We start from the raw sequence: 115,343 nt of genomic DNA, 5'->3' as shown, positions 1-115,343 counted from the left end.
TTCTTATCAAGGAAATGCAGTCTCTGTGCCTGAACGTCGAGGTGCTCTCCACTGACGGCAAGATTATCGAGATGAGCGACTCGGAGGAAGAAGGCTTCCGGGCAGCAGAAGATATGGGCGTGAGCCTGACCCACGACGAGCCTAGCTCCGTCGACGAGGCATAAGCACCGCCTCCTTCTAGGGTGGGGAACCCCGCATGCGCTCGCGTGCGTTGTGGGGTTCCCGCCCGCTAACCCAAGTCTTCAGAAACTTACAGAAAGAGATTAGGACCGATATGTCCAACGAATCTTCGCTTGGTTTGATGCGAATTGGCCTCGCCACCGCCGACGACATCCGTCGCTGGTCCTTTGGTGAGGTTAAGAAGCCCGAGACCATCAACTACCGTACCCTGAAGCCCGAGAAGGACGGCCTCTTCGACGAGCGTATCTTCGGCCCCACCAAGGACTGGGAGTGCTACTGCGGTAAGTACAAGCGCGTGCGCTTCAAGGGCATCGTGTGTGAGCGCTGTGGCGTTGAGGTGACCCGCTCCAAGGTTCGTCGCGAGCGCATGGGCCACATTGAGCTGGCTGCTCCCGTGACTCACATTTGGTACTTCAAGGGTGTTCCTTCCCGCCTGGGTTACCTGCTGGATCTGGCTCCGAAGGACCTGGAGAAGGTCATTTACTTCGCTGCGTACATGATCACTAAGGTTGACGAGGAGGCTCGTCACGAGGATCTGCCGATGCTGCAGGCTGCTCACGACCGTGAGAAGCAGGATCTTGAGGCCGCTCTGAACGCTGATGTGAACGCTATCAGCCGTGAGGTTGAGGCTGAGCTGGCTCGTATTGAGGCAGAGGGCGGCAAGGCTGCTGAGAAGCGTAAGCTGCGCGATAACGCTGAGCGTCAGCTCGCGTCGGTGCGTAAGCGCTACGAGCGCGAGGCTGAGCACCTGGATCGTGTGTGGGATCGCTTCAAGAACCTGAAGGTCGCTGACCTTGAGGGTGATGAGGCTCTGTACCGTTCCATGATTGATAAGTACGGCCTGTACTTTGAGGGCGCGATGGGCGCAGAGGCCATTAAGAAGCGTCTGGAGTCCTTCGACCTGGAGGCTGAGGCTGAGGCTCTCAAGGAGATTATTCAGACCGGTAAGGGTCAGAAGAAGACCCGCGCCCTGAAGCGTCTGAAGGTTGTTAACGCCTTCCTGACCACTAACAACTCTCCGCTGGGTATGGTCCTGGATGTCGTTCCGGTTATTCCGCCGGAACTGCGTCCGATGGTTCAGCTGGACGGTGGCCGTTTCGCGACCTCCGACCTGAACGACCTGTACCGTCGTGTGATTAACCGTAACAACCGTTTGAAGCGTCTGCTGGAGCTGGGTGCTCCGGAGATTATCGTGAACAACGAGAAGCGTATGCTGCAGGAAGCTGTGGACTCGCTGTTCGATAACGGTCGTCGCGGTCGCCCGGTGACTGGCCCCGGTAACCGCCCCCTGAAGTCTCTGTCTGACATGCTGAAGGGTAAGCAGGGTCGTTTCCGTCAGAACCTGCTGGGTAAGCGTGTTGACTACTCGGGTCGTTCCGTGATTGTGGTTGGTCCCCAGCTGCAGATGCACCAGTGTGGTCTGCCCAAGCAGATGGCTCTGGAGCTGTTCAAGCCCTTCGTTATGAAGCGTCTGGTGGAGCTGAGCCACGCTCAGAACATTAAGAGCGCTAAGCGTATGGTTGAGCGTTTCCGCCCGCAGGTTTGGGACGTTCTGGAAGAGGTCATTGCTGAGCACCCGGTTCTGCTGAACCGTGCACCTACTCTGCACCGCCTCGGTATTCAGGCGTTTGAGCCGAAGCTGGTTGAGGGTAAGGCTATTCAGCTGCACCCGCTGGTTTGCTCCGCGTTCAACGCTGACTTCGATGGTGACCAGATGGCAGTTCACCTGCCGCTGTCTCCCGAGGCTCAGGCTGAGGCTCGTATCCTCATGCTGTCCTCGAACAACATCCTGAAGCCGTCGGATGGCCGCCCTGTGGCTGTTCCTTCGCAGGATATGATCATTGGTCTGTACCACCTGACTACTCCTCGCGATGGTCAGAAGAACGAGGGTCACGCATTCTCCTCGGTGTCTGAGGCTCTGATGGCGATGGATCGTCACGAGATTGAGCTGTACACCAAGGTGAAGATTCGCCTTGATGGTGACCAGTTTGTTGCTCCTGAGGGCTGGGAAGCTCCCGAGGGTTACAAGCCTGGCGACCCTGTCCTGCTGGACTGCACCGTTGGTCAGGTTCTGTTCAACCAGGCTCTGCCGAAGGATTACCCCTGGTTCTCCGGCGTGGCAGATAAGAAGGGCCTGGGTAGCCTGATTAACGATCTGGCTGAGCGTTACCCGATGGATGTTGTGGCTCGTGCTCTGGATAACCTGAAGAACTCCGGTTTCTACTGGGCTTCTCGTTCGGGCGTGACCGTGGCTGTTTCCGATATTGCTACTCCCGCTGAGAAGCCGGCAATTATGGAGCGCTACGAGAAGCAGGCTGCTGCAATTCAGGACGACTTCGAGATCGGTACCATCGATGACGAAGAGCGTCGTCAGGAGCTGATTAAGGTTTGGACTGAGGCTACCGACGTGGTTGCTGAGGCTATGCGTGAGAACCTGAGCTCTCACGGTGGTCTGAACACCATTTACCGTATGGTGACCTCCGGTGCACGTGGTAACTGGATGCAGGTCCGTCAGATTGCGGGTATCCGCGGTCTGGTGTCGAACCCGAAGGGTGAGATTATGCCTCGCCCGATTAAGTCCTCGTACCGTGAGGGCCTGTCGGTTCTGGAGTACTTCATCGCGACCCACGGTGCACGTAAGGGTCTGGCGGATACCGCACTGCGTACCGCTAACTCGGGTTACCTGACTCGTCGTCTGGTGGACGTTTCGCAGGACGTTATCGTTCGCGAGCACGACTGTGGCACTCGCCGCGGTCTGGTTCTGCCTCTGATTGATGAGGATGGCGGTCTGCACCAGGATGTCGAGACTTCGATTCACGGTCGTACCCTTGCGGTTGACGTGAAGGACGAGGCTGGCAACGTTCTGGCTGCTGCTGGTTCCGATGTCTCTGATGAGCTCATTGAGAAGCTCTTCAAGGCAGGCGTGAAGGATGTTCGCGTCCGTTCGGTTCTGACCTGTGAGTCCGCTATTGGTGTGTGTGCACTGTGCTACGGCCGTTCGATGGCTTCGAATGTGCTGGTGGACATTGGTGAGGCTGTTGGTATTATTGCGGCTCAGTCGATTGGTGAGCCCGGTACCCAGCTGACCATGCGTACCTTCCACACCGGTGGTGTGGCTTCGGCTGACGATATTACTCAGGGTCTGCCCCGTATTCAGGAGCTGTTCGAGGCTCGTACCCCCAAGGGTGTTGCCCCGATTTCTGAGGTGTCCGGTCGCGTGACCATTGAGGATACCGAGAAGTCCTACAAGATTGTGGTGACCCCGGACGATGGTTCCGAGCCCCAGTCCTACACTGTTCTGCGTCGTGCAGCTTCTAAGCTGCAGAACGGCGATCACGTTCAGGTTGGCGATCAGCTGGCTACCGGTTCTGTTGATCCGAAGGAGGTTCTGCGTATTCGTGGTCCTCGTGAGGCTCAGAAGCACCTGGTGAGCGAGGTTCAGGGCGTGTACAAGTCGCAGGGTGTGGAAATCCACGACAAGCATGTTGAGGTTATTGTTCGCCAGATGCTGCGTCGCGTGACCGTGATTGAGTCCGGCGATACCGATCTGCTGCCTGGTGAGCTGGTTGATAACATTGCTTTCCAGACTGCTAACCGCAAGGCACTGGTTGAGGGTAAGAAGCCCGCAGCTGGCCGTCCGGAAATGATGGGTATTACCAAGGCTTCGCTGGCTACCGAGTCCTGGCTGTCGGCGGCCTCCTTCCAGGAGACCACCCGCGTCCTGACTCAGGCTGCTATGGAGGCGAAGACTGACCCGCTGCTCGGCCTGAAGGAGAACGTGATCATCGGTAAGCTGGTTCCCGCCGGTACCGGTCTGGCACGTTACAACGATATTGAGGTTGAGCCCAGCGCTCAGGCTACCGCGGAGCGTATGCAGGCTCTGGACACTTTCGGTGGTTACCCGAGCGCATTCCAGATGGATAACGAGGTGTACACTTACGGCAACGGCGGCTTTATGGCTGTTTCGCTGGATGAGTACGGTCGTGGTCTGGACTAAGGCTTCTGCCGTGAGGGGCAGGTTGGAGGTTTAGAGACCCGGCTTGGTCCTTGATAAAGAACGCGGATATTCGAGTTTGTCTCGGGTATCCGCGTTCTTTGTTGTTTAACGAATAGGTGGGGGAGAGGCGACTTTCTTTTAACCGGTACTTTAATATTCTTTATCCTTCAGGGGAAGGTTGCATATTTTTTGCCTAGTGGACGGATTTATTTATGAAAAAATTATTGGAGTGCATGATTTTTCAAACTGGGAAAATTTCTTGAATGGGCAAGAAATTAGATGGCGGTCAAATATTGTGAGACCCCTTGTAATTCGCCCTAATAATGCCATATATAGAATACTTGCTCGTTTTTCTTTGGGTTATATAAAGAATAAATATTCTATATTTAAATAATGCTAATTCAACTTGGAAAGCCCTTTGACTAGGTTCTATTCTTGAAAGCATGCATATCACTCCATTCTCTTCCGGACGGGTGACGAATCAGGGTACCCGACTGTCTTCCGGAGCATCTCGACCTCAGATGTCTGAACAGAATTCCTCCTTGTCTGCAGGGGAGCAAAAGCGCTCCTCTGTTTTTTCGCGTTTTAAGGCACCCACCCACTCTCTTGCTCGCATTGGTGCAGCATGCCTTATTGCGGCGTCCGCAATTCTTCCCGCCGGTCAGGTTGCAACCGCAGCCCCTGCTTCTCAGAGCGCTAGCGCTACCCCCTACCTGGTAGGTGCGGGTGCGGCGGATATTACCGGCGAGCCCGGTGAAGTCGGCTTCATGGGCTACGGCGACTCTTCCCAGAAGGGTAGCGGTGTGCATACTCGTCAGTACGCACGTGCTTTCATTGCGGTGGACCGCGCCTCGGGTAAGCGCAACCTCATCGTTGTGCTTGATACGCTGACCAGTTGGCAGTCGTTGCGTGATGAACTGGTGAAGCGCATCCGTGCAGAGTTTGGCTCCGCGTATGACGAGTCGAACATTATGATTACCGCGACTCACACTCACGCAACTCCGGGTGGTATTACGCACCAGAGTCTGTACAACATTACGACTCTGGGTTTCCATCAGGACACCTTCAACGCCCAGGTGGACGGTTCGCTGAAGGCAATCCGCCAGGCAACCAAGGATTTGGCTCCTGGTAACCTGACGATTTCTTCTTCGAAGCTGACCGGTGTTGGTGCTAACCGTTCCCGTGAGGCGTTTAATCTGGATTCTCCTGAGCTTCGTTCCAAGTTGCCTGGCGGTACCGATCCGACCAATATGACTCTGCGTTTGGAGCGTAACGGCAAGACTCGTGCGGTGCTGAACTGGTACGCGATTCACCCGACGTCTTTGACCTCGAAGAATACTCTGATTTCGAGCGATAACAAGGGGTATGCGGAGTACCTGCTGGAGACTCAGGATCACGGTGTTGACCGCAATGTTCCCGGTAGTGGCGATGGTTTCGTGGCGGCGTTTGCGAATGCTAATGCTGGTGACGTTTCCCCGAATACTTGGTTGAAGCCCGGCCAGGGGCCGACCAATGACCAGTTCAAGAACGTGAAGATTCAGGGTGAGAAGCAGGCTAACGCCGTGCGTTCTCAGCTGAAGAGCTCGGGTACTCCGGTTGGTAAGGGTCTGGATTCGCGCATTTCGTACTTCAACTTCTCGGGTATGAACGTGGATGCCAAGTACACCGGTAGCGGCCAGAATGAGCGCACCTGTCAGGGCTTCCTGGGTACTCCGTTCGGTGCGGGTTCCACTGAGGATGGCGGCGGCGGTTGGGCTGTCTATAAGGAAGGCTCGGGTCGCCCCTCTATTCTGGGTACTTTGGTGTTCACTCCGAGTGCGGCGCAGACGCGTTGTCAGCAGCCGAAGGGCATTCTCTTCTCTGCAAAAAATGGAACGATCATTCAGGAAAAGTATCCGGTGCAGATTATGCGCTTCGGTGACTACTATCTGCTGGGTATGCCCGGCGAGTTTACCGGTGCAGTAGGTGTGCAGTACCGCCAGGATGCTGCCAAGCTCTTCGGCGTTCCTGAATCGCACATCATTCTGCAGGGCTACACCAATGCCTACGACCACTACGTCACGACTCCTGAGGAATACGACTCGCAGCAGTACGAAGGCGGTGCGACCCTCTTTGGCCGTTACACCTCCAGTGCCTTCCGCCAGACTATTAACGTTGTTGGAACTTCCCTGAAGAACGGCACCCCTCTGGGTATCGGTGATCGTCCGAATGATCGTCGCCCGGTAGCTAGCCTGCAGGGTAAGGTCGTCTACGACACTCCGATGTTTGGTACGCGCTACGGTCAGGTGACCCAGCAGCCCCAGGATGCTATTGCCGGCCGTCAGGAGGTATCAGCACGTTTTGTGGGTGCGCACCCGAATAACAACATGCATCACGATGGTAGCTACTTCGTGATTGAGCGTCGTGTGGGTAATACCTGGAAGTACTACACCGCGGATAACAACCCGGACACCTTCTTTGAGTGGAAGCGCATTGGCGTGTCTGCGTCTCAGGTGACGGTGCGTTGGAACGTTCCGGCAAATACCCCTAAGGGCCAGTACCGCATCCGTTACTACGGCAATGCCAAGAAGAACTCGAAGACTATTACCCCGTTTGAGGGGCAGACTCGAGTCTTCCAGGTGGTGTAGTTCGGCAGTCGCTACGGTGAACCTATAACTGAATACTCTCTTGCGGGAGGTGGGTGCAGTTTTGCGCTCGCCTCCCGCAGTTGTTGAGGCCGTCAGGAATCATTGAGATGGTTCTTGGCGGCTTTCTGCTTTAAAGTGCGTCAAGAAGGTGGCGAGGGAGGAGTAAATCCCAACAATGTAATTTAAGTGAGGTAAATCATTGGGTTTAACCCCTTGGGCGGGGCATTAAAGCGAAGAATCCCAGATCTGGCGCTAGATTAAGTGGGATTTAACCTGTATAGTCTTATCCGAAGTACTTGAGCTCGGTGCACAAGGATCCACCCCCGGTGGGTTTACGCGGGATTATCCCGAGGGCACGGGCATGATGAATCAATGGCAGTATGGATACCGTCCTTTGGTGTTGCTTTTTGCTGACGCCTAAATGCCATTTTTAAGCGTGCCCAAAAACTTTTTCACCTCTGACGGTGAGGAATTTTAGCCCTGAGAACTCGCCGAGATGTCGAGGAACCTATAGAAACCAACCGGATATGCATCCGAGCGTTTCTGATAACCGAGAGCACCCATCCAACGTGATGGGGGCCAGTAAGTTTATACGGGCTTCTCTAACGAGAAACCTGATCAAGCAACGGAGAAAACGTGCCTACTATTCAGCAGCTGGTCCGCAAGGGCCGGACTCCCAAGGTCGTTAAGACCAAGGCGCCCGCACTGAAGGGCAACCCCATGAAGCGTGGCGTGTGCACCCGTGTGTACACCACCACCCCGAAGAAGCCGAACTCGGCACTGCGTAAGGTCGCTCGTGTCAAGCTCAACGGCGGCGTCGAGGTTACCGCATACATCCCCGGTGAGGGTCACAACCTGCAGGAGCACTCGATCGTGCTCGTTCGCGGTGGTCGTGTGAAGGACCTCCCCGGTGTTCGCTACAAGATCGTTCGTGGCGCTCTGGATACCCAGGGTGTTAAGGGCCGCGGCCAGGCTCGCTCCCGCTACGGCGCTAAGAAGGAGAAGAAGTAATGCCTCGTAAGGGTCCCGCTCCCAAGCGTCCCCTCGTAAACGATCCTGTTTACGGTTCTGCTCTGGTCACTCAGCTGATCAACAAGGTTCTGCTGGACGGCAAGAAGTCCGTCGCAGAGCGCATCGTCTACGGCGCCCTCGAGGGTGTCGAGAAGAAGACCGGTTCTGACCCGGTCGCAACCCTGAAGAAGGCAATGGACAACATCAAGCCTTCTCTCGAGGTTCGCTCCCGCCGCGTTGGCGGTGCAACCTACCAGGTTCCGGTTGAGGTTCGCCCCGGCCGTTCCACCGCTCTGGCTCTTCGCTGGCTCGTTGGCTTCTCGAAGCAGCGCCGCGAGAAGACCATGACTGAGCGTCTGATGAACGAGATCCTGGATGCGTCCAACGGTCTCGGTGCCGCTGTGAAGCGTCGCGAGGACACTCACAAGATGGCCGAGTCCAACAAGGCCTTCGCACACTACCGCTGGTAATTCTCCGTTTAGAGCCTGCCGGGTTTCCCGTCAGGCTTTCGGAGTATCTCATTTAGGGAGAAAAACGTGGCACATGATGTGTACACTGACCTGAACAAGGTCCGCAACATCGGTATTATGGCGCACATCGACGCCGGTAAGACCACTACCACTGAGCGCATCCTGTTCTACACCGGTATTAACCACAAGATCGGTGAGACTCACGATGGCGCGTCCACTATGGACTGGATGGCTCAGGAGCAGGAGCGAGGTATTACCATTACCTCCGCAGCAACCACCTGCTTCTGGAAGGACAACCAGATCAACATTATCGACACCCCCGGTCACGTCGACTTCACCGTTGAGGTTGAGCGCTCCCTGCGCGTCCTCGACGGCGCAGTTGCTGTGTTCGACGGCAAGGAAGGTGTTGAGCCCCAGTCTGAGACCGTTTGGCGCCAGGCTGACAAGTACGATGTCCCCCGTATCTGCTTCGTCAACAAGATGGACAAGATGGGTGCTGACTTCTACTTCACCGTTCAGACCATCATCGACCGTCTGGGTGCACGCCCGCTGGTTGTTCAGCTCCCCATCGGCGCTGAGAGCGACTTCCTCGGTGTTGTTGACCTGCTCGAAATGAAGGCATACGTCTGGCCTGGCGACGCCAAGGGTGACGTGACCATGGGTGCCTCCTACGAGGTTCAGGACATCCCCGCTGACCTGGTTGAGAAGGCTGAGCAGTACCGCGCTGAGCTGGTTGAGGCTGTTGCTGAGGCTAGCGAAGAGCTTATGGAGAAGTACCTCGAAGAGGGCGAGCTGTCCATCCCCGAGATCAAGGCTGGTATCCGTCAGCTCGTGATCGCAGGCGAGGCATTCCCCGTTCTCTGTGGTTCTGCATTCAAGAACCGTGGTGTTCAGCCCATGCTGGACGCTGTGATTGAGTACCTGCCCTCCCCGCTGGACGTTCCGGACGTTGTCGGCTCCAACCCCTCCAACGAGGAAGAGAAGCTGACCCGTAAGGCATCCGCTGACGAGCCCTTCGCAGCACTGGCATTCAAGGTTGCAGCTCACCCGTTCTACGGTCAGCTGACCTACACCCGCGTGTACTCCGGTGTTGCAGCTCAGGGCCAGCAGGTTCTGAACTCCACCAAGGGTAAGAAGGAGCGCATCGGTAAGCTCTTCCAGATGCACTCCAACAAGGAGAACCCTGTTGAGGAGATTACCGCAGGTCACATTTACGCTGCGATTGGTCTGAAGGACACCACCACTGGTGACACCCTGTGCGACCCCGCACACCCGATCGTTCTCGAGTCGATGACCTTCCCCGACCCCGTGATTTTCGTGGCTATCGAGCCCAAGACCAAGGGTGACCAGGAGAAGATGTCCACCGCTATCCAGAAGCTTTCCGCTGAGGACCCCACCTTCACCGTTTCGCTGAACGAAGAAACCGGTCAGACCGAAATTGGTGGTATGGGTGAGCTGCACCTGGACATCATCGTTGACCGTATGAAGCGTGAGTTCAAGGTTGAGGCTAACGTTGGTAAGCCTCAGGTTGCTTACCGCGAGACCATCAAGAAGGCAGTCGAGAAGGTCGACTACACCCACAAGAAGCAGACCGGTGGTTCCGGTCAGTTCGCAAAGGTGCAGGTCTCCTTCGAGCCCCTGCCCCTGGATGGCGAAGAGCTGTACCTGTTCGAGGACAAGGTCACCGGTGGCCGCGTTCCTCGCGAGTACATCCCCTCGGTCGACGCTGGTATCCAGGACGCTATGAAGTTCGGTGTCCTCGCTGGCTACCCGATGGTGGGCGTGAAGGCAACCCTGATCGACGGTGCTTACCACGACGTCGACTCCTCCGAAATGGCGTTCAAGATCGCTGGTTCGATGGTCTTCAAGGAAGGCGCTAAGCGCGCTAACCCGGTCCTGCTCGAGCCGCTGATGGACGTTGAGGTTCGTACCCCCGAGGAGTACATGGGCGACGTTATCGGCGACCTGAACTCCCGCCGTGGCCAGGTTCGTTCCATGGAGGACGCATCCGGCGTTAAGATCATCAAGGCTATTGTGCCCCTGACCGAAATGTTCGGTTACATTGGCGACCTGCGTGGCAAGACCCAGGGTCGTGCAGTGTTCTCGATGGCATTCGATAGCTACGGCGAGGTTCCCAAGAACGTCGCTGACGAGATCATTCAGAAGAGCCGCGGCGAGTAATTTCCGCGTCTTGTCCGTGGGCCACGGGCCAAAAACCTGTGGCCCACGCCAAAATTTTCAATTAAATCCATTATTGAGAGCATGAACAGTTTCATCTCTGCGGCGTAATCCGCTATTGTAGACGCTAGACCGTTTTATAACGGGATGCGCCGGAGCGAAGATCCGCGTGCATGTTTTCAATCGTTCTAGGAGGAACACTCTTGGCTAAGGCTAAGTTCGAGCGCTCCAAGCCTCACGTTAACGTCGGTACCATTGGTCACGTTGACCACGGTAAGACCACCCTGACCGCAGCAATCTCCAAGGTTCTGGCTGACAAGTACCCGGACCTGAACGAGAAGCGCGACTTCGGTATGATCGACTCCGCTCCCGAGGAGCGCCAGCGCGGTATTACCATTAACATTGCTCACATCGAGTACCAGACCGAGAAGCGCCACTACGCACACGTTGACGCTCCCGGCCACGCTGACTACGTCAAGAACATGATTACCGGTGCGGCTCAGATGGACGGCGCAATCCTCGTGGTTGCAGCTACCGACGGCCCCATGGCACAGACCCGCGAGCACGTTCTGCTCGCTCGCCAGGTTGGCGTCCCCACCCTGCTGGTTGCACTGAACAAGGCAGACATGGTTGACGACGAAGAGCTCCTCGACCTCGTCGAGATGGAGGTCCGTGACCTCCTCTCCTCGCAGGAGTTCGACGGCGACAACGCTCCCGTTGTTCGCGTTTCCGCACTGAAGGCTCTCGAAGGCGACCCCGAGTGGGTTGCTAAGGTCGAGGAGCTCATGGACGCAGTCGACACCTACATTCCGGACCCCGTGCGTGAGAAGGACAAGCCCTTCCTCATGCCCATCGAGGACGTCTTCACCATCACCGGTCGTGGCACCGTTGTTACCGGTCGTGCAGAGCGCGGTACCCTGAAGATCAACTCCGAGGTCGAGATCGTCGGTATCCGCCCGATCCAGAAGACCACCGTTACCGGTATCGAGATGTTCCACAAGCAGCTCGACGAAGCATGGGCAGGCGAGAACTGTGGTCTGCTGCTCCGTGGTCTGAAGCGTGACGATGTCGAGCGTGGTCAGGTTGTCGTGGAGCCGGGCTCCATCACCCCCCACACCGAGTTCGAGGCAAACGTCTACATCCTCTCCAAGGATGAGGGTGGCCGTCACAACCCCTTCTACTCCAACTACCGTCCTCAGTTCTACTTCCGTACCACTGACGTGACCGGCGTTATCACCCTCCCCGAGGGCACCGAGATGGTTATGCCCGGTGACAACACCGAGATGACCGTTACCCTGATCCAGGAAATCGCAATGGAAGAGGGCCTCGGCTTCGCTATCCGTGAGGGTGGCCGCACCGTTGGTTCGGGTCGCGTTACCAAGATCATCAAGTAATTGCCGTAAATTTACGACAATTCGCTAAAAATCTGCCGGAGGGGAGACTCTCCATCAGGTAGCGATACTCAAGGACCCCCGCATCTGCGGGGGTCCTTTTGTTATGCCCTTTTGCGGGTTGCTGAAGGCTCTGGCAAAGGAGAGAACGGCATTATCTGCTGGACTGTACGAAACCGCTCTGAGCGTTATCAGTTCGTCCTAGTAGCCGCTCAAGGCTTCTGAGGGGGTATGCGTGGCTGATAGTGGAGTTTACGGTGAATCTGTAACGGCAGGGAACACCCTCCCCGGCGGCGGTATGACATATCCGTACCCTCTAGCCGTAGATTCTGAACTCCTGGATATGGAAAGAAGCTGGATGTGGAAAGCCCTGGGGCAGGGGAGCAGAGGAACGACTGCCTACTCCGTTCAGAGATCTGCTGGCTCGGAGACAGAAGCTGGGTCATGCGGACCGGCTTACGGCGGGGGAGCGTCTAAAGACCCTGCAGATAGGAATATAAAATCTTCGGACAAAGAAAAACGGTTCCCAGCCCGAAGGCTGGGAACCGCAATTCGAATGACTGCCCCTCGGAAGGGACATAGGTAATCCTACTACAGAATGCCGTAGGAATAGAACCTATACGTGCTGATAGCTAGATGTTTTCCTCATGACGAGGCTCGTAGCCTTGCTGAGGAGCCGGGGGCTGCTGCATCTGGACATTGCTCTGAGGGTACATACCCGGCTGATTCTGAGACGGCGGGAAGTCCTCGAGCTGCTCAGAACCCTGGTGCGGAGCTACCACATCCTGCTTATTCTGTCGCGCCAGCAGACGCCAGATAACGCCGGCAATAAGCAAAATCGAGATGATTAGCAGGGTCAGCGGGTTCAGACCGTTGAGCAAAATTGCCAGGTCGAGGGTGACCAGAGCAGTTGCGATATAGGTCCAGACTCGGTCGAGCAGCAGAGCGCTCAGGAGAGTCAGGGCAATACCGAGTACCAACACCACGATATCCGGACCATCAGCGGGAACTGCCCACGTTACCAGGGTGAGGAACACCTGCAGACCCAAAGCCCAGTACAGAGGAGAATCCGATACCTGCGTATCTACAGGCCTCTTTGCGATGAAGTTCTTGAGAACCTTGGCTGCCACAACAGCCAGCAGAATCAGGAGAGCAACCTCAAGAATGACGCTCAGGGGGTTGGACTTCGAGTAATCAATGACCAGACGGGCGATGAAGAGGCTGAACGCCGTGGTGCAGACAATCGGCAGGTTCTTCGCCTTGGTGACAGATACGAAGGACAGAGCACCCAGACCCCAGAGAAGTGCGTTGAGCTCCACCTGCCTGGGCTCAAAAACCAACCCAACGAAGGTGTAGAATCCCAGCACCGCCAGAGCGGGAATCATCAGCAGCGTATTGACCGGTGCATAGATACCCTGGCTCAGGGGACGGCGAGACATGAAACGCGCGTAGGGGGCACCCAGCGGGCCGTGCATCGGCAAATCAACCATCGTATTACCGGCCGGAACAGCGATGCGAGGACGAACATTTGCCCTCACACCGAAGACCTCAACCGGGAGCGTGACCTTCAGAACGAACAGGGTGATGACGGCAATCAGAGCGTAGTAGCCCAGAAGAGTCATCTCCATTGTGCTTTCCCTCGTGTTGAAGAGATTCCACAGAGCACCGATGCAGAAAGTCGTGATGCTGATGGAGGCACCAATCTGCATGCGGGAGACCCTGAAGATAAGGGCAAGCACCCATACAGAGATGAAGATAGCAGGAGTTGCTACCGCGAACAGAAGATTATCAAAATCGCCAATGAAACGGCCTGCGCTCAGGACAGAACCGAGCGTGAAGAAAATCGCCGCCGCGTATGCTTCGTAGTTTCGCTTGGAGTACGCGTAGAGTAGCACGCTGCACAGAGCCTGAACCGCCAGCAGCGCAAGTACGAGGAAGTCTACGAGCGATTCCTTTATATTGCCGGTGATCGCGAGCAGAATGACCGACCAGCAGATGGGGAACCGCGCAACGGTGAGTAGCTCCGAACGAATCGAAGAGCCAACCGGCATAAAGAAACCAAGCGCACCATAAACGACGGTCAGGAGCGCCGGCAATGCTACAGCAATGTACTCCTTCTGCAAGTCGTACAGCAGGTAGTGTCGCGAGCCAATCGTCGCGATAAGCAGAGTCGCGTAGAACGCGATACGGACAAACATGACAAGCGTGGAGCGGAAGGAACCAACATCCGAAAGTCGTAGCGCGCGGGCCAGAATAAGAGCGCTCAGGACGCTCAAGAAGAGGACGGCACCCGAGAAGAGAGGGAAACCAACCCAGAATCGGCCATGTGCTCCGCCATCAGCATGGTTAGCTACGTACCCCACGAAGAGAGCAAAAACGCCCAAGAAGAGGTACGTCGACATCTCTACAAGACGGTAGCTTGCGTTCTGCGCTGCAACGCCCTGAGAGAGGACAAAAGTCAGTAGCGCAATAGCGGCGCAGACCAACGCAAACATCAAAAGTGACTCAGAAGTCTGCATCTCAGGAATGAGAGCGAGGAAGAGCTGAATCATACCAATGGCATAACCGATGTTGCTCAGTACCGCTCCAGCAGTACGTGCCTCGGGAGCCTTAGCAGTGACCAGATAGATGACTACAGCCGCGGCAAAGAAGAGGTAGAACGTTCCCTGGTTGCCAGGGGAAGCATACATGCCAATGACCGGGATGAGCGCTACAAAACTCATGAGCACCAGAGGCTGAATTGCCTTGCGGTACAGCAAGAAACTGACAATGCAGAGGACACCAATAACCCAGGGCGCGGGGAAGACACCTTGATTACCCTCTGCATAGGGAAGGAAAGTGCTCCAGCGCGTTGCGTAGGTAACGCTATCAGCGACGTGAGCAGTGTAGAAGGCATCAAGGAGAGCAAAGAAGGAGAAGAATACGCCGACGCATGCGTCAATTGCCGGCAACCACTCTATCTTGCGAGCGGGTTGGTGAAGAGCTTCCTTCGCCCAGGGGATAGCCGGGGTGCTTTGCACCTGCTCGGACTGTTCAGCGGCAGCAGGAGCGGAATCAGCAATAGTCTTCTGCAGACGAGGAATAAATACGTAGGCAGAAATCAGGTTAACAACCAGAACAGAGACGAAGAAGATACTGGGGAACCACGGGCCGTGATCCGAGTCCATGATGAAGGAGAGAATGGATGCAATCGGGTAGATGCGTGCCTGGGCGTAGTAATCCGCCGTGCCGTTCAGCCAGGTGAACAGAATGGCGTGCACAGACATGACCGCAAAGGCAATACCTGCATCCGTGTAGCTCAGATCGTTGGTAAAGAAGAAAATGGCGACGGCAGTAGCCGGGACGAAAATACGGGAAGAATCAACAAGACCTTCGCGGATACCCTTCGGGGCAGCATTCGGGGCAAAGTGCAGAATCAAACCCAGAACAGTGGCAACGGCAGTCAGAGAAACGAAATACCAAACGAAAGGCAGAGCCGCCACCTTCGTAGCTGCCAACGAGTCCGAAACGATGAACGAAATCAGCAGGTACGCCATCACACGGTTACGCATGAGGGCGCAGGCTCCAACAATAGCTGCAGTGCCAACCAGAGACGTGAGGAGCCAGATGTAGCGTCCTTCAGTCCAAATCTTGAGGACATAGATAGCAACGCCGGTCAGAGGAATAAACGCAAGACCCGTTGCTGCAAAAGAGTAGGAGGCAATACGCAGGCGCTCTACGAAACGGTAGGTGAGCAGACCGGCTCCGTAGAAGACAATTGCTCCAAGCGCCATTGCGAGGACACGGAAGATAGCCGTTTCATCCTGAGAAGAAGTCACCGAGGTGACAAAAAGACCTGCAGCGCCGATGAGCAGGAGCGAGCCGATGTACAGAACAATATTGAGGAAGATATCCTCATTGACCCGGCGTCGCTGCGCAGGAGGCTGAGGATACGGACTCGATAGGGACGGGGGAACGTACAAGCCGAGACCTTGCGGCTGAGCATACTGAGGGCTCTGAGACGAAGAGTGAGAGCTAGAGGATGCCTGATGAGGTTGTGTCGGCTGAGACATGGTTTCTCCTTAGGCTGTAGTGATACTTCTACGATACGAGAGTCTTTAGGCCTAAAAGCTTTATTAAGAGCAATAAAGCGCATGGAACTTACTGAAAGTAGATTGAAAGCTCCCTGAGAGTTACATCGCGGGAGTATCCTCAGGTTGACAGCAACAGTTAAGTGTTCTTAAGCACTTAACTTGTGTTCGTATTGCATCAGGGCTCTAACTCTGAGAGAATTGACGACGTTGTCAAAGCGTCTACCTGCACTAAAGGTAGGCCCACGTATGACCCGGTCCGAAGGATGACGGGACGAGTTTGTCTAGAAAATAGGCGACACGCCCGAGTTCGGGGGTCGGTACTCAGGCGGGGTGAGGAACCCGGCAAAGCCGGATTCAGTCCGTTCTGAGTGGCGCACGTGATGAATATATCGCGTTCCTTAAGCGCTATAACAAAGGGGCAAAAGCTCCGATACAGGGAATACATCAAGAAAGAGAGTCCGACAGATGGCGGGACAGAAAATCCGCATCCGTCTGAAGTCCTATGATCACGAGGTCATTGATTCTTCGGCACGGAAAATCGTCGAAACGGTCAAGGGTGCAGGCGCAACTGTAGTTGGCCCCGTGCCGCTGCCGACCGAGAAGAACGTCTACTGTGTTATTCGTTCTCCCCACAAGTACAAGGACAGCCGCGAGCACTTCGAGATGCGTACGCACAAGCGTCTGATCGACGTTGTTGATCCGACCCCCAAGGCTGTTGATGCCCTCATGCGTCTCGACCTGCCGGCAGACGTAAACATCGAGATCAAGCTGTAGAGGATCGCATCTAATGACTAACAAATTCGAGCGCCAGGTGAAGGGCCTGCTGGGCACCAAGCTCGGCATGACCCAGGTCTGGGACGAGGACGGCAAGTTCGTGCCCGTCACCGTCGTCAAGGCTGATTCTAACGTTGTTACCCAGATCCGTAACCAGGAAACTGACGGCTACGAAGCTGTTCAGATCGGTTTCGGTGCAATCGACTCTCGCAAGGTTACCAAGCCCCTGGCTGGTCACTTCGAGAAGGCCGGTGTTACCCCCCGTCGCCACATCGTCGAGCTGCGTACCGCAGATGCTTCTGAGTATTCCCTCGGTCAGGAACTGACCGTTGAGCTCTTCGAAGCAGGCCAGAAGGTCGACGTCGTTGGTAAGACCAAGGGTAAGGGCTTCGCAGGTGTTATGAAGCGTCACGGCTTCAAGGGTGTTGGCGCGTCTCACGGTCAGCACAAGAACCACCGTAAGCCCGGTTCCATCGGTGGCGCATCCTACCCCGCACGCGTGTTCAAGGGTATGCGCATGGCTGGCCGTATGGGCGCAGCACGTCACACTACCTTGAACCTGACTATCCAGGGTGTGGACGCAGAGAACAATGTCCTGCTGATCAAGGGCGCAATCCCCGGTCCCAAGGGCGGCGTTGTTCTGGTTCGTACCGCTGTGAAGGGAGCCTAATACATCATGGCTGTTAAGACCCTTAAGGTAGACCTGCCCGCAGAGATTTTCGACGCGCAGGCATCCGTGCCCCTGCTGCACCAGGTTGTCATTGCACAGCTCGCTGCTGCACGCCAGGGCACCCACAAGACCAAGAACCGCGGCGAGGTTTCCGGTGCAGGCCGTAAGCCCTTCAAGCAGAAGGGTACCGGTAACGCACGTCAGGGCTCCATCCGTGCACCGCACATGACCGGCGGTGGCGTTGTTCACGGTCCGACCCCGCGTAACTACGCACAGCGCACCCCCAAGAAGATGATTGCCGCTGCACTGCGCGGTGCTCTCTCCGATCGCGCTCGTCACGACCGCGTCCACGTTGTCGAGAACTTCATCTCCGGTGAGACTCCCTCGACCAAGGCTGCAAAGGCTGCATTCGCAGCTATCACCGAGCGCAAGAACATCCTTCTTGTGATTGCTCGTGCAGAGGACGTTGTGGCTCTGTCCGCACGTAACCTGGAGAACGTCCACGTTCTGTACGCAGACCAGCTCAACACCTACGATGTGCTGGTTTCGGACGACGTGGTCTTCACCAAGGCAGCATTCGACGCATTCGTTGCTGCAGCTCAGAAGAAGGAGGGCGCTAAGTAATGAGCGTTTCCACCAAGTCTGTATACGACGTGATCATCGCTCCCGTCGTTTCCGAGAAGAGCTACGGTCAGCTCGACGAAGGTAAGTACACCTTCGAGGTCGCTACCGATTCCAACAAGCTGGAAATCAAGCAGGCCATCGAGAAGATCTTTGACGTCAAGGTTGCTTCCGTCAACACCATCAACCGTCAGGGCAAGCGCAAGCGCACCCGTTTCGGTTGGGGCGCTCGCAAGAACACCAAGCGTGCGATTGTGACCCTCAAGGAAGGCACCATCGACATCTTCGGCGGTCCGCAGGCATAAGCCCCGCGGAGACCACTTTAACGAAGGAAGAAATATCTAAATGGGTATTCGTAAGTACAAGCCGACGACCCCGGGTCGCCGCGGTTCGAGCGTTGCTGATTTCTCCGAGATCACCCGCTCCACCCCGGAAAAGTCCCTGCTTCGTCCGCTTCACAAGACCGGCGGCCGTAACAACACCGGTCGCATCACCACCCGTCACAAGGGTGGCGGCCACAAGCGCCAGTACCGTCTGATCGACTTCCGTCGTCACGACAAGGACGGCGTTAACGCACGCGTTGCACACATCGAGTACGATCCCAACCGTACCGCTCGCATCGCGCTGCTGCACTACTTCGATGGTTCCAAGCGCTACATCATCGCTCCGAACAAGCTCGCTCAGGGCGACATCGTCGAGTCCGGCCCCGCAGCTGACATCAAGCCCGGTAACAACCTGCCCCTGCGCAACATCCCCGTTGGTACCGTGATTCACTGTGTCGAGCTCCGTCCCGGTGGCGGCGCAAAGCTGGCTCGCTCCGCAGGTGCTTCTGTACAGCTGGTTGCTAAGGAAGGCAAGTACGGTCAGCTCCGTCTGCCCTCCGGTGAAATCCGCAACGTGGATGTTCGCTGCCGCGCAACCGTTGGTGAAGTTGGCAACGCTGAGCAGTCCAACATCAACTGGGGTAAGGCTGGCCGTAACCGCTGGAAGGGCATCCGCCCGACCGTCCGTGGTGTGGTCATGAACCCGGTTGACCACCCGCACGGTGGTGGTGAAGGTAAGACCTCCGGTGGTCGTCACCCGGTTAACCCCAACGGTAAGCCCGAGGGTCGTACCCGCCGTCCCAACAAGGAAAGCGACAAGCTCATCGTTCGTCGCCGTCGTACTGGCAAGAAGCGCTAAGGAGCCTGAAACATGCCTCGTAGTTTGAAGAAGGGCCCTTTCGTTGATCAGCACCTCTACCTGAAGGTTGCAGCTCAGAACGAGAAGGGCACCAAGAACGTAATCAAGACTTGGTCGCGTCGCTCGATGATTATCCCCGACATGCTCGGTCACACCATCGCAGTGTACGACGGTCGCAAGCACGTGCCGGTGTTCATCACCGAGTCGATGGTTGGTCACAAGCTCGGTGAGTTTGCTCCGACCCGCACTTTCCGCAGCCACGTGAAGGACGACCGTAAGGGCAAGCGTCGCTAATCGGTCCACACCGATAAGCTAACGTTTCCCTTTCGGCAATAGACGAAAGAGAGATAGGCAATGGAAGCCAAGGCATCAGCGCGTTATGTTCGCGTTACGCCTATGAAGGCCCGCCGTGTCGTCAACCTGATCCGTGGTAAGCAGGCGGAAGAGGCTCTGGCGATTCTGAAGTTCGCCCCCCAGGCAGCTTCGGAACCGGTATACAAGATCGTTGCTTCGGCAGTAGCTAACGCTCGTCAGAAGGCAACCCAGCAGGGTCTGCCCTTCCGCGAGGAAGAGCTGTTCATCAGCGAAGCATTCGTGAACGAGGGCCCGACCATGAAGCGCATTCAGCCCCGCGCTCAGGGTCGCGCATACCGAATCAACAAGCGCACCAGCCACATCACCGTGGTAGTTGCTACCCCGGAGAAGGAGGAGGACCGCTAAATGGGTCAGAAAATTCACCCGAACGGTTTCCGACTGGGCATCACCACTGACCACGTCTCCAAGTGGTTCGCTGATTCCAACAAGCCCGGCGAGCGTTACGCTGACTTCGTCCGCGAGGACGTAAAGATCCGCGAGCTGCTGGCAAAGAACCTGGATCGCGCAGGCGTTGCAAAGGTCGAGATCGAGCGTACCCGTGACCGCGTGCGTGTGGACATCCACACCGCTCGTCCCGGTATCGTGATTGGCCGCCGTGGCGCAGAAGCAGACCGCATCCGCGGCGAGCTCGAGAAGCTCACCGGCAAGCAGATTCAGCTGAACATCCTCGAGGTTGCTAACCCCGACCTCTCCGCTCAGCTGGTTGCACAGAGCATCGCAGAGCAGCTCGCATCGCGTGTTGCATTCCGCCGTGCCATGAAGAAGGCAATCCAGTCCGCACAGCGTGCAGGCGCAAAGGGTATTCGTATCCAGTGCTCCGGCCGCCTGGGTGGCGCTGAAATGTCCCGTTCCGAGTTCTACCGCGAGGGTCGTGTGCCCCTGCACACCCTGCGTGCGAACATCGACTACGGCTTCTTCGAGGCTAAGACCACCTTCGGTCGCATCGGCGTGAAGGTCTGGATCTACAAGGGCGACCTGACCGACAAGGAGCTGGCAGCTCAGCAGGCAGCAAACAACCGCCGTGGCAACCGCCGCGATGGTGACCGCCGCCGCCAGGGCAACCGTGGTCCTCGTCGCGAGCGCCGCAACGAGAACGCTTCGGCAAAGGTCGAGGCCAAGACTGCAGAGAACGGTGAGGCATAAATGCTTATTCCCCGTCGAGTAAAGTACCGCAAGCAGCACCACCCCAAGCGTAATGGTCTCGCAAAGGGCGGCACCGAGGTTAGCTTCGGTGAGTGGGGCATTCAGGCCCTGTCGCCCGCATACGTGACCAACCGCCAGATTGAGGCTGCACGTATCGCAATGACCCGTCACATCAAGCGTGGCGGTAAGGTCTGGATCAACATTTATCCCGACCGTCCGCTGACCAAGAAGCCCGCTGAAACCCGTATGGGTTCCGGTAAGGGTTCGCCCGAGTGGTGGGTCGCAAATGTCAAGCCGGGTCGAGTCATGTTTGAACTCTCCGGTGTGTCCGAAGAAGTGGCTCGCGAGGCAATGCGCCTGGCAATCCACAAGCTCCCGATGAAGGCACGTGTTGTGCGTCGCCGCGAAGGTGGTGAATAAGCGAGATGGCAGTAGGATCCAAGGACCTGAGCATCGATAAGCTCGCAGAGCTCTCCAACGAAGAGCTGGCTGCAAAGCTGAGCGAAGCGAAGAAGGAACTCTTCAACATCCGCTTCCAGGAAGTCACCGGTCAGGCTAACGCAGGTCGTCGCCGCACTATTAAGCGCGACATCGCACGTATCTACACCGTGCTGCGTGAGCGCGAGCTCGGTATTCGTCCCGCAACTGAAGGTGAGTCCAAGTGAGTGAAGTAAAGAACGAAGAGCGCGGCTACCGCAAGACCCGCCGCGGCTACGTTGTCTCCGACAAGATGGACAAGACCGTTGTCGTCGAGGTCGAGGACCACGTGAAGCACGCACTGTACGGCAAGGTCGTTCGCCGTAGCTCCAAGATCAAGGCACACGACGAGCAGAACACTGCTGGTATTGGTGACCTCGTTCTGATTGCAGAGACCCGTCCGCTGTCCGCTTCCAAGCGCTGGCGTATCGTGGAGATCATCGAGAAGGCTAAGTAAGCCCTCTAATGACTCTCTGCTAGAGCAATAAAAGGAGCCCTCTCCTACTTAGGTAGGAGAGGGCTCCTTTGCGTTTAACCTTTATCCGGGAGAACTCAGCGGGAAGTTCTGTGGGCTACAGAATCAACGATAGAAGTCATGAAATGCCGAATAAATATTTGTCATAAAACTTTTGAAGATGTCATACAGAAAAGTGGATACTTTTACCGGACAACGCTATCAAAGAGCCACGTAGCTTGAGCTGGAGGAAGAAATCCCCTTGTGGAGCGTGTATGCGGGGCTTTAGGGAGGATAGCGAGGGTGGCTAAAAGAGTCGTGAGAAGCGTGGGCGCTGATAAAAGCTGCTTGAAAATAACCTAATGAGGCACTTATTATCAACTTTATAATTGCTTAGTCTAGCCTTGCCTAATCCATAGGGGCTTAGCTACGCATCTTCCGGAGGTTGCACGACCTTTGGAGAAGTACCACTACACATCATCGAGGATCAGCATGACTTCTTCACCCAAGCCCTCACGTAAGCTGCTCGCCATTGCTGGCGCACTTTCCGTTGTCGCAGGTTCTTTCGCTGCGGTTCCCGCTACCTTTGCGGCAAACGTCTCCGCGTCTGTCCCCGGAGGAAACTCCCAGACCTCTGCTGAGGAATGCCGCCACATCGCAGTGAGCGCTACCCAGTACCAGGGCCTGCCCGGCCAGTACCAGCTGGCATACTCGGCAGCAACCTCCTCCCTCTACACCTCCTTCTCCTCCGGCCGCCCGCCGGTACTGACCGGTGGTGTCGGCACCTGGAACGTTGCATCCACCCCGAGCCTCTCCACTGTCTACCAGTTCCCGACCACTGACTTCACCGCTCGTGGCGCTACCGCACCGACCGGTAAGCAGATCGAATCTCCCTACGGTATTGCCTACGACGAAGCAACCGGATACGTATGGGTGACCCAGACCCGCGTCAACAAGGTATCTGTCTTCGATCCCGCGACCAACAAGATTATCTGGAGCAGCGCAGAAGGCGAGGTCAACCACCCGCGCGAGGTACGCATCGATCCCTCCAGCGGCAAGGTCTTTGTCTCTGGCTCCGGCGGCATTAGCGTCTTCGACACCACCCTGCACGCTCTGGTCAAGAAGATTGAATTCACCGATGCCAAGGGCGAATCTGACATCGCAATGAACATGCACGTGGACTCCGCCGATGGCAAGCTCTACGTTCCTTCCCTGAGTGCCGGCACCGTGAAGGTAATCGACACCAAGAGCTACGAGGTTGAGAAGACCATTCAGCTGCACAAGGACAATGCTGAAGCCGACCTGAACGCCTCTGACGTCACCATCGACAAGTCTCTGAAGGAAATCTACGTTAGCTCCCAGGGTGACCGTAAGGGCACTAACTCCGGTATCACCGTCTACGACCTGGAAACCGGCGCCTACAAGAAGACCATTCCTTTCGGCTCTCAGGCTCTCGCCCTTGCCTCCGACGAAGCCCGTGACCTGCTGTACGTGACCGATTACGGTACCGGCAACGTCGGCGTTGTTGACGCACGCACCGGCACCGTTGTGTCTCAGGTGTCCACCGGCGCAACTAGCGGTGCGAATGATGTTCTGGTCACTGCAGACGGTAGCGTATACGCTGTAGCACGTAGCATCGAAGGCGCTTCCGCCATTGAAACGAACTACACCATCGATAAGACCACCGGCGAATACCGCACCTCTAGCACCGAGCCCAAGGGCAAGGACAACGCAGATTCCCCGATTACCCCCGGCGTCATGGTGAAGATCAGCACCACCGTTGAAACCACCGCAAAGCCGGCAGTGCAGACTGCTTCTGAAGAACTGGTGAAGACCTACGCTGACGGCGCTAAGCTCTACGCTGTGAAGGACTGGACCACCGGCGAAACCCTGAAGTTGCGTGGTGAAGGTTTCAAGACCCAGGACGGTTCGAAGGGCTCCGTGCTCGCTGTCAAGCTGAACAAGGGTCGTATCTCCGCTAAGGAAGAGCCGAAGTTCAACGGTGTTGAGGGCAACAGCGCAGGTGTTTGGGCATACATCCAGGCAGACGAGAACGGTAACTTCACCGCTGAGTTGCCGTACCCGACCACCGAGAACTCCAACCTGACGGAAAACCTGAAGAGTGGCGACAAGGTGTCGGTCTTCCTGCTCTCCGGCTCCATTGTTGAAGGTGACACTCCTCGCGGTGGTGAAGCGCTCTCCGCAACTGTTGCAGAGAAGAAGGCAGACACCGCTGAGACCTGCGCACCGGCAGAAACCACCCAGGTCGCTGCTACTCCTTCTGGCGTGACTACCACTTACCCTGCCGGCACTAAGCTGAGCCTGCCGGATAGCGAACAGCCCACCCCGGCTCCGAGCGAGTCTGCTAAGCCTGAGCCGACCACTCCGGCTCCGAGCGAGTCTGCTAAGCCTGAGCCGACCACTCCGGCTCCGAGCGAGTCTGCTAAGCCCGAACCCAGCACCCCGGCACCGAGCGAGTCTGCTAAGCCCGAGCCGACTACCCCGGCACCCTCCGAAAGCGCAAATTCCAATGAGGTTGTGCACGAGTACAAGGACGGCGCTAAGGTCTACTTCCCCAAGACCTGGGACGGCCAGAAGCTGACCTTCCGCGGTGAAGGCTTCAAGACTCTGGACGGTAAGGGTTCTGTTATCGCCGTCAAGCTGAACAAGGGCGCTATTTCCGCGAAGGAAGAGCCCAAGCTCGAAGGCGTTGAAGGCAATAGCGCAGGCATCTGGGCATACATCAAGGCGGACGAAAACGGTAACTTCACCGCAACCATCGACCGCCCCACCGTGGCAAACTCTAACCTGACTGAAGAACTGAAGACCGGCGATAGCGTTGCTATCTACCTGCTCTCCGGTTCCCTGGCGGAGAATGATAACGCACGTGGTGGCGTCGCCGTAGAGTACACCTTCAGCACCGAAAATCAGGTACCTGCACCTAAGGTATCGGAGCCGAAGGCATCCGAGTCGGCTAACGCACCTGTAACTAACCCCTCTGCTGCTCCGTCTGCACCAGCAGATTCTAAGGAACAGGCAAAGGACCAGCCTGCTAAGGATCAGTCCAAGGCTCCCGTGGACTCTATGAATTCCGAGACCCAGAAGAAGGACAACACCGCCCCGAAGACCTCCGGCTCTTCGTCGCAGAATGTCACTTCTTCCAGCAACGGCTCCACCTCTTCGAACTCCTCGAAGTCTTCGCTGGCTAACACCGGTGCTTCGGGCGTCGTCGTTGCAGCCGGAATTGGTGTTCTTGCCCTGGTCGTTGGCGCAACTGTACTGGTAGCACGTCGCCGCAAGGCATAGTCCGTACCCCACGGCAGCCCACGCTACTACCGCTCGGTAGTAGCGAAAGAGGTAGACCGGGAACTGCTAGATATTCAAGCACCCGATTGACTCTCTGAAACTGCCAATACATGTTGAAAGGGGCGGTACCCATCAAAGCGATGGGTACCGCCCCTTTCAGTGTGTCCATATGCCTGTTATTTAGGCGGAATGCCTAGAGCAGGGTCAGAGGTAGCAGCGGGGAAGAGGGAATGAGTAGAGATGGAGGAAGGCGAGGCGCCCCCCTGTACTAGCCCCGCCTATATTTGACGAGTTAACAGCCCCCAGAGAATGAAATGTAGGGTTCTAGCGCCTCAGATATAAAGAAAACCCGCACCGAAGTGCGGGTTTAGTGTCAAAGCGAGGTTCGGTCCCTAGACAAACGGATTAGCGAGGAAAAAGGGACCCAAGAAATCTGTCCGATAAGGACCGAACCTCTTATTTGACGCATGCGTCTCTTCTATTATGGTACATCTCGCTGATTTTCGCACCTCGAAGCGCGTTTATTACCAAAAAACTTGTTTTTTGAAAAAACGACCCTTAATTTCTAAATTTTTAAGCAGATTTTTTCAGAACACTACTTTGATGGGGGTTCAGGGGTGACGAAATATTACGAAATCCATACCTCTAGACGCCTCGGAATAAGCTTATAAATTCCATAAGCTGTCACATTCTCTAGATTGATGTCTATTATAGTGATTGTATGTAGAATGAGAAGCTTTCATTGAGCAAATCTGCCTTACTCAGAGCCTGGGGGAGAGCGTTATATGCTACCGGTATAGAGTGTCTCAATCATGAGCGGTGTAGTGCGTGGCCTGTGCTAGAAAAGCCTCAACATGGAGGATAGGAGTGTCTTGCTATCGATAAGACAGGGAGGGTATCTCGCAGCTGAGGTTCCCTACGTGCTGGATGTGCGCTCTGGCAAATACTACGAGGCTGCAGAAGAGAACCGGCCGGGAGAAGAACCTCACCCTATCATCCGTGACGGTATCGCGAAAGTATATGTGCCCTAGCTGTTGGACGAAGATCAGCTGATATATCAACGTAGTGCGTGCCGTGCTCTAGTGCTGTGTGCACGCTTGCGGGGTGGGGGAGTTGGGCCGTCGTGGTCTCTCGCTAGCCCTACGGCAAGTCTGTCGTGGAGGAACATTAAAGCGTAGTAAAATATAAATATCTATCATCCTTGTTTGACATATTGTTTGATAGATTTCTCGAGGCCCCTTCAGTTTCTTATGCGTCAGGAACTACACGAAGGGGCCTCCTGCTTTAAGTGTCAAATAAGGGGCCTTCTCGATCGATGCTGATGTGGGATATGGGGTTTTTGCTCCCTAAACCCGGCTATCTCCAGGGATAGGGTGGGGGAGACTGAAATCATAATCAGCAAACTCTTGCGCTACATGCCTGCCTCCTGTACAGTGTTAAGACTGTGTGGCTATATCCAAGTGGCCGCACAACCACGGGCTTCTCGTGCCAGTGCATAATGCCGCTACTTACGGGTGGGATACGCCCGCTTCACGCGGGTCCAAATGCTTCTGGCATGGGTTTGCCCCAGGCGTTTCCGCTAACCCCTTCCGCAGAGATGGGGCCCGGGGCGTCAACCAATCCCGTAAAAATGTTCCGCAAGGCTGGCTCGCGCCTAAGGCGAGTCGGAACCGGCGAGACGACAGGAGAAATATGATTCAGCAGGAGTCGCGACTGAAGGTCGCCGACAACACTGGTGCGAAGGAAATCCTGACCATCCGTGTTCTCGGTGGTTCCTCGCGTCGCTACGCAGGCATTGGCGACATCATTGTCGCAACCGTCAAGGATGCAATCCCCGGCGGTACCGTAAAGAAGGGTGACGTTGTCAAGGCAGTCGTCGTCCGCACCAAGAAGGAAACCCGTCGTCCCGACGGCTCCTACATCAAGTTCGACGAGAACTCCGCAGTGATCCTGAAGAACACTGATGGTGATCCCCGTGGTACCCGTATCTTCGGCCCCGTGGGTCGTGAGCTTCGCGACAAGAAGTTCATGAAGATCGTTTCGCTGGCTCCGGAGGTGCTCTAATTCATGGCTAAGATCAAGTCCGGCGACCTGGTTCAGGTTATTTCCGGTGCAGATAAGGGCAAGCAGGGCAAGGTTCTGAAGGTTCTCCCCAAGGAAAACCGCGTGATTGTTGAGGGCGTCAAGGTCGTCACCAAGCACACCAAGGCTAACCCCCTGACCGGCGCAGCAGGCGGCATTCAGAAGGTTGAGGCACCGATCCACGTTTCTAACGTTGCGATTGTTGACCCCGAGACCAAGAAGCCGACCCGTGTTGGTTTCCGCCTCGAGACTGTAGAGCGTGACGGCAAGGAGCGCACCGTTCGCGTGCGCGTTGCTAAGCGTTCGGGTAAGGACATCTAATGACCGAAACCAAGATCACCCCCCGCTTCAAGACCAAGTACGCTGAGGTCGTCGTTCCCGCTCTGCAGGAAGAGTTCAAGTACGAGAACGTCATGCAGACCCCGAAGATCGTTAAGGTCGTCGTAAACATGGGTGTCGGCGAGGCAGCTCGCGACGCAAAGCTCATGGATGGCGCAATCCGCGATCTCACCGCAATCACCGGTCAGAAGCCGATTGTTACCCGCGCTAAGAAGTCCATCGCACAGTTCAAGCTGCGCGAAGGTATGCCCATCGGCGCACACGTCACCCTGCGTGGCGACCGCATGTGGGAATTCCTGGACCGCCTCGTCACCCTGGCACTGCCCCGAATCCGCGACTTCCGCGGCCTCTCGGACCGCCAGTTCGACGGTAACGGTAACTACACCTTCGGTCTGACCGAGCAGTCCATGTTCCACGAAATCGATCAGGACTCGATCGACCGCGTGCGTGGTATGGACATCACCGTGGTGACCTCCGCGAAGACCGACGAAGAAGGCCGTGCAATCCTGAAGGCACTGGGCTTCCCGTTCAAGACCAACTAACGACTACGTTGTAGGTCCAGACCCCGTTACCGCGGGGTAGGGAAACCACAACGAGGAAGGGCTAAAGCCCACAATGACTATGACTGATCCGGTCGCAGATATGCTGACCCGTTTGCGTAACGCAAACTCCGCATACCACGACACCGTATCCATGCCCTACTCCAAGCTGAAGGCTCGCATTGCAGAGATCCTGAAGGCTGAGGGCTACATCGCCGACGTGAAGGTTGAGGATGCAAAGGTCGGCAAGACCCTGACCCTCGTCCTCAAGTACGGTCCGTCCCGCGAGCGTTCCATCGCTGGCGTGCGTCGTATTTCCAAGCCGGGCCTGCGTACCTACGCAAAGTCCACCAACCTGCCCCAGGTTCTGGGTGGCCTCGGCATCGCAATCCTGTCCACCTCTTCGGGTCTGCTCACTGACAAGCAGGCAGCGAAGAAGGGCGTGGGCGGCGAAGTCATCGCTTACATCTGGTAGTCGGTTAGAAGAGAAAGGAAGAGAATAATGTCACGTATTGGACGTCTCCCCATCTCGGTTCCCGCCGGCGTTGAGGTTAAGGTCGATGGCAACCTGGTCACCGTTAAGGGCCCGAAGGGCGAGCTCTCCCACAAGGTAGCTTCCCCCATCACCGTGGCTCTGAACGAAAACGAGATCGTTGTATCTCGTCCGAACGACGAGCGCCTGTCTCGCTCGCTGCACGGTCTGACTCGTACCCTGATTCAGAACCTGATTATCGGCGTTACCTCCGGCTACGAGAAGAAGCTGGAAATCGTTGGTACCGGTTACCGTGTGACCCCGAAGGGTAACGACCTGGAGTTCGCTCTGGGCTACTCCCACCCGATCAACATCACCGCTCCCGAGGGTATTACCTTCGCAGTGGAGGGTGCTAACAAGCTGACCGTGTCGGGTATCGACAAGCAGCTCGTTGGTCAGGTTGCAGCAAACATTCGTGGTCTGCGTAAGCCCGATCCCTACAAGGGTAAGGGTGTTCGCTACGCAGGTGAGCACATCCGCCGCAAGGTCGGAAAGGCTGGTAAGTAAACATGGCTATCAAGTCGAAGGCAGCGCAGCGTGCACGTCGTCACGCTCGCATCCGCAAGTACGTTTCGGGTACCGCTGCGCGTCCGCGCCTGTGCGTCACCCGTTCGACCCGTCACATGTTCGTTCAGGTTATCGACGATGTCAAGGGCGTAACCCTGGCATCCGCTTCCACCATGGAAGCAGAGCTGCGTGCAGCTGACCTGGACAAGACCGCTAAGGCAAAGCGCGTTGGTGAGCTCGTAGCAGAGCGCGCCAAGGCAGCTGGTGTTGAGGCAGTCGTGTTCGACCGCGGTGGTAACAAGTACCACGGCCGTGTTGCAGCCGTTGCTGACGGTGCACGCGAGGGAGGTCTTGCACTCTAATGAGCGAGCAGAACGTAAAGGAAACTCAGGTGAGCGAAGCAGTAGTAGCTGAAACCGCTGAGACCTCCAACCAGCGCGAGGAGCGCCGCAACAACCGCGGCGAGCGTCGTGGCCGTGGTGAGCGCCGTAACAACCGCGCTCGCGAGGAGGAGAAGGACAAGTACATCGAGCGCGTTGTGACCATCAACCGCGTTTCCAAGGTCGTCAAGGGTGGTCGTCGCTTCAGCTTCACCGCACTGGTCGTCGTTGGTGACGGTAACGGCCTGGTCGGCGTTGGCTACGGTAAGGCTAAGGAAGTTCCCGCAGCAATCTCCAAGGGTGTCGAGGAAGCAAAGAAGAACTTCTTCCGCGTTCCCCGCATCGAAGGCCGCACCATCCCGCACCGCGTGCAGGGTGAGGCAGCTGCAGGCGTTGTGATGCTCCGTCCGGCAACCGCTGGTACCGGTGTTATCGCAGGTGGCCCCGTGCGTGCAGTACTCGAGTGCGCAGGCATTCACGACGTGCTGTCCAAGTCGCTCGGTTCCTCGAACCAGATCAACATCGTTCACGCAACTGTTGCAGCACTCAAGGAGCTCGAGGAGCCCCTGGCAGTGGCAGCCCGCCGTGGCCTGCCCACCGATGAGGTTATCCCCAGCTACCTGCGCAACACCAAGTCTGAAAAGGCAGGTGCGTAGTAATGGCCAAGCGTATTCAGCCCAGCGACGCAAAGCTGGAAATCACCCAGGTCAAGTCCTATGTTGGTCAGAAGCAGAACATGCGCGACACCCTGCGTTCCCTGGGCCTCAAGCGCCCCGGCAACAAGGTAGTCCGCACTGCTGACCCCGTCACCGTTGGCATGGTTAACACCGTTGCTCACCTGGTGAAGGTTGAGGAGGTCAAGTAAAGATGGCAGAAGCTATCAAGATTCACGATCTGCGCCCGGCACCGGGTGCCCACAAGGCAAAGACCCGCGTTGGCCGCGGTGAAGGCTCCAAGGGTAAGACCGCAGGTCGCGGTACCAAGGGTACCAAGGCACGTTACCAGGTTCGTGCAGGCTTCGAAGGCGGCCAGCTGCCGCTGCACATGCGCCTGCCGAAGCTGCGCGGCTTCAAGAACCCCTTCCGCACCGAGTACCAGGTTGTTAACCTGGACCGCATCCAGGAACTGTTCCCCAACGGTGGCGATGTCACCGTCGAGGCACTGGTTGCTAAGGGTGCCGTTCGCAAGAACGAGCTCGTGAAGGTTCTGGGCAACGGCGAAATCTCCGTCAAGGTGAACGTTGTTGTCGACAAGGCATCGGCTTCCGCTATCGAGAAGATCGAGGCCGCTGGCGGTTCTGTAACCGTTAAGTAGTCTTCAAGACGAGAAAGCCCCCGTCCGTACACTGTACGGCGGGGGCTTTTTGCTGCTTGAAAAGATTCACAACAGGGCTATATTCCTGTATTTGCATATTTGAGCGCTTGGTGTGCGCCACATTTTGTGCTCAAAAATCACGCTAAGAGAATATAAAAGCTACATAATCTGCTAGGGAGTTATCGTTACCCGCTCCAAACACGATAGACTGGAAGATGTGTTTACTGCGCCCTAAAACTCTTTGAGAGGGATGGGCGCCCCATAGACTTACAGGAGGACATGTGCTGAGCGCATTCGGGCGAGTCGTTAAGACCGCCGATTTGCGGCGTAAGCTGCTGTTTACCCTGGCAATGATTGTGCTGTACCGCGTGGGCACTTTCATCCCCGCGCCAGGCGTTTCCTACGGAAACGTACAGCAGTGTCTGAACGCCAATGTTACGAGCGGTGGCGTCTACGATATCGTCAACCTCTTCAGCGGTGGCGCACTGCTGCAGCTTTCGATCTTTGCCCTCGGCGTGATGCCGTACATTACCGCGTCCATTATCATCCAGCTGCTGCGCGTGGTCATCCCGCGATTCCAGGAACTGCACGATGAAGGCGCGCAGGGTCAGGCAAAGCTCACCCAGTACACCCGCTACCTGACCATCGCTCTTGCTCTGCTGAATGCAACCACCATCGTCTCGATGGCACGCTCCGGCGTTCTGCTGGGTAACTGCCCCGGCATCATCCCCCAGGACGACGTACTGCACATCCTGCTGATTATCGTCACCCTGTGTGCGGGTACCACCGTCATCATGTGGATGGGCGAGCAGATTACCGAGCGTGGCGTCGGCAACGGCATGTCCCTGCTGATCTTCACCTCCATCGCTTCCTCCTTCCCGAGCGCTCTGGGCTCTATCCAGCGCACCCACGGTTGGGGTATCTTCGCGGCTGTCTGCGGTATTGGCCTGCTGGTCATGCTCGCGGTGGTCTACGTGGAACAGTCCGTTCGCCGTATTCCCGTGCAGTACGCAAAGCGCATGATTGGTCGACGCACCATTGGTGGCACCAGCACCTACATCCCGCTGAAGGTCAACATGGCCGGCGTGATTCCGCTGATCTTCGCCTCCTCCCTGCTGACCCTGCCCGGTCTGATTGCCCAGTTCAACACCCCCACCAACGGCTCCACCCCGCCGGACTGGGTTAACTGGATTAACGCATACCTGGTGCGTGGCGACCACCCGCTGTACATTGCTCTCTACTTCTTCATGATTATTGGCTTCGCCTACTTCTACGTGGCGGTCACCTTCGACCCGGTGGAAGTAGCGGACAATATGAAGAAGTACGGTGGCTTCATCCCCGGTATTCGTGCCGGTAAGCCGACCGAGCGTTACCTCAGCTACGTACTCAACCGAATTACGTTGCCTGGCGCACTTTACCTGGGTGTAATTTCCATGATTCCCCTGGTAGCGCTTATCCTATTCAACGCAAACCAGAATTTCCCGTTCGGCGGCGCCTCGCTGCTGATCGTGGTGGGTGTTGGTCTTGATACTCTCAAGCAGATCAACGCTCAGCTCCAACAACGAAACTACGAAGGACTGCTCCGATGAACCGTCTGCTCATCGTCGGCCCTCCCGGTGCAGGTAAGGGCACCCAGGCCGTCAAGATCGCTGAAGCGCTGAAGATTCCCGCAATTTCTACCGGCGATATCTTCCGTAAGAACATCAAGGAAGAGACCGAACTCGGTAAGGAAGCGAAGTCGTACATCGACTCCGGTAACCTGGTTCCCGACTCTGTCACCAACAACATGGTGCGTGCACGCCTGGACGAAGGCGACGTCGTCAACGGCTTCCTGCTCGACGGCTACCCCCGCAACACTGCACAGGTGCACGAGCTGGACTCCATCCTTGAAGCTAAGGGCGAGAAGATCGACCGCGTTCTGCTGCTCGTTGCAGATAACGACGAACTCGTCGAGCGTCTGCTCAACCGTGCAGCTGAGCAGGGTCGTACCGATGACAACGAAGAAGTCATCCGTCACCGCCTGAAGGTCTACGAAGAGGAGACCGCGCCGCTGATCGCAATCTACCGCGAACGCGGCATCGTCAAGGAAGTTAACGGCCTCGGCGAGATTGCTGAAGTCACCGAGCGCATCCTCGACGCTCTGAAGTAATCTTCTGCTGTACCCCCGCAATTTGAGGTGCATGATGCATCACAAAAACTTGCGGGGGTACAGTGCTGTCTGTAGAGTTCTAAGCTTGGGCATACCGCCCCATACACCTAAGGAGCCAGAATGGCACGAGTCGAAATCAAAACCAATGCACAGCTTCAGCAGATGGCTCGTGCAGGTGTTATCACCAGCCGCGCACTTGACGCGGCCGTAGCGGCAGCCCGCCCCGGCGTAACTACCGCAGAGGTGAATGCCGCCTTTGAACGCACCCTGCTGGAACTGGGCGGTACCTCCAACTTCTACGGCTACTACGACTACCCGGCAACCGTATGCACCTCCGTCAACCACGAGGTCGTTCACGGTATCCCCGGCGACTACGTTCTCAAGGACGGCGATATCCTCTCCATCGACGGTGGTGCATACGTGATTGACCCCGCCACCAACCGCCAGTGGCACGGCGACTCGGCACGTACCGTTCTGGTCGGTGACAACGTAAGCGAAGCGCGCGCGGAGCTCTCTGCCGTGACCCGCGAGGCGATGTGGCACGGTATCGCGGCTCTCGCGACCGCAAAGAAGGTCGGTGAAATCGGTCTGGCTATCGAAGCATACGTGACCGAAGAATACGGCGATAAGTACGGCATCATTGAAGACTATGTGGGCCATGGCATCGGCTCGCAGATGCACATGGCTCCGGATGTGCTGAACTACGCTGTGCGTGACATGGGCCCGAAGATTAAGCCCGGTATGGCTTTCGCTATCGAACCGATGCTCGTCACCGGTTCCATCGAGACCAAGGTGCTCTCCGATGACTGGACCGTTGTGACCGTTGACGGCTCCGATGCATGCCAGTGGGAGCACTCCGTTGCTGTGCACAGCGACGGCATCTGGGTTCTGACCGCAGAAGACGGCGGCGCCAGCGAACTTGCTCGCTTCGGCGTAACCCCGGTTCCGATTCCCGCCTAAGCCCCACCACTGGGGGAGGGGAACACCTTTAGTTGCCCCACCTCCACCCGAAGAAACCGGCGAATCCGGTCCGGTGCGTGATAGCGCATCCGAAAGCATCCACATCACAAGGAAGAAGCTCCATGAGCGAAACTCTCAATAGCGGCGAGGCAACCGCGCCCGCTGCGACCAAGGTGCCGGTTGAAATCTCGAACGTTCGCCCCGCACCCGGCCAGATTGCCCTGAAAGCACCGCGCCGTGCGAAGCCGCCCAAGCACATCGCTGACTTCGATATGGCTGGCCGCCGCGAATTTCTGAAGGAACTGGGCTACCAGTCGTTCCGTGCGTCCCAGCTGTCCAAGCACTATTTTGAGCGTCTGGTCACTGATCCCGCCGAGATGACTGACCTGCCGGCTAAGGATCGCGAGCAGATGGTTGCTCAGGCGATGCCCCAGCTTCTGACTCCGGTCCGTACCCTCGAGGCTGACGGTGGCGACACCCTGAAGGTTGTGCACCGCCTCTTTGATGGTGCGCTCATTGAGTCCGTCATCATGCGCTATGACAACCGCGTGACCATGTGCATTTCTTCGCAGGCTGGCTGCGGTATGAACTGCCCCTTCTGTGCAACCGGTCAGCAGGGTTTGACCCGTAACCTCTCTACTGCAGAAATTGTGGAGCAGGTCGTAGCTGGTGCCCGCTACCTGAAGCAGATGAAGGGTTTGGAAGAAGCAGAAGGCGGTTCTGAGGATACTCGTCCTCTGCGTGTTTCCAATATTGTCTTCATGGGTATGGGTGAGGCGCTCGCTAACTACAAGGCAACTATGGGTGCTGTGCACCGCCTGATTGACCCTTCGCCCGAGGGCCTCGGTATTTCTGCTCGTGGTCTGACCATGTCGACCGTGGGTCTGGTACCCGGTATTCGTAAGTTTGAGCTGGAGAAGCTGCCCATTACTTTGGCGCTGTCTCTGCATGCTCCGGATGATGAGCTGCGTGATGAGCTAATCCCGATTAACCAGCGTTGGAAGGTTGACGAGACTCTGGACGCTGCGTACGACTACTACCGTACGACCGGCCGCCGCGTCTCTATTGAGTACGCGCTGATTCGCGATATTAACGATCAGGGCTGGCGTGCGGATTTGCTCGGTAAGAAGCTGGCTCAGCGCGGCCGCGGCTGGGTGCACGTGAACCCGATTCCGCTGAACCCGACCCCGGGTTCGAAGTGGACAGCATCCCGTAAGGGCGTTGAGCAGAACTTTGTGGAGCGTCTGCGTGCCCACGGTATTCCGACGACTATTCGTGATACTCGCGGTTCCGATATTGATGGTGCATGCGGTCAGCTGGCTGCTAAGGAAGACTAAGTAGCTGAGCTGTGACCGGTGAACGGTGCCCCTTTCCTGCGGAGGGAAGTCATGAAGACTTTCAGGAACGTGGGGGAGGGGCTTCTTCCTTTTAAACATTAAGTGCCTGATGTCATAAAAATCACGGTTGTTTTTCCATGGTCTTTGCCGTAGAGTTAACAGTTGGTTGTTTGTGCCAGTGTTAAGTGCGCCTTAAAACGCCCTAGCACCTCACCGAGGTGAGCTCACAAACAGAAGATACAATTGCCCGCCGCACCTGCGACGGGCACCGACGTTAGCGGAGGATATGGCTAAGAAAGACGGCGTCATCGAGATTGAAGGCTCTGTGGTTGAAGCTCTGCCCAACGCGATGTTCCGTGTTGAGCTGGATAACGGCCACAAGGTTCTCGCACACATCTCGGGCAAGATGCGTCAGCACTACATTCGCATCCTGCCTGAGGACCGAGTAGTAGTGGAACTGAGCCCCTACGACCTTTCCCGAGGTCGTATCGTCTACCGTTACAAGTAAACCCGAGATAAACGTCGCCCCTGGCGGCGTTTAAATCGTGTTCAAAGGGATAACGCAGTTCCCCAACGTAAGTGAGGGAACCTCTTATCTCGCCAGTAATCAAGTTGCAATCAAAAGGAATGCGATGAAGGTCAAGCCGAGCGTTAAGCCGATCTGCGATAAGTGCAAGGTGATCCGCCGTCACGGTGTGGTCATGGTGATCTGCGAAAACCCGCGCCACAAGCAGCGCCAGGGCTAATCCCTAGTAGCTGACTTCATAACCGCTCCAACAGAGGGCGGAATTGTCATAGGCACCGCTCCGAAGCAACGCCCACGAGGCGACTTCGGATACCTCCGGACTCAGAGGCCGGGGACCGGGTCAGAACAACCCGGGCAGTGATGCTATAGACCTCTGGAAAACAACAAGGAGAAGCCAGTATGGCACGTCTCGCTGGAGTTGATATTCCCCGCGAAAAGCGCGTGGAAGTTGCTCTCACTTACATCTACGGCGTGGGCAAGACCCGTGCACACGAAACCCTCGCTGCTACCGGCGTCAACCCTGACACCCGCGTCAAGGACCTGACCGACCAGGAGCTCGTGGCACTTCGTGACTTCATCGAAGGCAACTACAAGGTTGAAGGTGATCTTCGCCGCGAGGTTGCAGCTGACATCCGCCGTAAGGTTGAAATCGGTTCCTACCAGGGCCTGCGCCACCGCCGCGGCCTGCCGGTTCACGGTCAGCGCACCAAGACTAACGCACGTACCCGTAAGGGCCCGAAGCGTACCGTCGCAGGTAAGAAGAAGTAAGACACGTTGCTCTGTTGGATATCTCTATCCGACCAACGTATAAGTAAACCTTTGTAGGAGAATCAAAAATGCCTCCCAAGACTCGCGCTGCGGCAGCTCGTAAGACCAACCGCCGCAAGGTTAGCAAGAACATCGTTGCTGGTCAGGCTCACATCAAGTCGACCTTCAACAACACCATCGTCTCCATCACCGATCCCACCGGTGCAGTGATCTCCTGGTCCTCCGCTGGCGACATGGGCTTCAAGGGCTCCCGTAAGTCCACCCCCTACGCCGCACAGCTGGCTGCTGAGGCTGCTGCAAACCGCGCCAAGGAGCACGGCGTCCGCAAGGTTGACGTGTTCGTCAAGGGCCCCGGTTCCGGTCGCGAAACCGCAATCCGCTCCCTGCAGGCTGCAGGCCTCGAGGTCGGTTCGATCCAGGACGTTACCCCCGTTGCTCACAACGGTTGCCGTCCCCCGAAGCGCCGCCGCGTCTAATTAGGTCTCTGACCTAATCCCTCGAAGGGTACACTCCACGGAGTTGTACCCGGAGAGCACAGACACCCGTCTGCTTCCTAAGATATGTTTTCCCCAACCTGTGGGCTCATATAGCGGAGCTCACCGAAAGGAAACAAAGTGCTTATTGCACAGCGCCCCACTCTGACTGAAGAGGTCGTAGCGCCCAACCGCTCGCGCTTCACCATCGAGCCTCTGGAGCCCGGTTTCGGCTACACCATGGGTAACTCCCTCCGCCGTACTCTGCTGTCCTCCATCCCCGGCGCCGCTGTTACCAGCGTCCGCATTGATGGCGTACTGCATGAGTTCAGCACCGTTCCCGGCGTGACCGAGGACGTCACTGAGATCATCTTGAACATCAAGAAGCTCTCCATCTCTTCTGAGAACGACGAGCCCGTCGTGGCCTACCTGCGCAAGCAGGGCGAAGGTGAACTGACCGCAGGCGACATCGAGGTTCCCGCTGGCGTGGAGATCCACAACCCGGAACTGCACCTGGCAACCCTGAACGCCTCGGCAAACTTCAACGCTGAGCTGGTTATCGAGCGCGGTCGCGGCTACGTGACTGCAGCTCAGAACAAGGTCGGCGATGGCGAGATTGGCCGTATTCCGGTTGACTCCATCTACTCCCCGGTTCTGAAGGTTACCTTCAGCGTGAACGCGACCCGTGTTGAGCAGCGCACCGACTTCGACAGCCTGACCCTGGACGTCGAAACCAAGGAAGCCATCGCACCGCGTGACGCCGTTGCTTCTGCAGGCAGCACCCTGGTCGAGCTCTTCGGCCTGGCACGTGAGCTGAACATTGCAGCTGAGGGTATCGAAGTTGGCCCGTCGCCCGCCGACGAGTCCATGGCCGCCGATCTGGCACTGCCGATCGAGGACCTGAACATGTCCGTCCGCTCCTACAACTGCCTCAAGCGCGAGGGCATCCACACCGTGGGTGAGCTCGTGACCCGCAGTGAAGCTGACCTGATGGACATCCGTAACTTCGGTGCTAAGTCCATTGACGAGGTCAAGGCAAAGCTCATCGAGCTCGGCCTGGCTCTGAAGGACTCCCCTCCCGGTTTCGAGCCTGCTGCACGCCCGCTTGATGACGAAGACGGTTCCGGCGAATAATTTCGACCGAATAGTTCACCCGGTTCCACCGGGATCAGTCAAACTTGATTCCCTAAGAGGCTCCGCTGCTGGGGCGTTAGGGAACGCAACTATGGAGATTTAACTATGCCTACTCCCACTAAGGGTCCCCGCCTCGGCGGTTCCCCGACCCACGAGCGCCACATGCTCAACAACCTGTCGGCGCAGCTGTTCCAGCACAAGCGCATCACCACCACCCTGACCAAGGCAAAGCGCCTGCGTCCGGTGGCAGAGCGCTTCATCACCTTCGGTAAGAAGGGCGACCTGGCTGCTCGCCGTCGCGTGCTGCGTTCCATCACCGACAAGTCCGTCGTGCACGAGCTCTTCACCGTTATTGCTCCGGCAATGGCAGAGCGCCCCGGTGGTTACACCCGCATCATCAAGATCGGTAACCGTAAGGGTGACAACGCTCCCATGGCAGTCATCGAGCTCGTCATGGAGCCCGTTGCAACCAAGGGTGCAGTTGCTGAGGCAACCAAGGTTGCTGAGAAGGCAGCTGAGGCTCCCAAGGCTGAAGCAGCTGAGGGCCTGCCCGCAGGTTCCCACGCACCCCTGGAGTCCGGCGAGGCTCCCGAGGGCTTCGAGGTTAAGGGTAACGCCGATTCCATGAAGTACCACGTGCCCGGTTCCCGCTGGTACACCAGCACCAAGGCTGAAATCTGGTTCGACTCCGCTGAGTCGGCAGAGGCTGCAGGTTACGCCCCCGCAGGTGGCGCAGCAGCACAGAAGGTTTCCGAGTAATACGGATCCCAGCTGATCTAGGCTAAGCCTAAATATGTCAATCCGCCGTCCACTGCTGTGGGCGGCGGATTGGTGTATCTGCATACTTAAGAGGACACGGTTCTTTGCGTATTCGCTATCCAAGAGCCGGTCCGTATTCTTCAACCGTCCGCTACTGCTGAAAGGCACACAATGCATAACGCTACTGCTTTAGAGAATCACGAAGAGCCGCTCTTCATCGCTACGCACCGCGTGCGCATTGATTGCGCTTACGACGGTTCCCTTTTCAGTGGATGGGCTGCCCAGCCGAACCTGGTCACCGTGCAGGGAGTCATTGAGAACGCCCTTGAACTGATTTTGCGTGTACCTCACCGCGTGGTGGTCGCGGGTCGAACCGATGCCGGTGTGCATGCGGAAGCCCAGACCCTACATTGCGATCTGAGTGATGAGGACTGGACTCGCCTGCAGGGGCGAACCGGGGAAGATGACCCGACGGCTGCACTGGGGCGCCGCCTCACCGGTGCTCTTCAGCGATGCCTTTACGATGCGGAAGAACAACTCAACCTGCCGAAGAACGTTCGCGGTATTTTGCAGGGGGCTATTCAGATTCACCGCGTGAGCGAAGTGCCCTTCGATTTTGATGCGCGCTTCTCAGCTACCGGCCGCCGCTATGTTTACCGCATTGCAGATGGTGCAGCGGACGGTCTTAACCCCCTGCACCGTACCTACACCTGGGCGGTACCCGAGCACCTGGATTGTGTTGATCTGAACGAATCGGCACAGCAACTACTCGGCCTGCGCGATTTTCTCTCCTTCTGCAAACCCCGTGAAGGCGCGACCACCATTCGTGAACTGCGGGAACTCAGCTTTACCCGCACTGAAAACGGGCTGATTGAGGTACGCGTAGTGGCTGACGCCTTCTGCCATCACATGGTGCGTTCACTTGTCGGCGCGCTGGTTCTCTACGGTACGGGCAAACGCGACGCCGCCTGGCTGCGAGAGCGGATCGAGAACCCGGGACGCGAGGCTTCGCTGACTCTGGCGCCTCCGCATGCGCTCGCTCTGGCTGAGATTTACTACCCTGTTCCTGAGCTCTACGGTGTGCAGGCGGAGCGTGCTCGAGCAAAGCGCGAGGACCACGAAGCACAGAGCGCTTAACGCCCTGTGCATATTGAACCTCGTCACTTTGCTCATGCTCCACGAAGCACCGCGGGGGAGCGCAACTACCGCGGGGGAATTACACGGATGGAATTTAAAATGTGTTTAAGGCAAAAAAGCCCTATTTTTAAGGCTTTGGCGGTGGATTAAGCACTCGACGTCCTGTATAGTCTTGATATGTTGTGCGTGTTCTACCCGAGCGCGCTCTAAATCGCTGTCTAGTTGCAGGACGTTAAGGCGGTATAGAGTACGGGCAGAACGGGCGGCAGCTCGGTCCTCACCCGGGTGTTCGTCATGCACGTAAGTAAAAGGCGCGATACCCAACTAAGCGCCGTATGTACATTTCGAGACAAAGGCCAATATTTTGCGCACTTATACTCCCAAGCCCGGCGAAGTCGAGCGCCAGTGGCACGTCATTGACGCCACCGACGTTGTTCTCGGCCGCCTCGCAAGCCAGACCGCTATCCTGCTGCGCGGTAAGCACAAGCCGACTTTTGCTCCCCACGTTGACACCGGTGACTTCGTTATCATCGTGAACGCTGAGAAGGTCGCCCTGACCGGTGCAAAGCTCGAGCAGAAGCGTGCATACCGCCACTCGGGTTACCCCGGCGGTCTGAAGTCCGTGAACTACGCAGAGCTGCTTGAGACCAACCCCGTTCGCGCGGTTGAGAAGGCTGTCAAGGGCATGCTGCCCAAGAACAAGCTTGCTGCACAGCAGCTCAAGAAGCTGAAGGTCTACGCTGGCCCCGAGCACCCGCACGCGGCACAGCAGCCCAAGACCTACGAATTCAACCAGGTCGCCCAGTAATTCGGGCCTACGAAGAAACAATAGGAGAAATCGTGGCTCAGAACGAAGAGCAGATCGTAGTCGAGGAAGAGCTGACCAGCTACACCTCGGAGTCCGCTGCCCCCGCAGCGGCTAAGGCAGCACGTCCGGCCCTGACCGTTGCAGGCGCAGCAGTTGGTCGCCGCAAGGAAGCAGTGGCACGCGTTCGCGTTGTGCCCGGTTCCGGCAACTGGACCATCAACGGCCGTAGCCTGGAAGACTACTTCCCCAACAAGCTGCACCAGCAGGACGTCAACCAGCCCTTCAAGCTCCTGGAGCTCGAGGGTGCATACGACGTCATCGCACGCATCAACGGTGGTGGCCCCTCCGGTCAGGCAGGTGCTCTGCGCCTGGGTATCGCTCGTGCACTGAACGAGATCGACCGCGAGAACAACCGCCCCGCACTGAAGAAGGCTGGCTACCTGACCCGTGACGCACGCGTCATCGAGCGTAAGAAGGCTGGTCTTAAGAAGGCACGCAAGGCTTCGCAGTTCTCCAAGCGTTAATCGCTGGTTTTCACGAAGCGTTACGCCCCGCTTCTCCTTCGGGAGAGTCGGGGCGTTTTGCGTATCTGCTCACCGTGAGCGTTACAAGGTTATAGGGTGCATATAACTGTTACGTTTGTTCATCGAAGAGCACACCGGTAGAGTTAAAGAGTCAAAGCAGACAGGAAGAAAAGAGTACTCATGGCAGAGCAGAATCCCTCCACCCAGCCCGAAGAGAAGGCAGTGGAGGCTCCTCAGACTGAAGCCCACCAGCACGCCGCTGGAGGCGCACACGCACACACCGGTTCTGAGAAGAAACAAGCCATCAAGGAAGCCCTGAAGCCCCAGGCACGCCGCACCTCCGTTGTCGAAGACTACTCGGCAGAGCTGGACGAAATGGCTTCCCTCACCCGCGCCCTCGGCAAGGACAAGAAGGACGACGAAACCTCGCAGGCATGGAAGAAGGGTTATCCCTACGACACCAAGCTCAGCCGTAAGGCATACGAGAAGGAAAAGCGTGCCCTGCAGATTGAGCTGCTGAAGCTGCAGCTCTGGGCTAAGTCCACCGGTCAGAAGATCCTCATCATCTTCGAAGGCCGTGACGCAGCAGGTAAGGGTGGCTCCATCAAGCGCTTCACCGAGCACCTGAACCCCCGTGGCGCTCGCGTTGTGGCACTGGAGAAGCCGACCGATATCGAGCAGACCCAGTGGTACTTCCAGCGTTACATCAAGCACCTGCCCTCCGGCGGCGAAATCGTCCTGATGGACCGCTCCTGGTACAACCGTGCCGGCGTTGAGCGCGTTATGGGCTACTGCACCCAGGCACAGTACTTCGAGTTCATGCGCGAAGTTCCGGACCTGGAGCGCATGCTGGTGAACTCCGGTATCCATATCATCAAGTTCTGGTTCTCCGTCACCCGCGAAGAGCAGCTCGCACGCTTCACCTCCCGCCGTACCGACCCGGTTCGCCAGTGGAAGCTTTCCCCCACCGACCTGGCATCCCTGGACAAGTGGGACGACTACACCGCGGCGAAGGAAGCAATGTTCTTCTACACCCACACCGGTGACGCCCCCTGGACCGTTATCAAGTCCAACGACAAGAAGCGCGCACGCCTGGAAGCAATGCGTTACGTGCTCTCCCAGTTCGACTACCCCTCCAAGGATGAGGCAGTTGTGGGCGAGCTCGATTCGCTGATTGTCCGCTCCGCATCCGACGTCTTCGAGGACGAGTCCGGCGACTCGCCCGACGGTTTCCCGGTCGTTAAGTAAGCGTTGATAGGTAGGGGAGAGCAACAACTCAACCCTGCGGCGATATAACCGCCAAACAGCGTGCACTATAAAGGCGCCTGCTTCTCTTTTCCCGCTCTGGGAACAGAGAGCAGGCGCCTTTGCGTGTTTGCAGAAACATTAGCTATGAAGCACATATGTAGCCGCTGAAAATCACTTTCTGATTCTGAAGAAAATGCAGTGTATACGCCTGAGGAGAGTTATGCACATCGTAAAATAAAAGGGTGACTGAACGACTTTTTGGAACCGACGGCGTACGCGGTCTGGCAAACGATGTAATTACTCCCGCCCTGGCTATGGAGCTCGCGCAGGCGGCCTCTATTGTGCTGGGCTTTGACACGGTAGAAGAGGGCGTACGCCCCCGTGCCGTGATCGCAAATGACTCCCGATCCTCTGCAGACTTTATTGTCTCTGCGATGAAGGCTGGCTTCGCTAGCGCAGGTGTTGACGTGCTGGACGCCGGCATTGTCCCCACCCCCGCAGCAGCTTACCTGGTGGCACACACCGGTGCTGACTTCGGCGTGATGATTTCTGCATCGCACAACCCGGCAGCGGACAACGGCATTAAGTTCCTGGCACGTGGCGGCCAGAAGCTGGAAGACTCCGTTGAGGACGCCATTGAACGCGTTTATCGCGAGAAGTCCTTCCGCTACCCGACCGGTGGTGCTGTGGGTACCGTCAAGCCCCTGGAGAACGGTACCGAGGCTTACGTGAAGCACCTGGTCTCCACCCTGCCCGAAGGCAAGCCCCTTGCCGGCATGAAGATTGTTCTGGACTGCGCAAACGGTGCGGCATACGCAGCATCTCCCGCAGCCTTCGAAGCGTTGGGTGCAGAGGTTATCGCACTGGCTGTAGAGCCCAACGGCACCAACATCAACGACGGCGTGGGCTCCACCCACCCCGAGAAGCTGCAGGCAGCAGTCGTTGAGCACGGCGCGGACCTCGGCATCGCCCACGACGGCGACTCCGACCGTTGCCAGGCAGTTGACGAAAAGGGCAACCTGGTAGACGGCGACCAGATTATGGCTATCCTTGCTGTTGCTGCTAAGCGCGAAGGCAAGCTCGCAAAGGACACCCTCGTCGCAACCGTGATGAGCAGCCTGGGCCTGGAGCTGTACCTGCGCGAGCACGGCATTACCCTCGGCCGCACCGCTGTGGGTGACCGCTACGTCCTCGAGTCTATGCGCGAGCACGGCTACAACCTCGGCGGCGAGCAGTCCGGCCACGTTATCATGAGCGACTACGCAACCACCGGTGACGGCGTTCTGACCGGCATCCAGCTGGCTGCAGAGGTGGCTCGTAGCGGTCAGACCCTCTCGGAGCTGGCATCCCGCATGCAGCCCACCCCGCAGCGCCTGATCAACGTCAAGGGCGTTGACCGTGCGGCGGTCAAGACCAACGAGGCGCTCGCTACCGCTGTGAGCGAGGCTGAAGGCGTACTGGGTGAGAGCGGCCGCGTGCTGTTGCGTGCATCCGGTACTGAGCCTCTGGTTCGCGTGATGGTTGAGGCTGCAACCCAGGAGCAGGCTGATGAGGTTGCTCAGCAGCTGGCTGACGTCGTGGCTAAGGAATTGGCACTCTAAACGTATTCTTCCGGTGCGAAGACCGGAATGGAGGATAGAGAAAGGGCTGGGAAGGTGTTACCTTCCCAGCCCTTCTTCGTTATCTTAGGCGGGCGTAGGGGATAAGGATGCGGAAAACCCCCGTATCCACGGGGGATGCGGGGGTTTGAAGGTTAGTGGTAGAGAGCAGAGAAATTACTTCTTTGCCAGAGCGTCGCGGATCTCCTTCAGGAGTGCGATCTCGGTCTCTTCCTCTTCTTCCTCTTCCTCAGCCTTGTTCTTTGCAGCCAGCTCGGTCAGCTTCTGAACGGGCACAACAACTGCGAAGTACACAGCAGCTGAGATCAGGATGAAGTTGACAACAGCGGTCAGGAACACGCCAACCTTGATCTGGTCGAAGACCAGGAATTCATCGAAGTTGGGGGACTTAACCAGCATGGAGATAGCCGGCATCAGGACGGACTGGACAAGTGCGTTCACCACAGCGGTGAAGGCGGTACCCATGATCAGACCAACTGCGAGGTCGATGACGTTACCGCGGATCAGAAAATCTTTAAAACCCTTAAGCATGAGATATAGAATAACGCCTTTTAGGTGTTCAAAAAGCAGTATCTTGAGAAAATTTTCGTTGTAAAGCATGTGTTTTTCTTCACAGTAGTTCTGTGGTGCCCAATACTTAAGGTCTAGGTCACATAAAGTATGAGTAAGAATCTCTGAAACCTGCGAAAAACCGCGGATTTACGGGGTGTGTGCGCGAAAAAATATGCATCTACTGTGCCTATTTATTCCCGGTACGAAACCTAGAAATACGACACACATCACCGCTTAGCGCACCTGGCAAAGCTGAAAGCTTAGCCCAGAGCCTAGCTCGCACTTGCATAATCGGGTGCCGCACCCGTACCGATAAACTCCTCAAAAGTCTTCGCACCCGAAGACACATACTCCTGAGCAATCTGCACACCCACATAACGGTAATGCCACGGCTCAAAACGATAACCGGTCACCGACTGACGACCATCAGGGAAACGCAAAATATATCCGTAACGCGGAGCATTCTTCGCCAACCACTGACCAGCCAGCGTATCGCGGTAACACTCCTCCAAGCGGCAACCTTCAGGAGAGGCAAAATCAATCGCCAAACCCGTCTGATGCTCCGAATAGCCGGGACGCGCAGACAACTGGTCCGCTACCTGCTGACCGTTCACCGAAACCCAATACTGATAGGTCTGCTGCTGCACCGCATACGAACGATACGCGCTAGAAACAAGCAGAGTCACGCCGTCGGTCGCCGCCGCATCAATCATCGTGTCCGCCGCCTTAGCCGCCTCAGCACGCAATTGATGACCGTAGAACTCCACCAGGTCACTCGGCTCCCAGTCCTGTTGCTCAAAGGGGCGCATCTTATTTACGAGGCAACGCAACGAGTCCGGCTGAGACTCAACACTAGGCTGAGCAAGAGCCAACGGGGTAGAAGACGCGCTCGCAGAAGTCGAAGCGCTGGCAGAAGCACCGGTTGCAGAAGCAACAGGGGAGGGCGCGGCAGAAGAGGCTGCCGCAGTGGAAGAGACACTAGAAGAAGCCGCCGAAGCCGTCGCAGACTCAGAGGCAGAAGCGCTCGCTGCAGAAGATGACGAGGCGGCACCCTGACCCTGCGAGCCACCCTGCGAACCACAAGCCGCCAATAGTGCGGTACCGCCAACCCCCAAAGCGGCACCCAAGAGGGTGCGGCGGTTTACCGCAGAACCATTAAGAGACTCCTGAGCGGTAGACGTACGGTGCAGAGACAACACAATAACTCCTCATCATGGCGTAGATGCAAACAAAAAGCGCCGGAAGCCTAAACCCACCCAGCGAGGGAGTGGAGCCTCCGGCGCCTTCTACTAGAATGCACCACAATACCGGCTAAAAGCCGCACACGAACACTAAAAACCTAAAGAACCTCTAGTTCTTACGCAGAAGAACCTGCTCCACGGTATGCTCGGCACCCTTCTGCAGAATTAAATGCGCACGAGCACGAGTCGGCAAAACATTCTGCACCAGATTAGGCTCATTCACGCTCTTCCAAATGCCGGTCGCTACCTCAACCGCCTGCTCATCGCTCAGCTCCGCATAACGCTTGAAATACGACTCCGGATTCGCAAAAGCCGAAGAACGCAGCGTCAAGAAACGATTCACATACCAGCGCTCAATATCCTCAGTGCGGGCATCCACATAAATAGAGAAATCAAAGAAATCACTCAGCGTCAGATCGGAAGTCTCCGGACCCTCAGCCTGAGAAGGCGCCAAAACATTCAAACCCTCAAGAATCAGAACATCCGGTGCGGTGACCTCAATATGCTCATCCGGCATGATGTCGTAATACAGATGCGAATACTTCGGCGCCACCACACGCTCGGCACCGGACTTCACCTGCGACACAAAGTTCAACAGGGCACGGCGATCATAAGACTCCGGGAAACCCTTACGGTGCATAATGCCGCGACGCTGAAGCTCCGCATTCGGGTACAAGAAACCATCCGTAGTCACCAACTGAACCTTCGGAGTCGAAGGCCAGCGGCTCAAAAGAGCCTGCAAAATACGAGCCGTCGTCGACTTGCCCACAGCAACAGAACCCGCCACACCAATAATGAACGGGACGCGACGCTGAGACACATGCAGAAAATCATTCGTCATATGGTTCAGCGAGGATGCGGCAGTTACATACAGATTAAGAAGGCGAGAAACCGGCAGATAAATACGCTGCACCTCTTCAAGGTCGACAGTTTCACCCAGGCCTCGAAGAGACTCAATTTCCTCAGCACTGAGGGGGACAGAAATCTCATCGGCTAGGTGCGACCAACGGGAACGGTCAAGATGCATGAAGCGGTCATCGCCAGAAAAATACGGTGCGGTGCTCATTTATCTAAGTGTACGAACTTTCAGCCCGCGGGGAAAATATCTACTCTCATGGTTTGTGCGAAGAAATAAATTGATGGAAAGAAAAGGGTAAAACCTGAAAAGCTAGGAAAGCCACATTAAACGTGACGCATAACGGTATTTCACCGTGCACATATTCGGATACTTGTGGGATAAACTTATAGCATGTGTGGAATCGTAGGATATGTAGGTCTGGACACTGCTCCGGACGGTAACAAGTTTGACCACAACGCATACGATGTGGTCCTCGAAGGTCTGCGCCGTCAGGAATACCGCGGCTATGACTCTGCTGGCGTGGCACTCGTGTGCCCCGACGGCATCGTATTCCGTAAGAAGGCTGGTAAGCTCCTGAACCTTGAGAACGAGGTCAAGGAACACCCCCTGCCTGACTCCCAGATTGGTATCGGTCACACCCGTTGGGCAACCCACGGTGGACCCACTGACAACAACGCTCACCCCCACGTTGTCGACAACGGTCGCCTCGCCGTCGTACACAACGGTATTATCGAAAACTTCGCAGAACTGCGTGCCGAACTGCTCGCCGAAGGCGTAGAGTTCGCATCTCAGACCGACACCGAGGTAGCTGCAGCAACCATCGCAAGCATCTACAACAAGCTCGGCACCGGTGACCTCACCGAGGCAGTACGCGTAGCATCCAACCGCCTCGAAGGTGCATTCACCATCCTGGCTATCCACGCCGACCACCCGGACCGCGTTGTGGCAACCCGCCGCAACTCCCCGCTGGTTATCGGCCTGGGCGAGAACGAGAACTTCCTCGGCTCTGACGTCTCCGCGTTCATTGACTACACCAAGGAAGCCGTCGAAATGGGTCAGGACCAGATCGTGACCATCACCGGCACTGACTACTCCATCATCGACTTCGAAGGTAACCCCGCAGAGGGCAAGCCGTTCCACATCGAATGGGACGCAGCAGCAGCCGAAAAGGGCGGCTACAACTCCTTCATGGAGAAGGAAATCCACGAGCAGCCCGCAGCCGTTGAGCAGACCCTCATGGGCCGCCTTGACGAGAACGGCAACCTCACCCTCGACGAGCTGAACATCGACGACTCGGTGCTGCGCTCGATTGACAAGATCATCGTTGTTGCATGTGGTACCGCAGCATACGCAGGCCAGGTGGCACGCTACGCCATCGAGCACTGGTGCCGCATCCCCACCGAGGTCGAGCTCGCACACGAGTTCCGCTACCGCGACCCCATCGTGAACGAGAAGACCCTCATCGTGGCACTCTCGCAGTCCGGCGAAACCATGGACACCCTGATGGCAGTGCGCCACGCACGCGAACAGGGCGCAAAGGTTATCTCCATCTGCAACACCCACGGCTCGACCCTGCCCCGTGAATCCGACGCTGCCCTGTACACCCACGCGGGCCCCGAAATCGCAGTGGCATCCACCAAGGCATTCCTGGCACAGATCACCGCAGCATACCTGCTCGGCCTGTACCTGGCACAGCTGCGCGGCAACAAGTACAAGGACGAAATCGCTTCGATCCTCGCCGAGCTGCAGAACATGCCCGCAAAGATTCAGAAGGTCATCGACAACGACACCCAGGTCAAGGAACTGGGCGTCGAAATGAAGGATGCCTCCTCCGTGATCTTCCTCGGCCGCCATGTGGGCTTCCCCGTCGCAATGGAAGGCGCACTCAAGCTCAAGGAAATCACCTACATCCACGCTGAAGGCTTCGCAGCAGGCGAGCTCAAGCACGGCCCCATCGCGCTGATCGATGAAGGCCAGCCGGTCATCGTAGTGGTTCCCTCCGCAAACGGTCGCGACTCCCTGCACGGCAAGGTCGTCTCCAACATCCAGGAAGTGCGCGCTCGCGGCGCCTTCACCATCGTCATCGCCGAGGAAGGCGACGAGGCCGTCAAGCCCTACGCAGACCGCCTCATCACCGTCCCGGCATGCCCCTCGCTGTTGCAGCCCCTGCTGGCAACTGTGCCCTTGCAGATCTTCGCATGCGCACTGGCAGAAGCTAAGGGCCTGGACGTTGACCAGCCGCGTAACCTCGCAAAGTCCGTGACCGTGGAGTAATCCTTAGGAGTAATCCTCGGAAATCGCCTCAGCGATAACGAAAGGGCGGTGGTTGAGTTCTTAGAGAACTCGACCACCGCCCTTGTCGTTTAACCACTCGGTTATTCATGGATGGTCCAACAAAAATAGGACACTGTGAAACAGGCATCAACCGGGCGTCATATTTGACGGTAAACCGCCCAAAAGAAACGAATCTCGCTAGACTTAAAACAAGAGAAACCGCAAACAGGACGCGGCACCACCCCTAGCGCAGAAGGTGAAGCTCATGATCATGGGAATCGGCGTAGATACCGTCAACATCGAACGATTCGAACGAATCGTCACCGAAACACCAGCCTTCGTTCGCCGCGTCTTTACCCCCAACGAACGCACCCGGAACGTGCGCTCCCAAGCCGTACGATTTGCTGCCAAAGAAGCCGTCGCAAAAGTACTCGGAGCACCCGCCGGACTCAACTGGCAAGACTGCGAAGTCGCCACCGCCGAAAGCGGTCAGCCCTACCTCATCATTCAGGGCACCATCGCCCGCCGAGCCAAAGAACTTGGCATCAACCGCATTCACCTCTCGCTGACCCACGACGAACCCATGGCCATCGCCATTGCAACCGCCGAATACCTCAGCGATGCAGAACTGGCGCACCTGCAAAAGTTCAACCCCGAAAGCTACCGACTCAGCGTCATCGCCGGTGACGACACCGAGGACTAACGCAGAGCCACACCAACACCACACCAGGTGACCCCTAAGGCCCGCACGGTGCCACCCAAGGAGACAGCAATGAAGCTCATCTACACTGCTTCCCAGGTACGCGAAGCAGAAAAGCCCTACATCGAAGCCGCCGACTACGACGGCTACCTCATGCAACGTGCCGCAGATGCCGTCGCGGCCGAAGCACAGGACCTGCTCCGCGGCAAGGACAATGCCAAAATCCTGTTGCTCATCGGTCCGGGCAACAACGGCGCAGACACCATCTACGCCGGCGCCCGCCTCAGCGCCAAAGGCCACCGCGTTGATGCCGTCATCTTTGACCCCAGCGAAAAGAACCTCGAACTCATCGCCCGAGAAGGCGGCGAAGGCACCCGCGTACTCGACCCCGAACACACCCTCGAACACCTTACCGGCTACGACCTGACCATTGACGGCATCCTCGGTACCGGCTCCAGCGGTGCCGTACGCGGTAGCGCCGGCGAATACCTGGGCGTACTCCGTGCAGCGCAGCTCGACGGTAAGCTCGGCGCAGTCCTTGCCGTAGACACCCCCTCCGGAGTCGACAACAACCGCGGAACCGTGCACGAACCCTCCCTGCGCGCCGATCGCACCGTCACCTTCATCGGCCACAAGCTACCGGCAGGCACCTGCCACAGCGTCCACTCCGGAGACATCAAACTCTACGACCTGGGCGTTCCCGAAGCCCTCAACTCCCACAAGCCTGCCCTGCGCGTCCTCGAGCGCGAAGACTACCGCGAGCTTATCGAAGTACCCGACGAACACTCCCACAAGTACACCCGCGGCGTACTCGGCATGCTCACCGGAAGCCTCGAATACCCCGGCGCAGCCCTCATGAGCGTGCGTGCCGCTCTCAACACCGGCGTGGGTATGGTTCGCTTCAACGCCAACTCCCACGAGCTGCGCCAGCTCATGATCGCCCACAACCCCGAAACCGTCTACTTCAGCGGCGCACCCGCCCTGCAGAGGGTCACCGTCTGGGCAGGCGGCTCAGGATCCAGCCACGACTCGCTGGATAAGAACCGCTACCTGCTCCACTCGCCCGAACCCGCCATCCTCGACGCGGGCGCCTGCGACCTGGCGGCAGAATACATGGCAACCGGCAAGCACCTCGGCTCCCATAAGATTCTCACCCCGCACGCGGCAGAACTCGAACGCTTCCTGCGCATCGTGCACGAGCTCGCCCCCGAAACCTGGACAAAGCACCTGGGCGACGCCATCGTACCCAGCCGCAAGGACATCGACGCAGAGCCCTTCCGATGGGCCCGCGCCGCCTCCGAACTCTCCGGCGCCACCGTCATGCTCAAGGGCGGCTACACGCTCATCGCGGCGCCCAACGGCGCCACCTACAGCGTTGCTGGCGGAAGCCCCTGGCTCGCCACCGCAGGCAGCGGAGACACCCTCACCGGCATCTACGGAGCACTGCTCGCCCAGACCGTAGCAGCCTTCGATGCTCGCGGAGAAGCGCTGGAAGGCTGCACCTTCGCCTCCATCGGTGCGCTCGCCGTCTACCTGCACGGCGAAGCCGCACGCGCCAGCGCCACCGGAAGCGTCAAGGACGCCCGGCCCGGCCCGGCACCCGCAACCCGCGTCGCGGAGATGCTCCCCGAAGTTATCGCCCGACTCATCGCAGAATAGGGGAGCGGGAACAAAGCTAGCACACTGAAGCTCTGACACTCGTCTCAAGACGAAGAGAAAAGCCCCCAGACACCCTGGGTATGCAGAAGGGGCGTGAATCCATCGGAAATGGATTCACGCCCCTTCAACGCGTTTACATCAATGCACGATACCGAGCTGCCTGTGCCGGGACAGCATCACTAAAAACCGGCATACGCATCGGCGGGAGAAACTCCCACCATCTTTCTTAGTACGCGCCTTCCTTAGCGAAAACCGCACGGACAGTACGCAGAAGAATAATGAAGTCACCGGTAAGCGACCAGTTCTCAACATAGTAGAGATCCAGACGAACCGACTCCTCCCAAGAGAGGTCACTACGACCCGAAACCTGCCACAGGCCGGTAATACCCGGCTTCACCAGAAGGCGGCGGTACGCAATATCTTCGTACTGCTCAACTTCCTCAACCAGCGGAGGACGCGGACCCACCAGCGACATATCGCCAATGAACACGTTCCACAGCTGAGGCAGCTCATCAATCGAGTACTTACGGATGAACTTACCGATGGGGGTAATACGCGGGTCGTCCTTCATCTTGAAGAGCACGCCGTTACCCTCGTTCTGCTCCATGAGGCGCTTCTTAACCTCTTCAGCATCAGTACGCATCGAACGGAACTTCACCATCTTGAAAAGCTCACCGTTCAGACCCACACGGTTCTGAAGGAAGAAGACCGGGCCGCCATCACGCTTAACCAGCAGAGCAACCACCAGGAACAGCGGAGAGAGCAGAATCAAACCCAGACCCGAGGACACAACGTCCACGGCGCGCTTGAAGAACGCCGACAGACCGGTAATACGCGGAGTCGACACGTGCACCAGCGGCAGACCGTTCAGCGGCTGCATGTGCATACGCGGACCAGCAATATCGGTCGTAGCCGGAGCCATAATCAGCGAAATATGCGCATCCGCCAGCTTCCAACCCAGCAGACGAACCTGGTCCGGGCTCAAATGGTGGCCATTCGTAACAGCGACCATGTGAATATCGTTCTCGCGGATAGCTTCCATAATGTCAGCCGGAGAAGTGCTGTAACCAAGCACCGGAATCGGCGCACCAGCAACAGTAGTACCGGGAGTGAAACCGGGCAGGTAGAACGCAGCGGGGGACAGACCGGAAGCAACCACATCCTTCAAATTCTTGTACAGGTGCTGACCGGTCGTCACATCAGAAATAATCATGACGCGAGTCAGCGCGCGACCGCGAGTACGCGAACGCACCAGGCCCTGACGAATAACCCAACGCTCCATCAGCAGGAAGAACAGGCCCAGCGGATAAGCAATCAGCAGGTACATGCGGGTGACGTCAACCTTGAGGAAGAACGCCACAATAATCAGCAGACAGAAGAAATAAGTACTGCCGCGAGTAATGAGGCGGTACTCCTCAGTACCGAAACCCATAATGCGCAGGCTACGGGAGCCATTCACCTGGAGAATAAACCACCAGCCAATGGTCAGGCCAATACCCAAGAAGATATAGTCCATCGCGGGTACGCGGCCATCGAGAACATTAATAGGCCAAACGTTCACATAGGGCAGGTCAGCATTTTCCCACCCGAAACGAATCAGATGCGCAGCGACAACCGCAACAGCAATGGCGAAAAAATCGCCAAAGTAAAGGGCGCGCTGAACCTTGGGATGCCAGCTTCGCTTGATAACGAAGTCTGAACCCCACATTTTTTTAAGACGATCTTGTACTTTCAACGGTGTAATCTTCCCCGGAAATTTGTCCTGTATTGCGGACTGAGAGCGGCGAATAGGCACATTTACCCCTAATTATCGGTGTAAGGGAGACGTGTCCTAGTCTTTGTCCTGATGAATGAGTGAACCCTTAATCTTGCTGAGTGAATAATGGCAGAGACTACGGCAAAGGCGCTGGTAAGACGCCTAGTGGAGCGTTATATGAGCCCGCTGAGCGCATAAACGTGTTCCGTAAACTATTCTACGGGGTCGGGGGTCTTCCGTCTCGAAGAATGAAGAGGCAAAGTCGCTCCGGTGTGATGAAATCAATCACAGAAAAATAAGAGAATAAGAGCCTCCGGGAAGAATGCCTAGTGGAGCTAAGAAACTCCCAAAATTACCGGTATGTTTCACGCATCTGCAGAAAAACAATAACCGGCATATAAAAAGACAAATCCCGGAGTCTCAATAACAAGCCCTACGCACACGGCGTAAAAGGGACATTAAGGGCGCTCAAGCCCCGCACGATCCAAAATGAAATCAATCATCGGTTCATAACGGCGCGGCGGAACGTTATCGTCCATCGGCACACACACCGGCAAATCTCCCTGCTCAGCCGCAACAAACAGACCGGGATCATTACAATCCGCAATGCCAATCGTCAGCAGCTTACGAGTAGACGCCGCATAACCACCCATACCGTGATCCGAAACCACCAGATCCGGGGTCACGCCACGCGCCTCCAGCTGATCCAAAGCGATGCGCATCGGGCCGGGGAAATGTGTATGCTGCAGGTTGCCGTACTGCTCAAACATCACGACATCCATAATCTGGCGGACGTCGCCGTCGAGGAAACGCTCGCCCTCCTCAATCTGAAGAACCTCAGCACCCGCAGCCTTCGCCGCTGCAGCCATTACCGCGTAAATGGGGAACAGGCCCGCCGGGTGACCGGTCGCAAACAGGATGCGGGAACCGGCACGCACCGCCTCGCCGAAGATACGGGCGTACTCCTCCAGGGCGCTGATGCACTGCTCGGCACCAATCGTGTCCTGACCGTGAGTATGCGAACGGTCCGGGTTCAGACCCGCACGGCGGACCATCACCTCAAACACCGAATCGTAATCCCACTCGCGGGTCCACTGAACACCAAACTCAAGGTGCTCATTGCCATCCAGGAAACCCTGAATATGGTCCAGATTATTCTCGCGCGGGGTCGCCACCTCGCCGGTAATACGCACCGAATCCAGGTATGCGGCGAACTCATCGCGGCTCATGGAGAAAGACATTAAAACTCCTCATGACGTGAAAAATACATTACTGCGAGATACCTTCACGTACCTCGGCATAAGCTTCTAGGGTCTTACGCGCCGTCTGGTCCCAACCCATCGTGCGGGCACGCGCCGCAGCGTTCGCGCCCAACGAGTGGCGCAGATACGGGGCACGCACCAGACGCTCAATAGCCGCAGCCCAACGCTGCGGAGTACGAGGAGCCACCAGCAGGCCCGTACGGTGGTTCTCCACCGCATAGCGCAGACCGTCAGCATCCGTAGCGAGCACTGCCGCGCCGCACGCCTGCGCTTCCAGAGCCACCAACCCGAACGTTTCAGATGAGGACGGGGACGCCACAATATCGGCAGCGCGGAAAATATTCGCCAACTCAGACGCCGGAACCGGGTCCTTCAAATGCACCCGATCTGCCACACCCAGCTCAGTTGCACGCTGCAGCAGGCGGCGCTCATAATCCGAATCGGAACGACCAATAATATCCACGTCCACCCGCAAATCATCGGGGAGTAGCGCGAGCGCCTCCACCAGCAGATGCGGGCCCTTCAACGGCTGAGGCCTACCGGCAAACACAATGCGGCAACGAGTCTCCGAGGTGTCATTGAGCGGATGCACGCCAGGAATCGTATGGAAAATCGAGGTGTCAACACCCGGGGGGATAATGGCAAGCTTCTGCGCGTCCGTACCGTAGTACTCGCCCATCTGCTGCGCCTCCAGGGGAGTGTTCACAATGACCCGGCTCGCGGAGCTACTCATCAGGTACTCAGCGCGGTAGCGTTCCTCGGGTTCGGGTGCCTCGCCTTCGCCGCGGCGCGCATCCTTGGTGGCAGCCGTTGTGTGGGGAGTAAAGAGAACAGGAACGGGGGAGCCGGCACCCTTCGCCGACCACAGCTCGGATGCGCGAGCCGCCGCCTGACCCGACAGCCAGTAGTGGGCGTGAATAATATCCGGGGTGTACAGCGCCTGCTCCACGCACGCCTGCGCAAAATCATCGGTGACCGTAGCCAGCTCATTCTTCGAAAGACCACGGGCGGAGGGCAGATCAAGACTGTGGCGCACAAGGCGCTCGCCGGGCTGAGGAGGCTGACGGAACGGCGAATCAGCCGGAAGCGCCTCACCGCGGTCCAGGGTGAAAACCTCAACCCGCAGCTCGGGATCCAGCTCCAGCATGGCATGCACCGACCGGGCAATATAGACGTTCATGCCGCCTGCATCTCCGCTACCGGGCTGCGCAAAAGGGTCGGTGTGCATGGAATACACGTGAACCGTCCGAACCGGCGGCAGAGTGCTCATCGATGCTTTCCTCTCTAAAGGGGTACCTGACCTAGTGTAGCGCGACAGGACTTTCGCACAGCGGGAGGTCTAGAATTTAGTAGAAGAGAGGCTGCTCAAGCACAGCCTGTAGTACCCGCCCGTCAGAAACGAAGGACCATGACTCACCCTCAGCAGCCTGCCGAACCGCTTTACTGCCCGCCCTGCACTCCCGGCCAGGTGGAACGTAGCGCCACGATTGACCTTGACGCGCTGGAACATAACGTGCGCCGCCTCAAGGAACTCATTGGTGACCGCATGCTCATTGCCGTGATTAAGGCGGATGCGTACGGTCACGGCGCGTACCCGGTGGCACGTTCAGCTATTGCTGCCGGTGCCGACCTGCTGGGCGTGGTGCACGTGAACGAGGCCCTGGAACTGCGTGCTGACGGTATTGACGCGCCGCTCATGGCGTGGCTGCACACCCCCTCCACCGACTTTGATGCGGCACTGCAGGAGAAGATTCGTCTGGGCGTTTCCGGCTGGGACCTGGAGGCGGTAGCCGCCGCCGCTGAACGCACCGGCGAGCGCGCTATCGTGCATCTGAAGGCTGATACCGGTCTGGGTCGTAACGGCGCCACCGCGGCGGATTGGCCTGCGCTGGTCGCTCGTGCCGCTTCTCTCGAGGAGTCCGGTCTGATTACGGTTGAAGGTATTTTTAGCCACCTGGCGGTTGCTGATGAGCCGACCCGCGCCGAGACTGCACAGCAGCTCGACACCCTGGATACTTTTGTGGCTCAGGCTCGTGAGGCCGGCCTGGACCCGAAGATGGTGCATCTGGCGAACTCTCCGGCTACCCTGACCGCCTCGATGGAGGGTTGGGATGCGGAGGAGCGTCTGCTCGGTGACGGCGTGCGTTGCGGCCTGGCGCTCTACGGCCTCTCCCCGCTGCCGGAGGTCACCGCTGAGGACCTGGGCCTAAAGCCCGTCATGACGGTGGGTAGCTACATTGCCGCTGTGAAGGAAGTTCCTGCAGGTCAGGGTGTTTCCTACGGTCTGCGCTACCACACCGAAAAGCCGACCACCCTGGCGTTGGTGCCGCTCGGCTACGCTGACGGTGTGCCGCGCATTGCGGAGAACGCGCCGGTGCGCATCTACCCGGGCGCGCAGAACGCACAGAATGCACAGAATGCGGAGGACGGCTCCGCGCCTAACAACGCGGAGGGTAAGACCTACCGTGTGGTGGGCCGCATCGCCATGGACCAGATGGTCGTTGACCTGGGCGAACCCGGCCTGAGCGACCCTGCCCTGGGTTACCTGGGTGCCCCCGCCATCCTTTTTGGTGCCGGTGAGAACCCGCCCGTGGAAGAGTGGGCGGACGCCGCGCAGACCATTAACTATGAAATCGTGACCCGCATTTCGCCCCGTGTGGAGCGTCTCTATGTTGGCGGCTCCTGGGTTGAAGCTGAACTGAACGAGCTGTGGGGCACCGGTTGGGAGCAGGAGGGCTAATGAGCACTGAGTACATTTCTACCGCCCTCGACCTGGATGTGACCGGCCCCGACCATACCCGCCGCCTGGCGCTCACCCTGGCGCAGCATCTGAACGCCGGGGACGTGCTGTTGCTTTCGGGCGAGCTCGGCGCGGGTAAGACCACGTTCACCCGCTCCCTGGGTGAAGGCCTGGGCGTGCGCGAAGGCGTGATCTCACCGACTTTCGTGCTCTCGCGCGTGCACCCGAACCTGCCGGACGGCCCCCGCCCCGGTGGCCCCGACCTGGTGCACGTGGACGCCTACCGCCTCTCCAGTGCCGAAGAGCTCGATGACCTGGACCTGGAGTTCTCCCTGCCGCGCTCGGTGACCGTCATCGAGTGGGGCCGCGATAAGGCTGAGCACCTGAGCGATTCCCGCCTGGAGCTGGACTTCACCCGCCTGACCGGCGCGGATGCGCGCTTCGCCTACTCGGGTGCCGAAGAGTTCAGCTGGGACGACGAAGACGAAGACGAAAGTGACGAGGATGCGGACACCCCAGAACCTCGCCTGCTGCGGGTGCGCGCCTTCGGCCCCCGCTGGGAGCACGCTTTCGACGCCCTGAAAGAGGCCCTGCAGAGCGCCTAGAGCCCGCGCGTTAGAATGATAGGGTGCTAGTACTTGCCCTTGATTCATCCGCCACCGCATCTGTGGCGCTCGCCCGTGTGCACGGCTCCGAAGCCGGTGCGTCCTTCGAAATCCTCGCCCGCTACGAGAGTGAAGATACCCGCTCCCACGCTGAGGTCATGGGTCCCTACGCGCAGGCTGCCCTGCAGGACGCTGGCGTGCGCGGCGAAGATTTGGATGCGATTCTGACCGGTACCGGCCCGGGACCTTTTACGGGTCTGCGTGCCGGTATCGTTACTGCGCGCGCTCTGGGTTTTGCCTGGTCGGTGCCGGTGTACGGCATGATGAGCCTGACCGCCCTGGCTGAGCGCGCTGTGTCTGGTGTGGTTGCCGGTGAAGCTGGTGCAGCTGCTGGTGAAGAAAACGCAGAACGAGCGTTCGCTTCTGCGGATCTTGTCGAAGGTGCTGAGCTGCTCGTGCTCTCCGATGCGCGCCGCCGCGAAGTCTACTCCGCCCGCTACCGTGTGAACGCCGAAGGCTACAGCCTGGTGGACGGCCCGAACGTATGCCCCGCCTCCGAAATTCTGCCCGGTGGGGCTCCCTCCTACGCCTACGGCTACGGTGCCGGCCTATACTCCGAAACTCTCGAAGAGCACGGCTGGACCATCGTCGATTCTGCCCGCGAGGTTCACCCCCACGCCGAGTACCTGGTTGCCGCCGCGGCACGCCTGGGCGTAGAGAACCTGAGCGAGGACACCTCCGCCCAGTACCTGCGCGACTCGGACGCAAAGGTCCCCGCCGCAATGCTCGCCCGCCAGCAGAAGCAGGCAGCTACTCAGGGTTCCGCCGCGCAGACTGCCGCGCATGAAACCGGGCAGAAGGAGAGCTAAATGAGCGCTACCGAAAATATCGTGCGAGATGACCTGGCGCTGAATAATCTGGCTCTGGGCGCCCGCCTGCGCATTGCCGAACTTGCCGATGTGCAGGCCATGCACCGCATGGAAACCACCCTGTTTCCCGCCGACGCCTGGCACATCGACATGTTCCTCGAAGAGCTGACCCACCCGACCCGCGCCTACTACATGCTCGAATTGCCTGCAGAAGGTTCGGAAGATAACGAGGGCAGCTGGCGTGCTATCGGCTACTGCGGAATCATGGTCGTAGCCGACACCGCTGACGTTCAAACCATCGGCGTGCTCCCCGAGTACGAGGGCCGCGGCTTCGGCCGCGCCATGCTCGAGCAGATGCACGAGCGCGCCCGCGAGCAGGGTGCCGAGCGCATCCTTCTGGAGGTGCGTGCCGACAACCCGCGCGCCCAGCGCCTCTACGAACGCAACGGCTACCGTGCGATTCACGTACGCCGCGGCTACTACGATGACGGAACCGACGCCATCATTATGGAATGCGCGTTCTAAATACTCCGCTGGGCTAAACGGTACTCCCCGCAGCAGGGGTAAGCTTCCGCCGCCCTCTACAACGCAGTATCCCTACATCACAGCATCCCTACATCACTGCAACTAGAAGCACTACGCGCAGACAGCGCAACAGAAAGACGAACTATGAGCACTCGTGAACCCCTCGTTCTGGGCATCGAATCCTCCTGCGATGAGACCGGTATCGGCATTGTGCGCGGTGCACAGCTGCTCAGCAACACCATCTCCTCCTCCATGGAAGAGCATGTGCGCTTTGGCGGCGTGATCCCCGAAATCGCCTCCCGCGCCCACCTGGACGCCATGATTCCCGCCCTCAAAGCGGCACTCGCCGAAGCAGACATCACCCTCGATCAGGTGGACGCTATCGCCGTCACCGCGGGCCCCGGCCTGGCTGGCGCACTCATGGTCGGTGTCTCCGCGGCGAAGGCGCTCGCTATTGCCACCGGCAAGCCCCTCTACGGCATTAACCACCTGGTCGCCCACGTTGGCGTTGGTCTGCTTGAGGATAACGGCACCGAGGACGGCTCCGACCTGCTGGCGAATGCCGGTTCCGGTGGCCTGGGTGCGCTGCTGGTTTCTGGCGGTCATACCGAAATCCTGCAGGTGCGCGACATTACCTCCGACGTGCGTCTGCTCGGCGCGACCCTCGATGATGCCGCAGGCGAGGCCTACGACAAGGTCGCCCGCCTGCTCGGCCTCAACTACCCGGGCGGCCCCGCGATTGACCGCGCCGCCGCCGATGGTAACCGCAACGCCTTCGTGTTCCCGCGCGGCCTGTCGAACCGCAAGTTCATGGGCACCGCCGAGGAACCCGGCGCGCACCGCTACGATTTCTCCTTCTCCGGCCTGAAGACCGCCGTGGCGCGCGTGATTGAAAGCTTCGAAGCGGCCGGTGAAGAGGTCCCGGTTGCCGATATTGCCGCGTCCTTCCAGGAGGCAGTCGTGGACGTCATCACCAAGAAGGCGATGCTTGCCTGCCGCGAGCAGGGCATGAAGACCCTGCTGCTCGGCGGTGGCGTGGCGGCTAACTCGCGCCTGCGTGAGTTGCTTGCCGCCCGATGCGCCTCCGAGGGGGTGCGCCTGATTATCCCGAAGTTCACCCTGTGCACCGATAACGGCGCGATGGTTGCGGCACTGGGTGCCCGCCTGGTTGCCGCCGGCCGTGAGCCCTCGGGCGTGGACTTCAGGACGGACTCCTCGCTGCCCGTGACCACCGTTTGTTTCTAAACGGCAATGCGAGCGCGTTGAGGCGGCTTGCCTCGAAAATGCTCATGAAATACTCATAGAAATGCCTCGGCACAGTCTGACGAAGGACTGCGCCGAGGCATTTCTGTATTCAAACCTGGGGTGCGGGGGGCGGCTCTAGCGCAGCGCTCGCGCACGGGACTGCGCGGCAACATCCAGCGCCACCTCACGCAGAGAGCCGGTCTTCTCAAAGACCGCACGCTGACGATCCGCACCCGTACCCTCTGCGAGGATGCGGCGTACCTGCGCCAGCTCTACCTCGCAGTCAAGGTCGCGTGCCACCGGCTCCAGCTTGGGCAGAAGCAGCTCAAAATCTTCACGCAGGGTACGCTGCACCGGCTCGTTAGAGACCACGATCTTAGCTTCCAGGCCGTAGCGGGCAACGCGCCACTTATTCTCCTGCGCGTGCCAGGGGGCGAGCACCTCAACGCTTTCACCCGCCTCAATCTGGCGGGAGAAGTACTCCACCAGGCACTGCGTGAACGCCACGATTGCCGCAACATCCGGCAGGGACGCGAGGCCATCGCAATAGCGCATTTCAATGGTGCCGTAACGCGGAACCGGGCGAACATCCCAACGGTCCTCGCTCGGGTCGTTGATCACGTCGGTCGCCACGAGTGATTCCAGGTACTCGCTGTACTGCTCCCAGGTGTCAAAGTGGAAGGGCAGACCGTTCGTGGGCAGCTGCTGGTAAAGCTGGGTGCGGTGCGAAGCGTAACCGGTATCGATTCCGTCCCAGTAGGGGGAAGAGCACGAAAGCGCCAGCAGGTGCGGCCCGTAGTTGGTCAGCGCGTCAATAAGCGGCAGAACCTTATCGCGGGAATCAACACCCACGTGCACGTGCACACCGTAAATGACCATGTGGCGGCCCCAATACTGGGCGCGCTCAACCACACGCTGGTAGCGTTCCTTCGCCACAACCGGCTGGTCAGCCCAGTGGGAGAAGGGGTGAGTGCCGGCGGGGTAGAACTCAATGCCGAGCTCATCGGTGATGTCGCGCAGGGTATCCGTCAAATCCTGCAGCTGACGGCACGCCTCAGCGACGGTGCGGCAGATGCCGGTCACCACCTCGACGGTGTTCTCCAGGAACTCGCCGGTCATATGCGCCCGGTCGGAGGCGGGTTCGAGCAGCTCGGGGCGGCGCTCGCGCAGGATGGATAGCACCTCGCTGGCGCGCTGGGTCAGTGCGCCGCTTTCACGGTCGATGAGCGCAATCTCCCATTCCACGCCGAGAGTGGACTGCGGGGAGGTAGCAAAGTCGATCATATTGCCTTTCCTGCGTCTGGAAATAGGGTCGTGCATGGTGCCGACTATGGAAGTTATTATCGGTGGGCTCTGCCCGGCTGTGCGCTAACTGGTGAGAGCCGGATCCTTGGGGAGTGCCTCTACTAGGCCGCGTATCTTTGATCGGGCACAGTGTCTTTATCAGGCACAGTATCTAGTGTACGGTCTTGCGGTGCCCGGTGCCCTGTCGAGTGCAGAATCCGGAACGGAAACGTCATGAATCGTCACGAACGGTAACCCGTCCTCGGGGCTGGGTCGTCAGCACTGGGCAGTCAGGGATGGGTAGTTAGGGGTGGTGAGGTTAGAGCGGGCGCACGTGCCAGCCGACGCGGCGTGAATCCCTGCCCGAACCGATGCGGGTAAAGACCAGCGTTGCCGGACGGTAGGTAGGCTCCTGTGCACCCGAAGAAGAATTAGCATTCTTTTTCTGTTTCTTTTTGGAAGGCTTAGAACCCGCAGAACCCAGCAGACGCGCACGCAATTGCTCCGGAACAATATCCACGCCACGCTTCTTAATCGTCAGCGCCGTAAAGCCCTGCTCACGCACCCAACGCTTCAGCTGCTTCTCCTGCAGGGGAATCTCCTCCAGCACCTCGTAGCAGGCAACCAGCGGATGCTCCACCGGCTCGGCAGAACATAGGTACGCCAGGTGCTCATCCAGCAGATGCGCGCCAATACTCTGCGCAAACTCAGCGACCAGATGCGAGCGCACAATTGCCGGGGCGGGCTCCAACAGGTATTCACCCGGCTGTGGCAAGGATGCCGGAACGTCAACGCTCTGCTCCGCCTCTTCCGCCGTCAGGGAGCTGCGGAAGCTCACCGCCTTATAGGGAGGTAGTAGGGCGCTGGTTTTGTTGGAGTCTTCGGTGGAGCTTTCGTTGGAGCTTTCACCGAGACAGGCTTCTTCAGCGGGCAGCTCACGCACCGAGGTTGCCGTGCGAGCCACCCCCTCCTGAGCCAGTGCGTTAAACCAGAGCACCAACTCGGCGAGGGACCCCTCCGACTGGATCCACTCCGCCTCAACGCGCGGGTTGGGGTTTGCCTCCGACGCAATATCTTCGGGCGAGGGGATGCCCTCATGCGGAAAACCGGGACCCAACTTCACGCCCATCGGTACGCCAGTGCGCGCCAGATTCAGCACGAACGAGAACGGGGGAGAGAACGCCTCCGGATCAAAAAGGCGCTCCGTCTGAGCCTTCTTCGCACCGCGCAACTCGCGGCGTGCCGGGTCCATCCACACAATGCCCACCGGTTCACCGGCGGCGTCCAGAAGTTCACCGTGCACGTAGTCGGTCACATCCCCCGAATACACGCGCGCCTGCGGGCAAAACTCAAGGTTCTTCGCCGCAAAAGAAGCCGTCAGCGGATCCAACTCCACCGCAACCACGGCACCGCGATCAGCCGCATACACGGCAGAATCCGAGGCGATACCGCAACCCAAATCAGCCACCGTGCCGCCAACCGGGCGCAGACGCTGAGCGCGATAATGCGCAATCACCGGGCGGGTCGCCTGCTCCGCCGCCTCCTGAGTGAGCATGAGGGTGCGGGCGCGCTCGCCGAACTTGGCGCGCGCACGGGTACGAGCCTGCGCCAGCGAAATAATCTGTGCAGACTCCTCGGGGCTAAAACCTCGCGAACGCAAAGAAGTAACGGCGCTGAGCGTATCCGAGCCCAGCGGGTAGAGCTCATCGGCTGCCGCGAGCGCTTCGGCGCTGAACGGAAGCTTGGCGGCGGGAGTAAAAGGGGATGCGGGAATAGGCATGCTCCTCATTTTACGGGGTGCCGATTTTGGCAGGTGGGAAGCCCAATCTGCTCGGCTTTTTGCTCAGCGTTCGCCTTGCGGTGAAACACCCCGGCGCAGGGGCGCTTTTCTTGACCGAAAGCACAGGTGAAACTAGAGTTGAGGTAGCACTCGAGACAGTCATCGGGCGCGCCACTGCGCCACTGTCTCGCATCAAACGTAAATCCACAACTCGGAGGAACCGATTATGGCTATCAAGCCCCTGGAAGACCGCGTCGTTATCAAGATCGAGCAGGCTGAGCAGACCACCGCATCCGGTCTGGTCATCCCCGAAACTGCGAAGGAAAAGCCGCAGGAAGCACGCGTTGTCGCCGTTGGCCCGGGCCGCGTGGATGAGAAGGGCAACCGCATTCCCGTAGACATCAAGGAAGGCGACGTTGTCGTGTTCTCCCGCTACGGTGGCACCGAGGTTAAGTACCAGGGCGAAGAGTACCTGATTCTCTCCGCACGCGACGTTCTGGCAATCGTCGACTAATACTTTCAGATGCTCATGCGCCGTACCGCTCATCCGGTACGGCGCATGAGCTATCATCTGCCCCTTAAAAATTTTCTTTCTGTGACGCACTAGGAGTAGCGAACACATGGCTAAGCAGCTTGAATTCAACGATGCCGCCCGCAAATCCCTGCAGGCTGGCGTCGATAAGCTGGCAAACGCGGTCAAGGTAACCCTCGGCCCGCGCGGGCGCAACGTTGTGCTCGACAAGCAGTGGGGTGCACCCGTCATCACCAACGACGGCGTGTCCATTGCCCGCGAAATTGAACTGGACGACCCGTACGAGAACCTGGGCGCCCAGCTGGCGAAGGAAGTCGCCACCAAGACCAACGACGTAGCCGGTGACGGTACTACCACCGCAACCGTGCTCGCACAGGCACTGGTCAACGAGGGCCTGCGCAACGTCACCAGCGGCGCGGCACCCGCCGACGTCAAGCGCGGCATTGAGGCTGCTGTGGAGGCTGTCTCGGCACGCCTGCTCGAGAACGCACGCCCCGTGCAGGGCCCCGAGGTGGCGCACGTTGCCGCTATCTCCGCCCAGTCCGAGCAGATCGGTGAGTTGCTGGCTCGCGCCTTCGAGAAGGTCGGCCAGGACGGCGTCATCACCATCGAGGACGGCTCCTCCACCGAAATTGAGCTGGACATCACCGAAGGTATGCAGTTCGACAAGGGCTACCTCTCGCCCTCCTTCGTCACCGACGCTGAGCGCGGCGAAGCAGTGCTGGAGAACAGCCTCGTGCTGCTCTACCAGGGCAAGATTTCCACCATCGCAGAAATCATGCCCGTGCTCGAGAAGATCGTTCAGGCGAAGAAGCCGCTGACCATCATCGCAGAAGACGTTGACGGTGAGGCGCTCTCCGCGCTGGTTGTGAACAAGCTGCGCGGCACCATCAACGTGGTCGCTCTGAAGGCTCCCGGTTTCGGTGACCGCCGCAAGGCCATCATGCAGGATTTGGCAATTCTGACCGGCGGCACCGTCGTGACCGGTGAGCTCGGCATCGACCTGCCGCAGGTCACCCTGGAGCACCTGGGCTCGGCACGCCGCGTGACCGTCACCAAGTCCCACACCACCATCGTGGACGGCGGCGGCGACCCCGAGGCAATCGAGGATCGCGTGCAGCAGCTACGCCGTGAAATTGAGCGCGTGGATTCCGAATGGGACCGCGAGAAGCTCAAGGAGCGCCTGGCTAAGCTCGCCGGCGGCGTGGGTGTCATCAAGGTCGGTGCCGCAACCGAGGTTGAGGCGAAGGAACGCAAGCACCGCATCGAGGATGCTGTGTCCTCCACCCGTGCAGCCCTGGAAGAGGGCATCGTCTCCGGTGGCGGTTCCGCACTGGTTCACGCGCTGAAGGCACTGGACGGCATGGACCTGGGCAACCACGACGCAAACGTGGGTGTACAGATTGTTCGCCGCGCCCTGGTTCAGCCGCTGCGCTGGATCGCTGAGAACGCTGGCGAAGACGGCTACGTCGTCGTCTCCAAGGTCTCCGAGCTACCCGTGGGCCACGGCTTCAACGCCAAGACCGGCGAGTACGTGGACCTCATCGAAGCCGGAGTTATTGACCCGGTGAAGGTGACCCGTTCGGCTCTGCAGAACGCCTCCTCCATCGCGGCTCTGGTGCTGACCACCGAGACCCTGGTGGTTGAGAAGCCCGAAGAAACTGAAGAAGCCTAAATAGCGTGTGTGCCCGGTGCCGCCCCCTCCATCGTGGAGGCGGTACCGGGCACTCGCTGTCGGTAGGCTCGGGTGCGCTCGCGTTCGCGGGGGCGTTAGAACAACCTGCCGACAGCCTCCCGCTGAGGAATGCTTACTCTGAGTGCTTCTCAGCAAAGAAACCTCTAGCGGTTTACTATAGAAGGTAAGCTGCTCCCGTTTGCGCTCAAACCACCTTGTGGGGTGCGGGCAGACGGTTCGTACCGCATCTTGACATATGCAACGTATAGGCTGAGCTTCTCACCGATGAAGCCAGCATCCGAAAGGTAGACAATGACCATTCCCACCGCTCTGTCCGAGGATCCGTTCGGCTTCACCGGCCTGACCTACGATGACGTGCTACTGCTGCCCGGCAACACTGACGTCATCCCCTCCGATGCGGACACCTCCACCCGCCTGTCTAAGCGCATCACCCTGAACACCCCCATCATCTCCGCCGCAATGGACACCGTGACCGACTCCGCGATGGCAATCGCTATGGCACGTCTGGGCGGTATGGGCGTTATTCACCGCAACCTCTCCATCGAGGACCAGGCGGCACACGTGGACCGCGTGAAGCGTTCCGAGTCCGGCATGATCATTAACCCCGTCACCATCGGTGCTGACGCAACCATCGCCGAATACGACGAGGTCTGCGGCTACTACAAGGTCTCCGGTCTGCCCGTCGTCAGCGAAGAGGGCGTGCTGGAAGGTATCATCACCAACCGCGATATCCGCTACATCTCCCGCTCCGACTACGAGGGCATTCGCGTCCGCGACATCATGACCCCCATGCCGCTGGTCACCGCGCACCCCAGCGTCACCAAGGACGAAGCATTCGCGCTGCTGTCCCACAACAAGATTGAGCGTCTGCCCCTGGTCGATGACGCAGGCAAGCTCGCCGGTCTGATTACCCTGAAGGACTTCGTCAAGACTGAGCAGTACCCCAACGCTACCAAGGACGAGGACGGCCGCCTGCGTGCCGGCGCCGCTATCGGCTTCTTCGGCGACGGCTACGAGCGCGCAATGACCCTGGTCGAGGCAGGCGTTGACGCACTGTTCGTGGACACCGCAAACGGCCACTCCCAGGGCGTGCTCGACATGATCGCCCGCCTGAAGAAGGACCCCGCCGCAGCACACGTGGACGTCATCGGCGGCCAGGCTGCAACCCGCCTGGGCGCACAGGCAATCATCGACGCCGGCGCTGACGGCGTGAAGGTCGGCGTTGGCCCCGGCTCCATCTGCACCACCCGCATTATCGCCGGTGTTGGTGTTCCCCAGGTGACCGCTATCAACGAGTCCGCTAAGGCGGCAATCCCAGCAGGCGTGCCGCTGATTGCTGACGGCGGTATGCAGCACTCCGGCGAGATCGGCAAGGCACTGGTTGCCGGCGCTGACTCCGTGATGCTCGGCTCCCTGCTGGCTGGTACCACCGAGTCCCCCGGTGAGCTGATTTTCATGAACGGTAAGCAGTACAAGGCATACCGCGGCATGGGTTCGCTCGGCGCGATGCAGACCCGCGGCCGCCACAAGTCCTTCTCCAAGGACCGCTACTTCCAGGCTGACGTCTCTAGCGAAGAGAAGCTGATCCCCGAGGGTATTGAGGGTCAGGTTCCCTTCCGCGGCCCGCTCTCCGCAGTGATTCACCAGCTCGAAGGTGGCCTGCGCCAGACCATGTTCTACGTCGGTTCCCGCACCATCGAGGAGCTCAAGTACAAGGGTCAGTTCGTGCGCATCACCCCCGCAGGTCTGAAGGAATCGCACCCGCACGACATCATGATGACCGTTGAGGCACCGAACTACCGCGGCTAAAACGCCTCACCAACGATGATTCGCCGCATGGTGTGCACACCATGCGCCGTTGAGCCCGCCCCATACCCGTTCAGGTATTGGGCGGGCATCGGCGCGAATAACGCCCAGCGGCACCCCTCAAACCGAATTCGAAAGGATTCACCCCATGTCTGAAATTCAGATTGGCCTCTCCAAGAACGCCCGCCCCACCTACTCCCTGGACGATGTGGCGCTGATTCCCACCCGCCGTACCCGCGATCGTCGCGACGTTGACACCTCCTGGCAGATTGACGCGTTCAAGTTCGACACCCCCATCATTGGTGCGCCCATGGACTCGGTCATGTCTCCGGCGACCGCCATTGCGCTGGGCAAGCTGGGTGGCCTGGGTGTGCTGAACCTCGAGGGCCTGTGGACCCGCTACGAGGACCCGCAGCCGCTGCTCGACGAGATTGTTGAGCTGCCCGAAGCGGACCCCGCCTCCGCGACCACCCGCATGCAGCAGATCTACTCCGAGCCGATTAAGCCGGAACTAATCACTGCACGCCTGGAAGAGATTCGTGACTCCGGCGTGGTTGTTGCCGGCTCGCTGAGCCCGCAGAACACCCAGGAGCACTACGAGACCGTGGTGAAGGCTGGCGTTGAGCTGTTCGTCATCCGCGGCGCGTCCGTCTCTGCTGAGCACATTTCGACCTCCCACGAGCCGCTGAACCTGAAGAAGTTCATCTACGAGCTGGACGTTCCGGTCATCGTTGGTGGCGTGGCTGGCTACTCGCAGGCTAAGCACCTGATGCGTACCGGCGCGGCCGGCGTGCTGGTGGGCTTCGGCGGCGGTTCCGCACAGACCACCCGCCAGGGCCTGGGCATCTCCGCACCGATGGCAACCGCTATCGCTGACGTGGCTGCGGCACGTTCGGACTACCTGGATGAGTCCGGCGGCCGCTACGTGCACGTGATTGCTGACGGCTCCTTGGGCCGCTCCGGCGACATGGTGAAGGCGCTCGCACTGGGCGCTGACGCCGTCATGCTGGGTGCTCCGCTGGCTCGCGCATCCGAGGCTCCCGGCCAGGGCTGGTACTGGGGCAACGAGGCGCACTCGCTGGACTTCCCGCGCGGCGTGCGCACCCCGTTGGGTGTTGTTGGCTCCCTGGAAGAGGTCCTGTACGGTCCTTCGCACCACGTGAACGGCACCAGCAACATTGTCGGTGCGCTCAAGCGCGCAATGGCTAACTGCGGTTACCTGGACCTGAAGAAGTTCCAGAAGGCGGACCTGACCGTGGTCCCCGCGTACCGCGGCTAATGTAGCTTCATGAATCACCGCTTGGCGGTTGGCAGGTTTTGATCTGCCGGTCGCCGGGCGGTGCTTTCTATACGCACGCGCTACCCCCGTTAGGGCATGTAGCGGCATCCCGGGATGGGGGAGTGGCTACGTACCGTCGGCGGCGTACAGCGATAGCGTAAAATAGATGTATCCCCGCGCAAGTGCGCGGATTAGTACCAACACGTTGAGGTAATTTTCGTGACCAACTCTGTGAACCTGGACCAGCTCGAAGAGCGTCCCGTCCTGGTGGTAGATTACGGTGCACAGTACGCGCAGCTCATCGCTCGTCGCGTGCGTGAAGCCGGCATCTACTCCGAAATCGTCCCCCACTCCATGAGCACCGAGAAGATGCTCGCCAAGAACCCTGCAGCCATCGTGCTCTCCGGTGGTCCCTCCTCGGTCTACGCCGATGGCGCACCCAAGGGTGACAAGGCCCTGTTCGAAGCTGGCGTGCCGATCTTCGGTATCTGCTACGGCTTCCAGGTGATGGCTCAGACCCTCGGCGGCACCGTCGCCCAGACCGGTCTGCGCGAATACGGCGCAACCGACGCTGTGGTCTGCGCTGAGAACTCCTCCTTCCTCACCGGCACCCCCACCACCCAGAACGTGTGGATGTCTCACGGTGACTCCGTGACCGAAGCCCCCGAAGGCTTCGAGGTGCTGGCAAAGACCCCCGGCGCATCCGTGGCAGCATTCGTGGACGAGTCCCGCAAGCTCGGCGGCGTGCAGTGGCACCCCGAGGTGAAGCACTCCGACTACGGCCAGGTCGCTCTGGAGAACTTCCTCTACAATGTGGCAGGTCTGAAGCCCACCTGGTCCACCAACAACATCATCGAAGAGCAGGTCGCTAAGATCCGCGAGCAGGTCGGTAACGACCGCGTCATCTGCGCGCTCTCCGGCGGCGTTGACTCCTCCGTGGCAGCAGCACTCGTGCACAAGGCTGTTGGCGACCAGCTCACCTGCTTCTTCATCGACCACGGTCTGCTCCGTGAGGGCGAGCGTGAACAGGTCGAGCAGGACTACGCCGCATCCATGGGCATTAAGGTCATCACCATTGACGAGTCGGAGCGTTTCCTCTCCGCACTCGAGGGTATCACCGAGCCCGAGGCGAAGCGTAAGGCTATCGGCCGCGAGTTCATCCGCTCCTTCGAAGAGGCACAGCGCAAGCTGATTGCCGAAGCAGGCGAAGAGGGCGCAGACATCAAGTTCCTGGTCCAGGGCACCCTGTACCCGGACGTTGTCGAGTCCGGCGGCGGCGACGGCACCGCAAACATTAAGAGCCACCACAACGTGGGCGGCCTCCCCGACGACCTGACCTTCGAACTGGTTGAGCCGCTGCGCACCCTGTTCAAGGACGAGGTTCGTGCTATCGGTCGTGAGCTCGGCGTTCCCGAGAAGATCGTGGCACGTCAGCCGTTCCCCGGCCCCGGCCTGGGCATCCGCATTGTCGGCGAGGTCAACCGCGAGAACCTGGAGACCCTGCGTGCCGCTGACGCTATCGTGCGTGAAGAGCTGACCGCAGCAGGTCAGGATGAGCACATCTGGCAGTGCCCCGTGGTTCTGCTGGCTGGCGTTCGTTCCGTGGGCGTTCAGGGTGACGGCCGTACTTACGGTCACCCGATTGTTCTGCGCCCGGTCTCTTCGGAAGACGCAATGACCGCTGACTGGTCGCGCCTGCCGTACGACCTGCTGGCTAAGATCTCGAACCGTATTACCAACGAGGTCAAGGACGTTAACCGAGTGGTGCTGGACGTTACCTCCAAGCCCCCGGGAACCATTGAGTGGGAGTAATCCCGCTGTGGGCTACCTAGCTTTGTAGCGGGGAACCTATAAAGAAAGCCGCCCGGTGCATCCTGCTTGTGGATGCGCCGGGCGGCTCCTTTGTATCTTCCTAACGCGAAAATAGCGGGTTGGAAGATAAAGGGGTTGTCATAGTACTGAAAGGAAAATATAATGTGGCTACGTAGTAACATTCTTTATGTTTTTGTGTTGTGCGTAGAAGGGGAAATCATGACCGTTATGACTAGCCGCGAGTTCAACCAAAATCTTGCCAAAGCCCAGAAGCAGGCTCAACAATCACCCGTTATTATCACTAAGCGTGGTGAACCCACCTATGTCCTTATGACCTATGAAGAGTATTCGCGTAGTCAGAATGAGAGCTCTTCCCTGTATGACTTCTTCGCCAACTACCCTCAACCTGCTGGGGATGTAGACCTACCTGAAGATTTTCCTGTGGCTGAACGTTCCACTCATCAGCGCCCCGTCGTAGAGTTCTAGGGGTAACGATGTATCTGCTTGATACCAATGTCATTTCTGAGCTGTGGAAATTCTCTCGAGGTAAAGCTGACCCTGTCTTTGAATCGTGGTTTCGTGTTTACTCCGATAGACCGCTCTATATTAGCGTCGTGACCCTGATGGAGCTGGAGCGTGGAGTACTCGCCATGGAGCGTAAAGATCCGGCACAAGGAGCGTATCTGCGTGAATGGTGCTCGACGGTTCGAGAGAAATTTCAGAAACGAACTCTTGTTATTGACGGGGCTGTAGCTGATTGTTGCGCTGGACTTCACGTGCCGGATAAAGCGCCGGAGAACGACGCGTGGATTGCTGCGACCGCGCTGGCACACGGTCTTACCCTTGTAACGCGCAATGTCAAAGATTTTGAGCGCCTCCCGGTCCGACTCCTCAACCCCTTCGAACCCGCAATATAGAGAAGGCAAGGTCTGTGAAGAAGCCGCCCGATGCATCCGAATGTGGATGCACCAGGCGGCTTCTTGTATCAAGTCGTGTAGAAAAGGGGAGAAGCGTTTTGGGACGTATTAAAAAATCCTCATTTATTTTTTTAAACACGGGGTCTAAATAAAAGAAATGCATTCCGAAAATACCCGAAAAAACACGCCGAAAAACTACACCCAGATATAAACCTTTTTAGTGCGGGCGATGCGGGTGACGAATCGAATCACGCCAATGAGCGCTCGACCCCAACCCAAAATGCAGAGCAAAAAACGTACCAAAACAGCAGAACCCAAACGCGCACGCCATATACACGCCGTAGGTCAGCATCATAAACTCAGAATCGTGGCTCACCCCCGAGGCGACATTCAACGCCAAAGAGACGCCCAGAATCACAAGCCACGCAGCGCTCGCAGCCGCAATCAGCCATGAGATAGCACTCAGCACCGGGTGCGGGACCCTAAACGTACGTTCAGGACCGCTCATAGGCGCTACAGGCGCATTATCAACGGCGACAGGTTCAGCTACCACGGTCGAAACATTCGAGGCTGAGGGAGCCGCAGAAGAGCGCCACGGAATATGCACACCGGCGTGCTGCCCCTGCGCATTCGCGGGGTTCTTTGCGGAGCGGTGGGGGACGCCTCCAGATTCGGGAGGAGAAGAAAGATACGGTTGCTGCATTGCGGGCTCCTGAGCGTATAACCTCGCATGAGAAGAAACAACAGCGCGTCTAATGATGCGAGAAAATGAGTGTCGGCGATAGATTGAAAGAATACGGTGAGGACATATTCTTTCTATATTTCAAGACTAGAAGCGAACCGCATAAAAAACGAGGATTTAGCGGAATATGATGCAATATGACGCGAAAAATCCGAAAAGAGCAGAGAAAAAATAATCAACCTCAACTTGAAGGTTCAGGGTAGGGTTATTAGACACGCCCCATCGCGGCAAAAACAGCAGAGCAACAGCGAAAGGAACGAGCATGGGAATCCTCCTCCCACTCATCTACCTAGGTCTAGGCCTGGGACTTGCGCTACTGCTGCCCGAACGCTGGAGCACCCGCCTCAAAGAAGGCGCCTCAACCCTGCTGACCCGCTGGATTATCCCTGCCGTCATCATCTACACCGTCGCCACTAGCCGCCCCGAGCTGTTCTTTGTCGCCGCCTCCACCATGGTGCTGATGCTCCTCGGCGTGCTCTGTGCCGGGCGCATCACCGGCGACCCCGTGCAGAAGCTCGCCTTCGTCTACCTGAACGCGGGACTCTTCGGCATCCCCGTGGTTGCCGGATTCTGGGGTGAAGAAGCCGTGCGCGTGTACATTGGCGCGTACATCGGCAACTCCATCATGGGCAATATCCTGGGCACCTCGCTACTACGCAGTGGATTCAAGACAGATGCCGAGGCAGGGGAGGGCAATGCACCGGATACACGAGCCACTAGGAGCCGTGGCGGAACCCTCCGCACGGTGCTGCGGGGTCTGCGTACCAGCCCGCCCGTTATCGCCGTGGCAGTGGGTCTGCTCTGCCTACCCGCCGGCCCCTTCCTGAGCCAGCACGGGGCGGGCTTCTACCGGGTACTGACCTGGGTTTTCAGCTTTATCGGAATGATCGTTCTGGGCATGTGGCTCGGTGCCGCCAAACTGCACCGCACCGATTTGACCCGAGCTACCGGATGGGCTCTCCTCCGCGCTGTACTCGTGAGCGTCTACAGCGTCGGCGTGCTCGCGTTCGCCCGCTGGGCACACGATACGGCGGGCGTGCACTTCGACCAGCTGCTGGCGCATCCGCAGGTGCTCTTCATCCTTGCGGTCCTGCCGCCAGCCGCCAACATCGTAATCCTCGAAACACACTACCGGCACGAAGGCACCGCAGCCCCCGTCATTGCCGCCGGGGCGGTCGTCAGCGTGGGAATGATTGCGCTCGCCGTGCCAATCCTGCAGCTCGTGTTCGCCAGATAATTAGAGCCAAGAAAGCACGCTGGGACAACCAAGAAGACAACAAGAAAGACAGCAAAAGGAGGGCGGGGCATAGGCCTCACCCTCCTTCTACTGTCTATTCACCTTATCGGCACGCGGTAGCACTCAACGAGCTACAGCGCTTAGCGTACGATGTGGTACACCTTCGCCTCGTAGGGGCGCAGGGTCGAACCCGCATCGTCCTTGTAGTTCGAGCTCACCAGCTCAACACGAGCGCCAGCCTCACGAGCCTCAGCAAGCACAGCGAAGTCACGCTCCTGCTCCTGGTCGGTGAAGTTCGAAATCACCAGCAGAGACTCATTCGCGGGGGAACCGTCCGCGCCACCGGTACGGGTGTACGCGTACACGGCCTCATCCTCGTTGTGCGGAACCTGCACCGAATCCACCGGAGCGAAGGACGCGTAAACCATCAGGTCCTTCAGCTCGCCGCGGCGCAGAGCCACCAGCTGCTGGTAGTGGTAGAAGATCGAATCCTCATCCGCCAGAACAGCCTCAGCGTTAATCGCCGGGTAGTTCGGGTTCACAGCAATCCACGGGGTCACGCCCTCGGGGCTGAAACCACCGTTAGCGGAAGCATCCCATTGAACCGGAGTACGAGCGTTGTCGCGACCCTTGATGTAGATAGCCTGCATTGCCTCTTCGTGGCTCAGACGCTTGTGGTCCACGTGCATGTCCTCGTAGAAGCGGATCGAGTCACCGTCGCGGTAATCCTCAATCGAATCAAACTTCACATTGGTCATGCCGATCTCTTCACCCTGGTAAATGTACGGGGTGCCCTGCATGAAGTGCAGAGTGGTCGCCAGCTGCTTAGCGGACAGGGTGCGGAACTCATCCGAATCGTTACCGAAACGGGAAACTACACGCGGCTGGTCGTGGTTGTTCCAGTACAGCGAACCCCAGGCATTACCCTCCAGGGTGGTCTGCCAGTCGTTCAGGATGCGCTTGAGCTCGGTCAGCTTGTACGGCGCGTAGGACCACTTACCGCCCAGGGAGCCGTTCGGGTCGTTATCCACGCCCATGTGATCGAAGTGGAAGATCATGTTCAGCTCACCGGTGTGGTATCCAGCCCACAGCTTAGCGTCCTCGGGGCTGGTTGCACTAGTTTCGCCCACGGTCATTACATCGTAGCGGCTGAAGGTCTCGCGGGTGAGCTCCTTCATCCACGGGTGCACCATGGTGCCGTTGGAGATAACGAACGGAATCGAGGAGGTGTGCTTCTCAAAGTCGGTGGAGGGGTCATCCGGGAAGCCCTCGGGCTTGGAGATGATGTTGATAGCGTCCAGGCGGAAGCCGTCAACGCCCTTGTCCAGCCACCAGCGAACCATGGAGTACAGGTCCTCGCGAACCTTCTCGTTCTCCCAGTTCAGGTCGGGCTGTTCCTTGAAGAAGATGTGCAGGTAGAACTGGCCGGTCGCCTCGTCCCACTCCCACGCCGGGCCACCGAACTCGGACGCCCAGTTGTTCGGAGGAATCGGGTTGCCGTCCTCGTCGAAGCCCTTCGGGTCCTTCCAGATGTAGTAGTCGCGGTAGGGGTTGTCCTTGGAGGAGCGGGACGCCTTGAACCAGGGGTGCTGGTCGGAGGTGTGGTTTGCGACCAGGTCCATGAGGATCTTGATGCCGTGCTTGTGGGCGGTCTCAAGCATCTCGTCGAAGTCTTCCATGGTGCCGAAGTCACTCATGATGGCGAAGTAATCGGAAATGTCGTAGCCGTTATCCACGTTCGGCGAGTCGAACACAGGGGAGAGCCAGATGACGTTGATACCCAGCTTAGCCAGGTAGGGCAGCTTCTCGGTGATACCCTTCAGGTCACCGATACCGTCGCCGTTCGCGTCGTTGAAGGAACGGGGGTACACCTGGTACACCACGGCTTCCTTCCACCACTGGCGGCCCTCGTAGGAGGGAACCTCGTATGCCTCGGAGTTGCTCATAATTGCCTTTCTGTACCGGCGGTTACGCCGAAGAGGGAAAAGGTGTCTGTGATTGAAGTATAGGGCGAAGGGGGACCGGAATGTCTGTTCCGGATCCCCCTCGCGCATTACATTTTTGGGGCGTGCCTACTCGGCGTTGCCGAAGAGGTAAACCTTCGCCTCGTAGGGGCGCAACAGGGTGCCCTCGTCGGTGAACTCGCGGTTCTCATCGCGGTAGTTCGAGCTAATCAGCTTCGGGGCGTTCTCGATAGCCTTCAGCTCGTTCGGGGAGAGAGCCTGCGAGTTGGTCAGAACCACCGAATCCAGGTTGCCGCCCGCGTAGTTCAGCTGAACGGTGTCATCGGTGAAGTTAGCTACGACCAGCAGGGCGCGCTCGCCGGTTGCAGCGGCGTCCTCATCGGAGTTCACGCGCAGGTAGGCGTAGACCTGCTCGTCCTCTTCATCCAGGAGGCGGTACTCACCGGTCAGGACGATCGGGTGCTCGCGGCGCAGGCTAATCAGGTCGCGGTAGTGGTAGAACACGGAATCCGGGTCTGCGAGCTCTGCTTCTGCGTTGATTTCGGTGTAGCGCGGGTTCAGCTTCAGCCACGGGGTGCCGGTGGTGAAGCCTGCGTTCTCGCCGGCGGTCCACTGCATGGGGGTGCGTGCGTTGTCGCGGCCGGAGGCGCTGATGTAGCGCAGCATATCCTCGGCGGAGACGCGGCCCGACTCTTCAACATACTTGCGCCAGGAGTCGTGAATTTCCAGGTCGTTGTAGTCCTTGACGTCGTCGAAGAAGACGTTGGTCATGCCCAGCTCTTCACCCTGGTAGATGTAGGGGGTGCCCTGCATCAGGTGCAGTACGGTGCCCAGCATCTTGGCGCTGACGGTGCGGTACTCGGGGGAGTCGTTACCGAAGCGGGAGACGGTGCGGGGCTGGTCGTGGTTGTTCCAGTACAGAGAGTTCCAACCGCGGCCGTGCAGACCCTCCTGCCAGTGGGTGAGGACCTTCTTCAGGTCAACCAGGTTGAAGCGGCGGTCGGACCACTTGCCCGTCACGCCGCCCTCGGAGGCGTCCACATCCATGTGCTCGAACTGGAACACCATCTGCAGCTCGTTGCGGTCGAAGCCGGTGTAGAGTGCGGCGTCGTCCACGGTCACGCAGGGGGTTTCGCCCACGGTCATGACCGGGTACTTGCTGAGCACCTCGCGGTTCATTTCCTGCAGGAACTCGTGCACGCGCGGGCCGTTAGCTGCGACGGCAAGGGAGTTGTCGAGGCCGCCAGCGAGGACTGCCGGGTCCTCGGGGAAGGAGAGATCCTTAGAGATCAGGTTGATGACGTCCATGCGGAAGCCGTCCACGCCCTTGTCCAACCAGAAGCGCATGATGTCGTAGACCTCTTCGCGGACCTTCGGGTTCTCCCAGTTCAGGTCGGGCTGCTTGACGGAGAAGTAGTGCAGGTAGAACTGGCCGGTCGCCTCGTCCCACTCCCATACGGAGGGGCTGAAGCAAGAAATCCAGTTGTTCGGCGGAATCGGCTTGCCGTCCTCGTCGAATCCCTTGGGATCGCGCCAGATGTAGTAGTCGCGGTAGGGGTTGTCCTTGGAGGAGCGTGCCTGCTTGAACCATTCGTGCTCGTCGGAAGTGTGGTTGACGACCAGGTCCATCATGAGCTTGATGCCGTGCTTGTGCGCGGTTTCGAGCAGCTCATCGAAGTCTTCCATGGTGCCGAACTCGGTCATGATGGCACGGTAGTCGGAGATGTCGTAGCCGTTGTCGTCGTTCGGGGAAGCGTAGATGGGGGAGAGCCACAGCACCTGAACACCCAGATCGGCGAGGTACGGAATCTTCTCGGTGATACCGGGCAGGTCACCGATGCCGTCGCCGTTGGAGTCGTTGAAGGAGCGGGGGTAGATCTGGTAAACAACGGGTTCCTGCCACCACTGGGTCTGGGTCGTCATTGTTCTTCCTTCCCTTGGTATGGATGAGTGTTGTGTGGTGCCGCTCTGCGGGCGGCTAAAGTCTGATGCCCCTTTAGGACTGGCTGGTGAGGGGAGTAAGGATGCTCTCCGGTGCCCAGCTTTCAGGGTCAATCTCCAGGAGCAGACCGCTGTGGTCGGAGATAGCTTCGGGGGAGTTGTCGCGGAAGACTACCGCGTGCGAGGTGACCGTGAGCAGGCGATCGGCGAAAACGAAGTCGATGCGCTTGGCGTCCGTGCTACCTTCCCATCCGGCAATTTCGCGGTGGACGGTGTTCTCGCCGTCGGTGTGCTCCGCCAGGGAGCGGGTATCAATCATGCCGCTGGAGGTGACCAGCGCGTAGCCTTCGTTGGGCAGGTGCGCCGCGGAGTTGAAGTCGCCGCCGAGCAGTACCGGGGCGGTGCGGGCGCACTCGGCAAGCTCCTGCGAGAGGTGTGCGTATTCCTGGGCGAAGAGGGGCTCGCCGTCGAAGTCCCACCAGGACATGTGGGTGGTGGCGCACCAGAAGGTGCCCGTCTCAGTTTCGATGAGTGCTGCCTGGGCGGCGCGGCGCTGTACCTGGTGGTAGCCGTAGCCGGGGGACATATTGATGGGCTTGATGCCGCGAATCGGCAGGCGCGAGAGGATAGCTACGCATTCGTCGTAACGGTCCCAGCCGATGTGGGTTTCGGTGAGGGTCCACTCGTAGGTGGCGCCCATTTCGTTGAGCGCCTGTACGAGCAGCAGGGCGTAGTTGTCTTCGCGGACCGGAATGCCCGCGCCGCCGCGGTAGTTGAGGGGCTCCTTCACCACGGGGGTGGAGGTGAGCTGGTTGACTTCCTGCAACGCAATGACGTCCACCTGCTGTTCAATGATGAACTTGGCGAGGGTACGGATCTTGGCAATCTGGTGGATTTCGCACCAGCTGTGCGTATTGAGGGTGAGGAAGCGCATGTATTAAGTCCGGGGTATGTGTGAGGTTGAAGAATGATATGCGCACCGCGTATTGAGGTGGTGAGTGTTTATGCACTCTGACCTATGGGTGCACTGTTTATGCTATCGATTCTGTGCGCTAGGTAATAGGGAAAAAGTCTCATCTGCAGCAAGTATTTTTAACCAGTGCCGGGATATGTTTCAGGTTCTGAAAAACTCTTCCAAAACTCCCAGTTTTGGTACCTGTGGGTAGGTATTACCTGGCATTATTGTTTCTGTCTAAAACACATTCGGCATTTAGCGCACGCAGGATATGTGGCACCCGTCTCATATACTTTCGTTTGAGGGTATAAAGATGCGGCGCAGCCACTGCAGACTGGCAATGATCGCCACCCCTGCGTCCGCTCACTCGACAACCCGAAAGGGCGTATAGCCTCATGATGGAAAAAGTACAGAGGTTCGGCTCTGCCATGCTGGCACCCGTTCTTCTCTTCGCATTCGCTGGCCTCGCGGTCGGTATTGCGATCATTGCACAGAACGGCGACCTGATCCCCCTCGCTGCTGACAAGGAAAGCGCGTGGAACCACTTCTGGTCCGTTTGGGAGTCCGGCGCATGGACCGTCTTCAACCAGATGGAACTGCTCTTCGTGATCGGTCTGCCCATTGCACTGGCAAAGACCGCTAACGCACGTGCAGTGATGGAAGCTGCAATGGTCTACCTGACCTTCAACTACTTCGTCGGCACCATGCTCAAGGTATGGGGCAAGGGCGGCACCGGTTTCTTCGACCTGGACTACACCACCGACATCTCTAAGAGCGCGGCAGGTACCGGTCTGAAGATGATCGCCGGTATCAAGACCATGGACACCGGTATCTTCGGTGCAATCATCATCTCCGCAATCGTGGTGTGGGCACACAACCGCTGGTTCGACAAGAAGCTGCCCGACTTCCTCGGTATCTTCCAGGGTTCCCAGTACGTCTACGGCGTCTGCTTCTTCCTGATGATGCCCGTGGCATTCCTGTTCTCCTGGCTGTGGCCCTACGCTCAGCACGGCATCTCCTCCCTGCAGGGCTTCTTCATCGCATCCGGCGCACTCGGCGTGTGGGTTTACACTTTCCTCGAGCGCTTCCTGATTCCGACCGGTCTGCACCACTTCATCTACTCCCCGTTCGTCTTCGGTAACGTTGTTACCCCGAACGGTATTGCTAAGGACTGGCCGACCCACCTGACCGAGTTCGCAAAGAGCGACAAGCCCCTGAAGGAACTGTTCCCCGGCGGCGGCTTCGCACTGCACGGTAACTCCAAGGTCTTTGCACCCATCGGTATCGCAGCGGCGTTCTACACCACTGCTCGTCCCGAGAAGCGCAAGGAAGTTCTCGCTCTGATGATCCCCGTCTGCCTTACCGCAATCCTGATCGGTATCACCGAGCCCCTCGAGTTCACCTTCCTGTTCCTGGCACCCCCGCTGTTCCTGGTCCACGCAATCCTGGCAGCATCCATGGCAGCAATCATGTACCAGCTGGGTCTGGTTGGTTACATGGGTGGCGGTCTGCTTGACTTCCTGTTCCAGAACTGGATTCCGCTGTGGGCAAACCACTCCGGCACCTACCTCATGCAGATTGGTGTGGGCCTGTGCTTCACCGTCCTGTATTTCCTGATCTTCCGCTTCATGATTCTGAAGTTCGACTTCAAGACCCCCGGTCGTGAAGAAGACGGCGGCGAGACCAAGCTCTACAGCAAGGCAGAGTACAAGGCAGCTAAGGCTGCTGAGAAGAACGGCGGCGCAGCTGCTGAGCCCGCTGACGGCGACCTCTACGCACCCCGTGCAGCTGGCTTCCTCGAACTGCTCGGTGGCGCAGAGAACATCACCACCGTGAACAACTGCGCAACCCGCCTGCGTGTCTCCGTTGCTGATGAGTCCCTCGTCAGCCCCTCGGATGCAGACTTCAAGAATGCAGGCGCTTTGGGTCTGGTCCGCAAGGGCAAGGCATTCCAGGTGATCGTCGGCATGGACGTTCCCCAGGTTCGCGAGCGTTTCGAGACCATGGTGAACGAAGCTAAGACCCTCTCCTAAGAGAGTTCAGCTTTCAACCGTCTGACGGTATGACGCCTCATAAGGTATAGACTTCGCCGGCGGTATCGGATAACACCGATGCCGCCGGCGAAGCTGTACCCGGGCGCGTGCCTGGACTCAAATCTGCACGAGGCACCCACCCAAAGTGAGCGACGACCATCCCCACCCACCCTGGCCGATAACCCTAGAGCGTGTACTATTTATATATTGCTCACCATCGGATTCAGGAGCTTTGAGTGGATTTACAAGACGTCGTGAATGCGAACCAGCACCGATTCAGTGAAACTGAACGGGAAATTTTGGCATTCATGCTAGAAAATGAAGAGTTCGTTGCGGAGTCAACGATCAACTCTTTGGCACATAAAACGTATACTTCGACCAGCTCAATTATTCGCCTGACGAAGAAGCTGAACTTCTCCGGATTTGCTGAGTTGAAGTACTTCATTAAGTCCTCTCTGAACCGCAGCGAACCCTTCAACCCGCGGTTCATTGAGAGCGGCCGCGAAGATATTCAGCGCACCTACGACTACCTCGAGCACATGGAACTGAGCGGACTGCTCAAGCGCATCCATGAGGCTCGTACTGTGTACTGCTTCGGTACCGGCTACGCTCAGCGCAATGCGGTGCAGGAATTTACCAAGTCCATGCAGGTTTGCGGTAAGTTCTGCCAGGTCATCCCGGCACGCAATGAGTTCGAAAGCGCCATGAACAATATGACCCAGGACGACGTGGTCATCATTGTGTCCTTCTCCGGCCAGACCGAGAACATGCGCGAACACATTAAGATGCTGGCGCTGCGCCGCATCCCCATGATTGCGGTGACCGCCATTGGTGTGAACTATATGTCCTCGCACGCCGAGTACTCCCTGCACTACCAGACCACCCCCACCCACATCAGCACCCAGCGCAAGCCCTACTACTCCTTCGTTGCGCTGTCGGTGCTACTGGACTACATCGTGCGCCGCTACATTGAATTCGTTGAGAATGAGCGCCGCGAGTCCCTGCAGGACCAGGTGGACCACGCTCTCAACACCGGGGACGAAACCGGCGCCTGACAAGGCATTAATGTGCCTTTCTGCACCCTCTACTACTCATCCTGAATCCGACCGAATCCGACTGAGACCATCCGAAAGAGACACCCAGTGACCGCAATTTTCGCGCTCATCGAAAACACCGAGAAGATGCGTAAGTACCTGTTCTGGTACCTCATGATCATCCCCGCGCTGTTGCTGCTGTGGATTGCGCTGGGTGCCGCAAACTCCCAGATGGATTTCCAGGCAGCCCTGAAGATTCCCTTCTTCACCGTGGCGTTCCTGAACGCCTGCCTCAGCCTGCTGCTGGGTGGCACCCTCAAGTTCGCAGGCGCGGAGAACGAACGCACCGAACGAGCCTACGCCCTGTACCTGACCATTCTGCTGGTCATTATCGGTAACCTACCCGGCGCGATTCTGAGCTTCTTCCTCTTCCGCTCCCTGCGCTTCGGCAACCTAGAAGGCGAACTGGCGCCCAAGTACCGTTGGGCGCTTCTGCCCGCCATGGTCTTCTACGTACTGGTGACCGTAGTGTTGCTCGCCGCCAACATCGCAATGTGGTCGAAGTAAGCGCGTAGGAACAGACAGCAAGCACGCGGGTACACTCAGCACGCAGCAGGCGCACGCTGACACCCGCTCCGCTTGAAGCACAGCATGAGGCACACCGGGCAGAGGACCCCGGAAGAACCACCATCTTCGGTGTGTACGCGCAAACGTACACCGCACTGACCCACAAGGACACTCACGACGTGAACCAGATTCCCGAGCCTACCGACGCGCAGCACGCACCCGGCACCCCGGCTGATACCGCTCAGCCCGCCGCAGCGGCCGCGACCTCAGCAGAGGAAACCCACGAAGTAGCCGACGAAATCAACATCGCCGAGCTGCCCGCACATCTGAACCCCGCCCACGAGGACTTTGACCCCTCGGCGGGGCTTGAGCGCTGGGCAGAACAGATGGACGTCTACACCGGCCCCGACGCGATGCTCGACTTCAACCAGGTCGACTACGTGCACATCGACCTGTCCGAGGCGAACCCCTCCGGTCTGGCGCAGTTGCTCGCCGGACGCAAGACCCGCCTCTCCACGATCCTGCGCGACAAGTCGCAGCTGGAGGCGGGCATGCGCTCCGCACGCACCCTGCGCACCAAGATTTACGAGCTTGCCACCGACCACGGCCTGGACTCCGGCTACTTCGTGGCGGGTACCGCCTCCTGGCTGTCGCACGACACCCGCGAGGATGCCGCCGCCTACGAGAAGCGCTTCATCGCGCCGATTCTCATGGCGCCGCTGAGCATCACCCCGCACCCGAAGGACGACGACTTCGAGCTGCGCCTCGCCGGTTCCGCGCGCCTGAACCCGGCGATGGTCCGCCAGATCAAGCAGGAGTACGGCATCGACCTGGGCACCATGGACGTGGCGCAGCTGGCGAACTCCATGTCCCGTCTGGATCCCGAGCCGGTCATTGAGCGTATGCGTGCCTCCGCCGGTCGTATTCCCGGCATGACCATCGAGTCGAAGTATTTCATCTCCACCTTCGCTGACCTGAAGGAAAGCCTGGGCGAGCTGCCGCACACCGCCATCACCCCGCTGGTTCGTGACCTGGCGGCGTTGAAGGTTCCCGGCGTGAAGCCGCGTGAGCTCAACGCACACAATCTGCAGCAGCCTCTGGATCAGCGCGACCCGGCAGAGGAAATGCTCCTGCTGGACGCTGACGCCAACGCCCAGGAGATTATCGACACCGCGGTCAGCGGCTTCTCCTTCACTATCACCGCGGCACCCGGCACCGAGCCGCTGCGCACCGCCGTGAACATTGCTTCTGCACTGATGGGGCGCGGTAAGTCCGTGCTCGTCGTGGGCGAGAAGCGCTCCACCCTGGCTGAATTCTCGGCACTGCTCAAGCGCACCGGCATCGATGGTCTGCGCTACGACCTGCTTGCCGAGCACGATTCTGAGGCTCAGCGCGCCGAATTCATTCGCGCGATTGTGCGCAACGAGAGCGCCGAAGAACCGAACTCTGAGGACCTGAACGAAGAGCTCGTGGCGACTCGCGCCGCGCTGCTCGACCATACTCGTGCCCTGCTGAGCAAGGACACGAACTGGCAGATTTCCGTCTACTCGGCGCTGCAGCGTCTGGCTGAGCTGACCGCCTCCGAGGACGGCCCGGCAACCCGCGTGCGTTTTGACCGCCCCATGCTTGATTCGCTCATGGAGCGTGAGCAGGTGCGTGCCGAGCTGGTACGCCTGGGCGAGATTGACGGTTTTGCGTCGGCTTCGCGTACCTCCCCGTGGTACCGTGCCCGCCTGGTCAATGACGAGGAAGCCGCCGAGGCGTACGCCCTGGTCATTACCCTCAAGTCCTCCCTGCTGAACCTGCGTGAAGCGATGAACCAGACCAGCGCCATGCTGGGCCTGCGCCGCGGCCGCACCATCTCTGAGTGGGAGTCGCAGCTGGCGATTCTGATGCGCATCCGCGAGACGCTCAAGCGTTTCCGTGCGGACGTGTATGACCGCCCGGTGACCGACCTGATCGCTGCGACCGCTTCGGGCGCGTGGCGCCGTGAGAACGGCATCGAGATGAGCAGTATGCAGCGTTCCCGCCTGCGCCGCGCGGCTAAGGAGTACATCCTGCCCGGCGTGAATATCGGTGACCTGCACGAGCAGCTGAAGATTGTTCAGGCGGAGCGTGCCGAGTGGATTCGCCACATTGAGGCGCCCCGCACCCCGCAGATTCCGGAGAACCTGGATCAGCTGGCTGCAGCCCTGAACTCCCTGGTGTCTGAGCTGGCGGGTCTGGGCATTGTTCTGACGGACACCATCGAGGGCACCGACTTCGTGCGCACCGACCTGGATGCTCTGGATGCGCGCCTGGACGCCCTCATGGCGGACCGTGTGCTGCTCATGACCCTGCCTGAGCGTGACGCTCTGACCCAAAAGCTGCGTGAGCGCGGCCTGTCGGAGTTGCTTGATGACCTGTATGCGCGTCAGGTTCCGACCGAGGTTGTTTCCGCTGAGCTGGAGCTTGCCTGGTGGCAGTCTGCCCTGGAGTTCTTGCTGCAGCATCACGAGGGTAAGCTGCTGGACGGCGACCGTCTGCGCGATACGGAGTCCCGTTTCCGCCGTGCCGACTACGCCCACATGACCAGCGCCCCGGCGCGTCTGCTGGCGAAGGTTGCGCGCGTGTGGACCGAGCGTATTGAATCCGAGCACGACCAGGCGGCGTACCTGAAGAGCCAGCTGCGCGGCTACGAGTTCGTGCTCGAGGAGCTGCTGACTCACGCCCCGGTCATGGCGCGTACCCTGCTTCCGCTGTGGACCGCGAGCCCCTTCGCCCTGGCGCGCAAGGTTCCCGCATCCATGCGTTTTGATACGGTGCTGCTGCTGGATTCTGAGTCGACCCCGCTGGCGGCGAACCTGCCGGCGATTACCCGCGCCGACCAGGTGATTGCCCTGGGCGACCCGCACTCGGGTTACCCCTCGCCGTTCATCGTGTCCGCGCCGACTTTCGGTGCGCCCGAGCCGGCCGACGAGCAGCTGGACAGCACCTTCGACGTGCTCGCTACCGTACTGCCCAACCGCACCCTGGCGATGCTGCACCGCAGCATGGACCCGGTGATTCTGGACTACCTGAACCGTGAGTTCTACGGTTCGCAGCTGCATGCGGCTCCGGTGAGCCGTGCCTCCGCCCAGCCTGCCGGTTCTCTGACCGTTGAGTACATTGATACTCGCGGCAAGGTCAGCGATAACGCGAACCTGGATTCGCCCGGCGTTGAGGTGGAACGCGTCACGAACCTGGTGCTCGAGCACGCGTACCGCACCCCGGACCGTTCGCTGGCGGTTGTGACGGCTAGCCCGAAGCACGCTCAGCGTGTGGCTGAGTCGGTGCGTCACGCCCTGAGCCTGTACCCGCAGCTGGCGCCGTTCTTTGCCGCCGGTGAGGAGTCGTTCCGTGTGGTCGATTTGACCCGCGCTGAGACCCTCGAGCGCGATACCGTGATTTTCTCCCTGGGCGTAGGTCGTGCCCGCCTGGGCCAGGCGTCCTACGATTTGGGTCAGCTGTCTGCCGAACACGGTCGTCAGGGCTTTGTGGTGGCGTTGACTCGTGCCCGCCGTGCCCTGCGCATTGTCTCGTGCATTGACCCGTCGGAGCTGGATCCGCAGAAGCTGCATCATGGCGCGGTGGATTTCTACCACCTGCTGCGTGAGCATGCGGAACGTCAGGCGCGTGAAGAGGTGGAGGCGAAGGCACAGCGCGTACCCGAGACCCTGCCGCGTAACGCGTTCTTGGCGGCTGACGATGCGGACACCCCGGATCTGGGCGACTGGCTGCTCAACGATTTGGTGGCGCGCCTGCAGGCTCACGGTGTGCGTGTGACCCGCGGTGAGGGCGACATCGCTCTGATCGCGCACGCCCCGGAGAAGCTGGCTGCTGAGCCGGTGCCCGCGCTGGGTGTGGCTCCCGTGGTCTCTTCGAACCCGAGCGTTCCGGCGGCTATGCCGCTGGTGGCGTGCTCCGATGGCGAGCCGAACTATGCGCGCGCTTCGGTGCGTGAGCGTACCCGCCTGCTGCCGGAGCGTCTGAGCCGCACGGGCTGGAACTACATCACCCTGGGCACCCTGGAAGTGTTCGCTGATCCGGATGCCGTGGTGGCGCGTGTGCTGCACTACCTGGATATGGATGAGGGCGCTGAGGTTCGTGGCTAGTTATTCGTCAACGCCGAAGCCTCGCCGAGGGCACCGTCGCGTGAGCGGCGGCGGCTCGGTGAGCGGGGCTGAGCCTCTGCTGGTGGGCGTGACGACGCCTCCGGTTGCGGCTTCGGGTACCTCGTCTGCCGCGGGTGCTTTCGCGAAGAAAACCGGCGCTCAGCAACAGAACTCCCAGAAGGCGAGTTCTCAGAAAGCGGCTACTTCCACGCAGCCTCTAACCCCGGAGGAGCGTGAGCGTCTGGAATGGATGCGTCAGCAGCGCCCTCCGCACTGGGGTAACAATATCGTGTAGCGTCTTCCTGCCGGGAGTGCTTCTTAAACGCCGAGGGGCGGGGCAACCTGTGTTGCCCCGCCCCTTGTTTTGGCTGGTGTGGAACCCCGTTTAGGAGTTGCCCTTGTCGGTGCTGTAGAAGCCGGAACCCTTGAAGGTCACGCCGACGGTGTTGTAGCGCTTGCGCAGGGTTTCTTCGCCGCACTGCGGGCAGACGCGCAGCGCATCGTCGCTAAAGGACTGGCGCTGTTCAAAGACGTGGTTGCAATTCTTGCACTGGTAAACGTAGACCGGCATTTTGTCCTTCTGTATCCGTTTTCGCTGGGATGGTTTATTAACGTGGTTTGAGTGTACCGCTTTTGAAACGTTGGGAGCTATTTGCGTTTTCTTCTCAAAAAGCTATTTCTGGTTTCTTTTTGCCTTTTTCCTGAGTGATTTTGTGGGTGTGTCCCGAATATCTTTGTGCTTTTGCAGAAAGATGCGGGGTGTCAATCAGGAGTGAAACGGGCACGAGAGAATCGGGTACTTTTAGACCTGCTAACGGGTGCGGTAGATACCCTGCTCGGTGAGGATGACCGGCAGAATAGCATCCCACTGGTCGTAGGGGACAGCCTCGTAGATTTCGTCGCTGAAGACGATACCGATGCTCTGCTCCTCCAGCTGTTGTGCGCTGAGCAGGGGAATAATGCGGTCGTAGTAGCCGCCTCCCTGACCGAGGCGGTGCCCGCCGGCATCAAAGGCGAGTGCGGGGATGAGGCGCAGGTCGGCGTCGACGAAGGCGCGTTCGTCCTGTTCTTCGCCTTCGGGTTCCGGGATGCCCATGGGGCTGAGCGGATGCTCGACGGCAGGATCCCAGTGCACCCAGGCGAGTTTGCGACCGGGGCGTACGACGGGCACGAGGATGCGGTGTCCGTCCTTGTGCAGGCGGGTTAGTGCTTCGATGATGGGCGGCTCGGACTTGGTGGGCAGGTACGCCGCAATGGTGCCGGGGGAGTGGAGCCGCTGCGCGACCGCCTCGAGGATGTGGGCGGTGAAGAGCTCCTGCATCTGCTGCTGACCGCGTTCGCCGCGGTGGCTGCGCGCGGTGAGGCGGCGCGGGCGGATCTGGGAGCGGAGAATGTCTTTGTCCAGGGAGATGTCGTCTGGGCTGGCGCCGGCGTCGGAGTTGCTGGCGGCGGGTGCGGTGTTGAGGTGCATGGTGTGTCCCATCGTCGTTGCGGGTTGCGGGTGAAGGGGGAGCGTCCCGTAGAGGGAAGGGAGATGTGTTATTCCCGGGCTGAGAGGTATCCGCGAGTAAGGACGAAAACATCCTTGTAGGCTACGAAAATACCCGATTCTGCCGGGGCTGTAGATTCCACTTTTTAGTATAGGGTTTGAGAAAAATAGCGCTGAGTTCTGCGGGGCGCATTTTCTTTGCACGTCGAAGAATGTACTTGCGCGGATATGCAGTTAGTCACGTTGAAGATTTTTTCATGTCATAGTCGCGATAAATCGCCTTAAGTACTTTACAACTTAGGGTATTCTTGTGGCATGGCTACTGAAATTAAGTCTGTTACTAAGGCAGTTATTCCTGCTGCTGGTCTGGGCACCCGATTCCTGCCCGCAACGAAGGCAACCCCCAAGGAAATGCTCCCCGTCGTTGATCGCCCCGCGATTCAGTACGTGGTGGAGGAAGCAATCCGTGCCGGTCTGAACGACGTTCTGATGATTACCGGCCGTAACAAGCGTGCTCTCGAGGATCACTTCGACCGCGTTCCCGTTCTGGAGCAGCAGCTCGCTGAGCAGGGTAAGGACGCCCTGCTAGCATCTGTTGTTGAGACCAATGAGCTCGGTGGCGACCTGCACTACGTGCGTCAGGGTGACCCCAAGGGCCTGGGGCACGCTGTTCTGCGCGCAAAGCGCCACGTTGGTGACGAGGCATTCGCTGTTCTGCTCGGCGATGACCTGATTGACGAGAAGGAAGACCTGCTCTCCCGCATGGTGGAGGTTCAGGAGCGCACCGGCGGCTCCGTCGTTGCCCTGATGGAGGTTCCTCGCGAGGCTATTTCCGCTTACGGCGCAGCTGCTATTGAGGCTGTTGAGGGCGAAGACGGTTTCGTGAAGATCACCGGCCTGGTTGAGAAGCCTGCTGCTGATGAGGCTCCCTCGAACTACGCTGTGATTGGCCGTTACGTTCTGAGCTCGAAGGTCTTCGAGGTTCTGGAGAACACCGCTCCGGGCCGCGGCGGCGAGATTCAGCTGACCGACGCTCTGCAGACCCTGGCTCAGGGCGAGGGTGAAGGCGAAGGCGTCTACGGTGTGGTCTTCTCCGGCCGCCGGTTCGACACCGGTGACAAGCTGTCTTACCTGAAGGCAAACGTTATTCTTGCTGCTGAGCGTCCCGAGTTCGGTGACGACCTGCGCGCATGGCTGAAGGACTTTGTTGCAGAGAACTGCTAATTACTCTGCATCCGCTCTCTGATGAGGGCAACCGATAAATACCAACCACGCTGAGGAAGGCGTTCTTTCCGGTGGGGCGTTTTAGCCCCCATGGGAGGGCGCCTTCCTTTGCGTCGTTCGTGTCCGTTATGCGTGTGGCGTGCTGCTGGGTGAGGGTCCAGAGTGTGTCTTGTGCAGGGACGCGACGACGTCGTAGTGCGCATATTCCTTCTGGGGTATATGCGCATATCCAGCCCGATTCTTGCCGCTTATGGAAAGCATCGGGAATATAAGGGTATGATTAAAGTCTAGGGATAAAGGGACGATAGAGGGCGACCTGATATGACGCTGTTGAACACCTCGGGTGTGTTGGTAATTCTGACCGTGATTTTGCTGCTGTGGTTTGTGCCCAGGAGCCTGCGTCGCGCGCCCGCTGGTCCTTCCGTGGAGCCCGAGCGTCCCTTGATTAGTGCCGAGCGTACTGCGGAGGATATTCTCGCCTCCGCTGGCGTGCTGTTGAATGAGTCGGAGGCGTACCAGTCTTCCGATCACGCGGTGGCGCCGGGTACTTCTCTGCCTTCTTCTGCTCTTCCGCAGGCTTCTTCCCGTTCCTCCCACGCTGTAGAGGATGCCGTTCAGCCTGCCCCGGATACGGCTTCTATTTCGCAGATTCGCGATTCTTCCCCGACTGCTCCCTACACCGATGAAATTCCGGTGGTGGAGGAGCCGAAGCCCTCGCCGCTGTCCTACTTTGATACCTCGAGCCCGAGCGGTATCGCCCTGCTGGTTGCAGCTGGTCTGGGCGTGCTTGCCCTGGTGACCGGTCTTCTGGCGCTCTTTGGCGTTCTGGCGTGGGGTTGGGCTGTTCTCTTCCTGATTCTTGCTGGCGGCGCATGGGCTGTGAGTCGTTTTGGTCTGCTGGAGTCTGTCTCTAACCAGGTCAAGGCGAGCCGCGATGAGCGCCGCGCCAAGGCAGAAGCAGAAGATGCCGAGGGTACTGACGCTGAGGCGTACGAAGAGTCCGACGGCGAAGAAGCTTACGATGACGCTTCCGAGTCGGTAGAGGACTCGGCTGCCGAGGGCTCAGATTCTGAAGCTACTGAAGAGCCTGAGGCTCGCCCCGCAACCCGTGAGGCAGCTGCCTGTAAGCCGGTGCGCGGTGTGAACCGCGAGGCGGCACGCCCGAGCCGCGCGCACATTGCGGTGGACTCCTCTGAAGAGGCACACCAGGCAGAAGCAGCTCAGGCAGAAGCGCCTGCAACATCTGAGTCTTCTCACGCTGCCCGTCCCGTACCTGCTCGTTCTGCCGCCGCTCGTTCGGCGGAGGCGTCCGCGGGTCACCGTCAGGAGCGCCGCCAGCAGCGTCCAAGCCGCTTCCAGCCGATTCGCCGCGGAAGCGTGCTCTTTGACCAGGAGAGCGGTTCTGCTGCTTCCTCCACTGCACCACGTACTGCGGCGCAGCCTCAGCAGGTAGCGCAGGCTCCGGTTGCTCCGGTTACTCCGAGCCAGCCCGTACAGTCCCAGCCTGTTCAGCCCCAGCGCACTCAGTCCGTGCCCTCTGCTCAGCCCGTACAGTCCCAGCCTGTTCAGCCCCAGCCTGTTCAGTCCCAGCGCGCTCAGCGTGTGCCGTCTGCTCAGCCCGCACAGCCTGCTCAGCCGGTAGCACCTCAGTCTACCCAGGCGCCTGCCGCTCAGCAGCAGACTCCCGCGCAGCAGTCGGCTATTCAGCCGGCCCAGCCGGTGGCTCGCCAGGCGCTACGTGATGGTTCGCCCGTCCGCCAGGCACCTGCTGCACCTGCTGCTCAGGCTCCCGCTCAGCCGATTCCCGAAGAGATTCCTCTGCCGGACGTCCTGGATGATTCCGAGTTCGATGCACTGGATATCGCCTCGTTGAACAATCCGGCGCTCTCGACCGGCGCTACTGTGACCGGTGGTGTCCGTTCCACGAACCGTCACCCCGGTGCTGGCTCCTCCTTTGAGGCAGTGAGCAACACCTGGAACCCGGTTCAGCTGCCCAAGCCGCTGAGCGCTCTGCACCGTCAGGACAAGAACCAGGGTAAGAAGTAGACCTTGTTCTAGATATGCATAAAACCCCGACAGTTCGTACTGTCGGGGTTTTGTTTTGCTGGGAATGTGCCTCGGGAAAGGAACGATAAAAAGAAAAGGAACCCCGTCCATGGGGTTCCTTTTCCAGCATCACACACAGGAAGAAAGTCTTCTAGACCGATTAGGAAGGCCTTCCCACAAGGCCTGCCCTATTCGGTAATAAAAATATATCCTAATTCATTCACGGGTGACAAACTGAAAATAGCGACACCCTGTCAATAAACTAAGGTTGACCTAAGTAAAATCCGCGCCATTGCAGGCGAAACGGGGCGATACCCCTCCCAGAAAAAAGTTTAAAAAAATTTTTGAGCCCCTCCGGTACCTGAACAAGAAGCCTCGAAACGGGTCAATATTGCTGGTCCGTGAGAGAATATCCGGGTGAAAGAATGGTTTAACACACTTCCGTTTGAGGTTGCCCTACTCTTCATGTGGGTGGTCGGCATTGTCCGCACCAGCATCGTCTACGCCCTCGGAGCGCTTGCCGCTGAGGGTGGCTCCCGCCTCGCCCGCATCCGCAACGCGATGAACAGCCCGCTCTACCGCAAGGCCCGCGCCTTCATCAACCGGTGGGGCGTTATCGCCGTGCCTCTCTGCTTTTTGACTGTGGGCCTGCAGACCGCCGTCATCATCACGACCGGTTTCACGAAAATGCCGCTGCGCCGCTGGGTGCCCGCCATGCTCGCCGGAACTTTCATGTGGGCGTGCATCTACACCAGCTTCGGTTTTGCGCTGCTTGCCGCGCTCGGCCTGGAACCGTGGATGTTCCCCGTCGCCCTCGCCGTTGTGGTTACGGTACTGGTGGTCTCCGCCCAGATTCGCGAACGCCGTATTAACCGCGAACCCGTTGAGGACGTTGCCGAGAACTAACCCTCTTAGCCTCAACCTCTCTTAACCTCAGCCTCTCTCCGCGAACGGGGGAGGGGACCTCTCTTTCACCGCAGGGCACAGCGCCCCAGCAGCACCGCCCCTACCGTCACGGGATGGGTGTTTACCGACCTTAATGCCCGCTCCTAATCTGTGCTAGCGTGGAGGGATGACTTCTACCGCATCCTCCACCGCAGGTACCCCCGAAGAGCAGCCCATCAACGAACATGCTCTCACCGAGCCCAATGCCGAGTTGAGCGCACCCGAAAACACTACCGACCGGGTAGAAACCGAAGCGCCCGCCGAGGCTCCCACCCGCGTGTACCTGCACCCCGAGCAGCTGGCAATGATCCAGACCCCGGAGGCTCTGCCCATCCCCGTGCTGCAGCGTTCCATGCTGCGTGTTAGCTACGTGCCCGCGATTATGCCCGGCAAGTGGTTCAACCGCTGGCATGAGCGTTACGGCGACCGCGTGCAGCTGGCGGAGGTGCCCGTGCGTGAGGCGCGCGGCCTGGACTCCCTGCACCAGGATTTGTGCCTGATTGATCCTGCCCTTGAATCGGCGGCAGAGGGAGAAAACGCTGCCGAGGCGCCCGCCGAGGCTACCGATCACGCCCCGGTACCCGTCGTTGAGGTGCCCGAGAACCCCTTCGCACACATGAGCATTGTGCGCCCCGACCGCGAACCGGCAAGCACCGACGGCGAAAAGTACCATAGCATCCGCCTCTACGAGGAGCTACCCGTGGTCATTCTGCCGGTGGACCATGTGCTCACCGTGCTTGATGAGGTGCCCGTGGAGGAGCTTGCTGAAGAGTTCCTGCTGCAGCCCGCCTCCGATATTCCCGCCTATGAGGAAGTCTCCCGCGCATGGCGTGAGAACGCCGGTCGCATCGTGCCCGAGGGCCTGACCGATAAGGAAACCATCGAGCTGGTTGCCGCTGGTGTGGGTCTGTACATTGTGCCCATGTCCATTGCGCGTTTCTACCACCGCAAGGACCTCACCTACCGCCCCGTTGCGGGCCTGGACACCTACCCGGTGCACCTGGTCTGGCCGCGTGCCCCCAAGGGCGAGCCGCGCAGCGAAGAGCTCGAAGCGCTCCTGCAGGACTTCATCGGCATTGTGCGCGGCCGCACCGCAACCAGTGAGCGCGGTAGCGAAACCCGGCAGGCACGCGCCGAACGCATCGCCGCTGAAAAAGCAAAGGAAAAAGCGAAGGCACGAGCCGCCAACGCCCGCCGCGAAGCACGCGATAAAAAGCGCGCCAACGCCAAGAAAAACGGTAACGCGCGCCAGCACGCTCGACAGTCCGCCAAAGCCGCCAGCGCACGCCGCGGCAAGAAACGCTAACGAACGATAGACGGTAAAATCAAACCATGGCATTAGCAATGGAAACCCGACCCGCAGCCTACGCAGTGATCATTGAGCAGGGCAAGCTGCTCATGACCCGCTGGGTGCCCGAAGACCGCGCGCTCAGCCCCCTCTGGTCCCTGCCTGGCGGCGGCATGGAACCCGGCGAACAGGCCGACGAAACCGCGCTACGAGAGACCCTCGAAGAGACCGGTTACAGCGTCGCCATTGAAGACATTCTGGGCGTGCACGCCGGACACTTCCCCGTGCGCTCCACCCAGAAAGACCCGCAAGCGCTACCCTTCTGCGCCCTGCGGGTGGTTTTCCGTGCCCACATTGTCACCGGCGAACTGCGCCACGAAATCAACGGCTCCTCCGACACGGCACGCTGGGTACCCATCGCTGAGCTGGACACCATCCGTTACGGCACCCTCATCGACGAGGTCGCCTCCATGATGGGCTACTCTAACGCCGCCAGCTGGGCACGCGAATACCGCGAATTTCTTGCCGACGAAAACGCACGGAAGCTTCCCTAATGAACCGACTGACCCTCACCCGCCGTGCGGCGCTCACCTCCCTGGCGCTCGTGCCAATCCTTGCCGCCTGCGGTAGCAACGACACCACCCCGCATGTGGACCCTTCCGCCTCCAGCTACGGTACCCTGCGTATCGGCTACGGCGCCCTGCGTGAGATGCGCGCCGTAGCGCACGTGTACGCGCGCGCCCTGCGACAGGTCGGCTACACCGTCGAACTTGTTGACACCGATAACAGCCGCGCCGCCGCCCTGCGCGGGCTCATGGTTCCTTCGGCTAACTCTGCCACCCCTACCGCAACTCTGCCCGACGACGAGGAAACCGGCAGCACCACTGCCGCCGCCCCTGAATCGTTGGACCTGGTCATCGACTACAGCGGAGACCTGCTGCTCTACCTGACCGACGACGGCAAAATCAGCCCCGCCGCCGCACAGAACGAACGTATTGCCGCCTCCGTGAGTGCCTCCGCTCAAGCCGCAGGCGTGACCCTGCCCCCGGCGGCCACCCCCACCGCGGAGGAGAGCACCGCCTCCGCGCATGCTACGGACGGTACCGCGAGCCCCTCGGCAAGCTCCACCCGCTCCGCAGACCCCATCAACCTGCGCGCCATGAGCACCACCGACATGACCAACGCCATCTCGCGCATCCTGCCCGAAGAGCTCATGCTCCTCAACGGTGCCCACGCCACCAACAAGGATGTACTGGTCACCACCCGCGCCGTGAGCGCCCGCCACAAGCTCAACTCCCTCGCGAACCTGCGTGAGGTGCAGTCTTCCCTGGCGTTCTCCATCCCGACCGGGTACTCCAGCGGCACCTACGGCGTGGATTCTTTGCGTAGCCTCTACCGTTACCGTGTGCACGACCCGAAGATTCAGGACGACCCCGCCGAGCGCGTCAACGCCCTCACCGCAGACACCGTGCAGGTGACCCTGCTGCACAGCAGCGACTCCGCGATTGAAGAGAACCGCCTGGTCACCCTGGAAGACCCCTCGACGGCGCTTTTGCAGCAGCAACTGGTGCCCATTATCCGCCGTACCCTGCCAGATAGCGCCCGGACGGCAATTAACCGCGTATCATCTACATTAGACACGGGTAACCTCTCGTTCCTGCTGCGTCTGACTAGCGGTTCCAACCCCATCGCAGATGATGACGCAGCACAATTCATTTTGGATCACCCTAGAAAGTAAATCATCATGACGAAGTACCGTCAGTCCTCAAAGTTGAGCAACGTCCTGTACGACATCCGCGGCCCCATTCTGGATGAAGCCAATCGCATGGAAGCGATGGGCCACCGCATCCTCAAGCTGAACATTGGTAACCCCGCGCCCTTCGGCTTTGAGGCGCCGGATGCCATCATGATGGATATCATTCGTCACCTGCCCGAAACTCAGGGCTACTCTGACTCCCGCGGCCTCTACTCGGCACGTACCGCCATTGTGCACCACTACCAGAACCGCGGCATCATGAACCTCGACACCGAATCTATCTACTTGGGTAACGGTGTGTCTGAGCTGATCCCGATGACCCTGCAGGCACTGTGCGAGACCGGCGACGAAATCCTGGTCCCCATGCCCGACTACCCGCTGTGGACCGCAGCCACCGCGCTGGTCGGCGGCAAGCCCGTGCACTACCTCTGCGATGAGGAAAACAACTGGTACCCGGACATCGAAGACATTAAATCGAAGATTACCGAGCGTACCAAGGGCATCGTGGTTATTAACCCGAACAACCCCACCGGTGCCGTCTACCCGCGTTCCGTGCTTAAGCAGATTGTGGATGTGGCACGCGAACACGGTCTGGTCGTGTTCTCTGATGAGATTTACGAAAAGATTACCTACGATGGCGCAGAGGCCATCAACATGGCGACCCTCACCGGCGACGACGTGCTCTGCCTGACCTTCTCCGGCCTGTCCAAGGCATACCGCGTCTGCGGTTACCGTGCGGGTTGGGTCGCTATCACCGGCCCGAAGAAGGACGCTTCCAGCTACCTGGAAGGCATTCACCTGCTCGCCTCCATGCGCCTGTGCGCCAACGTTCCGGCACAGCACGCCATCCAGACCGCGCTCGGCGGCTACCAGTCCATTAACGAGCTGATTGTTCCCGGCGGCCGCCTGTACGAGCAGCGCACCCTGGCGCACAAGATGCTTAACGAGATTGACGGCATCAGCTGCACCAGCGCGGACGGCGCGCTCTACCTGTTCCCGAAGATTGATGTTGAGCGCTTCGACATTACCGACGATGAACAGTTCGCCCTGGACCTGCTCAAGAGCCAGAAGATTCTCTTCAGCCACGGCCGCGCGTTCAACTGGAAGGACCCGGACCACTTCCGTCTGGTGTTCCTACCCGATACGCAGACCCTCACCAGCGCCCTGGAGCGCCTGGGTAACTTCATGGCTGACTACAAGCAGAAGCACTAGCCCTGCTGTCTCTGCCTTGTGACAGATAGAAATAGCCTGCCCCGCAGTTCTGATGAGCTGCGGGGCAGGCTATTTTTATTTGACAGCTGGCGGATGTGCCAGAGCGGGTGCTGGAAGCGGCTTTAGTTTGCCAGGTTCTCCTGACCAGCCTGTGCACCGCGTGCCGCGTTCAGGCGCTCCTGCGCGCCCTGCAGCCACGCCTCGCAGCGGGCGGCAAGTGCCTCGCCACGCTCCCACAGGGCGATGGAGGTCTCCAGGTCACTGGCGCCGGACTCCAGCTGGCGCACGACCTGCTCCAGCTCGGCACGCGCCTGCTCGTAGCCGAGGGTTTCGACGGGTGCGCCCAGCTCGGCGCTGTTGAAGCTAATGTTCTCGCTCATTGAGGAACCTTTCAGAGGTAAAACCTAGGGATAAAAACTAGAGGTAAAACGTAGGGGTATCGAGGTTTAGGAGATGTTTGAGGGGTCCGTAGAAGTCACGGCCGCCTGCGCCGAACCGGTCGCCGCGCGTACCATAATCTGCTCGCCCTCGCTCAGCGCCGAAGCGTCACGCACAATAGCGCCCGCGGCATCCTGAACGATAGAGTAGCCGCGGTTGAGCGTCTGCGCAGGCGAGAGCGAACGCACCCGCGCCAACGTATGCGACAGAGTCGCCGACTCACGCTCCAGATGGTGCTGCACCGAACGGTGAGCGCGCTCGCGTAGCTGGCTCAGCTCTTCCACACGCATGAGCAGGGAGGACTCCGGGTGGGTGAGCACCGGGCGGCTCCGCAGCTGCGCAATGTAGTTCATCTGCATGCCCACGTAGCCGAGCACCGCACGGTCCAGGCGGGCGCGGGCCTCGGTGATGCGGGAGGTTTCCTCCGAAATATCGGGCACAATGCGCTTACCCGCATCGGTGGGGGTGGAAGCGCGCAGATCGGCGACCGCATCGAGGATGGGGGAGTCCGCCTCGTGACCGATTGCCGAGACCACCGGGGTGGTGGCCGCCGCGACGGCGCGGATGAGCGCCTCCTCGGAGAAAGGCAGCAGGTCTTCGAAGGAGCCGCCGCCTCGGGCGATGACGATGACGTCCACCTCCGGGTGGGCATCCAGTTCGGCGAGGGCCGCAATGACCTCAGCCGCCGCACCCTCACCCTGAACGCGGGTATTGCGCACCTCGAAGACCACGCCGGGCCAACGCAGGGAGGCGTTGCGGATAACGTCCTTCTCCGCGTCAGAATCGCGACCGGTAATCAGACCCACGCGATTCGGCAGCATGGGTAGCGGCTTCTTCCGCGCGTCAGAGAACAGCCCCTCGGCGGCGAGAGCTTCACGCAGACGCTGCAGCTGCTCGTGCAGGTTGCCGGTGCCGACCGCGTACACTTCCTTGCCGATGAGGGAGAGCTTGCCGTTCTTCCACAGGCTCGGCTTGGCGCGGGTGACGATGCGAGCGCCTACGGTCACATCAGCCGCCAGGCCGCTACCGGCACGCCCGAAGAGCGCGAGGGTGAAGGAGAAGTCTTCGTTGAGGTCTTTGAGCTCCATGAAGACGTTGCCACCGCGGCCGTTGAGGGAGGCGACCTGCGCCTCCACCCAGAGCTCGGGAACCTTGTCTACGTAGTTTTTGAGGTTCTGCGCGAGCAGGGCGAGGGGCCAGGGGTTGGTGGCGGTGGTTTCCTGAGACTTCCCGGGAAGCTGCCGCTCGTGCACGGGTGGCACCACCAGTGCGGGTGCCGGCTGCGCTGCGGAGGGGTTGTAGAAGTTCATACTCTCTATTGTCCCTGATTGGTCGGTTATGCGCCTGCGCGCAGGTCAGCCTGGCGACTCGGTAGCTTGCACGGAGTGCAGGAAGAACTTAGCTTCTGGCGCATTCTGCGGGTCTGAATCGGCTTTGAACACCGTGAGCGGGTACCCTAGGCTCATGCGCTCACCCGATCAGTCAGCACATCAGAACAATGCCCTCAACACCGCCGCGGCTTCGTCAGCGGCGGGTACTGGCGCGCAAAACTACCCGGCGGACGCGACCCGAGTCGTGGGCACCCGGATTACCCGCACGGACGGCTACTACACGGGTGGTTCCTCCACCGCGGATGAAGACACCACCCTGCTACAGCCCACGCGCACGCTCGGCCATCCCGCAGCCCCCACCAAAGCTGAGTTGCAGGCCGCCCCGGAGCCTCCCTTCGCAGCAGGTTTGCGGAGGTTCCTGACCGTTGTGCTGTGCGCCCTGGCCCTGGTGACCGGTCTGGGTGCGACCACGGGTGCCTGGGTGAACTCTAAGCTCATGTCAGAGCGCGGTTTCTCGCAGATTTCCTCCACCCTGGCGGAAGATTCGCAGCTTGCCTCGCGCATCGCGGACGGCGCAGTGGAAGACCTTATGAACTCCGAGGCTATGACAACCTTCCTCGACGGCACCAAAGAAAGCGGCTTATACTCCATTCTTGTAAAGCCGACACAAGACGGCATACGTTCCCTGCTCAACCGTTCCGCGGCTGAGCTGTCAAAAACTGAAGAATATCGAAGCCTCTGGAAGGAAATAGCCGAGGAAACTCGCCGCTACAACCTTGAACACCAGGGCGGCCCCGCCGTCATTGTGCTCACCCCCTTCTACCGTGCGCTGGATGCGAAGATCGGCTCTATCGGCTCCTTCGACCCGGACCTGACGAAGCTCGGCCCTGAAACCCTCAACATTGACCGGGTAAAGGACGGCAACAACCAGCAGGAGCAACAGGAATGGTACCTGCACGCCGGCATTAACCGTGCCGCCGCGCTGGGCAAATCCACCGTGCCGCTGACTATCATCTCGGTGCTGAGCCTGCTGCTGGCTACGTTGCTGGCACCCAGGCACCGCATCCTGGTGCCGGTGGTCACGGCCCTGCTCTACGCCCTGCTGGGCTGGGGCGCCGCAGGCTGGTTTGGCGCCCAAAGCCCTGAAACCTTGGGAATTACCAGCCACAGCACCGCCGGAACGGCACTGATTACCGGGGCATGGAACCAGCTTGCACCGTCACTGACCGGGCACTTGCAGGCGGCGGCAAGCTACGGGCTGGTCATGGCGATTCTCGCCCTGCTGCTCGGTATTCTGATTCGCCTCATCGCCCTGGGACGTAGCCCTGCGAGCGGTGCCACAGTCATCACACACTAAAAGTCCGAACAACGTAGGATAGTAACCATGTCCACTGAAACTATTGCCCTGGGCCTGCCGCCCGTACCCCGCGAGCGCCGCAGCCGCGCCGACGTTGAAGCCGCCGCACCCGTCACCGGTGAGAAGAAAGTCCTGCTCGCCACCCCGCGCGGTTACTGCGCAGGCGTTGACCGTGCCGTGATCGCTGTTGAGAAGGCGCTGGAGCACTACGGTGCGCCCGTCTATGTGCGCAAGCAGATTGTTCACAACCGCCACGTGGTGGAGACCCTGGAAAAGCAGGGCGCTATCTTCGTTGATGAAGTGGACGAAGTCCCCGAAGGCTCCGTGACCGTGTTCTCGGCGCACGGCGTGTCCCCGGCGGTGGTTTCCGCAGCCGGCGACCGCTCCCTGAACACCATTGACGCGACCTGCCCGCTGGTGAACAAGGTGCACCGCGAGGCTGTGCGCTTCGCCAAGCAGGACTACGACATCCTGCTCATCGGCCACACCGGCCACGAAGAGGTCGAGGGTACCGCCGGTGAGGCGCCCGAGCACATCCAGATCGTGAACTCGCCCGACGAAGTGGACCAGGTGACCGTCCGCAACCCGGAGAAGGTCGTCTGGATTTCTCAGACCACCCTGTCCGTGGACGAAACCCTGGAAACCGTGGCGCGTCTGCGTGAGCGTTTCCCCTCCCTGCAGGACCCGCCCTCGGACGACATCTGCTACGCAACCTCCAACCGCCAGGGCGCCATCAAGGAGATCGCTCCGCGCGCCGACCTGGTCATCGTGGTTGGTTCGGCAAACTCCTCGAACTCCGTGCGCCTGAAGGAAGTGGCACTCGAATACGGCGCTAAGCGTGCCGAGCGTGTGGACTTCGCACACCAGGTGGACGAGTCCTGGTTCGAGGGCGTGGCGACCGTGGGCCTGACCTCCGGCGCGTCCGTGCCCGAGGTTCTGGTTCAGGAGGTGCTGGCTCTGCTCGCCGAGTACGGCTACAGCACCATTGAAGAGGTGGAGACCGCGAAGGAAGACATTCTCTTCTCCCTGCCGAAGGAACTGCGTTCCGCCCTGAAGAATGATGAGAACGTGGGCCGCCAGCTCGGTGGCCGCGGTGCTAAGCCCAATCGCTAAACTCTTATACTGATGACCCCGTGTCCTCTTCCCGCTTTGGGGAGAAGACACGGGGTTTTTGCGTCTGATGTGCGGGATGCGCGGTTTGGGATGCTTGTGCAGCTTCGCGCTCACGCTACGCGGGGGAGTGCCCCCTCTTCAGCGCCTGGGGGCGCTTCGAGGACGGAGCCCCCGCTTCGCGTGACCGCCTCCGCTGCAGGGGAATGTCACCTCGCCCCAACAACGACTGACACAGGCGCTTCGAGGACGGAGCCCCCGCTTCGCGTGATCGCCTTCGCTGCGGAGATTACCTCGTTGCCATGCTGTATTACCGCTGAAAATGCCTCGCTAGAACAGCCGCTCCGCGAACTCATGACATTTGTCATGTGCAGGTCATGACACTCTGTACCGCACCGGCGCGAAAACCGGCGGTGTAATAGAACCATGAACACCGCAGCACTTCAGAACAGCAAGCACAACACCGCAGAAACCGTTATTTCCGCCCGCTCCCTCCGCCAGGTTTTCTCCACCCGTGCGGCAGGCACCGTGGTCGCCGTCAACTCGATTGACCTGACCGTCAAGCGCGGCGAAATCATCGCCCTGCTCGGTCCCAACGGCGCGGGCAAGACCACCCTCATCGACATGATTCTTGGTCTGACCCAGCCCAGCGGCGGCGAGTTGAGCGTCTTCGGTCGCAACGCCTCCGAGGCGGCACGCGCCGGTCTACTCGGCGCGGTGCAGCAGACCGGTGGCCTGCTCAAGGACCTGACGATCCGCGCCACGGTCGAGATGATTGCCGCCCTGTACCCCAAGCCCATTGACGTGGATGAGGTACTCGCCGGCGCCGACCTGACCGATATTGCTAAGCGTAAGGTCGGCAAGTGCTCGGGCGGTCAGCAGCAGCGTCTGCGTTACGCCCTGGCGACCATGCACTCGCCGGAACTGCTGATCCTGGACGAGCCGACCGCCGGCATGGACGTGAATGCGCGCCGCACCTTCTGGGAGCGTATGGAAGCCATCGCCGAGCGTGGAACGACCATTCTTTTTGCGACGCACTACCTGGAAGAAGCACAGAACTTCGCCCAGCGCATCGTGCTCATGGAATCCGGCTCCATCATCGCTGACGGCTCCTCCGACGAGATTCGTGCCCTGACCGGCCACCGCCACCTCAGCTTCCTCGCACCTGCACCCATCACCGACCTGGACGTGCCGGTTGAGGTCACCGAAGAGTCCGGCGGGTACCGCCACCGCATCTCCGTGGTGGAGATTGAACAGGTACTGCGCACTCTGCTGAACAACTACAGCATCACCGACCTGGAAGTCACCAAGCCCTCCCTGGACGAGTCCTTCACCCTGCTGACTGAGCAGGCCGCCGCCTCCAAGGCATCCGACGCCTAAACATCAGACTGCCTAAACACCACACCATCTAAACGCTACACCGCCGCTACACACCTCAAGGAAAACATCATGCTCCGCTACGCACTCTACGACATCCGCGCTTCTATCCTCTCGACCGACCGTTTCTTCTTCGGCGTGGCACTGCCGATTGTCTTCTTCCTGCTCTTTGGCGCGATGCAGGACTACTCCTCCCAGCAGATGGGCGACGGCAACGTAGCGGCCTACGTCATGATTGGCATGGCGCTGTACGGTGCCGTGCAGAACACCGTGGCGATTAGCGGCAGCACCGTCACCGAGCTCTCCAGCGGCTGGAACCGCCAGCTGGCGCTGACCCCGCTGACCACCGGCAAGTACCTGGGCGCGAAGGCGCTGACCGCCCTGGTGATTTCTGCGCTGCCGGTGATTGCGGTGAACATTGTGGGCATGTTCACCGGTGTTGAGATCCCCGTGAACCAGCAGCTTGCCGCCGGCGCGCTGACGGTGCTGTGCGGTCTGGTGTTCGCCTTCTACGGCATCATGATGGGTCTGCTGATTCGTAACGAGAACGCCGTGTCCATTGCGAACGGTCTGCTGGTGATTATGAGCTTCTTCGGTACCGTGTTCTCCCCGCTGAGCACCGACCTGCTGAACTACGCACGTTTCACTCCGCTGTACGGTGCCGCTGAGATTGCCCGCTACCCCTTCAGCTCAGGTCGGACCATTATTTCGGGCGGTGAGGACTGGCTCGTCACCGAGCCGCTCTGGTACGCCGTGGTGAGCCTGGCAGCGTGGGCGGCGATCTTCCTGGGTGTTTCTGCCCTGCTGATGCGCCGCGCAACCCGCCGCTAAACGCTTCTTCCCGCCGCAGCCTTGAACCCTAAGGCTGCGGCGGAAGCCGTACCCACTCACACCCCATCTGCTAACACTGCCGCGCCGGTGGTATCTGCACCCGCGGCACCCGCACCCTTGGCACCCGCACGTTAGGCTAGAACTATGACCGAAACCCACACGCACCCGCACAATACTGACCAGGCTCGAGCTGAGCACGAGGCGGCACCCTCCGCCGCGAAGCGCATCCTGGGTAAGCACCGCTTCCGCTTCCTCCACCGCGAACGCCGCGGCAACGTGAACTGGCTGGCGCTGGGCTTTAGCGCCCCGTGGCTGGTGTTTCTGCTTATGCCGCTGGACAGCTTCCTCACCACCCCGGAGCTGGCGCCGGTGCGCTGGGCCGGTGTGGCGCTGATTGCGCTGTTCGCGGTGGTGAACTGCTCGGCGTACGCGGTGCCGTGGCTGGTGCCGGTCGCCTCCACGGTGCGCCGAAGCGTCATCTGGACGGCACTGATGATTCTGCCGTTGGTAGGTATGGCGGTGTTGACCCCGAGTGACATACACGTAATTCTGCTGGGCTTCGGTATGTACTTTGTGGCGTTCTGGATTTTTGGCACGATTGCCCCGTACCGTCTGCGACTGACCGTCGCGGCGTCGATGGGCGCAATCTGCTGGTTGACATTCGTTACTGTGAGCGGTTTCGATTTCTCCTCTCACGGAGGCATTGCTCTCTTTATCGGCGCGCCGCTGCTGGGTCTTCTGGGCTTCTCTTACCTGATTGAGCTGGGTGAACGCGCGGACGTAGCTCGTGCCTCCCTGGCGCTCTCCGAGGAACGCGAGGAGATTGCCCGCGACGTGCACGACGTGCTGGGCCACTCCCTGACCGTCATCACCCTCAAGGCGGAGCTGGCACAGCGTCTGCTGGAGATTGACCCCGCCCGCGCCGGCGCCGAGATGGAGGCAATCGCGCAGCTGTCCCGCGCATCCCTGGCGGAGGTCCGCTCAACCGTGACGCGCCTGCGCGTGCCCGACTTCTCGGGCGAGATTGAGGGCGCGGGACGTGCCCTACAAACTGCCAGTATTCGCGCCGAACTGCCGGAGGCTCAGAACGCGCTCGCGGTGGCCGGTGTGAACGCGAAGCTGTTCTCCTGGGTTCTGCGTGAGGCGGTCACGAACATGGTGCGCCACTCGGGTGCGAACGCGGCGCGGGTGCGTCTGAGCGCAACCGGTCTGGACATCCTCGATAACGGCGTGGGTGTGGGCGATGCGCGCGGTAACGGTCTGACGGGTATGGCTCAGCGTGTGGCGGCGTCCGGCGGTAGCGTGGTGATTGAGGCGGCGCCCGAGCAGTGGCTGGCGGAGAACCCTGGCGGTGGGGTGGGTACGCGCATCCGTGTGAGCATGGACGGTGACACCTCACTGCTGTAGGTAGGTTCTGCAGATTGTGGAACTTGGCGCCGCGCCCTGGACGGGGGAGCTACCCGCCCCTGTATGGTGGTGGTAGACAACCTCACGCGGTTGTTCCGCCCGCCTTATCACCCCGTCTTCAGCCCTGGGAGGCTCCATGATTCGTGTTCTGCTCGCTGACGATCAGCAGCTCATCCGTGAGGCTCTTGCCGCTCTGCTGGGTCTGGAGGTTGACCTGCAGATTGTGGGTCAGGTCGGTAGTGGTGACGAGGTGTTGGGCGCTGTCGCCCTATTGAAGCCGGACGTGGTGCTGTTGGATGTGCAGATGCCCGGTACTTTGCTGGCTGATGGTATTGAGGCGGCTGCGGCGCTACGTGATGCGGGTGCGGTGAGTGAGTCGGGTGAGCCGGTGCGTACGCTGATTGTGACGACGTTTGGCCGTCCGGGTTATGTGCGCCGCGCCCTGGAGGCTGGTGCGAGTGGTTTTGTGGTGAAGGATACGGGTGCTCGCCAGTTGGCGGAGGCGATTCGTCGTGTGCATGCGGGGTTGCGTGTGGTGGATCCGTCGTTGGCGGCGGATTCTTTGGTGACGGGTGCTTCTCCGTTGACGGAGCGTGAGGCGCAGGTGCTGCGTGAGGCGGCGTCGGGTGGTACGGCTCAGCAGATTGCGTCGGCGTTGTTTTTGTCGGCGGGTACGGTGCGTAATTATTTGTCGGCGGCGATGGCGAAGACGGGTGCGTCGACTCGTCAGGATGCGGTGCGTATTGCCACGGAGAACGGCTGGCTCTAGCCCCCTGCTCTCATCAACACGGGCGGCTCCTGCCCGAACACGGTAGAATGGTAGTGTCTATGCCCGCAGGCGCCCCGCACCCGTTTCTTCCTGAGACCGCCGGTGCCGCGCTTGGAAGCGGGCACCATTTTCGCCCTGTGCCCGCCCGCACCCGCCGCATCACGTACGCGGCGCATCCTGAGTGTTTGGCGGGGTACATGATTCGAAGGAAAACTTGTGGCTCTAACTATCGGCATTGTTGGCCTGCCTAACGTGGGCAAGTCCACCCTGTTCAACGCTCTGACTGGCAACACCGTGCTGGCGGCTAACTACCCGTTCGCGACCATTGACCCGAACGTGGGCGTGGTGAACCTGCCGGATGCGCGTCTGAACCGTCTGGCTGAGATTTTTGGTTCGGAGCGTATTCTGCCTGCGACTGTTTCGTTCGTTGATATTGCGGGTATTGTGAAGGGCGCTTCTGAGGGTGAGGGCCTGGGTAACAAGTTCCTCGCGAATATTCGTGAGGCGCACGCTATCGCCCAGGTGGTGCGTGCGTTTGATGACCCGGATGTTATTCACGTGGACGGCAAGGTCGATCCCGCCTCCGATATGGAGACCATTAACACTGAGCTGATTTTGGCTGACCTGCAGACTTTGGAGAACGCTATTCCGCGTCTGGAGAAGGCTGTGAAGATTAAGAAGGGTGACGCCGCTCAGCTGGAGACCTACAAGGCTGCGCAGAAGATCCTGGAGGATGGTGACACCATCATTTCTCGTGCGAAGGACGAGAAGCTGGAGCTGGCTCACCTGAAGGAGCTGAACCTGCTGACTGCTAAGCCGTTCATTTACGTGTTCAACGCGGATGAGGGCATTCTGGCGTCTGAGGAGAAGCAGCAGGAGCTGCGCGATATGGTGGCGCCGGCTGAGGCTGTGTTCCTGGATGCGAAGCTGGAGGCTGACCTGGTGGAGCTGTCTGAGGAGGAGGCTCGCGAGATGCTGGAGATGAACGGTCAGGATGAGTCCGGCCTGGACCAGCTGGCTCGCGTGGGCTTCTCGACCCTGGGCCTGCAGACTTACCTGACTGCTGGCCCGAAGGAGGCTCGCGCCTGGACTATTTATAAGGGTGATACTGCGCCGCAGGCTGCTGGCGTGATTCACTCTGATTTTGAGCGCGGCTTCATTAAGGCTGAGGTTGTGTCGTTCAAGGACCTGGATGAGGCTGGCTCCATGGCGGAGGCGAAGGCTCGCGGTAAGGTCCGTATGGAGGGCAAGGACTACATCATGCAGGACGGCGACGTAGTCGAGTTCCGCTTCAACGTCTAATCTACGTCGGTTCCAAATACCATAGGGGTAGAAGAATAATGGATACAAGATTACTCGTACCTTCATTTGCAGAAGATACTGAGAAGTTCCTTATGACTGGGGCTGGAGACCTCCGGAACACAACAACTTTCGCAGATAACATGAAGCGTCCTGTTCACAGATGGTTCCGATACAGCGCTGGCTACTCAGCAGATTGGGCCGGTAGCTTGATGCGGCATTGGGGAGCGCAAACGGTACTTGATCCTTTTGGAGGCTCTGGAACAACTTTGCTCGCTGCGCAAGAGCAGAAAATAGAATCTGTGGCTACAGAAGCCCATCCAATGGTCGCGCGTATCGCAAGTGCAAAGCTTTTATGGACCGAAAATCCAGATGAGCTACGCGAACGTGTAGATGAGGTATTGGCGGCAGTTAAAATAGATCGTCCAGTTCAGGTACCTACAGCACCTCTTATTGCCAAGTGTTTCCCTGACTCAGCATCATTACATACACTTTTGAGGATTCGCGATGAGGTATTGAACCAGCAGAATACGGATGGAATCGCTGAACTATTATGGCTTGCGTTCATCTCGATTATCCGTGCATGCTCTCCGGCAGGCACTGCGCAATGGCAGTATGTATTGCCGAATAAAACCAAAAGTCGCGTAGCTGAACCGCTAAGTGCTTTCGCGTCTGCTGGTGAGCTTTTTGCATCAGATATGGAAAAACGACAATTTTTGCTTGGGGATAACCCTGCAACGGCTACCATACTTCATTCTGATGCAAGAAATCTGGTAGGTGTTAAGGATAATTGGGCTGAAGCGGTAATTACATCCCCCCCTTACGCTAATAATTATGATTATGCTGACACTCTTCGCCTGGAGCAGATTTTACTTGGAGAAATTGAAGGGTGGAAAGACTTGCGAGAACTACGAACTGTTTTGTTACGATCCGCTACACAAAATATGGGGCGTTGGAATGCAGAAGAGGCCCTTGAATCTCCTCTGATGAGTCCTATCATGAATGAATTTATGCCTGTGTATGATGATCTTACAAAAGCTCGTAAAGAACGTGCAGGGCATAAAGCATATAACACAATGCTAGCTGGCTATTTTTATGATAATGCAAAGGTATTTCACTCGCTGCGACGTGCGACTAAGACAGGAGCAAAAGTGTGCTACGTAGTGGGAGATTCAGCTCCGTATGGTGTTCACGCTCCAGTAGAAAAATGGCTTGGCGAGCTTGCTGTAGCAGCAGGGTTTAACTCCTGGTCATTTACTAAAGTTCGAGATCGTAATACTAAATGGAAAAACCGTAAGCATAATCATCCTCTGCATGAGGGATATCTATGGATTGAGGGATAATATGGCTACTTCACCTTCGCACGCGTTGGGGCAAATTGCTGGCTATATGATGGAACAAGCTTTTTACGATATGCTTCTTCCTATTGCTTATGAATTTGACCTATATGTTGACCGCCAAGGTCCTAGACCTGCGCGAGGCCAAAAGAAGAAAGTTACATGGGTCGATGTGCACCAAAATAAACATGACCTAGACTTCGTTTTGGAACGTGGAGGTACACAGGAGATTATCGGCACTCCTGTTGCCTTTATCGAAAGTGCTTGGAGGCGCTACACAAAGCATTCAGTTAATAAGGCTGGTGAAATTGCTAATGCGCTTATCCCGCTGAGGATAACTTATCATTTTGCTAATCCTTTTCTTGGTGCTTTAGTGGCAGGTGAATGGACTCAAGGTGGTATTAGCCAGATGGAGTCTCAGGGAATTGATGTTTTGCACTTTCCAATGGAACTGTTAGTCGACTCATTTCGGGTCGAAAATATAGACTTTTGGTTTGATGAGAAGACATCTGCGGACCATATGGCGGCTCAAGTTAAGCGTTGGGCGTCGATTGGGGAGGCGGGGCAACAAAATGTTATTTTGTCCCTTCGTGAGAATGCTGAAAATCAATTTAGTAATTTTGCTGGACGATTGCGAGAGCATCTATCCCGTAAAATTGACAGCATATTTATTCTTCCCCTGTATGGCGTAAATTATGTTGCTCAGAATCTTGATGAAGCTCTTGGATTTCTCGCAAGAATGAAAAACTCTAAAGGGATGCCTGATGATCTTAAATTTACGCGGGTCGAGATTCAGATTAGATATTCTAACTCAACTGACATAAATGCATCATTCAATTCGTACATGGAGGCGATTGCCTGGTTGCGACAAAATTATATGTAATAGTAAATGTGGTTTAGATAGTTTCTGGCGTTAGTCTTGTAAAAAAATACCTTTACTGTAGTTGATATGAAGCGAAGGAAAAATCCAGGGTGATACTGCGCCGCAGGCTGCCGGCGTGATTCACTCTGATTTTGAGCGTGGCTTCATTAAGGCTGAGGTTGTGTCTTTCAAGGATCTGGATGAGGCTGGCTCTATGGCGGAGGCGAAGGCTCGCGGTAAGGTCCGTATGGAGGGCAAGGACTACATCATGCAGGACGGCGACGTGGTGGAGTTCCGCTTCAACGTCTAATCTGACGGGTCGATAGGACTTTGAGAATCCGGTGACGGAGGGATGACGAAATTCATCTCACTGTCACCGGATTTTTTGTACCCTTAATGCGTAATGTAAGCCGCTATATCAAAAAGAGATTGTAAAAATTATCGTCAATACATTACTACAACTCGTCGTGCGGGGGAATATCTCACACCTCCGCCGGCAGAAGTAACTGAGGAAACGCAGAATATTGCTGATGCATGATGACTTGGTTGAGCTCGGCTTCAGTGTTTAGGAGGCAAGAAATGATAATCGACTGGTGGAATTCTCTTTCAGCTAAATTGGCGTGGGACGACCCGATGTTTCTCGTGGGCTTAGCGGCCCTCATAATCCCTGTTGTGTTATGGGCGCTAGGATTACGGCAATCAAAACGTGACAGCAAGTCGCAAGCCAAACAAGCAAGACGTGACAGTGAGTTGCAAGCCAAATTCCTCGAGAGTCAAACGTTAGTTTCTCAACGCCAGCGACGCGATGAGCTACCGGGGATTATTAATCGAGCCACAGAACCCCCGCATCTGGTGACGTTATGGGAGGAAGTTAGTGGGTATAAGAAAGAGGACCGGGAATTCCTTCTCACTCTTCTTCGCGACAATCCTGCTCTTCCGCTTCCTGGATCGTCCGACGGCGTGAAGGTGCAAGATAACCTAACTGATGCTGTTGTGAGCCATTATGTTGACGGGTTCGAGCGCCGTTATGCAGAAAGTGACGGACACCAACCCTATCCCGGATTGCTCGAATTTATTAAGGAAGCAATAAGACAGGGAGCAACGATTGAGGACTCGCGTATCGTCGCGCTTGTTACGGGACCGACGGCAGAAAAGCAACGTCCAGGTCACTCCTTCTACCGGGATCTGGTTAATCTCCATCCCCCTGTAGCAAGCGGTCTTCTTGAAGCGGTTGAGAGGATTGATTCCCAGGCTCCTGGAGGTCTTAAACTGAATGTTCTGACAGGTACCCTCCTGGCAGTCAGAGATTTGGAACCGCGGTGCCAAGACGGGAGGTTATTTGAGGAAGAGGTAAGGGCGCTGAAATATGGAATTGCTACAGCTCTTGCTTCTCTGCTACGTCAAGGTGCCCTATGCTCGTTTGATGAGTGGGAACTTGAAGGAGCGACTGAGCGCGTGACTGCTACAGCCGCCTGGCTCATCAGAGCGGTTGGATGGGTTGCCGATGTCGATGACCTTCAATCGAAGTGGATGATTGAGAATCTAGCTTCCGCAATTGAATCGGATTGCATAAGGGACTGGGGAATTGATGACGCCGATGTCCGCCAGGGATTCGAGTGGATCAGTGAAAAGTGCCCCAAATTGTGGGAAACCTATGGGGAAGGGCTGGAAAAGGCAGCCACGGAAATTGGACCCTGGAATGGGGCCTCTCCTCGTAGGTTATCGCTTACCACCCTGAAACGTCGAGTTACACCGTGACGTGGTGGAGTTCCGCTTCAATGTCTAAGCGATAAAAGCATAAAAGCGGAGCCCCGCACTGTGTGTACAGTGCGGGGCTCCGCCCTATTACCCCTTGCGCGCCACAATAGGCAGCCGCCCGGGTGTAAGTCTTATTGACCGGGATTAGTGGTCAGCACCAACCATAACGTTGGAAGCCTTGATGACTGCGTAAGCGGTCTCGCCAACCTTCAGGCCCAGTTCCTTAATGGACTCGTTGGTGATGGACGCAGAGATAACAACCTCGGGAGCGATCTCAATCTTAACGATGCCGTTGGTTGCACCCTCAGTAATCTCAACAACCTTGCCAGCGAACTGGTTACGTGCGGAAAGCTTCATGAAGCCGTGCCTTTCACTCAAAAAACGTACAAATACTTAAGCACTTTACACGCCGCAGCCACTGAGAATCATCTTCCAACCAAAATATTACGCACAAACCATGCAAATTTTATTTTCGGCTTCACCCACGCCCCGAACCCACCCCCAAAGACCAGCAAAAATCAGCCCCGCACATGCGGTTCGCACCCACCAAATGGTATAGTCAGCACGAACGCGAGAATCCTCGCACCCTCCACCGTCGCACCCCGCCCTCGCTGACGCGCGCCCACACGCCGCAGCACCACCGCAGTAATACTGCAGCATCACCGTGGCAGGGGAGCGGCGCATCCGCACAGATCGAAGAAGGAACCATGAGCGAAAACCTCAACGAAATCGAAGCACCCGCCTGCCCCGAATGCAACGAAAACTACACCTACGAAATGGGTGAACTCTGGGCATGCCCCATGTGCGGCCACGAATGGGAACGCACCGCAGCAGGCGAAACCGAAGAAGAAGCAGGCGCCAAGGTTCTGGACTCCGTCGGTAACGAGCTCGTCGACGGCGACTCCGTCACCATCGTCAAGGGCCTGAAGGTCAAGGGCGGCGCAGACATCAAGGCAGGCACCAAGGTGCGCGGCATCCGCCTGCTCGAATCCCCCGTCAACGGCCACGACATTGAGGTGAAGGTCCCCGGCGCAGGCCAGATGTACCTGAAGTCCTCCGTCGTGAAGAAGGCATAAGCCCAGAAGGTATAAACCGAGAAGACGTAAAGCGCTTCGCACAAGGCGCAGAAAAGGCGGCACCTCCCGCACTAGCTCACGCTAGGGGAGGTGCCGCCTTTTGCTTTATAAAAATTGCTTAGGTTTTAAAAGAAATTGACGAATATTTCTTTACTTTTTACCGGTCAAGCCCATGTACAGGGAAATGGTCAGCATTGCGGCAATAATTGAGATAATCCAGCGAATCCAGTCAATGCCGCGAGTGTCTGCAACACCCAGCTGAGTTGCTGCCCAGGTACCGATAGCGGCGCCGACAGCACCGCAGATAATGGTCCAAAGAATCGAAATGTTCTGGCGGCCTCGCATGAAGAAGCGTGCAAGTGCACCAATAATTGCGCCGGTAATAATGGTGCCAATAAAAGTACCCATTGTAATCTCCTTGGGTTTATATATCTGCCACGTTGGCAGATAGTATGTTGTTTTCAATTATACGTAAATATGGTGTAAGAAGAGCTTATATGAGCTTTTATTAAGCTAAAAGCACCTTAACGTTTTATCTCTAAAACACTAGGGTGCTTTTCTCATTAATGAGATGCGTGTCGAACGCATCGAATGATGAATGTATTGGCTACTTCGACTTACGCCAAATCTTCAGAGCGCTACAAATCATCGGCAGCTGCAGGGGCAGACGACCGTACGCAATAGCCTTACGCTGAGTGGACTGGTTACGCGCATCCAACGCCATCTGAATATTCGCGGGGAACACTGCAACAAACAGCAGAGCCGCAAGCAGACCACCGGCACGGCGGGTCTTCTCATTAGCCAGCAGGGCGGCGGTGCCCAGCTCAGCCGCACCCGAAGCGTGAGTGTATGCGTGCGCATGACCCGGCAGGTACTTCGGCACAATCGAGTCGAAGGGATCCGGGATGATGAAGTGCAGCGCACCCATCACAGCGAGGGCGCGAGCCATGCGAGTAGCCGAGCGCTCAGCGCTGTACTCTTTCTTCTTAAAAATACTCATGCTCCCATTATGCGCCTGTCAGAGGCATATTCCTTGGCTCAATGGCACGCTGAACCGCTGCGTGTTTGCGCGTGTTTGACTGTCTAGAATGCGGACTCAGCGCGCCAAACGGAAATACATTGTTCAAAGGCAGGTAAGATAGGGAACAACGGCACCACGTGCGGATGACGCCCCGCCTGACCCTCGCCTTTAGGTGAGTCGCCAGATGGAGTAAAACACCGGGTGCCTACCGGAACAATCAAAGGAGTAATACCGTGAAGAAGATTCTGTGCATCGCTATCCTGGCAGGCGCCGCATACTTCGGTTACAAGAAGTTCGTTGCCTAAATAGCTAGCCCTCGGGCACCCTACATATCCTTAAGCAACGAAAACCCGCCGTCTCACATATGCACCATATGTGAGGCGGCGGGTTTCTCGTATGCCTAACTTCTTAGGCTCAAACGCGTAGATTCGGGGCCGCGAGCCTATGAGGCGGGCTGCCTAGTAGCTCGGCGGAACCTCACCGGTCATCACAACCTTGTTCTGCGAAGAGCTCCAGGTAAACTCAGCGGTCGCGCGGCCGCTTGCGTTGTGTACCTTCTCGTCTTCCTTCATGTAACGGTAGGTCACACGAATCGAGCTGTCGGAGGTGCGGGTAATCACCGGGGAGAACGAGTACGGCTCATAGGTTGCGGTACCAATGAACTTGCCGCGGTGGAACAGCAGAATGTGGTGCACCATCGCCGCGGTGCAGCACGAAGACGGGGAAGAACCCGGAACCGCGTCAATCCACGACAGCTCAGCGCAGGGGTCGTAACCTTCGTAGCTTTCCGAGACGTTCGTCCACTGATCCCAATTTTTCTTATTCTTCAAATCGCGCAGAGCCTTAGACACCACGGTCGACGCAGAATCAGACGCGCAGGTGGAGTCCTTCTTCGGCTCAGACTTGGAATCCGACTTCGACTCAGAGGTCTTTGACTCGGAGGCGGTCGGCTCAGCATGAACCGTAATCGTCACCACCGACGGCACCGGAGCAGGCGACGAAGCACTCGGGGTAGCACTCGCGGATGCGCTCGGGCTCGCCGACGGGGGTCGGGAACAGTGCCTGAGTGGAGGTCGCGCTCGCCGAGGCAGAAGCGCTACCAGAAGAAGACACCACGGTACCCGAAACAGCAGAATCAGTGCTTGCCGAGCAGGACGTGACAACAAGAGCTAGAGCGGCGCCCAACGCGGGTAGAGCCAAAGCGGTGCGGCCGGTAAAGCGGCGGCGAATAGAAGACATGAATACTCCTGAAGATGCGCGACAGCGCGCATCGGTGCTGGTCAAGAAGCGAATAGTGAACTCGTCCAGTATAGGGAAAAAGAGGTGGGCACGCAGGGCGCGCGGTCAGCGCCGCTCGTTGCCGTGGTATGTCGTTACCGTGGCATGCGCGAGCAGCTGCCCGGCAACAAAATCCTCAACAAAAACCGGCTAGCAGACCTTATCATCCGTCAGATAATGCACCAGCCAGGCACGCCGCGCGGTCGCAATACGCGCCGTAATTCGCGGAAAAACCCACAGACTAATAGCGCCCTGCGCCCACAAAATCAGCGAAAACAGCAGCGGCCTGAACGCATTATCGCGTGGATGCGTTCCGGGATCGAAGATGCGGATGATTGCATCAGACAGGAAAATCGACGGGAACATCAGCGACATCAGCACCGTACCCAGCACCCAACCCGGACCGAAACAGAGCAGAACCCAGCGGGCGCTCATCCGCAGGTTCTTACGGTGCGCCCAGCGGAACTGCCAGCCGCGCAGACGATACGGATACACCACGCCCAGAATTGAGCCCAGGGACACCACAATAGCCGGCGCCACAAAGAACGACAGGGACATCATGAGCGTGGGGGTCAGGTGCTTGTCCTGACTGTGCAGAATCAGTGCCAGCAGGGTGCCGGAAACACCCGTGATCAGACCGATTGCAATAGCCTTCGTGCGCACGAACAGGCGCAGGGCGTGCGGGTCGCTACTGCGCAAGGCACGCAGCGCATGCTCCTCATCGTGGCCCATCAGATTCGTTGAAGGTGACGTCCGCAACCATCCAGCCGACCATCACCAGCGCAAAACCAGCCGGGCCCTTAAACTCGCTAAACAACCACGAACGCCAGGCTTCCGGGAGTAGGTACCAGCAGATTGCCGCCAGCAGGGCATTACACATGAGCGTCTGCGTTTCCACGGGGAGGGGGCGTGTGAACATGCGGCGCAACTCGGCACGCACACTCGGCCGGTACGTATTGTCCGGATCAATGAGGGCACGACCCTCCACCCGCTGACGGCGCAGGTCCTGACGGAGTGCCCTGAAATTCGTCACGGGATGCGCCAGTGGCGCAAGGCGGGAAGATACGTGCCTCAAAATGCTCACCTGCTCATTGTAAAGGCGCGCTATGGGGTTACCGGCCGGGAATACCGCTAGACAGCGGCTACAACAGAGCCCAGAAGAGGCGAAACAGCGTAGCCGGAAATCAGCTATGCGGAAACTCCGCCCACTAGTGCCTGTGTCCCCTTGCACACCCGCCCTATCCAAGGGACAATGAAGGCATGGCTGAAGTAACTCTACATAACGAACTCGTAATCCACACCAACGGCGACCTGCCCGCAGTCGGCGCAAAGCTGCCCGAATTCTCGGTTCTCGCGGCTGATCTCTCCGAGATCTCCTCCGCAGATTTCGCAGGTAAGAACCTGGTGCTGAACATCTTCCCCTCCATCGACACCGGTGTGTGCGCAAACAGCGTCCGCACCTTCAACAAGCAGGCTGCAGGCCTGGAGAACACCGTCGTGCTGTGCGTCTCCAACGACCTGCCCTTCGCAATCGGCCGCTTCTGCGCAGCCGAGGGCATTGAGAACGTCGTCACCTCCTCCGCTTTCCGCTCCTCCTTCGGTGAGGACTTCGGCGTAAAGCTTGTGGACGGCCCCCTGGCTGGTCTGCTGGCACGCTCCGTGGTCGTCGTGAACCCCGAAGGTGAGGTTGTCTACACCGAGCTGGTTCCCGAAACCACCAACGAGCCCAACTACGAAGCAGCCCTGGCAGCTATCAAGTAAGCAGCTATCAAGTAAGCTTAGTACGGGAGCCGGACGCAATCCCGGCACCCGCACATACTTCCGTCAGGGACACCTGGCGGTACCAGCACAGCAGATACTGAACGTCTACAGCGCATGATCTAGGGTTCACCCACACATGCGGCTGGCGACAGCATAACGCCCCGCCCACCCGGTATTTCGGGTGGGCGGGGCGCTTTACTATATCCAGGCGCTAGTGCGCGATTCAGACTTAGTGCGCGGAGGCGCCGGGATGACCGGCAGCGTCGGAAGTTTCGGAGGTTTCGGCGGCTCCGGCGGGCTCCTCATCC

At 58.7% G+C, this 115,343-nt stretch carries 108 protein-coding genes and 1 pseudogene (2 of these 109 cut by a window edge); 84 read left to right on the top strand and 25 right to left on the bottom strand.

Translation table 11 applies throughout. The features are described from left to right. The 7 genes from rpoB to tuf form a co-directional block, all read left to right on the top strand. Positions 1-164: the 3' end of a DNA-directed RNA polymerase subunit beta gene (rpoB, locus tag RQ593_RS03570; RefSeq protein WP_200962785.1), read on the top strand. The gene continues 3,343 nt to the left of window position 1, outside the view; only the last 164 of its 3,507 coding nucleotides appear in the window; the start codon falls outside the window, past its left edge; its stop codon occupies positions 162-164. A 110-nt stretch (positions 165-274) separates the two neighbouring features. Further along, on the top strand, positions 275-4,177 hold the full coding sequence (locus RQ593_RS03565) for a DNA-directed RNA polymerase subunit beta' (RefSeq protein ID WP_311449840.1): 3,903 nt from the start codon (positions 275-277) through the stop codon (positions 4,175-4,177). Between the two features lie 521 nt (positions 4,178-4,698). Then, on the top strand, positions 4,699-6,804 hold the full coding sequence (locus RQ593_RS03560; RefSeq protein ID WP_297605408.1) for a neutral/alkaline non-lysosomal ceramidase N-terminal domain-containing protein: 2,106 nt from the start codon (positions 4,699-4,701) through the stop codon (positions 6,802-6,804). 636 nt (positions 6,805-7,440) lie between these two features. Continuing rightward, a complete protein-coding gene (gene rpsL / locus RQ593_RS03555) occupies positions 7,441-7,815 on the top strand; it encodes a 30S ribosomal protein S12 (RefSeq protein ID WP_005504939.1) in 375 nt (124 codons plus the stop codon). Further along, complete coding sequence (gene rpsG / locus RQ593_RS03550) at positions 7,815-8,285, top strand: 30S ribosomal protein S7 (RefSeq protein WP_005504941.1); 471 nt, start codon at positions 7,815-7,817, stop codon at positions 8,283-8,285. The genes rpsL and rpsG overlap by 1 nt, the downstream gene beginning before the upstream one ends. A gap of 66 nt (positions 8,286-8,351) precedes the next feature. Continuing rightward, the gene (gene fusA, locus RQ593_RS03545; protein WP_311449839.1) at positions 8,352-10,466 is read left to right on the top strand and encodes an elongation factor G; all 2,115 of its coding nucleotides are present in this window, start codon (positions 8,352-8,354) and stop codon (positions 10,464-10,466) included. Positions 10,467-10,666: 200 nt separating this feature from the next. Continuing rightward, positions 10,667-11,857, top strand: coding sequence for an elongation factor Tu (tuf, locus tag RQ593_RS03540; protein ID WP_005504946.1), 1,191 nt, complete (start codon positions 10,667-10,669; stop codon positions 11,855-11,857). Positions 11,858-12,486: 629 nt separating this feature from the next. Here the strand turns inward: tuf and RQ593_RS03535 are convergent. Next, positions 12,487-15,816 (bottom strand): Fe2+/Zn2+ uptake regulation protein, encoded by a 3,330-nt coding sequence (locus tag RQ593_RS03535; RefSeq protein WP_311449838.1) that lies wholly within the window; start codon positions 15,814-15,816, stop codon positions 12,487-12,489. Positions 15,817-16,392: 576 nt separating this feature from the next. Between RQ593_RS03535 and rpsJ the strand changes: the two genes are divergently transcribed. The 36 genes from rpsJ (at position 16,393) to glmM (ending at position 44,046) form a co-directional block, all read left to right on the top strand. After that, complete coding sequence (gene rpsJ / locus RQ593_RS03530) at positions 16,393-16,701, top strand: 30S ribosomal protein S10 (RefSeq protein ID WP_004005287.1); 309 nt, start codon at positions 16,393-16,395, stop codon at positions 16,699-16,701. A gap of 13 nt (positions 16,702-16,714) precedes the next feature. Next, positions 16,715-17,371, top strand: coding sequence for a 50S ribosomal protein L3 (gene rplC, locus RQ593_RS03525; RefSeq protein WP_005504955.1), 657 nt, complete (start codon positions 16,715-16,717; stop codon positions 17,369-17,371). 6 nt (positions 17,372-17,377) lie between these two features. Beyond that, on the top strand, positions 17,378-17,995 hold the full coding sequence (gene rplD / locus RQ593_RS03520) for a 50S ribosomal protein L4 (protein ID WP_049347280.1): 618 nt from the start codon (positions 17,378-17,380) through the stop codon (positions 17,993-17,995). Continuing rightward, positions 17,995-18,297 carry a 50S ribosomal protein L23 gene (gene rplW / locus RQ593_RS03515; RefSeq protein WP_005504959.1) on the top strand — a complete coding sequence of 101 codons (303 nt, stop codon included), beginning with the start codon at positions 17,995-17,997 and terminating at the stop codon, positions 18,295-18,297. The genes rplD and rplW overlap by 1 nt, the downstream gene beginning before the upstream one ends. 40 nt (positions 18,298-18,337) lie before the next feature. Further along, the gene (gene rplB, locus RQ593_RS03510; RefSeq protein ID WP_005504961.1) at positions 18,338-19,174 is read left to right on the top strand and encodes a 50S ribosomal protein L2; all 837 of its coding nucleotides are present in this window, start codon (positions 18,338-18,340) and stop codon (positions 19,172-19,174) included. Between the two features lie 12 nt (positions 19,175-19,186). After that, the gene (gene rpsS / locus RQ593_RS03505; protein WP_004005282.1) at positions 19,187-19,468 is read left to right on the top strand and encodes a 30S ribosomal protein S19; all 282 of its coding nucleotides are present in this window, start codon (positions 19,187-19,189) and stop codon (positions 19,466-19,468) included. Between the two features lie 60 nt (positions 19,469-19,528). Continuing rightward, positions 19,529-19,894, top strand: a complete 366-nt coding sequence (gene rplV, locus RQ593_RS03500; RefSeq protein ID WP_311449276.1) for a 50S ribosomal protein L22 — start codon at positions 19,529-19,531, stop codon at positions 19,892-19,894. Further along, positions 19,895-20,692 (top strand): 30S ribosomal protein S3, encoded by a 798-nt coding sequence (gene rpsC, locus RQ593_RS03495; RefSeq protein ID WP_049331911.1) that lies wholly within the window; start codon positions 19,895-19,897, stop codon positions 20,690-20,692. After that, a complete protein-coding gene (gene rplP, locus RQ593_RS03490; protein WP_044150210.1) occupies positions 20,693-21,112 on the top strand; it encodes a 50S ribosomal protein L16 in 420 nt (139 codons plus the stop codon). It begins immediately after the preceding gene. Between the two features lie 5 nt (positions 21,113-21,117). Further along, entirely contained in the window at positions 21,118-21,357 is a 240-nt protein-coding gene (gene rpmC, locus RQ593_RS03485) for a 50S ribosomal protein L29 (protein WP_005504969.1), read from the top strand. After that, positions 21,354-21,626: a 30S ribosomal protein S17 gene (gene rpsQ / locus RQ593_RS03480; protein WP_012903053.1), complete on the top strand. Its 273-nt coding sequence runs from the start codon at positions 21,354-21,356 to the stop codon at positions 21,624-21,626. The genes rpmC and rpsQ overlap by 4 nt, the downstream gene beginning before the upstream one ends. 489 nt (positions 21,627-22,115) lie before the next feature. Beyond that, positions 22,116-24,929, top strand: coding sequence for an LPXTG cell wall anchor domain-containing protein (locus RQ593_RS03475; protein WP_311449837.1), 2,814 nt, complete (start codon positions 22,116-22,118; stop codon positions 24,927-24,929). Positions 24,930-26,621: 1,692 nt separating this feature from the next. After that, positions 26,622-26,993 carry a 50S ribosomal protein L14 gene (rplN, locus tag RQ593_RS03470; protein WP_005504986.1) on the top strand — a complete coding sequence of 124 codons (372 nt, stop codon included), beginning with the start codon at positions 26,622-26,624 and terminating at the stop codon, positions 26,991-26,993. A 3-nt stretch (positions 26,994-26,996) separates the two neighbouring features. Then, positions 26,997-27,332, top strand: a complete 336-nt coding sequence (gene rplX / locus RQ593_RS03465) for a 50S ribosomal protein L24 (RefSeq protein ID WP_005504988.1) — start codon at positions 26,997-26,999, stop codon at positions 27,330-27,332. Continuing rightward, complete coding sequence (rplE, locus tag RQ593_RS03460; protein WP_005505001.1) at positions 27,332-27,892, top strand: 50S ribosomal protein L5; 561 nt, start codon at positions 27,332-27,334, stop codon at positions 27,890-27,892. The genes rplX and rplE overlap by 1 nt, the downstream gene beginning before the upstream one ends. Before the next feature lie 73 nt (positions 27,893-27,965). Next, positions 27,966-28,364, top strand: a complete 399-nt coding sequence (gene rpsH / locus RQ593_RS03455; protein ID WP_005505003.1) for a 30S ribosomal protein S8 — start codon at positions 27,966-27,968, stop codon at positions 28,362-28,364. A 27-nt stretch (positions 28,365-28,391) separates the two neighbouring features. Next, positions 28,392-28,928 (top strand): 50S ribosomal protein L6, encoded by a 537-nt coding sequence (gene rplF / locus RQ593_RS03450; protein WP_005505004.1) that lies wholly within the window; start codon positions 28,392-28,394, stop codon positions 28,926-28,928. Between the two features lie 2 nt (positions 28,929-28,930). Further along, positions 28,931-29,290 carry a 50S ribosomal protein L18 gene (gene rplR / locus RQ593_RS03445; protein WP_005505006.1) on the top strand — a complete coding sequence of 120 codons (360 nt, stop codon included), beginning with the start codon at positions 28,931-28,933 and terminating at the stop codon, positions 29,288-29,290. Positions 29,291-29,319: 29 nt separating this feature from the next. Beyond that, complete coding sequence (rpsE, locus tag RQ593_RS03440; protein ID WP_171840195.1) at positions 29,320-29,964, top strand: 30S ribosomal protein S5; 645 nt, start codon at positions 29,320-29,322, stop codon at positions 29,962-29,964. Between the two features lie 2 nt (positions 29,965-29,966). Next, positions 29,967-30,173: a 50S ribosomal protein L30 gene (gene rpmD, locus RQ593_RS03435; RefSeq protein ID WP_004005265.1), complete on the top strand. Its 207-nt coding sequence runs from the start codon at positions 29,967-29,969 to the stop codon at positions 30,171-30,173. A 2-nt stretch (positions 30,174-30,175) separates the two neighbouring features. Further along, on the top strand, positions 30,176-30,622 hold the full coding sequence (gene rplO / locus RQ593_RS03430) for a 50S ribosomal protein L15 (RefSeq protein WP_005505008.1): 447 nt from the start codon (positions 30,176-30,178) through the stop codon (positions 30,620-30,622). Between the two features lie 281 nt (positions 30,623-30,903). Then, on the top strand, positions 30,904-32,211 hold the full coding sequence (gene secY / locus RQ593_RS03425) for a preprotein translocase subunit SecY (RefSeq protein WP_070633781.1): 1,308 nt from the start codon (positions 30,904-30,906) through the stop codon (positions 32,209-32,211). After that, positions 32,208-32,771 (top strand): adenylate kinase, encoded by a 564-nt coding sequence (locus tag RQ593_RS03420; RefSeq protein WP_070633782.1) that lies wholly within the window; start codon positions 32,208-32,210, stop codon positions 32,769-32,771. Before secY ends, RQ593_RS03420 begins: the two co-directional genes overlap by 4 nt. A 120-nt stretch (positions 32,772-32,891) precedes the next feature. Next, complete coding sequence (gene map / locus RQ593_RS03415; RefSeq protein ID WP_070633783.1) at positions 32,892-33,731, top strand: type I methionyl aminopeptidase; 840 nt, start codon at positions 32,892-32,894, stop codon at positions 33,729-33,731. A gap of 122 nt (positions 33,732-33,853) precedes the next feature. Continuing rightward, the gene (gene rlmN, locus RQ593_RS03410) at positions 33,854-35,068 is read left to right on the top strand and encodes a 23S rRNA (adenine(2503)-C(2))-methyltransferase RlmN (protein ID WP_044150213.1); all 1,215 of its coding nucleotides are present in this window, start codon (positions 33,854-33,856) and stop codon (positions 35,066-35,068) included. Between the two features lie 286 nt (positions 35,069-35,354). Next, the gene (gene infA, locus RQ593_RS03405) at positions 35,355-35,576 is read left to right on the top strand and encodes a translation initiation factor IF-1 (RefSeq protein WP_005505018.1); all 222 of its coding nucleotides are present in this window, start codon (positions 35,355-35,357) and stop codon (positions 35,574-35,576) included. A gap of 124 nt (positions 35,577-35,700) precedes the next feature. Continuing rightward, positions 35,701-35,814 (top strand): 50S ribosomal protein L36, encoded by a 114-nt coding sequence (rpmJ, locus tag RQ593_RS03400; protein WP_004005257.1) that lies wholly within the window; start codon positions 35,701-35,703, stop codon positions 35,812-35,814. Between the two features lie 179 nt (positions 35,815-35,993). After that, positions 35,994-36,362: a 30S ribosomal protein S13 gene (gene rpsM / locus RQ593_RS03395; protein WP_005505026.1), complete on the top strand. Its 369-nt coding sequence runs from the start codon at positions 35,994-35,996 to the stop codon at positions 36,360-36,362. Between the two features lie 68 nt (positions 36,363-36,430). Then, positions 36,431-36,838: a 30S ribosomal protein S11 gene (gene rpsK / locus RQ593_RS03390; protein ID WP_005505028.1), complete on the top strand. Its 408-nt coding sequence runs from the start codon at positions 36,431-36,433 to the stop codon at positions 36,836-36,838. 138 nt (positions 36,839-36,976) lie between these two features. Next, positions 36,977-37,969, top strand: coding sequence for a DNA-directed RNA polymerase subunit alpha (locus tag RQ593_RS03385; protein WP_005505031.1), 993 nt, complete (start codon positions 36,977-36,979; stop codon positions 37,967-37,969). A 105-nt stretch (positions 37,970-38,074) separates the two neighbouring features. Beyond that, entirely contained in the window at positions 38,075-38,728 is a 654-nt protein-coding gene (gene rplQ / locus RQ593_RS03380; protein WP_070633784.1) for a 50S ribosomal protein L17, read from the top strand. 171 nt (positions 38,729-38,899) lie between these two features. Beyond that, the gene (gene truA / locus RQ593_RS03375) at positions 38,900-39,865 is read left to right on the top strand and encodes a tRNA pseudouridine(38-40) synthase TruA (RefSeq protein ID WP_070831742.1); all 966 of its coding nucleotides are present in this window, start codon (positions 38,900-38,902) and stop codon (positions 39,863-39,865) included. 364 nt (positions 39,866-40,229) lie between these two features. Continuing rightward, a complete protein-coding gene (rplM, locus tag RQ593_RS03370) occupies positions 40,230-40,673 on the top strand; it encodes a 50S ribosomal protein L13 (protein ID WP_005505035.1) in 444 nt (147 codons plus the stop codon). Positions 40,674-40,705: 32 nt separating this feature from the next. After that, positions 40,706-41,197, top strand: a complete 492-nt coding sequence (gene rpsI, locus RQ593_RS03365; protein WP_005505036.1) for a 30S ribosomal protein S9 — start codon at positions 40,706-40,708, stop codon at positions 41,195-41,197. 180 nt (positions 41,198-41,377) lie between these two features. Next, entirely contained in the window at positions 41,378-42,445 is a 1,068-nt protein-coding gene (gene ppk2, locus RQ593_RS03360; RefSeq protein WP_070687290.1) for a polyphosphate kinase 2, read from the top strand. A gap of 242 nt (positions 42,446-42,687) precedes the next feature. Continuing rightward, entirely contained in the window at positions 42,688-44,046 is a 1,359-nt protein-coding gene (gene glmM / locus RQ593_RS03355) for a phosphoglucosamine mutase (protein WP_049327570.1), read from the top strand. A 174-nt stretch (positions 44,047-44,220) separates the two neighbouring features. Here glmM and mscL read toward each other — a convergent pair whose 3' ends face one another. From mscL to coaA, 3 genes are all read right to left on the bottom strand, one after another. Continuing rightward, positions 44,221-44,595 carry a large conductance mechanosensitive channel protein MscL gene (gene mscL / locus RQ593_RS03350; protein ID WP_311449836.1) on the bottom strand — a complete coding sequence of 125 codons (375 nt, stop codon included), beginning with the start codon at positions 44,593-44,595 and terminating at the stop codon, positions 44,221-44,223. A 293-nt stretch (positions 44,596-44,888) separates the two neighbouring features. Continuing rightward, positions 44,889-45,815 carry a M15 family metallopeptidase gene (locus RQ593_RS03345; RefSeq protein ID WP_070666055.1) on the bottom strand — a complete coding sequence of 309 codons (927 nt, stop codon included), beginning with the start codon at positions 45,813-45,815 and terminating at the stop codon, positions 44,889-44,891. A gap of 151 nt (positions 45,816-45,966) precedes the next feature. Beyond that, a complete protein-coding gene (gene coaA, locus RQ593_RS03340) occupies positions 45,967-46,923 on the bottom strand; it encodes a type I pantothenate kinase (protein ID WP_005505041.1) in 957 nt (318 codons plus the stop codon). Positions 46,924-47,106: 183 nt separating this feature from the next. On the opposite strand from coaA, the gene glmS reads away from it, so the two are divergent. The 3 genes from glmS to RQ593_RS03325 all read left to right on the top strand — a co-directional run bounded on the left by glmS (position 47,107) and on the right by RQ593_RS03325 (position 51,349). Next, complete coding sequence (gene glmS / locus RQ593_RS03335) at positions 47,107-48,990, top strand: glutamine--fructose-6-phosphate transaminase (isomerizing) (RefSeq protein ID WP_049338090.1); 1,884 nt, start codon at positions 47,107-47,109, stop codon at positions 48,988-48,990. A 265-nt stretch (positions 48,991-49,255) separates the two neighbouring features. Further along, complete coding sequence (locus RQ593_RS03330; protein ID WP_070831739.1) at positions 49,256-49,693, top strand: holo-ACP synthase; 438 nt, start codon at positions 49,256-49,258, stop codon at positions 49,691-49,693. Between the two features lie 69 nt (positions 49,694-49,762). Continuing rightward, entirely contained in the window at positions 49,763-51,349 is a 1,587-nt protein-coding gene (locus tag RQ593_RS03325) for a bifunctional ADP-dependent NAD(P)H-hydrate dehydratase/NAD(P)H-hydrate epimerase (RefSeq protein WP_070831736.1), read from the top strand. Positions 51,350-51,575: 226 nt separating this feature from the next. On the opposite strand, the gene RQ593_RS03320 is transcribed toward RQ593_RS03325, so the two are convergent. From RQ593_RS03320 to RQ593_RS03310, 3 genes are all read right to left on the bottom strand, one after another. Further along, the gene (locus RQ593_RS03320) at positions 51,576-53,057 is read right to left on the bottom strand and encodes a sugar transferase (protein WP_070642928.1); all 1,482 of its coding nucleotides are present in this window, start codon (positions 53,055-53,057) and stop codon (positions 51,576-51,578) included. A 506-nt stretch (positions 53,058-53,563) separates the two neighbouring features. Next, positions 53,564-54,346, bottom strand: a complete 783-nt coding sequence (locus RQ593_RS03315; RefSeq protein WP_049346436.1) for a phosphatase — start codon at positions 54,344-54,346, stop codon at positions 53,564-53,566. Positions 54,347-54,374: 28 nt separating this feature from the next. Continuing rightward, the gene (locus RQ593_RS03310; protein ID WP_311449835.1) at positions 54,375-55,637 is read right to left on the bottom strand and encodes a glycosyltransferase; all 1,263 of its coding nucleotides are present in this window, start codon (positions 55,635-55,637) and stop codon (positions 54,375-54,377) included. Positions 55,638-55,775: 138 nt separating this feature from the next. On the opposite strand from RQ593_RS03310, the gene alr reads away from it, so the two are divergent. The 5 genes from alr to tsaD all read left to right on the top strand — a co-directional run bounded on the left by alr (position 55,776) and on the right by tsaD (position 60,351). Then, positions 55,776-57,107 (top strand): alanine racemase, encoded by a 1,332-nt coding sequence (alr, locus tag RQ593_RS03305; protein WP_311449834.1) that lies wholly within the window; start codon positions 55,776-55,778, stop codon positions 57,105-57,107. Continuing rightward, on the top strand, positions 57,107-57,712 hold the full coding sequence (tsaE, locus tag RQ593_RS03300; RefSeq protein WP_311449833.1) for a tRNA (adenosine(37)-N6)-threonylcarbamoyltransferase complex ATPase subunit type 1 TsaE: 606 nt from the start codon (positions 57,107-57,109) through the stop codon (positions 57,710-57,712). Before alr ends, tsaE begins: the two co-directional genes overlap by 1 nt. Positions 57,713-57,735: 23 nt before the next feature. Further along, a complete protein-coding gene (gene tsaB / locus RQ593_RS03295) occupies positions 57,736-58,581 on the top strand; it encodes a tRNA (adenosine(37)-N6)-threonylcarbamoyltransferase complex dimerization subunit type 1 TsaB (protein ID WP_311449832.1) in 846 nt (281 codons plus the stop codon). After that, the gene (gene rimI / locus RQ593_RS03290; RefSeq protein ID WP_311449831.1) at positions 58,582-59,106 is read left to right on the top strand and encodes a ribosomal protein S18-alanine N-acetyltransferase; all 525 of its coding nucleotides are present in this window, start codon (positions 58,582-58,584) and stop codon (positions 59,104-59,106) included. A 144-nt stretch (positions 59,107-59,250) separates the two neighbouring features. Further along, positions 59,251-60,351, top strand: a complete 1,101-nt coding sequence (tsaD, locus tag RQ593_RS03285) for a tRNA (adenosine(37)-N6)-threonylcarbamoyltransferase complex transferase subunit TsaD (protein ID WP_311449830.1) — start codon at positions 59,251-59,253, stop codon at positions 60,349-60,351. A gap of 135 nt (positions 60,352-60,486) precedes the next feature. Here the strand turns inward: tsaD and RQ593_RS03280 are convergent, their stop codons facing one another. Then, positions 60,487-61,635 carry a glutamate--cysteine ligase gene (locus RQ593_RS03280; RefSeq protein WP_311449829.1) on the bottom strand — a complete coding sequence of 383 codons (1,149 nt, stop codon included), beginning with the start codon at positions 61,633-61,635 and terminating at the stop codon, positions 60,487-60,489. Positions 61,636-61,954: 319 nt separating this feature from the next. Further along, positions 61,955-63,415 (bottom strand): THUMP-like domain-containing protein, encoded by a 1,461-nt coding sequence (locus RQ593_RS03275; RefSeq protein WP_311449828.1) that lies wholly within the window; start codon positions 63,413-63,415, stop codon positions 61,955-61,957. A 226-nt stretch (positions 63,416-63,641) separates the two neighbouring features. On the opposite strand from RQ593_RS03275, the gene groES reads away from it, so the two are divergent. The 7 genes from groES (at position 63,642) to RQ593_RS03240 (ending at position 71,457) form a co-directional block, all read left to right on the top strand. Then, a complete protein-coding gene (gene groES, locus RQ593_RS03270; protein WP_005505066.1) occupies positions 63,642-63,929 on the top strand; it encodes a co-chaperone GroES in 288 nt (95 codons plus the stop codon). A gap of 106 nt (positions 63,930-64,035) precedes the next feature. Further along, positions 64,036-65,622, top strand: a complete 1,587-nt coding sequence (groL, locus tag RQ593_RS03265; RefSeq protein ID WP_294630489.1) for a chaperonin GroEL — start codon at positions 64,036-64,038, stop codon at positions 65,620-65,622. 312 nt (positions 65,623-65,934) lie between these two features. Continuing rightward, a complete protein-coding gene (guaB, locus tag RQ593_RS03260) occupies positions 65,935-67,452 on the top strand; it encodes an IMP dehydrogenase (protein WP_060824453.1) in 1,518 nt (505 codons plus the stop codon). 145 nt (positions 67,453-67,597) lie between these two features. Beyond that, positions 67,598-68,728, top strand: coding sequence for a GuaB3 family IMP dehydrogenase-related protein (locus RQ593_RS03255; protein WP_049356381.1), 1,131 nt, complete (start codon positions 67,598-67,600; stop codon positions 68,726-68,728). 219 nt (positions 68,729-68,947) lie between these two features. Continuing rightward, positions 68,948-70,540, top strand: a complete 1,593-nt coding sequence (gene guaA, locus RQ593_RS03250) for a glutamine-hydrolyzing GMP synthase (protein WP_294643791.1) — start codon at positions 68,948-68,950, stop codon at positions 70,538-70,540. Positions 70,541-70,759: 219 nt separating this feature from the next. After that, entirely contained in the window at positions 70,760-71,026 is a 267-nt protein-coding gene (locus RQ593_RS03245) for a type II toxin-antitoxin system Phd/YefM family antitoxin (protein WP_311449827.1), read from the top strand. Positions 71,027-71,034: 8 nt separating this feature from the next. Then, entirely contained in the window at positions 71,035-71,457 is a 423-nt protein-coding gene (locus RQ593_RS03240; RefSeq protein WP_311449826.1) for a type II toxin-antitoxin system VapC family toxin, read from the top strand. 217 nt (positions 71,458-71,674) lie between these two features. Here RQ593_RS03240 and RQ593_RS03235 read toward each other — a convergent pair whose 3' ends face one another. Then, positions 71,675-72,160 (bottom strand): hypothetical protein, encoded by a 486-nt coding sequence (locus RQ593_RS03235; protein WP_311449825.1) that lies wholly within the window; start codon positions 72,158-72,160, stop codon positions 71,675-71,677. A 301-nt stretch (positions 72,161-72,461) separates the two neighbouring features. On the opposite strand from RQ593_RS03235, the gene RQ593_RS03230 reads away from it, so the two are divergent. After that, the gene (locus RQ593_RS03230; RefSeq protein WP_070677610.1) at positions 72,462-73,436 is read left to right on the top strand and encodes an AEC family transporter; all 975 of its coding nucleotides are present in this window, start codon (positions 72,462-72,464) and stop codon (positions 73,434-73,436) included. Between the two features lie 140 nt (positions 73,437-73,576). Here the strand turns inward: RQ593_RS03230 and RQ593_RS03225 are convergent, their stop codons facing one another. The 3 genes from RQ593_RS03225 to RQ593_RS03215 form a co-directional block, all read right to left on the bottom strand. Continuing rightward, positions 73,577-75,382 carry an alpha-glucosidase gene (locus RQ593_RS03225; RefSeq protein ID WP_070688567.1) on the bottom strand — a complete coding sequence of 602 codons (1,806 nt, stop codon included), beginning with the start codon at positions 75,380-75,382 and terminating at the stop codon, positions 73,577-73,579. 126 nt (positions 75,383-75,508) lie between these two features. Next, positions 75,509-77,323, bottom strand: a complete 1,815-nt coding sequence (locus RQ593_RS03220) for an alpha-glucosidase (RefSeq protein ID WP_294644506.1) — start codon at positions 77,321-77,323, stop codon at positions 75,509-75,511. Between the two features lie 73 nt (positions 77,324-77,396). Next, on the bottom strand, positions 77,397-78,275 hold the full coding sequence (locus RQ593_RS03215; protein ID WP_311449824.1) for an endonuclease/exonuclease/phosphatase family protein: 879 nt from the start codon (positions 78,273-78,275) through the stop codon (positions 77,397-77,399). 416 nt (positions 78,276-78,691) lie between these two features. On the opposite strand from RQ593_RS03215, the gene RQ593_RS03210 reads away from it, so the two are divergent. From RQ593_RS03210 to RQ593_RS03190, 5 genes are all read left to right on the top strand, one after another. Beyond that, positions 78,692-80,329, top strand: coding sequence for an alpha-glucoside-specific PTS transporter subunit IIBC (locus tag RQ593_RS03210; RefSeq protein WP_311449823.1), 1,638 nt, complete (start codon positions 78,692-78,694; stop codon positions 80,327-80,329). 308 nt (positions 80,330-80,637) lie between these two features. Further along, positions 80,638-81,384, top strand: a complete 747-nt coding sequence (locus RQ593_RS03205; RefSeq protein ID WP_397545893.1) for a MurR/RpiR family transcriptional regulator — start codon at positions 80,638-80,640, stop codon at positions 81,382-81,384. 87 nt (positions 81,385-81,471) lie between these two features. Continuing rightward, positions 81,472-81,930, top strand: a complete 459-nt coding sequence (locus RQ593_RS03200) for a hypothetical protein (RefSeq protein WP_049346409.1) — start codon at positions 81,472-81,474, stop codon at positions 81,928-81,930. 131 nt (positions 81,931-82,061) lie between these two features. Next, on the top strand, positions 82,062-86,063 hold the full coding sequence (locus RQ593_RS03195; protein ID WP_311449821.1) for a DNA helicase: 4,002 nt from the start codon (positions 82,062-82,064) through the stop codon (positions 86,061-86,063). Beyond that, positions 86,056-86,358, top strand: a complete 303-nt coding sequence (locus RQ593_RS03190) for a hypothetical protein (RefSeq protein ID WP_141752176.1) — start codon at positions 86,056-86,058, stop codon at positions 86,356-86,358. The genes RQ593_RS03195 and RQ593_RS03190 overlap by 8 nt, the downstream gene beginning before the upstream one ends. A 90-nt stretch (positions 86,359-86,448) precedes the next feature. On the opposite strand, the gene RQ593_RS03185 is transcribed toward RQ593_RS03190, so the two are convergent. Together RQ593_RS03185 and RQ593_RS03180 are read right to left on the bottom strand one after the other, a co-directional pair. Beyond that, positions 86,449-86,634 (bottom strand): FmdB family zinc ribbon protein, encoded by a 186-nt coding sequence (locus RQ593_RS03185; RefSeq protein WP_005505091.1) that lies wholly within the window; start codon positions 86,632-86,634, stop codon positions 86,449-86,451. A 240-nt stretch (positions 86,635-86,874) separates the two neighbouring features. Then, complete coding sequence (locus RQ593_RS03180; protein ID WP_246823179.1) at positions 86,875-87,534, bottom strand: 5-formyltetrahydrofolate cyclo-ligase; 660 nt, start codon at positions 87,532-87,534, stop codon at positions 86,875-86,877. A 333-nt stretch (positions 87,535-87,867) separates the two neighbouring features. Between RQ593_RS03180 and galU the strand changes: the two genes are divergently transcribed. From galU to RQ593_RS03145, 7 genes are all read left to right on the top strand, one after another. Further along, a complete protein-coding gene (gene galU / locus RQ593_RS03175) occupies positions 87,868-88,776 on the top strand; it encodes a UTP--glucose-1-phosphate uridylyltransferase GalU (protein WP_070642885.1) in 909 nt (302 codons plus the stop codon). A 321-nt stretch (positions 88,777-89,097) separates the two neighbouring features. Continuing rightward, positions 89,098-90,822: a hypothetical protein gene (locus RQ593_RS03170; protein WP_294644492.1), complete on the top strand. Its 1,725-nt coding sequence runs from the start codon at positions 89,098-89,100 to the stop codon at positions 90,820-90,822. A gap of 417 nt (positions 90,823-91,239) precedes the next feature. Further along, complete coding sequence (locus RQ593_RS03165) at positions 91,240-91,728, top strand: DedA family protein (protein WP_294644490.1); 489 nt, start codon at positions 91,240-91,242, stop codon at positions 91,726-91,728. Positions 91,729-91,894: 166 nt separating this feature from the next. Further along, positions 91,895-93,073, top strand: coding sequence for a LysR substrate-binding domain-containing protein (locus RQ593_RS03160; RefSeq protein WP_311449820.1), 1,179 nt, complete (start codon positions 91,895-91,897; stop codon positions 93,071-93,073). Positions 93,074-93,111: 38 nt separating this feature from the next. Then, positions 93,112-93,609, top strand: coding sequence for an NUDIX domain-containing protein (locus RQ593_RS03155; RefSeq protein WP_005505097.1), 498 nt, complete (start codon positions 93,112-93,114; stop codon positions 93,607-93,609). Next, entirely contained in the window at positions 93,609-94,793 is a 1,185-nt protein-coding gene (locus RQ593_RS03150) for a glycine betaine ABC transporter substrate-binding protein (RefSeq protein WP_311449819.1), read from the top strand. The genes RQ593_RS03155 and RQ593_RS03150 overlap by 1 nt, the downstream gene beginning before the upstream one ends. Before the next feature lie 6 nt (positions 94,794-94,799). Further along, positions 94,800-96,023 (top strand): pyridoxal phosphate-dependent aminotransferase, encoded by a 1,224-nt coding sequence (locus RQ593_RS03145; RefSeq protein WP_005508453.1) that lies wholly within the window; start codon positions 94,800-94,802, stop codon positions 96,021-96,023. Between the two features lie 122 nt (positions 96,024-96,145). On the opposite strand, the gene RQ593_RS03140 is transcribed toward RQ593_RS03145, so the two are convergent. Together RQ593_RS03140 and xseA are read right to left on the bottom strand one after the other, a co-directional pair. Continuing rightward, positions 96,146-96,403 carry an exodeoxyribonuclease VII small subunit gene (locus RQ593_RS03140; protein WP_049327598.1) on the bottom strand — a complete coding sequence of 86 codons (258 nt, stop codon included), beginning with the start codon at positions 96,401-96,403 and terminating at the stop codon, positions 96,146-96,148. Between the two features lie 66 nt (positions 96,404-96,469). After that, positions 96,470-97,771 carry an exodeoxyribonuclease VII large subunit gene (gene xseA, locus RQ593_RS03135; RefSeq protein ID WP_311449818.1) on the bottom strand — a complete coding sequence of 434 codons (1,302 nt, stop codon included), beginning with the start codon at positions 97,769-97,771 and terminating at the stop codon, positions 96,470-96,472. Between the two features lie 154 nt (positions 97,772-97,925). Between xseA and RQ593_RS03130 the strand changes: the two genes are divergently transcribed. From RQ593_RS03130 to RQ593_RS03080, 11 genes and pseudogenes are all read left to right on the top strand, one after another. After that, on the top strand, positions 97,926-99,149 hold the full coding sequence (locus RQ593_RS03130; RefSeq protein ID WP_311449817.1) for a dehydrogenase: 1,224 nt from the start codon (positions 97,926-97,928) through the stop codon (positions 99,147-99,149). 27 nt (positions 99,150-99,176) lie between these two features. Beyond that, positions 99,177-100,262 (top strand): 4-hydroxy-3-methylbut-2-enyl diphosphate reductase, encoded by a 1,086-nt coding sequence (locus tag RQ593_RS03125; RefSeq protein ID WP_311449816.1) that lies wholly within the window; start codon positions 99,177-99,179, stop codon positions 100,260-100,262. A 423-nt stretch (positions 100,263-100,685) separates the two neighbouring features. Continuing rightward, positions 100,686-101,639 carry an ABC transporter ATP-binding protein gene (locus RQ593_RS03120; RefSeq protein WP_311449815.1) on the top strand — a complete coding sequence of 318 codons (954 nt, stop codon included), beginning with the start codon at positions 100,686-100,688 and terminating at the stop codon, positions 101,637-101,639. 69 nt (positions 101,640-101,708) lie between these two features. Continuing rightward, positions 101,709-102,467: an ABC transporter permease gene (locus tag RQ593_RS03115; RefSeq protein WP_311449814.1), complete on the top strand. Its 759-nt coding sequence runs from the start codon at positions 101,709-101,711 to the stop codon at positions 102,465-102,467. A 144-nt stretch (positions 102,468-102,611) separates the two neighbouring features. Beyond that, on the top strand, positions 102,612-103,874 hold the full coding sequence (locus tag RQ593_RS03110; RefSeq protein ID WP_311449813.1) for a histidine kinase: 1,263 nt from the start codon (positions 102,612-102,614) through the stop codon (positions 103,872-103,874). A gap of 136 nt (positions 103,875-104,010) precedes the next feature. Beyond that, positions 104,011-104,643: a response regulator gene (locus RQ593_RS03105; protein WP_005508461.1), complete on the top strand. Its 633-nt coding sequence runs from the start codon at positions 104,011-104,013 to the stop codon at positions 104,641-104,643. Between the two features lie 216 nt (positions 104,644-104,859). Beyond that, entirely contained in the window at positions 104,860-105,945 is a 1,086-nt protein-coding gene (gene ychF / locus RQ593_RS03100; RefSeq protein WP_060824475.1) for a redox-regulated ATPase YchF, read from the top strand. 92 nt (positions 105,946-106,037) lie between these two features. Further along, positions 106,038-107,285 carry a site-specific DNA-methyltransferase gene (locus RQ593_RS03095; RefSeq protein ID WP_168163555.1) on the top strand — a complete coding sequence of 416 codons (1,248 nt, stop codon included), beginning with the start codon at positions 106,038-106,040 and terminating at the stop codon, positions 107,283-107,285. A gap of 1 nt (position 107,286) precedes the next feature. Further along, positions 107,287-108,162 (top strand): hypothetical protein, encoded by an 876-nt coding sequence (locus tag RQ593_RS03090; RefSeq protein ID WP_065423953.1) that lies wholly within the window; start codon positions 107,287-107,289, stop codon positions 108,160-108,162. Between the two features lie 85 nt (positions 108,163-108,247). Continuing rightward, positions 108,248-108,451, top strand: a pseudogene (locus tag RQ593_RS03085) (DUF933 domain-containing protein); the annotation flags it as partial. A 269-nt stretch (positions 108,452-108,720) separates the two neighbouring features. Then, a complete protein-coding gene (locus RQ593_RS03080; protein ID WP_049341835.1) occupies positions 108,721-109,899 on the top strand; it encodes a hypothetical protein in 1,179 nt (392 codons plus the stop codon). Between the two features lie 144 nt (positions 109,900-110,043). On the opposite strand, the gene RQ593_RS03075 is transcribed toward RQ593_RS03080, so the two are convergent. After that, a complete protein-coding gene (locus tag RQ593_RS03075; RefSeq protein WP_005505155.1) occupies positions 110,044-110,256 on the bottom strand; it encodes a molybdopterin-binding protein in 213 nt (70 codons plus the stop codon). Between the two features lie 350 nt (positions 110,257-110,606). Here RQ593_RS03075 and RQ593_RS03070 point away from each other — a divergent pair, with 350 nt between their 5' ends. Next, positions 110,607-110,975, top strand: coding sequence for a zinc ribbon domain-containing protein YjdM (locus tag RQ593_RS03070; protein WP_311449812.1), 369 nt, complete (start codon positions 110,607-110,609; stop codon positions 110,973-110,975). 150 nt (positions 110,976-111,125) lie between these two features. Here the strand turns inward: RQ593_RS03070 and RQ593_RS03065 are convergent, their stop codons facing one another. The 6 genes from RQ593_RS03065 to RQ593_RS03040 form a co-directional block, all read right to left on the bottom strand. Further along, positions 111,126-111,383 (bottom strand): GlsB/YeaQ/YmgE family stress response membrane protein, encoded by a 258-nt coding sequence (locus RQ593_RS03065; protein ID WP_049358631.1) that lies wholly within the window; start codon positions 111,381-111,383, stop codon positions 111,126-111,128. 199 nt (positions 111,384-111,582) lie between these two features. Next, positions 111,583-111,975 carry a hypothetical protein gene (locus tag RQ593_RS03060; protein ID WP_311449811.1) on the bottom strand — a complete coding sequence of 131 codons (393 nt, stop codon included), beginning with the start codon at positions 111,973-111,975 and terminating at the stop codon, positions 111,583-111,585. A 479-nt stretch (positions 111,976-112,454) separates the two neighbouring features. Continuing rightward, complete coding sequence (locus tag RQ593_RS03055) at positions 112,455-112,970, bottom strand: LppP/LprE family lipoprotein (protein WP_311449810.1); 516 nt, start codon at positions 112,968-112,970, stop codon at positions 112,455-112,457. Next, positions 112,948-113,235, bottom strand: coding sequence for a hypothetical protein (locus tag RQ593_RS03050; protein WP_311449809.1), 288 nt, complete (start codon positions 113,233-113,235; stop codon positions 112,948-112,950). Before RQ593_RS03050 ends, RQ593_RS03055 begins: the two co-directional genes overlap by 23 nt. 189 nt (positions 113,236-113,424) lie before the next feature. Next, positions 113,425-114,006, bottom strand: a complete 582-nt coding sequence (locus RQ593_RS03045) for a hypothetical protein (RefSeq protein ID WP_311449808.1) — start codon at positions 114,004-114,006, stop codon at positions 113,425-113,427. Next, positions 113,993-114,307 carry a hypothetical protein gene (locus RQ593_RS03040; RefSeq protein ID WP_311449807.1) on the bottom strand — a complete coding sequence of 105 codons (315 nt, stop codon included), beginning with the start codon at positions 114,305-114,307 and terminating at the stop codon, positions 113,993-113,995. The genes RQ593_RS03045 and RQ593_RS03040 overlap by 14 nt, the downstream gene beginning before the upstream one ends. Before the next feature lie 227 nt (positions 114,308-114,534). On the opposite strand from RQ593_RS03040, the gene tpx reads away from it, so the two are divergent. Further along, positions 114,535-115,035, top strand: coding sequence for a thiol peroxidase (gene tpx / locus RQ593_RS03035; RefSeq protein WP_311449806.1), 501 nt, complete (start codon positions 114,535-114,537; stop codon positions 115,033-115,035). A gap of 229 nt (positions 115,036-115,264) precedes the next feature. On the opposite strand, the gene RQ593_RS03030 is transcribed toward tpx, so the two are convergent. Then, positions 115,265-115,343 carry the 3' portion of an AzlC family ABC transporter permease gene (locus RQ593_RS03030; protein ID WP_311449805.1) on the bottom strand. The gene runs 911 nt beyond the window's last position, so only the last 79 of its 990 coding nucleotides appear in the window; the start codon falls outside the window, past its right edge — the gene reads right to left on this strand; it ends in the stop codon at positions 115,265-115,267.

It is taken from the genome of uncultured Rothia sp., from assembly GCF_963507905.1.
In the GTDB taxonomy this organism is placed as follows: Bacteria; Actinomycetota; Actinomycetes; order Actinomycetales; family Micrococcaceae; genus Rothia.
Note: the sequence above shows the minus strand (reverse complement) of the source record. Positions and strands in the feature narration are given on the sequence as shown.

Excerpts from the sequence above, each read along its gene's own strand:
- RQ593_RS03565 (WP_311449840.1), top strand. The coding sequence starts at position 275 with ATGTCCAACGAATCTTCGCTTGGTTTGATGCGAATTGGCCTCGCCACC.
- RQ593_RS03560 (WP_297605408.1), top strand. The coding sequence starts at position 4,699 with ATGTCTGAACAGAATTCCTCCTTGTCTGCAGGGGAGCAAAAGCGCTCC.
- rpsG (WP_005504941.1), top strand. The coding sequence starts at position 7,815 with ATGCCTCGTAAGGGTCCCGCTCCCAAGCGTCCCCTCGTAAACGATCCT.
- rpsJ (WP_004005287.1), top strand. The coding sequence starts at position 16,393 with ATGGCGGGACAGAAAATCCGCATCCGTCTGAAGTCCTATGATCACGAG.
- rplC (WP_005504955.1), top strand. The coding sequence starts at position 16,715 with ATGACTAACAAATTCGAGCGCCAGGTGAAGGGCCTGCTGGGCACCAAG.
- rplD (WP_049347280.1), top strand. The coding sequence starts at position 17,378 with ATGGCTGTTAAGACCCTTAAGGTAGACCTGCCCGCAGAGATTTTCGAC.
- rplW (WP_005504959.1), top strand. The coding sequence starts at position 17,995 with ATGAGCGTTTCCACCAAGTCTGTATACGACGTGATCATCGCTCCCGTC.
- rplB (WP_005504961.1), top strand. The coding sequence starts at position 18,338 with ATGGGTATTCGTAAGTACAAGCCGACGACCCCGGGTCGCCGCGGTTCG.
- rpsS (WP_004005282.1), top strand. The coding sequence starts at position 19,187 with ATGCCTCGTAGTTTGAAGAAGGGCCCTTTCGTTGATCAGCACCTCTAC.
- rplV (WP_311449276.1), top strand. The coding sequence starts at position 19,529 with ATGGAAGCCAAGGCATCAGCGCGTTATGTTCGCGTTACGCCTATGAAG.
- rpsC (WP_049331911.1), top strand. The coding sequence starts at position 19,895 with ATGGGTCAGAAAATTCACCCGAACGGTTTCCGACTGGGCATCACCACT.
- rplP (WP_044150210.1), top strand. The coding sequence starts at position 20,693 with ATGCTTATTCCCCGTCGAGTAAAGTACCGCAAGCAGCACCACCCCAAG.
- rpmC (WP_005504969.1), top strand. The coding sequence starts at position 21,118 with ATGGCAGTAGGATCCAAGGACCTGAGCATCGATAAGCTCGCAGAGCTC.
- RQ593_RS03475 (WP_311449837.1), top strand. The coding sequence starts at position 22,116 with ATGACTTCTTCACCCAAGCCCTCACGTAAGCTGCTCGCCATTGCTGGC.
- rplN (WP_005504986.1), top strand. The coding sequence starts at position 26,622 with ATGATTCAGCAGGAGTCGCGACTGAAGGTCGCCGACAACACTGGTGCG.
- rplX (WP_005504988.1), top strand. The coding sequence starts at position 26,997 with ATGGCTAAGATCAAGTCCGGCGACCTGGTTCAGGTTATTTCCGGTGCA.
- rplE (WP_005505001.1), top strand. The coding sequence starts at position 27,332 with ATGACCGAAACCAAGATCACCCCCCGCTTCAAGACCAAGTACGCTGAG.
- rpsH (WP_005505003.1), top strand. The coding sequence starts at position 27,966 with ATGACTATGACTGATCCGGTCGCAGATATGCTGACCCGTTTGCGTAAC.
- rplF (WP_005505004.1), top strand. The coding sequence starts at position 28,392 with ATGTCACGTATTGGACGTCTCCCCATCTCGGTTCCCGCCGGCGTTGAG.
- rplR (WP_005505006.1), top strand. The coding sequence starts at position 28,931 with ATGGCTATCAAGTCGAAGGCAGCGCAGCGTGCACGTCGTCACGCTCGC.
- rpmD (WP_004005265.1), top strand. The coding sequence starts at position 29,967 with ATGGCCAAGCGTATTCAGCCCAGCGACGCAAAGCTGGAAATCACCCAG.
- rplO (WP_005505008.1), top strand. The coding sequence starts at position 30,176 with ATGGCAGAAGCTATCAAGATTCACGATCTGCGCCCGGCACCGGGTGCC.
- RQ593_RS03420 (WP_070633782.1), top strand. The coding sequence starts at position 32,208 with ATGAACCGTCTGCTCATCGTCGGCCCTCCCGGTGCAGGTAAGGGCACC.
- map (WP_070633783.1), top strand. The coding sequence starts at position 32,892 with ATGGCACGAGTCGAAATCAAAACCAATGCACAGCTTCAGCAGATGGCT.
- rlmN (WP_044150213.1), top strand. The coding sequence starts at position 33,854 with ATGAGCGAAACTCTCAATAGCGGCGAGGCAACCGCGCCCGCTGCGACC.
- infA (WP_005505018.1), top strand. The coding sequence starts at position 35,355 with ATGGCTAAGAAAGACGGCGTCATCGAGATTGAAGGCTCTGTGGTTGAA.
- rpmJ (WP_004005257.1), top strand. The coding sequence starts at position 35,701 with ATGAAGGTCAAGCCGAGCGTTAAGCCGATCTGCGATAAGTGCAAGGTG.
- rpsM (WP_005505026.1), top strand. The coding sequence starts at position 35,994 with ATGGCACGTCTCGCTGGAGTTGATATTCCCCGCGAAAAGCGCGTGGAA.
- rpsK (WP_005505028.1), top strand. The coding sequence starts at position 36,431 with ATGCCTCCCAAGACTCGCGCTGCGGCAGCTCGTAAGACCAACCGCCGC.
- rplQ (WP_070633784.1), top strand. The coding sequence starts at position 38,075 with ATGCCTACTCCCACTAAGGGTCCCCGCCTCGGCGGTTCCCCGACCCAC.
- truA (WP_070831742.1), top strand. The coding sequence starts at position 38,900 with ATGCATAACGCTACTGCTTTAGAGAATCACGAAGAGCCGCTCTTCATC.
- ppk2 (WP_070687290.1), top strand. The coding sequence starts at position 41,378 with ATGGCAGAGCAGAATCCCTCCACCCAGCCCGAAGAGAAGGCAGTGGAG.
- mscL (WP_311449836.1), bottom strand. The coding sequence starts at position 44,595 with ATGCTTAAGGGTTTTAAAGATTTTCTGATCCGCGGTAACGTCATCGAC.
- coaA (WP_005505041.1), bottom strand. The coding sequence starts at position 46,923 with ATGAGCACCGCACCGTATTTTTCTGGCGATGACCGCTTCATGCATCTT.
- glmS (WP_049338090.1), top strand. The coding sequence starts at position 47,107 with ATGTGTGGAATCGTAGGATATGTAGGTCTGGACACTGCTCCGGACGGT.
- RQ593_RS03330 (WP_070831739.1), top strand. The coding sequence starts at position 49,256 with ATGATCATGGGAATCGGCGTAGATACCGTCAACATCGAACGATTCGAA.
- RQ593_RS03325 (WP_070831736.1), top strand. The coding sequence starts at position 49,763 with ATGAAGCTCATCTACACTGCTTCCCAGGTACGCGAAGCAGAAAAGCCC.
- RQ593_RS03320 (WP_070642928.1), bottom strand. The coding sequence starts at position 53,057 with ATGTGGGGTTCAGACTTCGTTATCAAGCGAAGCTGGCATCCCAAGGTT.
- RQ593_RS03315 (WP_049346436.1), bottom strand. The coding sequence starts at position 54,346 with ATGTCTTTCTCCATGAGCCGCGATGAGTTCGCCGCATACCTGGATTCG.
- RQ593_RS03310 (WP_311449835.1), bottom strand. The coding sequence starts at position 55,637 with ATGAGCACTCTGCCGCCGGTTCGGACGGTTCACGTGTATTCCATGCAC.
- alr (WP_311449834.1), top strand. The coding sequence starts at position 55,776 with ATGACTCACCCTCAGCAGCCTGCCGAACCGCTTTACTGCCCGCCCTGC.
- tsaE (WP_311449833.1), top strand. The coding sequence starts at position 57,107 with ATGAGCACTGAGTACATTTCTACCGCCCTCGACCTGGATGTGACCGGC.
- rimI (WP_311449831.1), top strand. The coding sequence starts at position 58,582 with ATGAGCGCTACCGAAAATATCGTGCGAGATGACCTGGCGCTGAATAAT.
- tsaD (WP_311449830.1), top strand. The coding sequence starts at position 59,251 with ATGAGCACTCGTGAACCCCTCGTTCTGGGCATCGAATCCTCCTGCGAT.
- RQ593_RS03280 (WP_311449829.1), bottom strand. The coding sequence starts at position 61,635 with ATGATCGACTTTGCTACCTCCCCGCAGTCCACTCTCGGCGTGGAATGG.
- RQ593_RS03275 (WP_311449828.1), bottom strand. The coding sequence starts at position 63,415 with ATGCCTATTCCCGCATCCCCTTTTACTCCCGCCGCCAAGCTTCCGTTC.
- groES (WP_005505066.1), top strand. The coding sequence starts at position 63,642 with ATGGCTATCAAGCCCCTGGAAGACCGCGTCGTTATCAAGATCGAGCAG.
- groL (WP_294630489.1), top strand. The coding sequence starts at position 64,036 with ATGGCTAAGCAGCTTGAATTCAACGATGCCGCCCGCAAATCCCTGCAG.
- guaB (WP_060824453.1), top strand. The coding sequence starts at position 65,935 with ATGACCATTCCCACCGCTCTGTCCGAGGATCCGTTCGGCTTCACCGGC.
- RQ593_RS03255 (WP_049356381.1), top strand. The coding sequence starts at position 67,598 with ATGTCTGAAATTCAGATTGGCCTCTCCAAGAACGCCCGCCCCACCTAC.
- RQ593_RS03245 (WP_311449827.1), top strand. The coding sequence starts at position 70,760 with ATGACCGTTATGACTAGCCGCGAGTTCAACCAAAATCTTGCCAAAGCC.
- RQ593_RS03240 (WP_311449826.1), top strand. The coding sequence starts at position 71,035 with ATGTATCTGCTTGATACCAATGTCATTTCTGAGCTGTGGAAATTCTCT.
- RQ593_RS03235 (WP_311449825.1), bottom strand. The coding sequence starts at position 72,160 with ATGCAGCAACCGTATCTTTCTTCTCCTCCCGAATCTGGAGGCGTCCCC.
- RQ593_RS03230 (WP_070677610.1), top strand. The coding sequence starts at position 72,462 with ATGGGAATCCTCCTCCCACTCATCTACCTAGGTCTAGGCCTGGGACTT.
- RQ593_RS03225 (WP_070688567.1), bottom strand. The coding sequence starts at position 75,382 with ATGAGCAACTCCGAGGCATACGAGGTTCCCTCCTACGAGGGCCGCCAG.
- RQ593_RS03220 (WP_294644506.1), bottom strand. The coding sequence starts at position 77,323 with ATGACGACCCAGACCCAGTGGTGGCAGGAACCCGTTGTTTACCAGATC.
- RQ593_RS03215 (WP_311449824.1), bottom strand. The coding sequence starts at position 78,275 with ATGCGCTTCCTCACCCTCAATACGCACAGCTGGTGCGAAATCCACCAG.
- RQ593_RS03210 (WP_311449823.1), top strand. The coding sequence starts at position 78,692 with ATGATGGAAAAAGTACAGAGGTTCGGCTCTGCCATGCTGGCACCCGTT.
- RQ593_RS03205 (WP_397545893.1), top strand. The coding sequence starts at position 80,638 with ATGCTAGAAAATGAAGAGTTCGTTGCGGAGTCAACGATCAACTCTTTG.
- RQ593_RS03185 (WP_005505091.1), bottom strand. The coding sequence starts at position 86,634 with ATGCCGGTCTACGTTTACCAGTGCAAGAATTGCAACCACGTCTTTGAA.
- RQ593_RS03180 (WP_246823179.1), bottom strand. The coding sequence starts at position 87,534 with ATGCACCTCAACACCGCACCCGCCGCCAGCAACTCCGACGCCGGCGCC.
- galU (WP_070642885.1), top strand. The coding sequence starts at position 87,868 with ATGGCTACTGAAATTAAGTCTGTTACTAAGGCAGTTATTCCTGCTGCT.
- RQ593_RS03170 (WP_294644492.1), top strand. The coding sequence starts at position 89,098 with ATGACGCTGTTGAACACCTCGGGTGTGTTGGTAATTCTGACCGTGATT.
- RQ593_RS03160 (WP_311449820.1), top strand. The coding sequence starts at position 91,895 with ATGACTTCTACCGCATCCTCCACCGCAGGTACCCCCGAAGAGCAGCCC.
- RQ593_RS03155 (WP_005505097.1), top strand. The coding sequence starts at position 93,112 with ATGGAAACCCGACCCGCAGCCTACGCAGTGATCATTGAGCAGGGCAAG.
- RQ593_RS03150 (WP_311449819.1), top strand. The coding sequence starts at position 93,609 with ATGAACCGACTGACCCTCACCCGCCGTGCGGCGCTCACCTCCCTGGCG.
- RQ593_RS03145 (WP_005508453.1), top strand. The coding sequence starts at position 94,800 with ATGACGAAGTACCGTCAGTCCTCAAAGTTGAGCAACGTCCTGTACGAC.
- RQ593_RS03140 (WP_049327598.1), bottom strand. The coding sequence starts at position 96,403 with ATGAGCGAGAACATTAGCTTCAACAGCGCCGAGCTGGGCGCACCCGTC.
- xseA (WP_311449818.1), bottom strand. The coding sequence starts at position 97,771 with ATGAACTTCTACAACCCCTCCGCAGCGCAGCCGGCACCCGCACTGGTG.
- RQ593_RS03130 (WP_311449817.1), top strand. The coding sequence starts at position 97,926 with ATGCGCTCACCCGATCAGTCAGCACATCAGAACAATGCCCTCAACACC.
- RQ593_RS03125 (WP_311449816.1), top strand. The coding sequence starts at position 99,177 with ATGTCCACTGAAACTATTGCCCTGGGCCTGCCGCCCGTACCCCGCGAG.
- RQ593_RS03120 (WP_311449815.1), top strand. The coding sequence starts at position 100,686 with ATGAACACCGCAGCACTTCAGAACAGCAAGCACAACACCGCAGAAACC.
- RQ593_RS03115 (WP_311449814.1), top strand. The coding sequence starts at position 101,709 with ATGCTCCGCTACGCACTCTACGACATCCGCGCTTCTATCCTCTCGACC.
- RQ593_RS03110 (WP_311449813.1), top strand. The coding sequence starts at position 102,612 with ATGACCGAAACCCACACGCACCCGCACAATACTGACCAGGCTCGAGCT.
- RQ593_RS03105 (WP_005508461.1), top strand. The coding sequence starts at position 104,011 with ATGATTCGTGTTCTGCTCGCTGACGATCAGCAGCTCATCCGTGAGGCT.
- RQ593_RS03095 (WP_168163555.1), top strand. The coding sequence starts at position 106,038 with ATGACTGGGGCTGGAGACCTCCGGAACACAACAACTTTCGCAGATAAC.
- RQ593_RS03090 (WP_065423953.1), top strand. The coding sequence starts at position 107,287 with ATGGCTACTTCACCTTCGCACGCGTTGGGGCAAATTGCTGGCTATATG.
- RQ593_RS03080 (WP_049341835.1), top strand. The coding sequence starts at position 108,721 with ATGATAATCGACTGGTGGAATTCTCTTTCAGCTAAATTGGCGTGGGAC.
- RQ593_RS03075 (WP_005505155.1), bottom strand. The coding sequence starts at position 110,256 with ATGAAGCTTTCCGCACGTAACCAGTTCGCTGGCAAGGTTGTTGAGATT.
- RQ593_RS03070 (WP_311449812.1), top strand. The coding sequence starts at position 110,607 with ATGAGCGAAAACCTCAACGAAATCGAAGCACCCGCCTGCCCCGAATGC.
- RQ593_RS03065 (WP_049358631.1), bottom strand. The coding sequence starts at position 111,383 with ATGGGTACTTTTATTGGCACCATTATTACCGGCGCAATTATTGGTGCA.
- RQ593_RS03060 (WP_311449811.1), bottom strand. The coding sequence starts at position 111,975 with ATGAGTATTTTTAAGAAGAAAGAGTACAGCGCTGAGCGCTCGGCTACT.
- RQ593_RS03050 (WP_311449809.1), bottom strand. The coding sequence starts at position 113,235 with ATGTCTTCTATTCGCCGCCGCTTTACCGGCCGCACCGCTTTGGCTCTA.
- RQ593_RS03045 (WP_311449808.1), bottom strand. The coding sequence starts at position 114,006 with ATGGGCCACGATGAGGAGCATGCGCTGCGTGCCTTGCGCAGTAGCGAC.
- tpx (WP_311449806.1), top strand. The coding sequence starts at position 114,535 with ATGGCTGAAGTAACTCTACATAACGAACTCGTAATCCACACCAACGGC.